Source organism: Aeromonas sp. EU05-FHT14A05 (assembly GCF_058791175.1).
Map to the genome: position 1 here is coordinate 1 of NZ_JBYTDH010000003.1, position 112,818 is coordinate 112,818.

Annotated in this window: 105 protein-coding genes and 1 riboswitch (1 of these 106 only partly in view); of the genes, 71 read left to right on the plus strand and 34 right to left on the minus strand. The window is 63.1% G+C overall.

Annotation, left to right across the window (positions count from 1 at the left end; all coding sequences use genetic code 11):
* Positions 1 to 1,386 precede the first annotated feature (1,386 nt).
* The 5 genes from AC3WR3_RS05240 to AC3WR3_RS05260 all read right to left on the minus strand — a co-directional run bounded on the left by AC3WR3_RS05240 (position 1,387) and on the right by AC3WR3_RS05260 (position 6,491).
* Positions 1,387 to 2,373: a helix-turn-helix transcriptional regulator gene (locus tag AC3WR3_RS05240; protein ID WP_025325391.1), complete on the minus strand. Its 987-nt coding sequence runs from the start codon at positions 2,371 to 2,373 to the stop codon at positions 1,387 to 1,389.
* A 304-nt stretch (positions 2,374 to 2,677) separates the two neighbouring features.
* Positions 2,678 to 3,064 carry a SirB2 family protein gene (locus tag AC3WR3_RS05245; RefSeq protein WP_429109004.1) on the minus strand — a complete coding sequence of 129 codons (387 nt, stop codon included), beginning with the start codon at positions 3,062 to 3,064 and terminating at the stop codon, positions 2,678 to 2,680.
* Positions 3,061 to 4,917, minus strand: coding sequence for a glutathione-regulated potassium-efflux system protein KefC (kefC, locus tag AC3WR3_RS05250; RefSeq protein ID WP_492291368.1), 1,857 nt, complete (start codon positions 4,915 to 4,917; stop codon positions 3,061 to 3,063). Before kefC ends, AC3WR3_RS05245 begins: the two co-directional genes overlap by 4 nt.
* 70 nt (positions 4,918 to 4,987) lie before the next feature.
* Positions 4,988 to 5,587 (minus strand): glutathione-regulated potassium-efflux system oxidoreductase KefF, encoded by a 600-nt coding sequence (kefF, locus tag AC3WR3_RS05255; RefSeq protein WP_202047798.1) that lies wholly within the window; start codon positions 5,585 to 5,587, stop codon positions 4,988 to 4,990.
* A gap of 61 nt (positions 5,588 to 5,648) precedes the next feature.
* Positions 5,649 to 6,491 carry a LysR family transcriptional regulator gene (locus AC3WR3_RS05260; RefSeq protein ID WP_492291369.1) on the minus strand — a complete coding sequence of 281 codons (843 nt, stop codon included), beginning with the start codon at positions 6,489 to 6,491 and terminating at the stop codon, positions 5,649 to 5,651.
* Between the two features lie 142 nt (positions 6,492 to 6,633).
* Between AC3WR3_RS05260 and AC3WR3_RS05265 the strand changes: the two genes are divergently transcribed.
* The 6 genes from AC3WR3_RS05265 (at position 6,634) to AC3WR3_RS05290 (ending at position 14,861) form a co-directional block, all read left to right on the plus strand.
* A complete protein-coding gene (locus tag AC3WR3_RS05265; RefSeq protein WP_247627428.1) occupies positions 6,634 to 7,356 on the plus strand; it encodes an SDR family oxidoreductase in 723 nt (240 codons plus the stop codon).
* Between the two features lie 81 nt (positions 7,357 to 7,437).
* On the plus strand, positions 7,438 to 7,761 hold the full coding sequence (locus AC3WR3_RS05270) for a hypothetical protein (protein WP_202047797.1): 324 nt from the start codon (positions 7,438 to 7,440) through the stop codon (positions 7,759 to 7,761).
* Between the two features lie 47 nt (positions 7,762 to 7,808).
* Positions 7,809 to 8,240: a DUF411 domain-containing protein gene (locus AC3WR3_RS05275; RefSeq protein ID WP_492291370.1), complete on the plus strand. Its 432-nt coding sequence runs from the start codon at positions 7,809 to 7,811 to the stop codon at positions 8,238 to 8,240.
* Positions 8,241 to 8,558: 318 nt separating this feature from the next.
* Complete coding sequence (locus AC3WR3_RS05280; protein ID WP_492291371.1) at positions 8,559 to 10,700, plus strand: S9 family peptidase; 2,142 nt, start codon at positions 8,559 to 8,561, stop codon at positions 10,698 to 10,700.
* Between the two features lie 538 nt (positions 10,701 to 11,238).
* Positions 11,239 to 12,210 (plus strand): TAXI family TRAP transporter solute-binding subunit, encoded by a 972-nt coding sequence (locus tag AC3WR3_RS05285; RefSeq protein ID WP_202047795.1) that lies wholly within the window; start codon positions 11,239 to 11,241, stop codon positions 12,208 to 12,210.
* Between the two features lie 98 nt (positions 12,211 to 12,308).
* Entirely contained in the window at positions 12,309 to 14,861 is a 2,553-nt protein-coding gene (locus AC3WR3_RS05290; protein ID WP_492291372.1) for a TRAP transporter permease, read from the plus strand.
* A 53-nt stretch (positions 14,862 to 14,914) separates the two neighbouring features.
* On the opposite strand, the gene AC3WR3_RS05295 is transcribed toward AC3WR3_RS05290, so the two are convergent.
* Positions 14,915 to 15,073 (minus strand): hypothetical protein, encoded by a 159-nt coding sequence (locus AC3WR3_RS05295; RefSeq protein WP_005332188.1) that lies wholly within the window; start codon positions 15,071 to 15,073, stop codon positions 14,915 to 14,917.
* A gap of 173 nt (positions 15,074 to 15,246) precedes the next feature.
* On the opposite strand from AC3WR3_RS05295, the gene AC3WR3_RS05300 reads away from it, so the two are divergent.
* Entirely contained in the window at positions 15,247 to 15,873 is a 627-nt protein-coding gene (locus AC3WR3_RS05300) for a lysoplasmalogenase (RefSeq protein ID WP_202047793.1), read from the plus strand.
* A gap of 89 nt (positions 15,874 to 15,962) precedes the next feature.
* On the opposite strand, the gene AC3WR3_RS05305 is transcribed toward AC3WR3_RS05300, so the two are convergent.
* Both AC3WR3_RS05305 and AC3WR3_RS05310 read right to left on the minus strand, forming a co-directional pair.
* A complete protein-coding gene (locus tag AC3WR3_RS05305; RefSeq protein ID WP_106885222.1) occupies positions 15,963 to 17,516 on the minus strand; it encodes a DHA2 family efflux MFS transporter permease subunit in 1,554 nt (517 codons plus the stop codon).
* Complete coding sequence (locus AC3WR3_RS05310; protein WP_265435450.1) at positions 17,516 to 18,568, minus strand: HlyD family secretion protein; 1,053 nt, start codon at positions 18,566 to 18,568, stop codon at positions 17,516 to 17,518. The genes AC3WR3_RS05305 and AC3WR3_RS05310 overlap by 1 nt, the downstream gene beginning before the upstream one ends.
* 98 nt (positions 18,569 to 18,666) lie before the next feature.
* Between AC3WR3_RS05310 and AC3WR3_RS05315 the strand changes: the two genes are divergently transcribed.
* Positions 18,667 to 19,569, plus strand: a complete 903-nt coding sequence (locus AC3WR3_RS05315; RefSeq protein ID WP_025325405.1) for a LysR family transcriptional regulator — start codon at positions 18,667 to 18,669, stop codon at positions 19,567 to 19,569.
* Between the two features lie 80 nt (positions 19,570 to 19,649).
* A complete protein-coding gene (locus tag AC3WR3_RS05320) occupies positions 19,650 to 19,964 on the plus strand; it encodes a putative signal transducing protein (RefSeq protein ID WP_202047789.1) in 315 nt (104 codons plus the stop codon).
* Positions 19,965 to 19,986: 22 nt separating this feature from the next.
* On the opposite strand, the gene AC3WR3_RS05325 is transcribed toward AC3WR3_RS05320, so the two are convergent.
* Positions 19,987 to 21,270 carry a dicarboxylate/amino acid:cation symporter gene (locus AC3WR3_RS05325; protein WP_247627422.1) on the minus strand — a complete coding sequence of 428 codons (1,284 nt, stop codon included), beginning with the start codon at positions 21,268 to 21,270 and terminating at the stop codon, positions 19,987 to 19,989.
* A 207-nt stretch (positions 21,271 to 21,477) separates the two neighbouring features.
* Here AC3WR3_RS05325 and AC3WR3_RS05330 point away from each other — a divergent pair, with 207 nt between their 5' ends.
* A complete protein-coding gene (locus tag AC3WR3_RS05330) occupies positions 21,478 to 21,723 on the plus strand; it encodes a YecH family metal-binding protein (protein WP_139439260.1) in 246 nt (81 codons plus the stop codon).
* A 108-nt stretch (positions 21,724 to 21,831) separates the two neighbouring features.
* Positions 21,832 to 22,431, plus strand: a complete 600-nt coding sequence (locus tag AC3WR3_RS05335; protein WP_139439259.1) for a YhgN family NAAT transporter — start codon at positions 21,832 to 21,834, stop codon at positions 22,429 to 22,431.
* 30 nt (positions 22,432 to 22,461) lie between these two features.
* On the opposite strand, the gene AC3WR3_RS05340 is transcribed toward AC3WR3_RS05335, so the two are convergent.
* Complete coding sequence (locus AC3WR3_RS05340) at positions 22,462 to 23,463, minus strand: LysR substrate-binding domain-containing protein (RefSeq protein ID WP_492291373.1); 1,002 nt, start codon at positions 23,461 to 23,463, stop codon at positions 22,462 to 22,464.
* Positions 23,464 to 23,744: 281 nt separating this feature from the next.
* Here AC3WR3_RS05340 and tatA point away from each other — a divergent pair, with 281 nt between their 5' ends.
* From tatA to AC3WR3_RS05355, 3 genes are all read left to right on the plus strand, one after another.
* On the plus strand, positions 23,745 to 23,906 hold the full coding sequence (gene tatA / locus AC3WR3_RS05345) for a twin-arginine translocase TatA/TatE family subunit (protein WP_492291374.1): 162 nt from the start codon (positions 23,745 to 23,747) through the stop codon (positions 23,904 to 23,906).
* 14 nt (positions 23,907 to 23,920) lie between these two features.
* Positions 23,921 to 24,223 carry a YfcZ/YiiS family protein gene (locus AC3WR3_RS05350; protein ID WP_042650556.1) on the plus strand — a complete coding sequence of 101 codons (303 nt, stop codon included), beginning with the start codon at positions 23,921 to 23,923 and terminating at the stop codon, positions 24,221 to 24,223.
* A gap of 227 nt (positions 24,224 to 24,450) precedes the next feature.
* Positions 24,451 to 25,911, plus strand: a complete 1,461-nt coding sequence (locus AC3WR3_RS05355; protein ID WP_492291375.1) for an MltF family protein — start codon at positions 24,451 to 24,453, stop codon at positions 25,909 to 25,911.
* Positions 25,912 to 25,915: 4 nt separating this feature from the next.
* Here the strand turns inward: AC3WR3_RS05355 and AC3WR3_RS05360 are convergent, their stop codons facing one another.
* Entirely contained in the window at positions 25,916 to 26,077 is a 162-nt protein-coding gene (locus tag AC3WR3_RS05360) for a hypothetical protein (protein WP_492291376.1), read from the minus strand.
* Between the two features lie 75 nt (positions 26,078 to 26,152).
* Between AC3WR3_RS05360 and AC3WR3_RS05365 the strand changes: the two genes are divergently transcribed.
* Entirely contained in the window at positions 26,153 to 27,403 is a 1,251-nt protein-coding gene (locus tag AC3WR3_RS05365) for a phospholipase D family protein (protein ID WP_492291377.1), read from the plus strand.
* Between the two features lie 473 nt (positions 27,404 to 27,876).
* On the opposite strand, the gene AC3WR3_RS05370 is transcribed toward AC3WR3_RS05365, so the two are convergent.
* Positions 27,877 to 28,995 carry a fatty acid desaturase gene (locus tag AC3WR3_RS05370; RefSeq protein ID WP_492291378.1) on the minus strand — a complete coding sequence of 373 codons (1,119 nt, stop codon included), beginning with the start codon at positions 28,993 to 28,995 and terminating at the stop codon, positions 27,877 to 27,879.
* A gap of 149 nt (positions 28,996 to 29,144) precedes the next feature.
* On the opposite strand from AC3WR3_RS05370, the gene fabR reads away from it, so the two are divergent.
* Positions 29,145 to 29,765: an HTH-type transcriptional repressor FabR gene (gene fabR / locus AC3WR3_RS05375; protein WP_025325415.1), complete on the plus strand. Its 621-nt coding sequence runs from the start codon at positions 29,145 to 29,147 to the stop codon at positions 29,763 to 29,765.
* 19 nt (positions 29,766 to 29,784) lie between these two features.
* On the plus strand, positions 29,785 to 30,150 hold the full coding sequence (locus AC3WR3_RS05380) for a YijD family membrane protein (RefSeq protein WP_111910783.1): 366 nt from the start codon (positions 29,785 to 29,787) through the stop codon (positions 30,148 to 30,150).
* A 37-nt stretch (positions 30,151 to 30,187) separates the two neighbouring features.
* Here AC3WR3_RS05380 and AC3WR3_RS05385 read toward each other — a convergent pair whose 3' ends face one another.
* Positions 30,188 to 30,502, minus strand: coding sequence for a DUF1145 domain-containing protein (locus AC3WR3_RS05385; RefSeq protein ID WP_025325417.1), 315 nt, complete (start codon positions 30,500 to 30,502; stop codon positions 30,188 to 30,190).
* A gap of 116 nt (positions 30,503 to 30,618) precedes the next feature.
* Complete coding sequence (rsmD, locus tag AC3WR3_RS05390; RefSeq protein WP_202047781.1) at positions 30,619 to 31,248, minus strand: 16S rRNA (guanine(966)-N(2))-methyltransferase RsmD; 630 nt, start codon at positions 31,246 to 31,248, stop codon at positions 30,619 to 30,621.
* 110 nt (positions 31,249 to 31,358) lie between these two features.
* Here rsmD and ftsY point away from each other — a divergent pair, with 110 nt between their 5' ends.
* From ftsY to hutH, 10 genes are all read left to right on the plus strand, one after another.
* Entirely contained in the window at positions 31,359 to 33,323 is a 1,965-nt protein-coding gene (gene ftsY, locus AC3WR3_RS05395) for a signal recognition particle-docking protein FtsY (RefSeq protein WP_492291379.1), read from the plus strand.
* Between the two features lie 130 nt (positions 33,324 to 33,453).
* The gene (ftsE, locus tag AC3WR3_RS05400) at positions 33,454 to 34,125 is read left to right on the plus strand and encodes a cell division ATP-binding protein FtsE (RefSeq protein ID WP_342058962.1); all 672 of its coding nucleotides are present in this window, start codon (positions 33,454 to 33,456) and stop codon (positions 34,123 to 34,125) included.
* 97 nt (positions 34,126 to 34,222) lie between these two features.
* Entirely contained in the window at positions 34,223 to 35,176 is a 954-nt protein-coding gene (gene ftsX, locus AC3WR3_RS05405) for a permease-like cell division protein FtsX (protein WP_005323432.1), read from the plus strand.
* 464 nt (positions 35,177 to 35,640) lie between these two features.
* Positions 35,641 to 36,495, plus strand: a complete 855-nt coding sequence (rpoH, locus tag AC3WR3_RS05410) for an RNA polymerase sigma factor RpoH (RefSeq protein WP_025325421.1) — start codon at positions 35,641 to 35,643, stop codon at positions 36,493 to 36,495.
* 200 nt (positions 36,496 to 36,695) lie between these two features.
* A complete protein-coding gene (gene can / locus AC3WR3_RS05415) occupies positions 36,696 to 37,355 on the plus strand; it encodes a carbonate dehydratase (RefSeq protein ID WP_042076162.1) in 660 nt (219 codons plus the stop codon).
* 10 nt (positions 37,356 to 37,365) lie between these two features.
* Entirely contained in the window at positions 37,366 to 38,070 is a 705-nt protein-coding gene (gene hutC / locus AC3WR3_RS05420; RefSeq protein ID WP_139439250.1) for a histidine utilization transcriptional repressor HutC, read from the plus strand.
* Positions 38,071 to 38,225: 155 nt separating this feature from the next.
* Positions 38,226 to 39,461 (plus strand): imidazolonepropionase, encoded by a 1,236-nt coding sequence (hutI, locus tag AC3WR3_RS05425; RefSeq protein ID WP_492291380.1) that lies wholly within the window; start codon positions 38,226 to 38,228, stop codon positions 39,459 to 39,461.
* A complete protein-coding gene (gene hutG / locus AC3WR3_RS05430) occupies positions 39,454 to 40,392 on the plus strand; it encodes a formimidoylglutamase (RefSeq protein WP_492291381.1) in 939 nt (312 codons plus the stop codon). Before hutI ends, hutG begins: the two co-directional genes overlap by 8 nt.
* Before the next feature lie 66 nt (positions 40,393 to 40,458).
* A complete protein-coding gene (gene hutU, locus AC3WR3_RS05435; protein WP_492291382.1) occupies positions 40,459 to 42,162 on the plus strand; it encodes a urocanate hydratase in 1,704 nt (567 codons plus the stop codon).
* Between the two features lies 1 nt (position 42,163).
* A complete protein-coding gene (gene hutH / locus AC3WR3_RS05440) occupies positions 42,164 to 43,696 on the plus strand; it encodes a histidine ammonia-lyase (RefSeq protein ID WP_492291383.1) in 1,533 nt (510 codons plus the stop codon).
* Positions 43,697 to 43,767: 71 nt separating this feature from the next.
* On the opposite strand, the gene AC3WR3_RS05445 is transcribed toward hutH, so the two are convergent.
* The gene (locus AC3WR3_RS05445) at positions 43,768 to 44,865 is read right to left on the minus strand and encodes a calcium:cation antiporter (RefSeq protein WP_139439246.1); all 1,098 of its coding nucleotides are present in this window, start codon (positions 44,863 to 44,865) and stop codon (positions 43,768 to 43,770) included.
* Positions 44,866 to 45,034: 169 nt separating this feature from the next.
* Positions 45,035 to 46,564, minus strand: a complete 1,530-nt coding sequence (locus AC3WR3_RS05450) for an EAL domain-containing protein (RefSeq protein WP_492291384.1) — start codon at positions 46,562 to 46,564, stop codon at positions 45,035 to 45,037.
* A 509-nt stretch (positions 46,565 to 47,073) separates the two neighbouring features.
* Between AC3WR3_RS05450 and AC3WR3_RS05455 the strand changes: the two genes are divergently transcribed.
* Entirely contained in the window at positions 47,074 to 48,993 is a 1,920-nt protein-coding gene (locus tag AC3WR3_RS05455; protein ID WP_492291385.1) for an EAL domain-containing protein, read from the plus strand.
* A gap of 36 nt (positions 48,994 to 49,029) precedes the next feature.
* On the opposite strand, the gene AC3WR3_RS05460 is transcribed toward AC3WR3_RS05455, so the two are convergent.
* Complete coding sequence (locus tag AC3WR3_RS05460) at positions 49,030 to 49,977, minus strand: 1-aminocyclopropane-1-carboxylate deaminase/D-cysteine desulfhydrase (protein WP_492291386.1); 948 nt, start codon at positions 49,975 to 49,977, stop codon at positions 49,030 to 49,032.
* A gap of 69 nt (positions 49,978 to 50,046) precedes the next feature.
* On the opposite strand from AC3WR3_RS05460, the gene AC3WR3_RS05465 reads away from it, so the two are divergent.
* From AC3WR3_RS05465 to tldD, 27 genes are all read left to right on the plus strand, one after another.
* Positions 50,047 to 50,910, plus strand: a complete 864-nt coding sequence (locus AC3WR3_RS05465) for an MSHA biogenesis protein MshI (protein ID WP_492291387.1) — start codon at positions 50,047 to 50,049, stop codon at positions 50,908 to 50,910.
* 201 nt (positions 50,911 to 51,111) lie between these two features.
* On the plus strand, positions 51,112 to 51,705 hold the full coding sequence (locus AC3WR3_RS05470; protein WP_139439242.1) for a PilN domain-containing protein: 594 nt from the start codon (positions 51,112 to 51,114) through the stop codon (positions 51,703 to 51,705).
* On the plus strand, positions 51,705 to 52,352 hold the full coding sequence (locus AC3WR3_RS05475) for an MSHA biogenesis protein MshJ (RefSeq protein WP_492291520.1): 648 nt from the start codon (positions 51,705 to 51,707) through the stop codon (positions 52,350 to 52,352). The genes AC3WR3_RS05470 and AC3WR3_RS05475 overlap by 1 nt, the downstream gene beginning before the upstream one ends.
* Positions 52,345 to 52,659: a SctD/MshK family protein gene (locus AC3WR3_RS05480; protein ID WP_202047770.1), complete on the plus strand. Its 315-nt coding sequence runs from the start codon at positions 52,345 to 52,347 to the stop codon at positions 52,657 to 52,659. Before AC3WR3_RS05475 ends, AC3WR3_RS05480 begins: the two co-directional genes overlap by 8 nt.
* Before the next feature lie 70 nt (positions 52,660 to 52,729).
* Positions 52,730 to 54,409 (plus strand): pilus (MSHA type) biogenesis protein MshL, encoded by a 1,680-nt coding sequence (gene mshL / locus AC3WR3_RS05485; protein ID WP_202047769.1) that lies wholly within the window; start codon positions 52,730 to 52,732, stop codon positions 54,407 to 54,409.
* A 77-nt stretch (positions 54,410 to 54,486) separates the two neighbouring features.
* Complete coding sequence (locus AC3WR3_RS05490; RefSeq protein WP_139439239.1) at positions 54,487 to 55,377, plus strand: ExeA family protein; 891 nt, start codon at positions 54,487 to 54,489, stop codon at positions 55,375 to 55,377.
* Complete coding sequence (locus AC3WR3_RS05495; protein ID WP_492291388.1) at positions 55,374 to 56,534, plus strand: tetratricopeptide repeat protein; 1,161 nt, start codon at positions 55,374 to 55,376, stop codon at positions 56,532 to 56,534. Before AC3WR3_RS05490 ends, AC3WR3_RS05495 begins: the two co-directional genes overlap by 4 nt.
* Before the next feature lie 129 nt (positions 56,535 to 56,663).
* Positions 56,664 to 58,373, plus strand: coding sequence for an MSHA fimbrial ATPase MshE (mshE, locus tag AC3WR3_RS05500; protein ID WP_492291389.1), 1,710 nt, complete (start codon positions 56,664 to 56,666; stop codon positions 58,371 to 58,373).
* Positions 58,374 to 58,376: 3 nt separating this feature from the next.
* Positions 58,377 to 59,597, plus strand: a complete 1,221-nt coding sequence (locus AC3WR3_RS05505) for a type II secretion system F family protein (RefSeq protein ID WP_492291390.1) — start codon at positions 58,377 to 58,379, stop codon at positions 59,595 to 59,597.
* A 354-nt stretch (positions 59,598 to 59,951) separates the two neighbouring features.
* Positions 59,952 to 60,413: a hypothetical protein gene (locus AC3WR3_RS05510; protein WP_492291391.1), complete on the plus strand. Its 462-nt coding sequence runs from the start codon at positions 59,952 to 59,954 to the stop codon at positions 60,411 to 60,413.
* Positions 60,414 to 60,489: 76 nt separating this feature from the next.
* Complete coding sequence (locus tag AC3WR3_RS05515; RefSeq protein WP_429162011.1) at positions 60,490 to 61,149, plus strand: prepilin-type N-terminal cleavage/methylation domain-containing protein; 660 nt, start codon at positions 60,490 to 60,492, stop codon at positions 61,147 to 61,149.
* A gap of 18 nt (positions 61,150 to 61,167) precedes the next feature.
* Positions 61,168 to 61,614: a prepilin-type N-terminal cleavage/methylation domain-containing protein gene (locus tag AC3WR3_RS05520; protein ID WP_319916756.1), complete on the plus strand. Its 447-nt coding sequence runs from the start codon at positions 61,168 to 61,170 to the stop codon at positions 61,612 to 61,614.
* Between the two features lie 67 nt (positions 61,615 to 61,681).
* Complete coding sequence (locus AC3WR3_RS05525) at positions 61,682 to 62,164, plus strand: pilus assembly FimT family protein (RefSeq protein WP_492291392.1); 483 nt, start codon at positions 61,682 to 61,684, stop codon at positions 62,162 to 62,164.
* Complete coding sequence (locus AC3WR3_RS05530; protein ID WP_492291393.1) at positions 62,151 to 62,726, plus strand: prepilin-type N-terminal cleavage/methylation domain-containing protein; 576 nt, start codon at positions 62,151 to 62,153, stop codon at positions 62,724 to 62,726. Before AC3WR3_RS05525 ends, AC3WR3_RS05530 begins: the two co-directional genes overlap by 14 nt.
* Positions 62,726 to 63,571: a PilW family protein gene (locus AC3WR3_RS05535; RefSeq protein ID WP_492291394.1), complete on the plus strand. Its 846-nt coding sequence runs from the start codon at positions 62,726 to 62,728 to the stop codon at positions 63,569 to 63,571. Before AC3WR3_RS05530 ends, AC3WR3_RS05535 begins: the two co-directional genes overlap by 1 nt.
* A complete protein-coding gene (locus AC3WR3_RS05540; protein WP_440987980.1) occupies positions 63,561 to 64,031 on the plus strand; it encodes an MSHA biogenesis protein MshP in 471 nt (156 codons plus the stop codon). The genes AC3WR3_RS05535 and AC3WR3_RS05540 overlap by 11 nt, the downstream gene beginning before the upstream one ends.
* A gap of 23 nt (positions 64,032 to 64,054) precedes the next feature.
* The gene (locus AC3WR3_RS05545; protein ID WP_492291521.1) at positions 64,055 to 67,783 is read left to right on the plus strand and encodes a DUF6701 domain-containing protein; all 3,729 of its coding nucleotides are present in this window, start codon (positions 64,055 to 64,057) and stop codon (positions 67,781 to 67,783) included.
* A 216-nt stretch (positions 67,784 to 67,999) separates the two neighbouring features.
* Positions 68,000 to 69,040, plus strand: coding sequence for a rod shape-determining protein (locus tag AC3WR3_RS05550; protein WP_005308111.1), 1,041 nt, complete (start codon positions 68,000 to 68,002; stop codon positions 69,038 to 69,040).
* 41 nt (positions 69,041 to 69,081) lie between these two features.
* A complete protein-coding gene (gene mreC, locus AC3WR3_RS05555; RefSeq protein ID WP_492291395.1) occupies positions 69,082 to 69,990 on the plus strand; it encodes a rod shape-determining protein MreC in 909 nt (302 codons plus the stop codon).
* Positions 69,990 to 70,475, plus strand: a complete 486-nt coding sequence (mreD, locus tag AC3WR3_RS05560) for a rod shape-determining protein MreD (RefSeq protein WP_025325450.1) — start codon at positions 69,990 to 69,992, stop codon at positions 70,473 to 70,475. Before mreC ends, mreD begins: the two co-directional genes overlap by 1 nt.
* A gap of 51 nt (positions 70,476 to 70,526) precedes the next feature.
* Entirely contained in the window at positions 70,527 to 71,114 is a 588-nt protein-coding gene (locus AC3WR3_RS05565) for a Maf family protein (protein ID WP_492291396.1), read from the plus strand.
* A gap of 79 nt (positions 71,115 to 71,193) precedes the next feature.
* Positions 71,194 to 72,663: a ribonuclease G gene (rng, locus tag AC3WR3_RS05570; RefSeq protein WP_025325452.1), complete on the plus strand. Its 1,470-nt coding sequence runs from the start codon at positions 71,194 to 71,196 to the stop codon at positions 72,661 to 72,663.
* Complete coding sequence (locus AC3WR3_RS05575) at positions 72,664 to 76,566, plus strand: YhdP family protein (RefSeq protein WP_492291397.1); 3,903 nt, start codon at positions 72,664 to 72,666, stop codon at positions 76,564 to 76,566.
* Between the two features lie 34 nt (positions 76,567 to 76,600).
* Complete coding sequence (locus AC3WR3_RS05580) at positions 76,601 to 76,933, plus strand: Dabb family protein (protein WP_429109066.1); 333 nt, start codon at positions 76,601 to 76,603, stop codon at positions 76,931 to 76,933.
* Positions 76,930 to 77,517 carry a nucleotidyltransferase domain-containing protein gene (locus tag AC3WR3_RS05585; RefSeq protein WP_492291398.1) on the plus strand — a complete coding sequence of 196 codons (588 nt, stop codon included), beginning with the start codon at positions 76,930 to 76,932 and terminating at the stop codon, positions 77,515 to 77,517. Before AC3WR3_RS05580 ends, AC3WR3_RS05585 begins: the two co-directional genes overlap by 4 nt.
* Positions 77,518 to 77,536: 19 nt before the next feature.
* Entirely contained in the window at positions 77,537 to 78,343 is an 807-nt protein-coding gene (locus AC3WR3_RS05590) for a carbon-nitrogen hydrolase family protein (RefSeq protein ID WP_492291399.1), read from the plus strand.
* A 70-nt stretch (positions 78,344 to 78,413) separates the two neighbouring features.
* A complete protein-coding gene (gene tldD, locus AC3WR3_RS05595; protein WP_492291400.1) occupies positions 78,414 to 79,862 on the plus strand; it encodes a metalloprotease TldD in 1,449 nt (482 codons plus the stop codon).
* 133 nt (positions 79,863 to 79,995) lie between these two features.
* Here tldD and AC3WR3_RS05600 read toward each other — a convergent pair whose 3' ends face one another.
* The 3 genes from AC3WR3_RS05600 to AC3WR3_RS05610 all read right to left on the minus strand — a co-directional run bounded on the left by AC3WR3_RS05600 (position 79,996) and on the right by AC3WR3_RS05610 (position 82,521).
* The gene (locus AC3WR3_RS05600; RefSeq protein WP_202047752.1) at positions 79,996 to 80,199 is read right to left on the minus strand and encodes a hypothetical protein; all 204 of its coding nucleotides are present in this window, start codon (positions 80,197 to 80,199) and stop codon (positions 79,996 to 79,998) included.
* 159 nt (positions 80,200 to 80,358) lie between these two features.
* Positions 80,359 to 81,075, minus strand: coding sequence for a MarC family NAAT transporter (locus tag AC3WR3_RS05605; RefSeq protein ID WP_247627391.1), 717 nt, complete (start codon positions 81,073 to 81,075; stop codon positions 80,359 to 80,361).
* Between the two features lie 129 nt (positions 81,076 to 81,204).
* Entirely contained in the window at positions 81,205 to 82,521 is a 1,317-nt protein-coding gene (locus tag AC3WR3_RS05610; protein ID WP_429162029.1) for an MFS transporter, read from the minus strand.
* Positions 82,522 to 82,675: 154 nt separating this feature from the next.
* Between AC3WR3_RS05610 and AC3WR3_RS05615 the strand changes: the two genes are divergently transcribed.
* Positions 82,676 to 83,353, plus strand: coding sequence for a Dph6-related ATP pyrophosphatase (locus AC3WR3_RS05615; RefSeq protein ID WP_492291401.1), 678 nt, complete (start codon positions 82,676 to 82,678; stop codon positions 83,351 to 83,353).
* 96 nt (positions 83,354 to 83,449) lie between these two features.
* On the opposite strand, the gene ypfJ is transcribed toward AC3WR3_RS05615, so the two are convergent.
* The gene (gene ypfJ, locus AC3WR3_RS05620; protein ID WP_492291402.1) at positions 83,450 to 84,304 is read right to left on the minus strand and encodes a KPN_02809 family neutral zinc metallopeptidase; all 855 of its coding nucleotides are present in this window, start codon (positions 84,302 to 84,304) and stop codon (positions 83,450 to 83,452) included.
* Positions 84,305 to 84,378: 74 nt separating this feature from the next.
* Positions 84,379 to 84,642 carry a hypothetical protein gene (locus AC3WR3_RS05625; RefSeq protein WP_111910749.1) on the minus strand — a complete coding sequence of 88 codons (264 nt, stop codon included), beginning with the start codon at positions 84,640 to 84,642 and terminating at the stop codon, positions 84,379 to 84,381.
* Positions 84,643 to 84,856: 214 nt separating this feature from the next.
* On the opposite strand from AC3WR3_RS05625, the gene AC3WR3_RS05630 reads away from it, so the two are divergent.
* Positions 84,857 to 85,378 (plus strand): GNAT family N-acetyltransferase, encoded by a 522-nt coding sequence (locus tag AC3WR3_RS05630; RefSeq protein ID WP_429162035.1) that lies wholly within the window; start codon positions 84,857 to 84,859, stop codon positions 85,376 to 85,378.
* 113 nt (positions 85,379 to 85,491) lie between these two features.
* Here AC3WR3_RS05630 and AC3WR3_RS05635 read toward each other — a convergent pair whose 3' ends face one another.
* Both AC3WR3_RS05635 and AC3WR3_RS05640 read right to left on the minus strand, forming a co-directional pair.
* Complete coding sequence (locus AC3WR3_RS05635; RefSeq protein WP_139439218.1) at positions 85,492 to 85,668, minus strand: hypothetical protein; 177 nt, start codon at positions 85,666 to 85,668, stop codon at positions 85,492 to 85,494.
* A 449-nt stretch (positions 85,669 to 86,117) separates the two neighbouring features.
* The gene (locus AC3WR3_RS05640; protein WP_139439217.1) at positions 86,118 to 87,395 is read right to left on the minus strand and encodes a cation:proton antiporter; all 1,278 of its coding nucleotides are present in this window, start codon (positions 87,393 to 87,395) and stop codon (positions 86,118 to 86,120) included.
* A 202-nt stretch (positions 87,396 to 87,597) separates the two neighbouring features.
* Between AC3WR3_RS05640 and metH the strand changes: the two genes are divergently transcribed.
* From metH to rimK, 3 genes are all read left to right on the plus strand, one after another.
* Positions 87,598 to 91,293 carry a methionine synthase gene (gene metH, locus AC3WR3_RS05645; RefSeq protein WP_492291403.1) on the plus strand — a complete coding sequence of 1,232 codons (3,696 nt, stop codon included), beginning with the start codon at positions 87,598 to 87,600 and terminating at the stop codon, positions 91,291 to 91,293.
* 43 nt (positions 91,294 to 91,336) lie between these two features.
* Positions 91,337 to 92,401 carry a Gfo/Idh/MocA family oxidoreductase gene (locus tag AC3WR3_RS05650; RefSeq protein WP_492291404.1) on the plus strand — a complete coding sequence of 355 codons (1,065 nt, stop codon included), beginning with the start codon at positions 91,337 to 91,339 and terminating at the stop codon, positions 92,399 to 92,401.
* A 113-nt stretch (positions 92,402 to 92,514) separates the two neighbouring features.
* Positions 92,515 to 93,411 (plus strand): 30S ribosomal protein S6--L-glutamate ligase, encoded by an 897-nt coding sequence (gene rimK / locus AC3WR3_RS05655; RefSeq protein ID WP_025325466.1) that lies wholly within the window; start codon positions 92,515 to 92,517, stop codon positions 93,409 to 93,411.
* Between the two features lie 129 nt (positions 93,412 to 93,540).
* Here the strand turns inward: rimK and AC3WR3_RS05660 are convergent, their stop codons facing one another.
* Positions 93,541 to 94,770: a sensor histidine kinase gene (locus tag AC3WR3_RS05660; RefSeq protein WP_492291522.1), complete on the minus strand. Its 1,230-nt coding sequence runs from the start codon at positions 94,768 to 94,770 to the stop codon at positions 93,541 to 93,543.
* Positions 94,771 to 94,799: 29 nt separating this feature from the next.
* Positions 94,800 to 95,468, minus strand: a complete 669-nt coding sequence (locus tag AC3WR3_RS05665) for a response regulator transcription factor (protein WP_492291405.1) — start codon at positions 95,466 to 95,468, stop codon at positions 94,800 to 94,802.
* Positions 95,469 to 95,558: 90 nt separating this feature from the next.
* Here AC3WR3_RS05665 and AC3WR3_RS05670 point away from each other — a divergent pair, with 90 nt between their 5' ends.
* Entirely contained in the window at positions 95,559 to 95,975 is a 417-nt protein-coding gene (locus AC3WR3_RS05670) for a hypothetical protein (RefSeq protein ID WP_492291406.1), read from the plus strand.
* An 85-nt stretch (positions 95,976 to 96,060) separates the two neighbouring features.
* Positions 96,061 to 96,531, plus strand: a complete 471-nt coding sequence (locus AC3WR3_RS05675; protein ID WP_492291407.1) for a hypothetical protein — start codon at positions 96,061 to 96,063, stop codon at positions 96,529 to 96,531.
* A gap of 36 nt (positions 96,532 to 96,567) precedes the next feature.
* On the opposite strand, the gene AC3WR3_RS05680 is transcribed toward AC3WR3_RS05675, so the two are convergent.
* Complete coding sequence (locus AC3WR3_RS05680; protein WP_492291408.1) at positions 96,568 to 98,106, minus strand: aryl-sulfate sulfotransferase; 1,539 nt, start codon at positions 98,104 to 98,106, stop codon at positions 96,568 to 96,570.
* An 87-nt stretch (positions 98,107 to 98,193) separates the two neighbouring features.
* Positions 98,194 to 98,307: riboswitch (TPP riboswitch) on the plus strand.
* 266 nt (positions 98,308 to 98,573) lie between these two features.
* Between AC3WR3_RS05680 and thiC the strand changes: the two genes are divergently transcribed.
* The 6 genes from thiC to thiH are packed head-to-tail and all read left to right on the plus strand — an operon-like array spanning position 98,574 to position 105,091.
* A complete protein-coding gene (gene thiC / locus AC3WR3_RS05685) occupies positions 98,574 to 100,568 on the plus strand; it encodes a phosphomethylpyrimidine synthase ThiC (RefSeq protein WP_492291409.1) in 1,995 nt (664 codons plus the stop codon).
* Positions 100,565 to 102,124 (plus strand): thiamine phosphate synthase, encoded by a 1,560-nt coding sequence (thiE, locus tag AC3WR3_RS05690; protein WP_492291410.1) that lies wholly within the window; start codon positions 100,565 to 100,567, stop codon positions 102,122 to 102,124. Before thiC ends, thiE begins: the two co-directional genes overlap by 4 nt.
* Positions 102,114 to 102,893 carry a HesA/MoeB/ThiF family protein gene (locus AC3WR3_RS05695; RefSeq protein WP_492291411.1) on the plus strand — a complete coding sequence of 260 codons (780 nt, stop codon included), beginning with the start codon at positions 102,114 to 102,116 and terminating at the stop codon, positions 102,891 to 102,893. Before thiE ends, AC3WR3_RS05695 begins: the two co-directional genes overlap by 11 nt.
* A gap of 2 nt (positions 102,894 to 102,895) precedes the next feature.
* Positions 102,896 to 103,096, plus strand: coding sequence for a sulfur carrier protein ThiS (gene thiS, locus AC3WR3_RS05700; protein ID WP_171273090.1), 201 nt, complete (start codon positions 102,896 to 102,898; stop codon positions 103,094 to 103,096).
* A gap of 1 nt (position 103,097) precedes the next feature.
* On the plus strand, positions 103,098 to 103,865 hold the full coding sequence (locus AC3WR3_RS05705) for a thiazole synthase (protein WP_492291412.1): 768 nt from the start codon (positions 103,098 to 103,100) through the stop codon (positions 103,863 to 103,865).
* 17 nt (positions 103,866 to 103,882) lie between these two features.
* On the plus strand, positions 103,883 to 105,091 hold the full coding sequence (thiH, locus tag AC3WR3_RS05710) for a 2-iminoacetate synthase ThiH (protein ID WP_492291413.1): 1,209 nt from the start codon (positions 103,883 to 103,885) through the stop codon (positions 105,089 to 105,091).
* Between the two features lie 573 nt (positions 105,092 to 105,664).
* Here thiH and AC3WR3_RS05715 read toward each other — a convergent pair.
* The 6 genes from AC3WR3_RS05715 to AC3WR3_RS05740 form a co-directional block, all read right to left on the minus strand.
* Positions 105,665 to 106,534: a hypothetical protein gene (locus tag AC3WR3_RS05715; protein WP_492291414.1), complete on the minus strand. Its 870-nt coding sequence runs from the start codon at positions 106,532 to 106,534 to the stop codon at positions 105,665 to 105,667.
* On the minus strand, positions 106,531 to 107,334 hold the full coding sequence (locus tag AC3WR3_RS05720; protein ID WP_492291415.1) for a hypothetical protein: 804 nt from the start codon (positions 107,332 to 107,334) through the stop codon (positions 106,531 to 106,533). Before AC3WR3_RS05720 ends, AC3WR3_RS05715 begins: the two co-directional genes overlap by 4 nt.
* 217 nt (positions 107,335 to 107,551) lie before the next feature.
* Positions 107,552 to 108,094: a GNAT family N-acetyltransferase gene (locus tag AC3WR3_RS05725; RefSeq protein ID WP_492291416.1), complete on the minus strand. Its 543-nt coding sequence runs from the start codon at positions 108,092 to 108,094 to the stop codon at positions 107,552 to 107,554.
* Positions 108,094 to 108,510 carry a GNAT family N-acetyltransferase gene (locus tag AC3WR3_RS05730; RefSeq protein ID WP_342058930.1) on the minus strand — a complete coding sequence of 139 codons (417 nt, stop codon included), beginning with the start codon at positions 108,508 to 108,510 and terminating at the stop codon, positions 108,094 to 108,096. Before AC3WR3_RS05730 ends, AC3WR3_RS05725 begins: the two co-directional genes overlap by 1 nt.
* A 167-nt stretch (positions 108,511 to 108,677) precedes the next feature.
* Complete coding sequence (locus AC3WR3_RS05735) at positions 108,678 to 109,109, minus strand: GNAT family N-acetyltransferase (protein WP_342058929.1); 432 nt, start codon at positions 109,107 to 109,109, stop codon at positions 108,678 to 108,680.
* Positions 109,110 to 109,231: 122 nt separating this feature from the next.
* Positions 109,232 to 109,867, minus strand: a complete 636-nt coding sequence (locus AC3WR3_RS05740; protein WP_342058928.1) for a Vat family streptogramin A O-acetyltransferase — start codon at positions 109,865 to 109,867, stop codon at positions 109,232 to 109,234.
* Positions 109,868 to 110,090: 223 nt separating this feature from the next.
* Between AC3WR3_RS05740 and AC3WR3_RS05745 the strand changes: the two genes are divergently transcribed.
* Together AC3WR3_RS05745 and AC3WR3_RS05750 are read left to right on the plus strand one after the other, a co-directional pair.
* A complete protein-coding gene (locus AC3WR3_RS05745) occupies positions 110,091 to 110,678 on the plus strand; it encodes a penicillin-binding protein activator LpoB (protein WP_247627374.1) in 588 nt (195 codons plus the stop codon).
* 265 nt (positions 110,679 to 110,943) lie between these two features.
* Positions 110,944 to 111,834 carry a sensor domain-containing diguanylate cyclase gene (locus AC3WR3_RS05750; protein ID WP_202047731.1) on the plus strand — a complete coding sequence of 297 codons (891 nt, stop codon included), beginning with the start codon at positions 110,944 to 110,946 and terminating at the stop codon, positions 111,832 to 111,834.
* Between the two features lie 74 nt (positions 111,835 to 111,908).
* Here the strand turns inward: AC3WR3_RS05750 and AC3WR3_RS05755 are convergent, their stop codons facing one another.
* Positions 111,909 to 112,547 carry an exopolysaccharide biosynthesis protein gene (locus AC3WR3_RS05755; RefSeq protein WP_492291417.1) on the minus strand — a complete coding sequence of 213 codons (639 nt, stop codon included), beginning with the start codon at positions 112,545 to 112,547 and terminating at the stop codon, positions 111,909 to 111,911.
* Between the two features lie 242 nt (positions 112,548 to 112,789).
* Between AC3WR3_RS05755 and AC3WR3_RS05760 the strand changes: the two genes are divergently transcribed.
* Positions 112,790 to 112,818 carry the start of an outer membrane beta-barrel protein gene (locus AC3WR3_RS05760; protein WP_492291523.1) on the plus strand. 568 nt of this gene lie beyond the right edge of the window, so the window shows 29 of its 597 coding nt (coding positions 1-29); it begins with the start codon at positions 112,790 to 112,792; its stop codon lies off the right edge, out of view.

Sequence of the window (112,818 nt, forward strand, 5' to 3'; positions counted from 1 at the left end):
GTAGTTCAGTCGGTTAGAATACCGGCCTGTCACGCCGGGGGTCGCGGGTTCGAGTCCCGTCCGCTCCGCCACTAATTAGAAAGCCCAGTCGAAAGACTGGGCTTTTTTTCGTTTCAAGCCCCCGGAAACACCACCGTCACCACTAAAGGCTCGACATATCGGCGAGTTGCCACATGCTCTCTGCTTGTCACCAGGTTTCACGCTGCTTCCATGGACACTCCGCCACTGATTTTGCCCTGGTGCATATGAAGCAGAGGGAGGGGCAAATCGTCTACTCAACAGACTTGACTGCTCGATGAATCAAGAAGTGATGAAGTAGCGCCGGGGGGCCAAGGCACTCCGCTTTTTTGCCCAGGGCAATGGATATTGGTTTCGATAACTGTGGCCAGGAGCCGTCCACGAGATGCATGTGATGCTTCTTATGCCTGCGGGTGAGGTGATTCAGGCAACAGCTCCGGAACATGGGTAAGTTGCCCCCAGGATGGGCTGATTCGCTGGAGTGCATATAAAGAAAAGGGGACGGCTTCTGCCGTCCCCTCAAGTCATCTCGTCCAGTCCCTGAACTGCCATGCTCCCTGCAATCCTTGACTCTATCCTTTCCTTTGGAATTTCCCCTTCCCATTCCATTGGGGTGTCCTGTGGCCATCCTAGCCTGGCAATCACTCCTGATTGCTTCACCGTCTCCGTCCTGGAGGTGTCCATTACCACATCCCGTGGTGTTCCTTGCGTCATCCTGACAGATAACCACCCTGGTTATCTCGCTTCATCCTGAAGCTGTTCCTGCCGCTCCTGCGGGTTCCTGTCATCCTGAAGAGTGACTATCCGTGCCACTCGGCCTCGTCCCGAGGTGTCCTGCGACCGCATCCTGCGACCGCATCCTGCGACCGCATCCTGCGACCGCATCCTGCGGTTGTCCTGTCATTCCTTGTGATAACCATCCGGGTTATCAACCTCATCCTGAGGTGTCCTGCCACATCCTGCGGCTTTTCCTATTTATGCGCTGTTCCTGCATCCTGCCGGACCAGCCGTCCTTGTGAGACCCATACTAAGGCAATCGTGGGCAGGAACAAGGCATGGAAGGCCATAAGATAACGCCAGATGATGAATGAATATCTGTCATTAATCTGAATTTGTCTTTTTTATCAGTGCTTTATTTAGTTTCTCAGGAAAGCATGGGGCTCTCGGGATGGCTTCACGTACGGCTCAACACTGAGGGGTCTTACAGGAAGAATGGCGGATCTCTCACAACCAAAAACAGGGAGGAAAACGATGGTACAGAAGGCTCAATCAGGGGTGTAAGAGTTAAAAATTAATTGAATAATTATGTGTGAAAAACAGACAAAAGCCGAGCTCATGCTCGGCTTTTCATCATTCATCCGATTGTGCTCAGCTGACCCGGGTACCCGGTGTCGGATATGCCTTGCGCAGGGACTCCGGTGCCAATACTTCCAGGTTGCCACTCATGTTGTTCAACCAGGAGCGGAACTCGGGCGTATCCTGGACCTCGGTCTCCACCACCACGCTGCGCTTGTCGTAGCGGGTCATGCGCGGGTTGTGTCCCGGGATCTGCCCATCGATCAGGGTGGGGCAGTTGGCATCGATGCGTCCGACGAAGCGGATCGGGCCGCTGACGTCCTGATAGCCCTGGTCGCGGATCAGCTTCTGGACGTTGAAATCCTTCGGCTGGGTGGCGCTGAAGTTGGTCAGTTCCACGTTCTTGATGTGATCGAACGGGATGCCATAGACCTTGGGATCCAGCTCGGACAGGGTGCAGAGCAGGATGGGGCCATCGGGCTGGTTCAGGATCCCGAGCGGATTGATGCGGTCATAGCAGAGCCACACGGTGCGTTCCTTGATGACACGCTGGATCTCGGCGCTGAACTTGCGACCACGCCAGAGGGCGTCACGGATCAGGGTGCTGCGGCGGATCTCAGGGTTGCCGGCAAACGGACGCGGCGACTGATGCACGCTCTCGAGCCAGCGCTCCGCCAGTTCGCTCTGGCTGTCACGGATCACCTGGCTGGCCTTGTCGACCAAGGGGTTCAATTCGGTCAATACACTCGCCGGTAGCAGTTGGCTCGCCTGATCACTCCAGGTTTTCAGGGCCACCGCCAGCGAGAGCGGCATGATGTTGGCAAAGTCGTTGAGACCGTGGCGCTCGAAGCACCAGCCGTGTGGTTTGCTGCGTTCATCCGAGGTGAGGTCGAACAGTCCCATGCCGGACATCTCTTCCAGGTCCCGTTGCACGGTACGCAGACTGACGTGAATGCCTTCCTCTTCCAGTTTTACCTGGAGTTGGCTGGCGGTCAGCTTGTAAGGGCGGTGCGGGATGCAACGCGCCAAGGTCAGTTGTCGTAACAGCTTCTTACTCATGGTGCATGCCTTCACTGGTTTAGCGTTGAGTGTATCCTAGCCATGTCATGCGACAGTCTATGTCGCAAGTTTTGCTGCGACAACTGTCGCCATTTTCATACATAATCATGTAAGTAACTGATAATTATCGACAATAAAGGCGTGGTAGGGGTTGTTTGGCGCTGTTTTTTGCCAAAATAAAGCGTTCTCCAGATTTGCCCGGTTGTCACGACAGGGGAGAAATGTATAGGGAGCCAAGGGGGAGGAGGGTATTCGGCAGGAGGAGAGAGGTGAGGGACTGGGCCCTCACCGGCAAAGAGGTCGTTCAGGCCAGCCAGGACCAGGCTGACTTGGTGATGGCGGCGCCAATCATGTAGCCAAATACCGCGAGGGCGGTGACCCCGGCGATCAGTTTCTGGCCGCGCGCAGGGCGCTTGAGTGCCATGACGCCGAGCCCTATGTAGAGCACCAGGGCGATCAGCTTGGCCATCAGCCAGGGCTGCTGGCCTGGGCTCATCTGCAGGGTGACCGCCAGCAGCACGCCAAACAGCAGCAGCAAGGTGTCGTTGATGTGGGGCAACACCTTGAGCCACTTCTGCTGCAAGCGCCCGCTGCCAGCCAGCGCCAGGCTCCAGCGGTAGATGAACAGCAGCAGGCTGACCATGGCCAGGGTCATGTGCAGGTGTTTGAACATGGGGTAATAGGCAATCATATTGCTTCCTTGTCGTTGTCGGGCAGACCGCTGTTCCAGTTGTGCGCGTGGGTACGCTCCTGTCCTTCCTGATCGTCTTGCAGCAGATCGGAGAGGATCTCGCGGTATTGCAGGCTCTTGTTGATATAGGTGTGCTCGTCATCCAGGTAATTGACCTGTTCCCGCAGCAGCCGGTTGTCATACTGCTTGAACACCTGACCCGCACGCCAGGCCTGGTTGGCCCGGAATCCGAGCTGGGTCAGTGCCTCTACCCCCAGATCCACAGCCGATCCCAGGGTTTCCCGGTGCACGCTGTCGACGCCGTGACGGAGGATCTCGTGGGCATGGGGCCTGTCCTGGGCGCGGGCCAGGATCTTGAGGTGCGGGAAGTGTTTCTTCACCATCTCGATCACCTCGAGGGAGGTAGCCGGATCGTTGATGGAGAGCACCAGCAGCCTGGCCTTGTGGGCCCCGGCGGCATGGAGCAGGTCGAGCCGGCTGGCATCGCCGTAGAATACCTGATAGCCGTACTTGCGCAGCATCTCTATCTGGCTGGCGTCCTGCTCCAGTATGGTGGTGCCTATGCCGTGACCGTGCAGCAGACGCCCCACTATCTGACCGAAGCGACCGAAGCCGGCGATGATGACCGGGTGCTCGACCAGTTCCGGCTGCTCGTGCTCGGGGGCATCGCTCTGGTTGCGGTAGTCGAACCAGGGCTGGATCACCCGATCGTTGAGGATCAGCAAGAGCGGCGTCAGCGCCATGGAGAGCGCCACCACTAGGGTCAGCAGCGAGATGGTGTCACCGGGCAGCACCTTGTTCTGGGCGGCGAACGAGAACAGCACGAAGGCGAATTCCCCCCCTTGTGCCAGGGCCAGGGCGAAGGTCCAGCGTTGGCTCGGCGAGATGCGAATGATCAGGCCGAGCACCATCAGCACTCCCCATTTCAGGAGCATCAGCCCTATCACCAGGGATGGAATGAGCAGGGGATGGGCGGCAAACAGACCGAAGTCGATGCCAGCGCCCACCGACATGAAGAAGAGGCCGAGCAGCAGCCCCTTGAATGGCTCTATGTCCGCCTCCAGCTCGTGACGATACTCGCTGTCCGCCAGCACCACGCCGGCGAGGAAGGAGCCCAGCGCAGGCGAGAGGCCCACCGACTCCATCAGCACCGCAATGGCGATCACCAGCAACAGGGCGGCGGCGACGAAGATCTCCCGCATGTGGGACTGGGCGATGGCACGGAACACCGGCCGCATCAGGTAGTGGCCGCCCAGCACTATGCCGGCGATGGCGGCGACCACCAGCAGGCCGTGCTGCCAGCCCGCCAGATCCGGATTGCCGTTGCTGGCCACAGGCGCGATGGCGAGCAGCGGCAGTATGGCCAGGATGGGAATGACGGCGATGTCCTGGAACAGCAGCACAGCGAAGGCGGATCGCCCGCTCTCGCTCTGCATCAGTTTGCGCTCCTGCAGGCTCTGCAGCACGATGGCAGTGGAGGAGAGCGCCAGGATGAGACCGATGGCGAGCCCCTGCTGCCAGGGCAGGCCGATGAGATGAGCGACCCCGGTCAGGGCCCCCGTGGTGAGCAGCACCTGCAGGCCACCGGTGCCGAGTATGGGCCCCTTCAGCTGCCACAGCAGGGCAGGGCGCAGCTCCAGCCCGACCAGAAACAGCATCAGCACCACCCCGAACTCGGCGAAGTGCATCACATCCTTCTGCTCCCCCACCAGTCCCAGCAGGAAGGGACCTATGATGATGCCCGCCAGCAGGTAGCCGAGCACGGAACCCAGCCCCCAGCGTTTGGCCAGCGGCACCGCTGTCACCGCCGCCGAGAGATAGATCAAGGCGTCGAACAACAATCCGTGCCCCATCAGCCGGCCCTCCGTTCGTCTCTGTTCGTCAGGGCCGGCAGCGCGAGCCCGATGAAAATCCAACCTGTCGTCATGACAACTCCCCCAGCAGATCCCGCAGATAGGGGCTGCCAGCGAGCTGGGCCGGGGTCAGCCGCTCATCGCGCAGGGCGCAGATCAGCTGGCGGTAATCCTGGCCACAGCGGCGCAGCGCCTCCGGATCTTTCAGCTTGTGGAAGGAGTGCAGCACGAAGGGGGGCAGCCACTGCATGCCGCATAGCTGCGCCGTCTGCTGGAACGGCAGCAGGAAGTCGAGCAGCGGGCGCTGGTTGTAGCCCTCGCTGCAATATGACTCCGGAGCGCCCCCCGTGGTGATGGCGGAGAGCCACTGCTTGCCACTGAGGGCGTGGGCCTCGGGGCCGTAGGCGTAGCCATACTCCAGCACCAGATCCAGCCACTCCTTCATGATGGCCGGGCAGGAGTACCAGTAGAAGGGGTGCTGGAAGACGATGATGTCGTGCTCAGACAGCAGGGCCTGCTCCCGCTTCACGTCGATGAACATGTCCGGGTAGTGGTGATAGAGGTCGTGCAGGGTGATGCCCTCCAGGCCGTCGAGTGCCTGCAGCAGCTGCCTGTTGGCCCTGGAACTCTGCAGGGCCGGGTGCGAGAAGATGATCAGAATGCGTTTCATGAGGTCCTAGCCTGAAGAGGGGCCTGGTGCCGATAAAAAAGGGCGGTGAGCTGCGACGTTATCAAGAAGCACCCCGGCTCGCCAGTTCCGGGATCAGGTCGCGCAGCGCCGGATTCAGGGTCTGATGGGCGGGATAACAGAGCCCGATGCGGCGAAACATCCGGGGTCCGCTCACTGCCAGGGTGCGCAGCCCCGGCTCATCTTCCACCAGCCCGTCGGGCAGGAAGCTGATGCCCACCCCCGCCAGCACCAGTGCCATCACCAGCCCCTTGCTCTCGGCCTTGGCCACCAGATTGAGGGTGAGCCGGTCACAGGCCAGCAGGCCTATGGTTTGCTGATGAGCCTCGCAGGGAGGACACTCAATAAAATCATGATGTTGTAGCTCTGCCAGTTCGATCCTCTCGCGACTGGCAAGGGGATGGTCGACCGGGACGCAGAGCACATAGTCCTCCTCCCAGAGCGGCAGGAAGATCTCGTCCTCCCGGCGCAGGGCATCCAGAGTCAGTCGGCAGTCGGCAGGGGTGCCGTAGTCGGAGAGAGTGAGATCCAGCTCGGGCAGCACCCTCTGCACCCGCTGCAACAGCCCGGCCACCCGGCGGCGGCTCAAGTCCGGCATGATGGCGATATTGAGCCTGGCGCGCGTCGCCTTCTGGCGAAACAGCTCCGGCAGGCGGCGAGCCTCTTCCACCAGCTTGACCGCGTGGGGGTAGAGATAGTGGGCAGGATCGCGCGCCTCCACCCCCTTCTTGCCGCGAATGAAGAGGCTGTCGCCGAGCGCCTCTTCCAACTGGCGCAGCCCCGCCGAGAGGGAGGGTTGACTGACGTGGCAGCGTGCCGCAGCCGCCGTGATGTTCTTTTCTTCATAGATGGCGATGAAGAAGCGTAGCAATCTCAGGTCCAGCATAAAATCAACCATAGCTTTTTCAGATGGTAACCAGTGGAAAACAATATTTATCACCGATAGATGTGGCGACTATAGTGATTGAGTCCCGTGCTGGCCAGCCCTTGTTTGACTCAGTTCCTCAATGAATCAGAAGGAAATACCCATGTCCAAGTCCCTCGTCGTGATCACCGGTGCCTCCGCCGGGATCGGTGCCGCCATCGCCCGCGCCTTCTCTGCCGCCGGTCACCCCCTGTTGCTGCTGGCCCGCCGGGTCGAGCCCATGCAGGCGCTGAACCTGCCCGAAGCACTCTGTGTCGGCGTCGACGTCACCGACACCGCCGCCATGAAGGCTGCCGTCCAGCAGGCCGAGGCGCAATTCGGCCCTGTGGGCTGTCTGGTCAACAATGCCGGCGTCATGCTGCTGGGTCAGGCCGATGTGCAGGATCCGGCCGAGTGGCAGCAGATGCTCAACATCAATGTCATGGGGGTGCTGAACGGCGTGCATGCCGTGCTGGCCGGAATGAAGGCGCGCCGCAGCGGCACCATCATCAACATCAGCTCCATCGCCGGTCGCAAGACCTTCCCGAACCATGCCGCCTACTGCGCCACCAAGTTTGCGGTGCATGCCCTGACCGAGAACATCCGGGAAGAGGTGGCGGACGTCGGCGTGCGGATGGTGACCATAGCCCCGGGGGCGGTGGAGACCGAGCTACTCAGCCATACCACGGATGAGAGCATCAAGGCCGGTTACCACGGCTGGAAAGAGGAGATGGGTGGCGTCATCGCCCCCGAGGTGATTGCCGAGGCCGTGCTCTATGCCTGGAGCCAGCCTGCCAACGTCTGCGTGCGCGAGATAGTGCTGGCGGCCACCCGCCAGCAACCCTGATAACCATGACGGCGGGGAGGGCTTGACCCTCCCCCTGGGCCAGGGGTTACCATAGGCACTCTTCGATTACTGAGTCATCCCATGGTCCTGACCCGTCGCCAACTCGCTCGCGCCCGCCGCTGGCTTCCCCTGTGGAGCCTGCTGATGGTGCTGATGTCGTTTGGCAGCCGGGCGGCGACCGATCTCTGTACTCTGACTCCCCATTGCAGCCAGAGCGAACGCACCCTGGAAAAAGCCATGCCTTGCGGCAGCTTCACCTCGGCGCTCGCCATGACGGTGCTCACCAGCGACAGCCTGACGGTGGCCTGGCTTGAGCCCGACATGCCAGCGTTCATTTCCCCCTCTCTCTTCATGCCGGAGGCGCCGCTAGAGCGGCTCGAACGGCCCCCTCGCCAGCTGGGTTGAGTCGAGTTACCCGTTTTTTGGGCATTTCTTCTTATCCGAGGTGAGTCATGTACAAGTCCCTGTTACTGGCCGTGCTGGCCGGTACCGTCAGTTTTTCTGCTCTGGCAACCGAGCAGATGACAGTCTACAAGTCCCAGTATTGCGGCTGCTGCAAGACTTGGATCAAGCACATGGAAGAGAACGGCTTTGCGGTCAAGGTCGTCGAAACCGAGCAGCTTGAACCCATCAAGCAACAGTACGGCATCACCCCGCAGCTGGCCTCCTGCCACACCGGGGTGGTGAACGGCTATGTGGTGGAGGGGCATGTGCCCGCCGCCGACGTGCAGAAGCTGCTCAAGGAAAAGCCGGCGATCCGCGGCCTGACCATTCCGGGCATGCCCCAGAGTGCGCCTGGCATGGATATTCCGGGTCAGCCCTATGAAGTGCTGAGCATCAGCGAGGAGGGCGCGACCAGAGTCTGGTCGAGCTATCCCGGCTGACGAACACTGGTCATGAGCCGGCACCACTCCATCATGTGAGGCACACCTGAGCGAATCCGTGCCGCTCATGGCCAGAGCAGGAGGGCCACCCTTGTGAGAGGGTGGCCCTTTTTCATGGTTTGGGGCCGAATGTCCGGGGATCACTTGCAACCCAGGGCGACAAGGGGCAGATTGATCGCCAATTTATTTTCTCAGGGGCGATGTTCCGGTTTGCCAGCCTTGTTTCCGCACCGGCGGAGTGAGCGGCGGCGGCCTGATCGTCAATTCATGGCGCTCCCCGCGAGCCTGCCTGCCCTGTTACAGCGCAAAGGATGCGACATGTTCATCTTTCCCCGAGGGTTGCTGCTGCTGGCTTGTCTGGTCGCCGTGCCCTGTACCCATGCCAATGAAGAGCCCGTCATGCCGACAAGCGAAACCCCCATCCTGCCTCCTGTGGCCCCCAAGCACCCCCATACCCTGAAAAAGCACGGGGACGTCCGGATCGACAACTACTACTGGTTGCGTGACGACGAGCGGGAAAAGCCCGAGGTGCTGGACTATCTCAAGGCCGAAAACGCCTACACCGAGGCCATGCTCAAGCCGGTCAAGCCGCTGCGTGACCAGCTCTACAAGGAGATGGTGGCCCGCATCCCCCAGCAGGACGAGTCCGTGCCCTATGTGAAGAACGGCTACCGCTACCAGACCCGCTATGAGCCGGGCAAGGAGTACGCCATCTACTCCCGCAGCAGGGTAGGGGAGAAGGACGTCAGCCTGATGCTGGACAGCAACCAGCGCGCCGAGGGTCACGAGTTCTATTCGCTGGGGGCGCTCGAGGTGAGCCGCAACAACCGCTGGCTGGCGGTGGCGGAAGACTTCCTATCCCGCCGTCAGTACCAGATCCAGTTCCTCGATCTGGAGAGCGGCACCTGGGCCGCCGACAAGCTCGAGAACACCTCGGGCAACCTGGTGTGGGCCAACGACAGCAAGACGGTGTTCTATGTGCGCAAGCACCCCAAGACACTGCTGCCCTATCAGGTCTATCGCCACGAGCTGGGCAGCGATCCCGCCAAGGACAAGCTGGTCTACGAGGAGAAGGATGACAGCTTCTACGTCAGCCTCTATGCCACCACCTCGGAAGACTTCATCGTCATCGCCCTTTCCAGCACCACCACCAGCGAGGCGCGCCTCATCGACGCCAACACGCCGGTTCAGGCGCCGCGCCTGTTCCTGCCCCGCCAGGTGGATCACGAATACAGCCTGGATCACTACCGTGGCCGCTTCTATGTGCGCTCCAACAAGGACGGCAAGAACTTCGGCCTCTACGAGACCAGGGAGAGTCCGGTGGATCGCTGGAAGGCGGTGATAGCCCCCAATCCGGACGTGCTGCTGGAGAGCTATGCCCTGTTCAGGGACTGGCTGGTGCTGGAGGAGCGCAGCAAGGGGCTGACCCGGCTGCGCCAGATCAACTGGCAGAGCGGGGAGCAGAAAGAGATCGCCTTCGACGATCCCGCCTATGTCACCTGGCTCGCCTACAACCCGGAGCCGGAGACCAGCGCCCTGCGCTACGGCTACTCCTCCATGACCACGCCGTCCTCCACCTACGAGCTGAACCTGGACAGCGGCAAACGCACCCTGCTCAAGCAGCAGCCGGTGGCGGGCTTCAAGGCCGACCAGTATGCCAGCGAGCGGGTCTGGGTGACCGCCCGCGACGGGGTGGCGGTGCCTGTCTCCCTGGTCTATCGCAAGGATCTGTTCAAGAAGGAGGGCAAGAACCCCCTGCTGGTCTATGGCTACGGCTCCTACGGCGCCAGCATGGATCCCGACTTCAGCAGCTCGCGCCTGAGCCTGCTGGACCGCGGCTTCGTCTACGCCATCGCCCATGTCCGGGGCGGCGAAGAGCTGGGGCGCCCCTGGTATGAAGACGGCAAGCTGCTGAAAAAACAGAACACCTTCCACGACTTCATCGACGTGACCGAGGCGCTGGTGGCCCAGGGCTATGGGGCGAGAGACCAGGTCTACGCCATGGGGGGCAGCGCCGGCGGCCTGCTGATGGGGGCCGTCATCAACCAGGCGTCCCAGCTTTATCGCGGCGTGGTGGCCCAGGTGCCCTTCGTCGACGTGGTCACCACCATGCTGGACGAGTCCATTCCCCTCACCACAGGGGAGTACGACGAGTGGGGCAACCCGAACCAGAAGCGCTACTACGACTACATGAAGAGCTACAGCCCCTACGATCAGGTCAAGGCGCAGGCCTACCCCAACCTGCTGGTCACCACGGGTCTGCACGACTCCCAGGTGCAGTATTGGGAGCCCGCCAAGTGGGTCGCCAAGCTGCGGGAGCTGAAGACGGACGACAACCAGCTGCTGCTCAGCACCGACATGGATGCCGGTCACGGCGGCAAGTCGGGTCGCTTCAAGGCTTACGAGGACATCGCTCTGGAGTTTGCCTTTATTCTGGAGCTGGCCAGGCCGAAGGCATGAGGCTGGGTTAACCGCTTGTTGCTGAACCGCGATCCGGGCGCCAGAGATGGCGCCGATTCGCAGATGAGATCAGGCCGGCGAGGGCAACCCCGCCGGCCTGTGTCTTGCCCCTGTCTCGGGGCGCCCTCAGCCAGATGGCAGCCCTTGTCAGCAAAGGGTTACAAAGGAATCCACCCCCTCCATTTCCCCGCTGCCTGCGCACACAAAACCAATTAATCCACGACCGATGAATTGATGATCCAGTTCAAATTTCTCGCTATTTAAATCCGCCGCTTTGCCATTTTGTTTGATTTATGTTGGCACTCTGTGCCTAATCAAGGGGTTACAACTTTTGATCCGGCTCTTTTGTGGTCGAATCACCCTCAGTCGGCATGACGCTGATTATCTCACCGCAGGATGATGGTGGCTTCTGGAAGGGCGTTCGCCGCTCGACCATTTCCTCGTACGAGGCTGTATAGGCAGACCCAGTCTTGGTGCGGGTCCGTCTCATATTCACCCGGGAATCGGGTGAGATAAATCAATGAAAAGGATGAAGAACATGAAAGGATTATCCTTGGCGTGCGCCCTGTCGGCGGCCCTGGTCGGTGTGTCGTTTGGTGGTCCGGTACAGGCGCAGGAGCGCTTCGTGACCATAGGCACCGGCGGTCAGACCGGCGTCTACTACGTGGCGGGCCAGTCCATCTGTCGTTTCCTCAATCGCGGCGCCGCCGATCACCAGATCAAGTGCAATGCCCCTGCCAGTGGCGGTGGCGTGGCCAACGTCAACGGCATCCGCAGCGGTGAGTTCAACTTCGGCATCATGCAGTCCGACCACCAGTACAAGGCGATGAAGGGGCTGCCCCCCTTCCAGGCCGAGGGGGCCATGGATGACATGCGCGCCGTCTTCTCCCTGCAGAGCGAAGTGTTCACCATTCTCGCCCGCCGCGACGCCAAGATCGCCGGCTTCGACGATCTGAAGGGCAAGCGCGTCAACATCGGCAACCCGGGTTCCGGCCAGCGCGACACCATGGAAGAGATCATGGCAGTCAAGGGCTGGAAGAAGAGCGACTTCGGCCTGGTCTCCGAGCTGAAGCCGGCGGAGCAGGCCTCCGCTCTGGGTGACAACAACATCGACGCAATGAGCTACTTCGTCGGTCACCCGAACGGTGCCATCCAGGAAGCCTCCACCACCACGGACGCCGTGCTGGTACCGGTGACAGGCGCCGACATCGACAAGCTGCTGGCCGAGAAGAGCTACTACACCAAGGCCGAGATCCCGGGTGGTCTCTACAAGGGCAGCGACAAGCCGACCCCGTCCATCGGTGGCAAGGCGGTGCTCTCCACCAGTGCCAAGGCCGATCCTGAAGTGGTCTACCAGCTGGTCAAGTCGGTGTTCGACAACCTGGATCGCTTCAAGCGTCTGCACCCGGCCTTCGCCGATCTGAAAGAGGCCGACATGATCAAGGTGGGTCTCTCCGCGCCCCTGCATGAAGGCGCCGCACGTTACTACAAAGAGCGTGGCTGGCTCTGATTGAAGGCCTGCCGGCCTTCCATCGTTCTCTTCGACACCCGCCCGCCACACCGGCAGCGGGTGTCGTGTCGTTGTACTCGCAGGCAAAAGTTAACCCTATGCAAGAAAAACAACTCTCTACCGAGGAACTGATCGCCCAGGACGTGGGCGCCCGGCTGCCCCTCGGCCTCATGGGCTGGCTGATCACCGGGCTGGCGCTGGCCTGGTCCCTGTTCCAGCTCTGGATCGCCTCGCCGCTCCCCTTCATTTTCGGGGTCGGCGTACTCAATGACACCGAAACCCGCGCCATTCACCTGACCTTCGCCCTGCTGCTGGCCTATCTGGTGTTCCCGGCCTTCCGGCGTTCCCCCAGAGACAGGGTGCCCCTCGGCGACATCGCCCTCGGTCTGATCGCCGCCGGTGCGGCCGCCTATCTGTTCGTCATGTATGAGGCCCTGGCCCAGCGCCCCGGCAACCTCACCACGGCCGATCTGATCACCGCCTGCATCGGCATTCCGCTGTTGCTGGAAGCCGCTCGCCGTGCCCTGGGCCCGGCCCTGGCGGTGATCGCCCTGGTGTTTCTCGCCTACAGCCTGGCCGGCCCCTGGATGCCGGGGCTGCTGGCGCACCGCGGGGTGAGCTTCACCGCGCTGGCGAACCACCAGTGGATCACCACGGAGGGGGTGTTCGGCATCGCCCTCGGGGTCTCCACCAGCTTCGTGTTCCTGTTCGTGCTGTTCGGCGCCCTGCTGGAGCGGGCCGGTGCCGGTCACTACTTCATCCAGCTCGCCTTCAGCCTGCTCGGCCACCTGCGCGGCGGCCCGGCCAAGGCGGCCGTGGTGGCCTCGGCCCTGACCGGGGTCATCTCCGGCTCCTCCATCGCCAACGTGGTGACCACGGGCACCTTCACCATCCCCATGATGAAGCGGGTCGGCTTCTCCAAGGAGAAGGCGGGGGCGGTCGAGGTGGCCTCCTCGGTCAACGGCCAGATCATGCCCCCCGTGATGGGGGCGGCGGCCTTCCTGATGGTGGAGTACGTGGGCATTCCCTACGTGGAGATCATCAAGCACGCCTTCCTGCCGGCGGCCATCTCCTACATAGCGCTGCTCTACATAGTCCACCTGGAAGCGCTCAAGCTCGGCATGCAGCCCATCGGTGGCCATCAACCCAAGCCCTGGCTGCGTCGCCTGACCGGCTTCGCCTTCGGTGCCACCCTCATCAGCGGCCTGTCGATGGCGGTCTACCATGGTCTGGGCTGGCTCAAGCCGGCGCTGGGTGAGTACGCCCTGCCAGGGATCGCCCTGCTACTGGCGGCCGTCTATCTGGGTCTGCTGAAGATAGCGGCCAGCAATGCGCCGCTGCCCGCCGAGGATCCGGATCAGCCCCTCACCGAGCTGCCGAACACCCGCGCCGTGCTGCTCTCCGGCCTGCACTTCCTGCTGCCTGTGGTGGTGCTGGTGTGGTGCCTGATGGTGGAGCGCCTCTCCCCGGGGCTCTCGGCCTTCTGGGGTACCGTCATGCTGGTGATCATCCTGCTGACCCAGCGGCCGCTGCTCAACTGGCTGCGTACCGACGGCAAGCATGACTACGGCTCGGCCCGCGATGGTCTGGTGGACTTGAAGGAGGGTCTGGTGGCCGGTGCCCGCAACATGATCGGCATCGGCATCGCCACTGCCACGGCGGGGATCATAGTCGGTGCCGTCTCCCAGACCGGGGTCGGCCTGGTGCTGGCGGATCTGGTGGAGATGCTCTCCATGGGCAACCTGCTGCTGATGCTGATCCTCACCGCCCTGCTGAGCCTTATTCTCGGCATGGGGCTGCCCACCACAGCGAACTACATAGTGGTCTCCAGCCTGCTGGCTCCCGTGGTGGTAACGCTGGGGCAGCAGAACGGCCTGATAGTGCCGCTCATCGCCGTGCACCTGTTCGTCTTCTACTTCGGCATCATGGCGGACGTGACCCCGCCGGTGGGGCTGGCCTCGTTCGCGGCGGCCGCCGTCTCCAAGGGGGATCCCATCAAGACCGGGATCACCGCCTTCTACTACAGCCTGCGCACCGCGGCGCTGCCCTTCCTGTTCATCTTCAACACGGATCTGCTGCTGATCGACGTGGACTTCGCCCACGGGGTGCTGATCTTCGTGGTGGCCACGGTCGCCATGCTGATCTTCGCCGCCGCCACCCAGGGCTGGTTCCTGGTGAAGAGCCGCTGGTACGAGAACGTGCTGCTGCTGCTGGTGGCCTTCACCCTGTTCCGTCCCGGTTTCTGGATGGACATGGTGCACGATCCCTATCGTGAGACGCCTCCCGCCCAGCTGGCCCGGACCCTGGGCGAGGTGGAAGCGGAGAGCACACTGCGACTGCGGATCCAGGGGGAGGATACGGTGGGCAAGCTGCGTCAATCCACTGTGTTGCTGGCGGTACCGGCCGGTGCCGATGGCGAAGAGCGATTGGCCGGCCTGGGGCTGACCCTGTATGAGCAGGACGGCAAGACCCTGATCGACAACGTCACCTTCGGCAGTCCGGCGGCGGCGGCCGGCATGGAGTTTGATCAGGAGATCCTCTCCGTGAAGGCGCCTACCGAACGCTGGCACAAGGAGCTGATGTGGATCCCGGGCTTCCTGCTGTTTGCGCTGGTGATCTGGCTGCAACGGCGACGGGCCACCTGCTCATAGACACCACCAATAAAAACGGCGCCTCGATGGCGCCGTTTTCAATACCGGGCAGGCTAGTTTGATTGGGTCTGCTTCTGCTTTTGCAGCTGATCCAGGGTCTGTTGTTCCTGCGGGCTCAGACCAAGCTGTTCACAGGCTTGTTCGAAGCTGATCCCCAGGTGGCACATCATGATATCGATGGCGGGCAGGTAGTTGGTCATTGCGTCTTCCATGGTGATCTTCCAGAGCTGTCTCTTATGCCCGAGCCGCGAGCAGGGGGCAATTAGACTTTAGGTGTAGGGTGCCATCTGCTTCACCCCCCTGCCACTGGGCGGGGGAATTTGCTACTCTTGCGGGCACTAAAGAGGTTGCCGTGTGACCGCGAGCAATCGGTGAGGAGCAGGGCATGTTATTGAGTTTCTTGATCATCGCATCTGGCTGGTGGCACATCCGCGCGGCTTATGGCTCAGACTCCCGTCAGTTCTACATCAGCAAACCCCTGACCATGCTGTTCATCATCGCCCTGGCCTTTGGCTACCAGAGCGATGACCACAACGGTTCCCACGCCTGGATCCTGCTCGGCCTCTGCCTGTCGCTGGCGGGTGACGTGCTGCTGATGCTGCCACGGGATCGCTTCATCCAGGGACTGGCGGCATTTTTTGTCGCGCACCTCTGCTACATAGTCGGCTTTGCCCAGGGCCCCCTTGTGCTCAAGCTGGTGGATGGCCTGCTGCTGTTGCTGGTGGCCGGCATGGTGTTCGGCCTGCTGTGGGGCAAGCTCGGCGAGATGAAGATCCCCGTCTTCTGCTACATGCTGGTGATCATCGGTATGGCCTGGGTCGCCGCCGGTGCCTGGCACGCCTCTCTTACCGCGGGTTCTGCTGCGGCCCTGGTGGGGGCACTGATGTTCCTCTTCTCCGACAGCATGCTGGCCCTCGATCGCTTCCGCCGCCCCTTCCCCCATGCCACGGCCTGGATCATGAGCAGCTACTTCGCCGCCCAGTTCCTGATCGCCGCCTCCCTGGCGGGCTGAGCGCCTCGGGGCCCTGTGCAGAGGGCAAACGGGACACGCACTCCCACACAAGAAAAACGGGCCATGGGGCCCGTTTTGCCATGCCGGTGTCACGCCTCCAGCGGCTCGGCGTCCGCGGCTCTGGGGGCCGGTTGCCTGAGCAGCAGCATCAGGGCGCTGGCGATGAGCAGGAAGATGCCCATCACGTAGAACACCTGGTTGTAGGCCATGATGGCGGCCTCCCGGTTGATGGTATTGGACAGCATGGCTCTGGCCTGCTGCTGGGCGAGCGCGGGATCCGAGCCCTGGGCCATCATGGTCTGGGCCAGCTGCAGCAGGTAGCTCTGCCCCTCTATGCTGGTGGCGGCCAGGGTGCTGCCTATCTGGCTGGCGTGGATGCGGGTGTCGTTGTCGATCAGGGTGGCTATGATGGCGATGCCGAAGGCCCCACCGAGGTTGCGCAGCACGTTGAGCAGGGTGGAGGAGGAGGGGATCTCCTCCGGGGTCAGACTGGCGGTCGCCACCAGGGAGAGGGGCACCATGATGAAGGGCTGGCCCAGGGCCCGCACTATCAGCGACTGGATCAGCTGAGGGCCGGCGTAGTCGGCGCTCATGTTGACGTTCATGAAGCAGCTGATGGCGAACACCAGGAAGCCGAAGCTCACCAGGTAGCGCGGATCTATCCGGGTGACCAGCCTGGGCACCAGGGGCAGCACCAGCAACTGGGGCAGGCCCATCCACATCAGCACCTCCCCTATCTCCAGGGCGTTGTAGTTGTGGATCTGCGCCATGTAGAGCGGCAGCACATAGATGGAGCCCATCAGCGCCATGCCGAGCACCAGATAGGCGAAGCAGGCCAGGGCGAAGCGCGGGCTGTGCAGCAGCCGCAGATTGACCAGGGGATGGCGGCGCAGCAGCTGGCTGATGACGAAGAACACCAGGGCCACCACCGAGATGACGGTGAGCCGCACTATGAAGCTGGAACCGAACCAGTCCTCTCTGTTGCCCTCCTCCAGCACCACCTCCAGCAGACCCAACCCCACCGCCATGGTGAGGATGCCGACCAGATCCACCCGTTTTATCACCTCCCAGTCCACCGGCTTCCTGTCCAGGCCGTGGGCCAGCATGGCCATCACCAGCAGGCCGGGGGGCACGTTTAGGTAGAAGATGTAGTGCCAGGAGAGCTGCTCCGTCAGCCAGCCCCCCAGCGTCGGACCTATGGCGGGGGCGAAGGTGGCGCACAGGCCGAACAGCGCCATGCCGGTGGCCCGCTTGTGCAGCGGCAGCAGGCTGACGATGAGGGAGAAGGCCATGGGGATCAGCGCCCCGCCGGTGAAGCCCTGCAGCGCCCGGAAGACGATCATGCTGGTGAGGTTCCAGCTGAATGAGCAGAGCACGGAGGCGACGATGAAGGCCCCCGTGGTCCACAGCAGGTAGCGGCGCACGCTCAGCCCCCGGCTCAGCCAGCCGCTCAGGGGGATGGCGATCATCTCCGCCACCAGGTAGGAGGTGGAGATCCAGGAGCTCTCGCTCAGGGTGGCCGAGAGGGCGCCCTGAATGTCCTTCAGGGAGGCGTTGGTGATCTGGATGTCGAGTATGGCCATGAAGGCGCCGATGAGGCCCCCCATGACCGCGATCCAGTTGCGACGTGGAATGGGTTCCATCAGTTGGCGGCGACCACGGGATCAGGGGTGCGGGTGTCCACTATCACCTCGCTGGAGAGACCAGGACGAAGCTTGCCCGCCAGTGCGCCCGGCTCGGGGATGCGGATCTTGACCGGCACCCGCTGCACTATCTTGGTGAAGTTGCCGGTGGCGTTCTCCGGTGGCAGCAGGGCGAACTTGGCGCCGGTGGCAGGGGCCAGGCTGTCGATGATCCCCTCGACCGGCTGATCCGGATAGGCATCCAGGATCACCTCCACGCGCTGACCCGGTTGCATGTGCTGCAGCTGGGTCTCCTTGAAGTTCGCCTCGACCCACACCTGTTGCAGCGGTACCAGGCTGGCCACCTGCATGCCGGACTGCACATAGAGCCCTTCCCGCAGGCTGCGCTTGCCTATGATGCCGTCCGCCGGGGCCCGCAGCTCTGTGTAGCCGAGCTCCAGCCTGGCCTGTTCGAGCTGGGCCTCACTCAGTGCCAGTCTGGCCTGGTTCTGCTTGGCTTCGGCGTCCAGCACCAGCAGGCGCTCGCGAGCGGCCTGCAGGGCGGCTCTGGCCTCCTGCTCCTGGGCCTGATTGACCTGCAGACCGGCGCGCACCTCGTCCAGGCTGTCCTGGGAGCTGTAGTTGCGCTGATTGAGCTGACTGACCCGGCGCACCTGCTGCTGGGCCCGCACCTGCTCGGCATTGGCGGAGCTGACCCTGGCCTCGGCTTGGCGAATGAGGCTCAGTTGCTGGGTACGGGTGGCGGCCAGGTTCTCCGCGGTCGCCTGATTGAGGTGCAGATCGGCCTCGGCCTCGAGCACCCGGGTTCTGTACTCCCTGTCGTCCAGTCTGGCGATGAGCTGGCCGGCCTTGACCTCCTGGTTGTCGGTCACCAGCACCTCGCTGATGTAGCCGGGCAGCTTGGAGCCGATGCCGGTCACCTCGCTCTGCAGATAGGCGTTGTCGGTACTCTCGAAATGGCGGCCGTGCAGATACCAGTAGGCGGCAAACAGCAGGCCGAACAGGGCCAGCAGCAGGGCTGCCAGCAGGGGGATCTTCTTGTGTTGACTCATGATATGGGTTTTTCCTGAACTGTGGCGGGCAGGCTAACATCGCGTAACTGTTTCGATTAGTATCCATTCATGAGATATACAGTTTCACTGGTGAGACAATGGACCTGAACGCAGCCTTGATTCTGGTGCGCATCGTCGACAAGGGCTCCTTCACCGCCGCCGCCCAGGAGCTGGGCATGACCAAGGCGACGGTGAGCCGCCGCATCGCCGAGCTGGAGCAGCACCTCGGCGTGCGGCTGCTCTATCGCTCCACCCGCCAGCTCACCCTGACCGAAGCCGGGGAGCAGTATTACCTGCGCTGCAGCAAGGCGGTGGAAGAGCTGGCCCAGGCCGAGCTGATGCTGAGTGCCAGCCAGCAGGAGGTGACAGGCACCCTCAAGCTGGCGGTCCCCATCGAAACGGGACAGCTGGTGGTGGGCCGGCTGGTGGCCCACTTTCTGCAAGCCTATCCGGGGCTGCGGGTGGATCTGGAGCTGACCAACCGCATAGTGGATCCCATCAGCGAGGGGCTGGATGCCATAGTGCGGATCGGCGACATGAGCGACTCCAACCTGGCGGCACGGCGCCTGTGGAGCACGGGGCGCCTGCTCTGCGCCAGCCCGGATTATCTGGCGCGCAGCCCGGCCATCACCCGGCCCGAGGATCTGGTGCGCCATGAGCGGGTCGCGGTGAGCAGCGGTTTTCTCGCCTCCCACTGGTGTTTTGAACGGGATGGCCGGGAGGTGCTGGTGGATCCGCCGTCCCGCTTCCAGGTCAACAACATCACCTGTGCCAGAGAGGCGGCGAAGGCCGGGCTGGGGCTCGCCTCCCTGCCCGCCATGTTGTGCCATGATGAGCTGGCCGACGGCTCTCTGGTGGCTTTGCTGCCGGACTGGCAGCAGCCCAAGGTGCCCATCTATCTGCTGTTTCCCGAGCGGCGGCTGATGCCGCGCAAGTTGCGGGTGTTTATCGATTTTCTGGTGGCCAATGGCCCGACTTACGGCATCGACAACCTGCTGTGAGCGGCAAGCGGCCATGGAGAGTGATGGTCCGGGGGCTGCCGCCGCCGGTGCATCGACAAGGGGTTGCGAGGTGAGGATTTATGGAGCAGTGGATTAACTTGTATCGGGCCTCTCACTCACTGGAGGCGCATGCCTTGAAGGGAGCGCTGGAAGTCGAAGGAGTGCGGGTGCGGCTAAGCGGGGAGGGGCTCTCGGGGGCGCTGGGGGAGCTGCCCGTGGATCTGCTGCAGGTCACCCTGATGGTGAGCGAGCAGGATCGTCAGCGGGCAGGCCGGATCATAGAGCGCTACCAGCAGCGCCAGGGCAATGGCTGGCTGTGCGGCCAGTGCGGAGAGGAGAACGGCGCCAACTTCGATATCTGTTGGCGCTGCCATCACGATCCCCAGGATCACTGAGATCTCCCCCTTCTCCCGCCCCTCAGCGCAGGGTGAAGTCGATGTCCTCCCCCGCGCTGGCATCGTGATAGATCGCCAGATCCAGCTCCTTCTCGCTGCGGGCGATCAGCACTGACACCAGGATGTCGCCGGAGACGTTGACCGTGGTTCTGGCCATGTCGAGGATTCTGTCTATTCCGGCGATGAGCGCCACCCCTTCCAACGGCAGTCCCACTGCGGTCAGGGTCAGGGTCAGCAGCATCAGCCCGGTGCCCGGCGTACCCGCCGTGCCTATGCTGGCCAGGGTGGCGATGCTGATGATGGTCAGGTAATCCACCACGTGCAGATCCACCCCGAATGCCTGGGCCACGAACAGCGCCGTTACTCCCTGATAGAGGGCGGTGCCATCCATGTTGATGGTGGCGCCAATGGGCAGCACCTTGGCGGTGATGGCGGGAGAGACCCCCAGCCGGCGCTCGGCGCAGGCCAGGCTGATGGGCAGGGTGCTGCTGCTTGAGCTGCTGGTGAAGGCCACCGCCTGGGCGTCGACGATGCTCTTGAAGTAGTGCAGCGGATTGAGGCGGGCCAGCAGGATCAGCAGGCTGCTGTAGACCCCGAGCACATGCAGCAGGCAGCCGAGGTAGACGGCGCCTATCACCTTGAGCAGGGGCAGCAGCAGGCTCACCCCGTATTTGCCCGTCATCCAGGCCATCAGGGCGCAGACGCCATAGGGGGCCAGCGCCATCACCATCTGGGTCAGCTTGAACATCCCCTCCGCCAGGGAGGTGAAGAACAGGATGGCGGGGCGGCCGCGCCGGCCGGTGGCATTGAGGGCCAGGGCGAGGGCCACCGCAAAGACGATCACCTGCAGTATCTTGCCATCCACCATGGCCTGTACCGGGTTGTGGGGCACCAGATGGCTCAGCACGCTGGCCAGGGTCGGCTGCACCATCACCCCGGTCCGTTCGTAGGGCCCCATGTTGGCGCCCATGCCGGGCTCCAGCAGCCAGCCCATCACCAGGCCGATGCAGATGGCGACGGCGGTGGAGCAGAGGTAGAGACCTATGGCCTTGCTGCCGATCCTGTCCAGGCTCTTGCCCTTGAGCAATGAGGTAAGGCCGGCGATGACGGAGCAGAAGATGAGGGGTACCATCAGCATCTGTATGGTGTTCACGAACAGGACGCCGATGGGCTTGAGCAGCAGTGCCTGCTCGCTGAAGCAGAGCCCCAGACCTATCCCGGTCAGCATGCCGAGCAGTGTCTTCAACCAGAGCGGGCGGCGGGTCCAGATCCGCCAGGGCTTGAAGACCAATCCATGGAACAGCATGACGCCAATGTCCTTATTTTCTGTCTGCGATGGCAAAGGGGGCGCTAGTGTAGCCATCCCCCGATCAGGTTGCCACATTATCGACAAAGCGAGGCTCACGGCCAGCCCGGGGGAGTTAAAAAAGGCGTTTTGTTGGCTTATATCAAGATCGGGGACCTGGGTTCAGGCTCTAATGGACATCTGACATGATGATTAAAGAGGCTTGAGATGTCCCAGTCGATACACGGTCACGAAGTGATGGAGATGATGCTGGAAGAGGGGGGCCATTTTACCCGGGCCAGCCTCAGGGAGGCGATTGAGGCGCGCTTTGGCGCCGATGCCCGCTTCCATACCTGCAGCGCGAGCGAGATGGATGCAGAGGCGCTGATCGACTTGCTGGCCAGACGCGGCAAGTTCATCGAGTCCGAGCAGGGCTTCCAGACCCGGGCCGACAAGATCTGCAACCACGGCTGATCCCGCGGCGAGCGCGCCGGGGCGCTCGCCGAATCCCGCCTCCTTTGTTATATTTCGCCCTCTCCCTCCTCTGTTAAAGGCTTGGCCTGGGCAACGCCCGGAATCTGTATGGATACTTTCTCCGCTGCCGTCATGTTGTTTCTGATCATGGATCCGCTGGGCAACCTGCCGGTCTTCCTCTCTATACTGCGTCATGTCGATCCCAAGCGGCGGCGCAAGGTGATGATCCGCGAGCTGCTGTTCTCCCTGGCCATCATGCTGGGCTTCCTGTTTGCCGGTCAGCAGATCCTGAGCTTCCTGAACCTGCGCCAGGAGGCGGTCAGCATCGCCGGGGGCATCATCTTGTTCCTCATCGCCATCAAGATGATCTTCCCGAGCCCCGGCGGCGTGACCGGGCTGGCGGCGGGGGAGGAGCCCTTCCTGGTGCCCATGGCCATCCCCATGATAGCGGGCCCCTCCATACTGGCCTCCCTGCTGCTGCTGGCGAACCAGGAGCCGACCCGGATGGCGGACTGGTCCCTGGCCCTGCTGATGGCCTGGGGCGCCAGCGCCGTGATCCTGATGTTCTACGAGCTGTTCAACAAGCTGCTGGGTGAGCGAGGACTCACCGCCGTGGAGCGGCTGATGGGCATGCTGCTGGTGATGATCTCGGTGCAGATGCTGCTGGATGGGGTGCACCACTATTTGGCTGTGACGGGCCAGGGGTAAGAAGAAAGGGGCTGCCAGGCAGCCCCTTTCCTATTGTGCGTCCATGACGGCCAGCGCCTCGTACTGGCGGGACGGGTCGCCTGGGGTCTCCAGCTTGCCCATGATGAGGGTGAGCAATGTCTCCCGCAGCCAGCGGTGGCCCGGATCCTCCTCGTGGCGCTGATGCCAGATGAGCAGGTGGGAGATGCTGTCCAGGGCGATGGGCAGCGGCAGCGGCACCAGCGGATAGACCTGGGTGGCGTGGCGGGCATAGAGCCGTGACAGGGTCACTATCATGTCCGAGTGCATGCCCATGCGCAGCGCCGCCTCGAAGGAGGGCACGGTCGCCTCGATACGGCGGTAGAGATCCTGCTCCGCCAGCTTGTGATCCAGCATCCAGCGATCCCGTCCCTCGCAATAGGTCTGCACATGGGGATAGGCCAGGTAGCGGGGGAGATCCCACTCGGGTTCGCGCAGGGCCGGGTGATCCCGCTGCACCAGGCAGGTGAGGTCATCGATGGCGAGCAGTCGCTGGCAGATGGCGTTGGGCAGGGTATCCAGCCTGAAATCCGAGTTGATGCAGTTCTCCCGCACCGTGAAGGCGATGTCCACCTGACCCTGGCTCATCTCGGTCAGGCTGTGCTCTGTCCACTCCTCGTAGCGCAGCCGGATCCCCGGTGCCTGGCGCTTGAGCTCGCTCAGATAGAGCGGCGCGAACAGGGTGAAGGCGCTGTCCATGCTGGCGATGACGAACTCCCGCTCTGTGCTGGCGGGATCGAAGGCGGGGGGCTGGATCAGGTTGTCCAGGGAGAGCAGTATGGGTTGCAACTGCTGCTGCAGATCGAGGGCGCGCGGGGTGGGATCCAGCCCGTAGGCGGAGCGGACGAACAGGGGATCGTCGAAGGTTTCCCGCAGGCGACCCAGGGCCTTGCTGACGGCCGACTGGCTCAGATGCAGACGGCGGGCGGCCCGGCTGCCATTGCGCTCTTCCAGCAAGACTTGCAGGATAATCAACAAATTAAGATCTATGCGCCCGAGCTGTTCCAGCAACATGATATGAATCCTCTTCAACTCTTAGATGAATTTATACCATTTGTTTTCATATCTTGGCGACCCTATGCTCGACCTGTCTCTCGCCTTCATGGCGACTGGTACAGGATGTAGCGGTTGAGGGGACAAGTAGCACCGACTCATACGGCGGCCAAGGGTCGCCGTATCTTTTTATGTTTTTTGACGATTTTCCTGCCAACTTGCGCCTGCCTTGATTTTGCCCAACAATCGTTGCGCCTTCTTTTGATACAAACAACGGGTATCTATCTGTCAGGAGTCGCCCTATGGGACTTGGTGGAATTCATATCTGGCATCTGTTGATCCTGGTGGTGGTGGTCGTCGTGGTGTTTGGCAGCAAACGCCTGGCCGGCGCCGGTGAGGATCTGGGCACCGCCATCAGGGATTTTCGTAAAGCCTTGCGTGACGATGAAGTACATCCGAAATGAGTAGGAGTGGAAGTATGTCTGTAGACGAAAAAGTGGAATTGAATGAAACCTGCGACAGCTGCGGCTGTTTCGCCGAGATCGGCACCATCATAGGTGAAGGGGACGATGTGATGGAGCTGGTGATCGAGGCCGCGGCAGAAGCCGACGCTCGCGCCAAGCTCGCAGCCTATGAGGCGCTGGCCAAGCAGGTGACCGCCGAGGCCGTGATCGACAGCGAACTGACCCAGGGCGCCGACGGCGTGATCCTGAAGGCCCGCCTGCAATTCACCTGCACCGCCGAGAAGCTGATTTTCGAGATGCGTGCCCGCTCTATCTGAGCCCCGATGAGACGGCAGGCTTGCCTGCCGTATTGCCCCTCCGGCGGCCATACCCGTTGTATAGTGAGTTATCCCGCGGACTATCCCGTGCCAGTCCGGCACCTGTGGCTCCGTGGCAGGAGAGTGCCATGATGCAGTGATGGCACCCCGTCATGAGTCCCGTGTGTCGGGCCTTGTCCTGCCGAGAATCTCAAGGCGCGAGTCGACCAACAGAAGGTGGCTACCTCATGATGCGATGGATTTGGGCCCTGCTGGTCCTCTGTTCTCTCCCCCTGCTGGCGGCGAATCCCGGTTCCCCGCCTGGCGATACCCCTTCGCGTGCCGCGGACGTCAAGCCCAAGCTCCTGCCCCAACCCGGGGATCTCGAACACATACTGCAACAGAAGGAGCTCAGGGCCCTGGTGGTCTATGAACGGGGTTTCTTCTTTTTCGACAAGGGGGCCCAGTACGGCATCCTGGTCAATCAGCTGCAAGGCTTCGAGCGCTGGCTGAACCAGACCTATCTCCCCAAGGAGAAGCTCAAGCTCAAGATCATCTATATCCCGGTGCGTCAGGACAAGCTGCTGGACTATCTCGCCGAGGGGCGGGGGGATCTGGTGGCGGCCAACCTGACGGTGACGCCGACCCGGCGCGAGCAGGTCACCTTCTCCCAGCCGCTCATCTCGCCCATCGAGGAGTGGGTGGTGAGCCAGCGGGAGCTGACGGGTTTCAACCGCATCACCCAGCTCTCCGGTCGGCGGATCTGGGTGCGGGCCAGCTCCAGCTATTACGAGAGCCTGCACCAGCTCAACTGGCTGTTCCGCGAGCTGGGGCTGCCCCCCGTCTACATAGAGACAGTGCCCGAGTACCTGCAGGACGGGGATCTGCTGGAGATGGTGGCGGCCGGCATCATACCGCTGACCGTCACCGACAGCTTCAAGGGGCGGATCTGGCTCGACATGATAGGGGGCCTCAAGGCCCACAAGCTGATCCCGCTGCGGGACAAGGGGCGCAGCGCCTGGGCACTGCGCAACAACAGCCCCGAGCTGCTGAAGGCGGTGAACGCCTATATCTCCGAGTCGAGCAAACGCACCCTCTACAGCGACATGACACTGCGTCGCCTGCTGGCCCAGAGTGACAAGATGAGCAACATACTGGCGCCGGATCCCCTGGGGCGGCTGTCAACCATCCGCAAGGTACTGGAAACCCAGGCCGAGAAATATGATCTCGACTGGCTGATGCTGGCGGCGCTGGCCTACAAGGAGTCGGGACTCAATCCCAATGTCCGCTCCAACCGCGGGGCCGTCGGCATCATGCAACTGCTGCCGAGCACGGGGGGCGAGGTGGGGATCCGCGGCGCCAGGCTCACCAGCCTGGAAGGCAGTGTGGAGGCGGCCTGCCGTTACATGCGGCTCATTCTCGATACCTACTTCAACGATCCCGGGATGGACAGGGTCAATCGTCACCTGTTCGCCCTGGCGGCCTACAATGCGGGCCCGAACCGGGTGCAGGCGCTGCAGGCCAAGGCCAGGGAGAGGGGGCTGGATCCGAACGTCTGGTTTGGCAACGTGGAACAACTGGTGGCCAACGAGGTCGGCCAGGGCCCCATCAACTACGTCGGCACCATCTACAAATACTACGTGGCCTACCGCTTCAGCCTGCCCCAGCTTGAGGGCAAGACAGAGGCCATGGAGGCGGCGCAGCCCTGAGTGCTCAGTGCCGGTCGGGCAGGCCATCCTCTGGGGTAAAGGGGATGGCTTCCCAGCCCTGATCCCTGTGCTGCTGATACCAGGGGGTCAGCAGTCTGGCGGGAGTGGGGTCCGGCTGACTGGCCTGGGGTCTCTGGCTGAGGCTGGGGTGGTCGCGCACTTCCATCATCGGCTCCTTGACACGCCGCAATCGGGGCTGTTGTCTGGGTTATGCCACCGTCTCATGACAAGGAGATGACCCTTGATCCCCGCCGACTTTGCCCTGCTCGACGATCCCGGTGCCGCCCTCAAGGCCCGCTGCCAGCTGATCCGTGGCGCCCGCAGCCGGATCCAGGCCCAGTATTACAGCTGGGAGGAGGACAGCAGCGGCAAGCTGCTGCTGTCCGAATTGCTCCATGCGGCGCGGCGCGGGGTCCGGGTCCAGCTGCTCATCGACGATCTCTATGCCGGCGACAACCGATTCCTGGAGGTGGTGGCGGCAGAGCCCGGCATCGAGGTGCGGCTGTTCAACCCCTTCTGGCTCAGGGGCTGGCGCCCTCTGACCCTGCTGCTGGAAGGCCTGCTCAGCTTTCGCCGCATCAACCACCGCATGCACAACAAGCTGCTGCTGGTGGATGGCCACGAGGCGGTGATCGGGGGTCGCAACATCGGCGATCCTTACTTCGGGCTGGGTGCGCCCCCTCACTTCGTCGATCTGGATCTGATCTGCCGGGGCCCCCTCTGCCGCCAGGCCGAGCAGGGCTTCGAACTGTTCTGGCGCAGCCGCTGGAGCCACCCCATCCGGCGTCTGCTGCAGCGCCCCCTGCTGCCCGCCGAGATCCGCGCGGTGAGCGACTTCCTTCTGACCCTGACCGACCCGGCAGTGGCCATGGTCTACGATCTGCCCGCCAGCCTGTTTGATGAAACACCTCTCCCCCTGCGTTGGCATTCTGGGGTCGGAGAGTGCTGGTTTGACAGGCCAGGCAAGGGGCTTATCTCCCGGCCGACCACGGCGCCCCGGCTGGGGCGCAAGCTGGCGGGCAACCGGGGGGCGCTGCGGTTGGTGAGTCCTTACCTGATCCTGACCCGAAGCCTGCGCCGCCATCTCAAGCGGCAGCGCCAGGCGGGGGTCGGCATCGAGATCCTGACCAACTCCCTGGCCAGCACAGACGTGCCCCTGGTGTATGGCGCCTATCGGCGCCACCGCCCTTGGCTGGAGCGGCAAGGCATAGTGCTGGCCGAGCTGTCGGATGAGGCGCAGAGCCTGCACGCTAAGCTGATCCTGATGGGGGAGGAGGAGGCGCTGCTCGGCAGCTTCAATCTGGATCCCCGCTCCCTGATGCTCAACACCGAACTGATGCTGCATCTGAGCTGTCCGGCGCTCTGTGCCGAGCTGCGGCACTGGCTCTGCGGCTGGCAACGGGCGGCGGTCCATCCTGTGGTGGCGTCCTCGACGCTGCGGCGTCTGCTGGCGCGACTGAGCGACTGGCTGCCGCTGCGCCCCTGGCTGTGAGTGGAGCACGGCTTGTGCGAGATCTCGCAAAGCCTTGTGCGCCTTAGAGGATAACGTTTGCCATCCAAAGCCGGATTGAGATTTTATCGTATTGTTTTTAATCACTTTATGTTGATAGGCGCAACCTGATGCCGCCCCCCCGTTTGCATACGGGGCCGCATATAACGGTTTTTTATTTTATTTAACTGCGTAGTATTTCGGTTGCAAGGACAAACACGGCGGCTGGTCTGCCGTGTGGGTGAAGGCAGCAAGGGAGTGGGTCGGTCAGCGTGTTCTGGCCGGCAGTGCGGATCGGGAGCGGAAACCCGTGACGCGCATCAGTCCTGTTATTGCCGGATCCCAATATGGAACATGCTATTTGCGAGGGGGTGACATGCGAATGTCGCCCCATTTTTTATGCCAGGGGATCGCCAAGCACCCATGAAAAGACCGCCAGCGGGCGGTCTTGGGCAGTGGGGCTGGCGGTCGGTCTCTCAGGCGATACCGGCCAGCAGGCGACTCCAATTGCGCTTGGCAACGAGGAAACCATCCCGCAGGTTGCGATACTCCAGCTGCAGCTTGAGCCTGTCGTAGCGCGCCAGCGCCTTGCGCTTGCGCTGCTCCAGCAACTGCTTGCGGCTGGTGTAGTAGTGCTGGATCTGCAGGCTCAGCTTGTCGTACTCCTCCTGCAGCAGCGCCTGCCACAGCTCCCTGTCATCCTGTTTGTGCAGTCTGGCCTGGGCTCGCTTGAGCTGCATCTCCAGCCTGGCCTGCTCGATCCGCTCCTCAGGACAGGATCTGAGATCCCGGGCCAGCCCGCACCAGGCGGCGGTGCGGATCAGCCACTTGGTGGGATCGAACTGCCACCAGCGGATGCCGTTGCGGTAGTCGTTCTCGAACAGGTGGTGGAAGTTGTGATACCCCTCGCCGAAGGTGAAGAAGGCCAGGATGCCGTTGTCCCGGGCGCTGTTGCGATCGGTGAAGGGCTGGCTGCCCCAGATATGGGCAAGGGAGTTGATGAAGAAGGTGGTGTGATGGGTCATCACCATGCGCAGCACCCCGGCGAGCAGCAGCATGCCGAGCAGATCCCCATGGATCAGGCCGAGCAGCAGCGGGATGCCGATGTTGGTGGCCAGGGTCAATGCCAGATAGTGCCTGTGCTGGAAGGCGACGATGGCATTGTTCTGCAGATCCCGCACATTGCTGTAGTCGTGGTAGATCTCGCGCTGGTATTCCCGCAGCATCCAGCCGATGTGGGAGTACCAGAAGCCGCGGCCCGCGCTGTAGGGATCCTTCTGATTGTCATCCACATGGCGGTGGTGGCGGCGGTGATCGGACGACCAGTGCAGGGCCGAGTTCTGCAGGGCGAGGGCACCGCCTAGGGCGAAGAACCATTGCAGGGCGGGGTGTGCCTTGTAGGCCTTGTGGGACCAGAGTCGGTGATAACCGGCGGTGATGGAGATGCCGCAGTAGCAGAACAGCAGCAGGAAGCTGCCCCACTGCCAGAGGTCATAGCCATGGGTCAGGCCGTACCAGGGTACCGCAATCAGTGCCGTCAGCCCGGAGAGGGCGAACAGCAGGGTGTTGGTCATGATGATAGGGGGGCGGTCCATTTCACTCGGCTCCATTCAGCGAACAGCTGTCCACTATTCTCCATTGAGCCGGAATGCGGGTCAATGGTAAAAAAGTCGGAGACAAACCTGATCCAGGCCCCGCCTTCGGGTTATCATCTGGCCTCGCTAATCTCAAGGTGACTGTTTTCGTGGGTATTCGCGCGCAACAAAAAGAAAAGACCCGGCGTACGCTGATCGAGGCAGCGTTCAGTCAACTCTGTGCCAACCGCAGCTTCTCCAACCTCAGTCTGCGGGAAGTGGCCAGGGAGGCGGGCATAGCGCCGACCTCCTTCTACCGCCATTTTCGCGACATGGAAGAGCTGGGGCTGACCCTGGTGGACGAGGGCGGCCTGACCCTGCGCCAGCTGATGCGCCAGGCGCGCCAGCGCATCGCCGGTGGCGGCAGCGTCATCAGCACCTCGGTGCAGACCTTCATGGAATTCGTCGAAAACAACCCGAACATCTTCCGGCTGCTGCTCCGTGAGCGCTCCGGTACCTCGGCGGCCTTCCGCCAGGCGGTGGCCCGCGAGATCCAGCACTTCATCGCCGAGCTGACCGATTATCTGGAGGCGACCACGCAGGCGCCACGGGAAGAGGCCTACATCCAGGCCGAAGCCATGGTCACCATCGTCTTCAGCGCCGGTGCCGACGCCCTCGACATGACCCCCGAAGAGTGTCGGGCCCTGTCGGAGCGCACCATCAGCCAGCTGCGGATGATCGCCATGGGCGCCGAGGTGCAGAACCGCAAGCGCCGCGAATCTCTCTCTTAAGTCAAGGATGGACAGTCCCATGCATGAATCGAACGCGATCCCGAAGAAGCCCCTGTTGCTGGCCCTGCTCATCGGCATCTGCGGTGATGCCTTCCTGTCGGTGTTGACCGAGTCGGTCGTGCCCTTCTCCTTCTTCCCCCTGATCGCCCTGCTGCTGGCGGCCTACCAGCTCTATCAGCACTATCGCCACGAGCCCATAGTCGGCAATACCCCCAGCTGCATCCTGCTCTGCTTCTTCATCGGGGCGTTCGGGCACACGGCCCTGCTCAAGGTGCAGTACCCCGAGCTTGGCAGCAACTTCTTCTCCCTGATCGCCATGCTGCTGCTGCTCGCCGTGCTCTCCATCAAGCTCGGCATCAGCCTGGGGAAAAAAGTGAAGGAGTGACGTGTCACTCCTTCAGGTTCGCTCTGGCAGTCTTGGGTTAATCGGCCCGGGGCGGGGTCTCTCCCCTCTGCCTGGCATCTATGATGGCCTGCAGCTTGGCGCGGATCTCCATCATGCCGAACACCCCGAAGATCAGCACCTGGGTGAATTCGAGGCGGGTGATGGCAAAGTAGGGCTTGCAGGCGGCCTTGATCATACTGGCCTGCACCCAGTGCATCAGTATCACTATGACGCCGCAGACCGGCAGAAAACCGTTCAGTTTGCCCGGCAGTGTGCCCAGCAGGGCGAGCACCACGCCGAGCCAGAAGAACAACAGCACGCCCATCGCCAATAGATTAAACACCCGCTTCATCGCTTATCTCCCGTACATAGAGTTGATAGCAGACCCGACCGGCCTGCTTGTCCTTGAGTCGTTGCGCAAGTTGACGGGGAGGAGCATAGCGCCCAGCTCCCGCACCTACCCGGCATTTAAACCGCAGCGTCATCCTTGCTGTCCCGCAGATAGAGCTGGTAGCAGACCTGACCCGCTTGTTTGTCCTTGAGCTGTTGCCAGCTGGCAGGCAGGGGGAGATCGCTCATCTCCTTTTCCCGTTCAAGATAGATGAGGGCATCCGGCGCCAGCCAGCCGCGCTGCTCCAGCAGCTCGCACACCTGGGGCAGCAGTTCACGGCGAAACGGCGGATCTAGGAACACCAGATCGAAGGGGGTGGCCGGGCCTTGCAGCCAGCTCACCGCATCGGCCTGGATCACCTGCCCCTGGCTTGAACCCAGGGTGAGCAGGTTTTTCTTGAGCTGATCGGCGGCGCCCTTGTCCATCTCGACCAGGGTCACCTGCTCGGCGTAGCGCGACAGCGCCTCCAACCCCAGGCCGCCGCTGCCGGCAAACAGATCGAGGCAGCGGGCACCGCGGACATGGGGAGCCAGCCAGTTGAAGATGGTCTCCTTGACGCGATCCGTGGTGGGTCTGAGTCCGTCCACATCCCTGACCGGCAGTTTTCGGCCCTTCCACTGGCCGCTGATGATTCTTACCACGCCCGCTCGCCCCTGGGGGGCTGGGCTCTTGCTCGGGCTGTTACGGCTGGATTTCACTCTGGGCATCGCGTTTCGTCGTCAGAAAATAAAGTGGTAGTATAAGGCGGTTCATTTTTATGCCGACCCGCCGAGGGACGGCTATCTTAGCAGTCAGCCTTTGATGTGAGTATTTTTAGATGGCAAAAGGTTTGTTTTCCTGGCTGGGTTTCGGCCGCAAGAAAGAAGAGGCTGAGGCCGTCCAATCACAGGCCCCTGACGCCACCCCGGCTGTCGCCGAGTCCGAGGCCACCGTTGCCCCCGCTCCCGTCGCTGATGTTTCCCTGACCGAGGCCCCTGCTGTATTGCACGAGGCTCCCCTGGCGACCCCTGATGAAGGCCCCCTGGTGGTGGAGGAACCTGCCTCCGAACTCGAGCCCGTCATCGTCAATGAGGCGCTGATCACCGCCGAGGCAGAGGCCGCCGACGCTGTCCGCGTTGCCGCCGAGGCGCAGGCTGCGGAAGCCGCCCGTGTTGCCGCCGAGGCACAAGCTGCGGAAGCTGCCCGTGTTGCCGCCGAGGCACAAGCTGCGGAAGCCGCCCGCGTTGCCGCTGAGACACAAGCCGCCGAAGCTGCACGCGTTGCCACTGAGACACAAGCTGCGGAAGCTGCACGCGTTGCCGCTGAGACACAAGCTGCGGAAGCCGCCCGTGTTGCCGCCGAGGCGCAAGCCGCCGAAGCTGCCCGTGTTGCCGCCGAGGCACAAGCTGCGGAAGCCGCCCGGGTTGCCGCCGAGGCGCAAGCTGCGGAAGCTGCCCGTGTTGCCGCCGAGGCACAGGCTGCGGAAGCTGCCCGTGTTGCCGCCGAGGCGCAGGCTGCGGAAGCTGCTCGCGTTGCCGCCGAGGCTCAGGCCGCCGAAGAGGCCCGTGTTGCCGCCGAAGAGGCCCGTGTTGCCGCCGAAGAGGCGCGTATCGCCGCCGAGGCTCGCGCCGCAGAAGAAGCCCGTATCGCCGCCGAAGCTCGCGCCGCCGAAGAGGCGCGTATCACCGCCGAGGCTCGCGCCGCAGAAGAAGCTCGTATCGCCGCTGAAGCGCAGGCTGCGGAAGAGGCCCGTATCGCCAAAGAGGCCCAGCGAGCGGAAGATCTGCGTCTGGTAGCCGCGATGGAGGCGGATGCCGCTGCCCTGGCCGCCCTGCCGCTGGCCGCCAAGGTGGACGACGACACCCAGGACAAGCCGCAGCGGGAGGGCTTCTTTGCCCGCCTCAAGCGCAGCCTGGTGCGTACCAGGGAAAATATCGGCTCCGGTTTCTTCGGCCTGTTCCGTGGCAAGAAGATCGATGACGAGCTGTTCGAGGAGCTGGAGACCCAGCTGCTGACCGCCGATCTCGGCGTGGATACCACCAGCCGCATCATCGAAGGCCTGGTGCAGCACGCGGATCGCAAGCAGCTCAAGGATGCCGAGGCGCTCTATGGCCTGCTCAAGCAGGACATGGGCGAGATGCTGGCGAAAGTCGAGCAGCCGCTGGTGATCGACACCAGCAAGAAGCCCTATGTGATCCTGATGGTCGGCGTGAACGGCGTCGGCAAGACCACCACCATCGGCAAGCTGGCCAAGCAGTTCCAGGCCGAGGGCAAGAGCGTGATGCTGGCGGCGGGGGATACCTTCCGTGCCGCCGCGGTCGAGCAGCTGCAGGTGTGGGGTCAGCGCAACAACATTCCGGTGATCGCCCAGCATACCGGTGCCGACTCCGCCTCCGTCATCTATGACGCCATCGAGGCCGCCCGCTCCCGTGGCGCCGATGTGCTGATCGCCGATACCGCCGGTCGCCTGCAGAACAAGAGCAACCTGATGGAAGAGCTCAAGAAGGTGGTGCGGGTGATGAAGAAGCTGGATGAAGAGGCGCCCCACGAGATCATGCTGACTCTGGATGCGGGTACAGGCCAGAATGCCCTGAGCCAGGCCAAGCTGTTCAGCGAGGCGGTGGGCCTGACCGGCATCACCCTCACCAAGCTGGACGGGACCGCCAAGGGCGGCGTCATCTTCGCGGTGGCCGACAAGTTCCAGATCCCGATCCGCTACATCGGGGTGGGCGAGGGGATCGACGATCTGCGTCCCTTCGTCGCCAACGACTTTATCGAGGCGTTGTTCAGTCGCGATGAATGAGTCTGGCCGCGATGCGCCAGCTCAGCCGCGATGAGCAGTGTCCCAGCCCCGACTCCGGTCGGGGCTTGTCACTCTCAGGGTATGATCCACCTCGATCCCGATCGGGGTTTGTCACTGTCAGGGAACCGTTATGATTCGTTTTGACAAGGTCAGCAAGGTATACAGCGGTGGCCATCAGGCGCTGCAGAAAGTCAGCTTCCACCTGCGCAAGGGGGAAATGGCCTTCCTGACCGGCCACTCGGGGGCGGGCAAGAGTACCCTCCTCAAGCTCATCAGCGTGATGGAGCGGCCGACCGATGGTCGCGTCTTCTTCCATGGCGATGACGTCAGCCATATCCAGCGCAACCAGATCCCCTATGTGCGCCGCCAGATCGGGATGATCTTTCAGGATCACCGGCTGCTGATGGACAGAACCGTGTTCGACAACGTGGCCCTGCCCCTGGTGATCGATGGCTACAGCCATGCCGACATCAACAAGCGGGTGGCGGCGGCGCTGGACAAGGTCGGCCTGCTCGGCAAGGAACGCTACCAGCCGCGCATGCTCTCCGGTGGTGAGCAGCAGCGGGTCGGCATCGCCCGGGCCATCGTCAACAAGCCGCCCCTGCTGCTGGCGGATGAGCCGACCGGCAACCTGGATCCCCAGCTCTCCATGGACATCATGCGACTGTTCGAGGAGTTCAACCGCTTCGGAGTCTCGGTGCTGATTGCCACTCACGATCTGGGGCTGATCGCCCGGATGCGCTATCGCACCCTGACCCTGAAGGCAGGGCGCATGTATTCCCAAGAGCAGGAGGAGAGCTGATGGCCATAGTTCGTCATAAACAGCCGCCGCTGCGCCGTCTGATGAGTGTCACTCGGGTGGATCAGGTCGCCGATATTCGACATGGGGAGGCGCTCTGATGGCTATCGTTCGTCACAAACAGCCGCCGCTGCGCCGTCTGATGATGTACGGTGTGGACCACGTGCGTCAGGCCTTTGCCAGTCTGGGAGAGCTGTGGCGCAATCCGCTCGCCTCCCTGATGACGCTGGCGGTGCTCGGGGTCAGTCTGGCGCTACCCTCCTGCTTCCACGTGCTGCTGAAAAACGCCGAGGTGGTGGAGGGGAGCTGGCAGACCAGCTCCCAGATCTCCCTCTATCTGCGCAAGGATCTGCCGGAGCAGAGCATCCTCGACATGAAGCAGCGGATCCTGCTCTATCCCGAGGTGGAGTCCGTCACCTACATGAACCGGGACGAGGCGCTCAAGGAGTTTCGCGAGATCTCCGGTTTCGGCGATGCCCTGGATTACCTCGACAGCAACCCGCTGCCGCCTGTGTTGAGCGTTATTCCGGATCCGCGCTGGCAGAACCCGGAAGGGGCCGCCGAGCTGCTCGCCAAGCTGGAGAATGAGCCCGGCATCGAGCAGGGCAAGCTGGATCTGCAGTGGCTGACCCGGCTGCAGGGGATCATGAACCTGCTGCGTCACACCATCACCGGCATAGCGGTGCTGCTGCTCTCTGCGGTGCTGCTGATCGTCGGCAATACCCTCAGGCTCAATATCCTCAACCAGAGATCCGAGATCGAAGTGCTCAAGCTGGTGGGGGCGACCGATGCCTTCATCCACCGTCCCTTCCTCTATACCGGCATCTGGTTCGGGGTGATCGGCGGCATGCTGGCCTGGTGGCTGACCGAGGTGATGGTGATCTGGAGCGAGGGAGTGGTGAAGGAGCTGGCGGGGCTTTACAACAGCAACTTCCGGCTGGTGGGGATGGGGGCGTTCGACGGCTTCAACCTGATACTGCTCGGCGCGCTGCTGGGACTGATTGCGTCCTGGTTCTCGGTGCACAGACACATTCGTGACATAGAACCATCCTGATTAATTTATCAGCATTTTAAAGCGCTGGATTTTGCGAACTGGATCAAGTAAAAGAGTGGCCCGTTTCTGGCACGGGTCACTTTCTCAGAGTAATCTGAATGATGCCTGCGCCAAGGATCATATTTGGATCCTGTGAACCTTTTGATTTATAAACAGTCTATCTAGTGCAACAGAATGTATACGGGTGTGGCCCCTCTGCCTTGCTCGTCTGACTTGGCAAGCATGTGAAGGTTGCGAGCTCCGCAACAATGGACTTAGCATGCTACTTTTCAGGGGTCCTTCATTGTGACCCCTTTTTTTTGACCGTTCATTTATGATTCATCCCGTCAGCCTAAGATAGGCCGGGTTCATGCCGGGGCCGATGTTTGACTTATGTTTGATATGGGCCGCAGAATGACCCCCGGTCAGTAGACAGACCCTCTCAGGGTGTTAGACTGATTCGATTGAAAAGTAAGAGGTAGAACATGGGAACTTCATTGCAACGCACTATGGCTCTGATTCCGCAAGGTAGTCTGGAAGGCTATATCCAAGCCGTCAACTCGATCCCCGTGCTGAGCGCGGAGGAAGAGCGTGAACTGGCGATGCGTTTGCAGCAGGGTGGCGATCTCGAGGCTGCCCGTCAGCTGGTCATGTCGCATCTGCGTTTTGTCGTTCACGTGGCCAAGAGCTACTCCGGCTATGGCCTGCCTCAGGCCGATCTGGTGCAGGAAGGCAATATCGGCCTGATGAAGGCGGTCAAGCGCTTCGACCCGAGTGTGGGCGTGCGTCTGGTCTCCTTCGCCGTGCACTGGATCAAGGCCGAGATCCACGAATATGTGCTGCGCAACTGGCGCATGGTCAAGGTGGCCACCACCAAGGCCCAGCGCAAGCTGTTCTTCAACCTGCGCAAGTCCAAGAAGCGTCTGGGCTGGCTGAACCACGAAGAGGTTCAGGCCGTTGCTGCCGATCTCGGGGTCTCTGCCGCTGACGTCACCGAGATGGAAGCGCGCATGAGCAACTACGATCAGGCCTTCGATCTGGTCGGTGACGATGAGGATGAAGGCGGCTTCGCCCCCGTCCATTATCTGGAAGACAAGTCTTCCGATCTGGCCGCCACCATAGAGAACGACAACTGGGACAGCCACGCCACCCGTCGCCTGAGCGCGGCCATGGCCACCCTGGACGAGCGCAGCCAGCACATCATCCGCGCCCGCTGGCTGGATGAGGAGAGCAAGACCACCTTGCAGGAGCTGGCAGACAACTACGGTGTGTCCGCCGAGCGTGTGCGTCAGCTTGAGAAAAATGCGCTCAAGAAGCTGAAGGATGCGATGGCCGCCTGAGGGCATTCGCCGAGCCTGCGTCAGCTTGAGAAGAGCGTACTCAAGAAGCTGAAAGACGCCATGGATGCCTGAGGGCATTCTCTTGTGGAAAACAGGGCCTGATGGCCCTGTTTTTGTTTCACCGGGATCTGGTCGGCCTTGCCTTGGTTACCCTTGTGTATGGTATGTTGCCGCCACTGCCACAGTTAGGGAGAGCAGAAGTGAAACTGTTGAACGACCTGTTTACCAATAACCGCGAGTGGGCGGAACGGATCAAGGCCGAAGATCCCAATTTCTTCGCTACCCTCTCCGCCCAGCAGGCCCCCGAGTATCTCTGGATCGGCTGCTCCGACAGCCGGGTTCCCGCCAACCAGCTGATGGGGCTGCTGCCGGGGGATGTCTTCGTCCACCGCAACGTCGCCAACCTGGTGGTACACACCGATTTCAACTGCCTCTCCGTGCTGCAATACGCGGTGGAGGTGCTCAAGGTGAAGCACATCATCGTCTGCGGCCACTACGGCTGCGGCGGCGTCAAGGCGGCGATGCAGAACCAGGAGCTGGGCCTCATCGACAACTGGCTGCGCAACATCAAGGATGTCTACTTCAAGTACGGCGAAGAGCTCGAAGCCATCGAGGATGAGCACGAGCGCTTCGACTACCTGTGCGAGCTGAACGTGGCCGAGCAGGTCGCCAACGTCTGCCACACCACCATCATCCAGAATGCCTGGCGCAAGGGGCAGGAGCTGGCGGTGCACGGCTGGATCTACGGCATCAAGGACGGTCTGCTGCACGATCTCGATCTCTGCATCAGCGGCCCTGACCAGATCCCGGACGTCTACCGCGCCTGGCCGGACATGCGTCCGCCCCACCGTCGCCGCTGAGGACCATCCGGTGGCACCCGCCCTCTATCTGCAGATCAAACAGCACATCCTGGACGGGATCCGCGAGCGCCACTATCAGGCGGGCGACAGGATCCCGACCGAGGCCGCCCTGTGCGAGCAGTTTGCCGTGAGCCGGATGACGGTCAACAAGGCGCTGCGTGAACTGGTGGCCGAGGGCTGGCTCAATCGCACCGCCGGATCCGGCAGCTTTGTGGCGGACAGGCGTGCCGAGTCGCCGCTGCTGGCCATTCGCAACATCGCCGACGAGATAGCCGAGCGCGGCAGCCAGTACAGCGCCCGGGTGATCCGCCTGCAGCGCCAGGCCGCCGACGAGAAGGTGGCGGTGCGACTGGGTTTGCGGGTCGGGGCGCCCACCTTCCACAGCCTCATCGTCCATCAGGCCGATGGGGAGCCGCTGCAGCTGGAGGAGCGTTTCGTCGATGCCGAGCGCCTGCCCGGCTATGGCGAGCAGGACTTCACGAGGCAGACGCCGAACAGCTACCTGATGGAAGTCTGCCCGCTCTCCGAGATGGAGCACGTGGTGGAGGCGGTGTTGCCGAGCGCCGGCGAAGCGGGCTTGCTGCAGGTGAGGGTCGATACCCCCTGCCTGCTGCTGCATCGCCGCACCTGGTCGGATGGCTTTCTGGTCTCCTATGCCCGCCTGCTCTCGCCAGGCTCCCGCTACAAGCTGAGCTCCAAGACCCGACTGACTTAATTGTATATACATTTCTTGTTTTGAAAGCCCACCCCTTGGTGGGCTTTTTTGTGCTTAAACTCTAATGAAACCGCTGTTATCAAGATGTGAACTTGATCCTTTCTTTCTCGTCAGAGATCGGCTATAAGTTATTGTATATACATTTAGAGGTCGGTATGAACAAGGAACTGTTGAACTGCGAGCGGGTCTGGCTCAACGTGACACCCGCCACCCTGCGCCCCGATCTGGCGGACTACGGTCTGCTGGAACCCCATGCCCTCGGTGTGCATGAAGGCAAGATCCACGCCCTGGTCCCCATGCAGGATCTCAAGGGGCCCCATCCCGCCCACTGGCGTGACATGAAGGGCAGGCTGGTGACCCCTGGCCTCATCGACTGTCACACCCACCTGATCTTTGCCGGCAGCCGGGCCGAGGAGTTCGAGCTGCGCCAGCAGGGCGTGCCCTACAGCGACATTGCCCGCAAGGGGGGTGGCATCCTCTCCACCGTGCGCGCCACCCGGGCCGCCAGCGAGGATCAGCTCTATGAGCTGGCGGTGCCGAGGATCAAGTCCCTGATCCGGGAAGGGGTCACCACGGTAGAGATCAAGTCAGGCTACGGCCTCACCCTGGCGGACGAGCTCAAGATGCTGCGGGTCGCCCGCCGGCTGGGGGAGGCGCTGCCGATCCGGGTCAAGACCACCCTGCTGGCGGCCCATGCGGTGCCACCGGAGTACCGCGACGATCCCGACTCCTGGGTCGAGACCATCTGCCAGGAGATCATCCCGGCGGCGGCCGAGGCGGGTCTGGCGGATGCGGTGGACGTCTTCTGCGAGCACATCGGCTTCTCCCTGGCCCAGACCGAGCAGGTCTATCTGGCGGCGGATCAATACAATCTCGCGGTGAAGGGGCACATGGATCAGCTCTCCAACCTGGGGGGCAGCACCCTCGCCGCCAACTTCGGCGCCCTCTCGGTGGATCACCTGGAGTATCTGGATCAGGACGGGATCCAGGCGTTGGCCCACCGTGGCGTGGTCGCCACCCTGCTGCCTACCGCCTTCTATTTCCTGAAGGAGACCAAGCTGCCGCCGGTCGCCGCCCTGCGCAAGGCGGGCGTGCCCATGGCGGTCTCCTCCGACATCAATCCGGGCACGGCCCCCATCGTCTCCCTGCGCATGGCCATGAACATGGCCTGCACCCTGTTCGGCCTGACGCCGGTGGAGGCCATGGCCGGGGTGACCCGCCACGCCGCCCGGGCGCTCGGCGAGCAGGAGCGTCTGGGACAGCTGAGAGTGGGCATGCAGGCCGATTTTCTGATCTGGAATTGCGTCCACCCCTCCGAGATCAGCTACCTGATCGGGGTCGATCAGCTGGTCAGCCGGGTTCTCAACGGGGAGGAGACGCTCCATGGATAAGTTCAACATGGCCGACATGTCGCTCTGGCAGGGACGCCAGGATCCGGAAGATGGTGAACTGGCCCTGCGCTGGCACGACAAGGTGCAACCCTGGCAAGCCGACAGCGAGCCCGGCGTGGTGCTGCTCGGTTTTGCCTGTGACGAAGGGGTGCGCCGCAACAAGGGGCGGGTCGGCGCCGCCGCCGCACCGCTGGCGATACGCAAGCTGCTGGCCAACACCGCCTGGCATCTGGGCCGACTTGTCCATGACGGCGACGACGTGCGCTGCGAGGACGGCGATCTCGATGCCGCCCACGACCGTCTGGCGGAGCGGGTTGCCCGTGCGCTGGATCTGGGCCACTTCCCGCTGGTGCTGGGGGGCGGCCACGAGGTGGCTTTCGGCAGCTGGAGCGGCCTCAATCGTCATCTGGGTGGCAAGGGCCGGGTCGGCATCATCAACTTCGATGCCCACTTCGACCTGCGCATGAAACAGGAGCTGGCAAGCTCGGGCACCCCCTTCTTCCAGATTGCCGAGCAGTGCGCCGCCCAGGGAACAACGTTTCATTACGCCTGCCTCGGGGTGGCAGAGACCGCCAACACGGCGGCGCTCTTTGCCCGCGCCGAGGCGCTGGGAGTCTGGCATGTGCTGGACGAGGCCATGACCCAGGCCGCACTGCCCGAGCTTCTGAACGGGCTGGATGCCTTTATCGCCCGTTGCGACCACCTCTACCTCACCATCGATCTCGACGTGCTGCCGGCGGCGGTGATGCCGGGAGTGAGTGCTCCCGCCGCCCGCGGCGTGGAGCTGGCGGTCATCGAACCCCTGATCGCCCATATCCGGGCCAGCGGCAAGCTGAGGCTCGCCGATCTGGCCGAGTACAACCCGAGTCTGGATCTGGACAACCGCAGCGCCCGCGTGGCCGCCCGGCTGGTCCATCAACTAACCAAGTAGCCGGCCGACTCGCCAGGGGGCACTGTGCCCCCGCATGGCGGCTGCATTGATAAACAAGGAGTGTCTATGTCTGTGCAACACCAGGATCCCCGTCACGACCCGAACCGGGTCATCCGCGCCCCCCACGGCACCCAGCTTACCGCCAAGAGCTGGCTGACCGAGGCGCCGCTGCGGATGCTGATGAACAACCTGGATCCGGAAGTGGCCGAGCATCCCCAGTCCCTGGTGGTCTATGGCGGCATCGGCCGCGCCGCCCGCAACTGGGCCTGCTACGACAAGATCGTCGAGGTGCTGACTCGCCTCGAGGACGACCAGACCCTGCTGGTGCAATCCGGCAAGCCGGTCGGGGTGTTCCAGACCCACAAGGACGCGCCCCGGGTGCTGATCGCCAACTCCAACCTGGTGCCCCACTGGGCCAACTGGGAGCACTTCAACGAACTCGATAAGAAGGGTTTGATGATGTACGGCCAGATGACCGCCGGCTCCTGGATCTACATCGGTACCCAGGGGATAGTGCAGGGCACCTACGAGACCTTCTTCGCGGTGGCGAACCAGCACTTCAACGGGTCGCCTGCGGGGCGCTGGATCCTGACTGGCGGTCTGGGTGGCATGGGCGGCGCCCAGCCCCTGGCCGCCACCATGGCCGGCTTCTCCATGATCGCCGTGGAGTGCGATGAGACCCGCATCGATTTTCGCTTGAAGACCCGCTACGTCGACAAGAAGGCTCATAGCCTGGATGAGGCGCTGGCCATGGTCGAGGAGGCCAGGCAGAGCGGCACCGCCGTCTCCGTCGGCCTGCTCGGCAACGCCGCCGACGTCTTCGCCGAACTGGTGGCCCGCGGCATCACCCCGGACGTGGTGACCGATCAGACCTCGGCCCACGACCCGATCCATGGCTACTTGCCGCAAGGGTGGAGCGTTGCCCAGTGGCGCGAGCTGCAAAAATCCGCGCCCCAGGAGGTGAACCAGGCGGCTCGTCACTCCATGGCCCGCCAGGTGGAAGCCATGCTGACCCTGCAATCCCGTGGCGCCGCCACGCTCGATTATGGCAACAACATCCGCCAGATGGCGCTGGAGGAGGGGGTGAAAAACGCCTTCGACTTCCCCGGCTTCGTCCCGGCCTACATTCGTCCGCTGTTCTGCGAGGGCATTGGCCCCTTCCGCTGGGTGGCCCTGTCCGGTGATCCGGAAGACATCTACAAGACCGACCAGAAGGTGAAGGAGCTGATCCCGGACGATCCCCACCTGCACAACTGGCTCGACATGGCCCGCGAGCGCATCGCCTTCCAGGGCCTGCCGGCGCGGATCTGCTGGGTCGGGGTCAAGGATCGGGTGCGCCTGGGCCTCGCCTTCAACGAGATGGTGAAGAACGGCGAGCTGAAGGCGCCCGTGGTCATAGGTCGCGATCACCTGGACTCCGGCTCGGTGGCGAGCCCGAACCGCGAGACCGAATCCATGATGGACGGCTCGGATGCCGTCTCCGACTGGCCGCTGCTCAACGCCCTGCTCAACACAGCCGGCGGTGCGACCTGGGTCTCCCTGCACCACGGTGGTGGTGTCGGCATGGGCTTCTCCCAGCACTCCGGCGTGGTGATCGTCTGTGACGGCACCGATGATGCCGCCAAGCGGGTCGGCCGCGTGCTGCGCAACGACCCGGCCACCGGGGTGATGCGTCACGCCGACGCCGGCTACGAGATTGCCATCAACTGTGCCCATGAGGCGAAACTGGATCTGCCGATGATCGACGCGACCGGCAAAGGGGTGAAATAAGATGTTCGAACTCAATCTGCAACCGGGCAAGCTCTGCCTCGCCACCCTGCGCCGCGTCAGCCGCGAGCCTGTGCATGTCAGCCTGGATCCGGCCGCCCTGGCGGGGATCCACGCCTCCGCCGCCGTGGTCACCAAGGTGATAGAGCAAAACCGCGTGGTCTACGGCATCAACACCGGCTTTGGCCTGCTGGCCAACACCCGGATCCCGGTGGAGCAGCTGGACGAGCTGCAACGCTCCATCGTGCTCTCCCATGCGGCAGGGATTGGCGAGTACATGGATGACGCCACCGTGCGGCTGATGATGGTGCTCAAGGTCAACTCGCTCGCCCGTGGCTTCTCCGGCATCCGGCTGACGGTGCTCGAGGCCCTGATGCGCCTCATCAACACCGAAGTCTATCCGGTGGTGCCGAAGAAGGGCTCCGTCGGCGCCTCCGGCGATCTGGCGCCCCTGGCCCATATGAGCTGCCTGCTGATAGGTGAAGGCAAGGCCCGCCACAAGGGCGAGCTGATCGACGCCGCCACTGCGCTCAAGATTGCGGGGCTCGAGCCCATCGCCCTGGCACCCAAAGAGGGGTTGGCCCTGCTCAACGGCACCCAGGCCAGCACGGCGTTCGCGCTGGAAGGGCTGTTCCATGCCGAGGATCTGTTCGCCGGTGCCATCACCATTGGCGCCATGAGCGTGGAGGCGGCGCTTGGCAGCCGCCGTCCGTTCGATGCCCGCATCCATGAGGTGCGCGGCCAGCGCGGCCAGATCGACGCCGCCGCCTGCTATCGCCACCTGCTGGTGGATGGCAGCGAGATCGGCATGTCCCACCACAACTGCGAGAAGGTGCAGGATCCTTACTCCCTGCGCTGCCAACCCCAGGTGATGGGAGCCTGTCTGACCCAGATCCGTCAGGCCGCCGAGGTGCTGGTGTGCGAGGCGAACGCCGTCTCCGACAACCCGCTGGTGTTTGCCGAGGATGAGGAGATCATCTCCGGTGGCAACTTCCACGCAGAGCCGGTGGCCTTCGCCGCCGACAACCTGGCCCTGGCCATCGCCGAGATCGGGTCGCTGTCCGAGCGGCGCATGGCGCTGCTGATCGATTCCCGCATGTCGGGCCTGCCCGCCTTCCTGGTCAACAATGGGGGCGTCAACTCCGGCTTCATGATCGCCCAGGTCACCTCGGCGGCGCTCGCCTCCGAGAACAAGACCCTGGCGCACCCGGCCTCGGTGGACAGCCTGCCCACCTCCGCCAACCAGGAGGACCACGTCTCCATGGCCACCTTCGCCGGCCGCCGTCTGGCGGACATGGCGGAGAACACCCGCGGCATACTGGCGGTCGAGCTGCTCGCCGCCGCCCAGGGTCTGGACTTCCGCGCGCCCCTGCGCAGCACCGAGCTCATCGAGCTGGCCAAGGGGCGGCTGCGTGAAGAGGTCAGCTTCTACGACAAGGACAGGTACTTCTCGCCGGACATCGAGGCCGCCGCCGCCCTGCTGGGCGCCGCCAGCTACAACGATCTGATCCCGGCCGGGGTGCTGCCCAGCCTCTAAGCGGTTATCCGCCCATAACAAAAGACCGCCCAATGGGCGGTCTTTTCGTTTCTGGCGTTGGTTGGACGCAGTTATTCGTGCTCGAACATCAGGAACAGATAAACGACAAACAGCACCAGGTGGGTGGCGCCATGGAGCACATTGGTGCGGCCGCTGCTGAAGGTCACCTTGCACACCATGAGAGTGGTGATGAGCAGCACCATGTCGGCAGGGGAGAGGCCGAGGCGCACTTCCTGACCCATCAGGGCGCCGATGAAGAGCACAGAGGGCACCGTCAGGGCTATGGTGGCCAGCACGGATCCGAAGTAGAGGTTCATGGCGCGCTGCAACTGGTTGTTGAAGGCGGCCTTGATGGCGCCGACCGCCTCGGGGGCCAGCACTATACAGGCCACGATGAAGCCGCCCAGGGCCGCCGGGGCCTCCATCACATGGACCCCGTAGTTGATGGGGATGGCCAGGGTCTTGGCCAGCAGGATCACCACCACCAGGTAGGCGAGCAGCAGCAGGGTGTGATAGACGTTGCTCTGCAGCGGGCCGTGGTGTTCCTCGTGATCCTCGTGGTCGCTGTCGACGAAGAAGTGGCTGTGGCTGCGGGTCTGGATCAGCAGGAAGACGCCATAGAGCAGGATGGAAATGATGATCAGCATCCATGACATGGCCTTGGAGAGCCCGCCCAGGGTGCCGCCCTGGGTGAAGTTCGGCAACACCAGGCAGAGCAGGGCCAGGGGAATGATGGCCACCAGATAGGATTTGACCCCGTCCAGATTGAAGTTCTGGGTGTGATAGCGCCAGCCGCCAAACAGCAGGGTGAAGCCAACCAGCCCGGTGCTCACCAGCATCACCACGGCGAACATGGTGTCGCGGGCCATGGTGGGGTTGGGCTCGCCGGTCAGCATCACGGAGGAGATCATCACCACTTCCAGGGAGATGACCGACAGGGTCAGGATCAGGGTGCCGAACGGTTCGCCAAGCTTGATGGCCAGGGCGTCGGAGTGACGCACGACGGAGAAGATGGCCCAGGTGACGATGGCGAGCAGGGCCAGTGACACCGGCAGGTAGACTGCAAGGGGGGTTGCTTCTGTCAGCAGGTCGCTGCCCAGGGTCTTGAAGAAGAGCAGGGTCAGCAGGCCGACGGGCAGGGCAATCTCTTGCCGGATAAATGACTTCATAGGCAGTGGTTCTCATCTCGGGGCGGCCGTGGCCGACGGGTAGGGAGACAGCAGGTCGCGCCACCGGGGTGGCGCGCCAGTTCATGATAAAGGGAGTTGTCCCGTCAGAGGAGGATCATTTTGTTGCAAAAGATGAGGATCCCCGGGCGGGGACCCTGAGGTTTCTTTCTCATTGCCCGCCGGGCTGGCTCTGCCGCCATGCCAGCAGCCAGATCTTCAGCTTGGTCAGGGCCATGGGTCTGGCATAGACATAACCCTGGATCAGGTGGACACCATGGCGGTGCAGGTAGTCGACCTGTTCCTGGGTCTCGACCCCCTCGGCGATCATCTCCATGCCTGATTCGTGGCCAAAGGCGATGGTGGCATCCAGCACGCTGCGCTTGAGGTCGTCCGTGCCTATGGTGTCGACGAACATCTTGTCGATCTTGATCTGGCGGATGCCGAGGCGCTGCAGGTAGGCGAAACCGCCATAGCCTGTGCCGAAGTCATCCAGCTTGAAGTGATACCCCTTCTCCTGCAGCAGCGCTATTTCCCCCATGGCCGCCTTGATATCGGTGATCGGCTTGCGCTCGGTCAGCTCGAAGGTGAGCCTGGCCGGGGAGGGCCAGTCGTGGCGCTGCAACAGGGGCCGCAGATGGGGTTGCTCCAGGTGGGCGGCCACTATGTTGACGCTGACCCACTGGGTCGGCTCCAGCCAGGGCAGATCCGCGATGACCCGCTCCAGCAGTTGCTCCGTCATGGGCAGGATCAGCCCCTGCTCCTCCGCATAGTCGATGAAGGTGCCTGGGGGCACCAGCTCCCGACCCCGCTGCCAGCGCAGCAGCGCCTCGAAACCGACCACCTTCTTGCTGCGGCTGTCCACTATGGGCTGATAGAAGGGGACGAATTCGTGCCGCACCAGGGCTGCCTGCAGCAGTCCCTTGAGGGAGCGGCGGTAGTTGCGCAGCACCCAGTAGGCGGCAACCAGCAGGAGTCCCAGTGCGCCGCCATACAGGAGGCCATAGTGGCGGGCCTGCCGCTTCGCATACTCCTCCAGCGCCTTGCCCGCCCACAGGGTCTGCCGGATGTGGGTGTCTGGCGTAAAGAAACTCAGGCTCTGGCTGCTCTTGTCCTTCTTGATGGAACTGTCCCCACGGGAAAATGGCTGCGTGATGCCATCAGGGTGTTGCTGGCCAAACTCGAAATAGAAACAGCCCGGGCAGGGAGATTGCAGCAGATCGTGGCTCCAGCTGTTGTTCAGCACCCAGTAGGCGATATTGCCGCCCTGCCTGAAATAGGCGACCAGCTCCTGCTCTGTGTTGAAGCGGGCCTGGGTGGCCGCGAGGCCAAACTGCTCCGGTTCGGGGTAGGGGGGCAGCGAGACGGTGGCGAGGGGAAGATCCTCCCCCAGACTGGAACAGCCGCCGCCGGAGGCGAGGATGAGGCCCTGCAGCCGGATGTGGCGGCTGTAGAAACGGGGATCCCGCAACAGGGCCATGTCTGCGGGGCCGCAATCGAAGGCGAAGCTGGACAGTTGGGCGCGAATGCTCTGGTCCAGCTCATCGTGGCGCTCCGCCAGCGCGGCCTCTATCTGCGCCTTCTTCTCCTGCAACAGATGGTGGGCCAGGGGATTGCCCAGCAGCTGGCTGAGGGGCAGGCTCGCCAGCACGGGCAGGCAGAGCAGCAGCAGACTGATCCAGAAGGGAGACGCTCGTCGCAAGGGGTACCTGCCTGATGGGTGCATGGGATACAAATGGATGGCAACATCATAGCATTAGCTGCATCGATTTGAGTCGTATCGGTCACACTTGGAACAACATTCATAATGCATTGATAAACAACAATATGACAAAACGAGTGGTGAAGATTCAATCGCTGACCTGTCATAAATGACAATTGTCCAGCTTATCTGAAATGGCTAGAGTAGCGGGGCGGTTTGACTCACCGTGTGTTCAATACTCCTGTATCTATTTTTGTCAGTAGCACAGAGTGTTAGTTTTGATATGAGTGTTTCTTTTGGTCCCCGCAGTGGGACCATTTTTCTGTCCGCTGCCCAGCCGGCTGCCCGATTTTCTCCTCCCCCCGAGTCTCTTCCTTCACCAGCGGTCACCCCCAGGCATGAGCGGCCCTGACGCTTATTTGCAGAAGCGGGATCTGCAACCATAGGCGGGGTTTGGCCAAGGCTGATACCATGAGGCCTTATGGATGCTGTCGGCTACGGAAAGGCACATGAAACTGACCACTCAACTCGTCTCCTTTATTACGCTGTGCGTGATCGCGGCCATGGCCGTGGTGATGCTCGGCGGGGTCTTCAGTTTCCGCCAGATGGGGATGGAGCTGCAGCAAAACCGGGTCGACTCCCTGGTGGAGATCATCGACAAGCAACTGGGGGTGACCGACGATCAGCAGGCCCTTGCCCGCTGGCTGCCCTCCCTGCTGCGGGCCTCCCACGTGGTCGAGCTGGAGATCCGCCAGGATAGCCAGCGGGTCTACTGGTTTCGCGATGTGCAGCAGCAGACGGACGAGAGTCTGCTGATCCCCTACAGCAAGGCCATTCCCAATCAGGCCGGCATGCAGGCCGAATTCAAGCTGGACAGGCCCTTCAAGGAGTTCGAGTACTCCATGCAGGCCATGTTCGGCATCTCCCTCGGGGTCTTCATCGTGGTGTTCGGCCTCTGGTACTCCATCCGCTGGCTGCGCCAGCAGTTGCGCGGTGCCGAACTGCTGGCGGAGCGGGCCCAGCTGATCCTGGATGGCAAGCTCACCAAGCTGGCCCATGATCCCGCCGACGAATGGCCCCTCTCCGCCAGCCAGGCCCTCACCCATCTGCTGGCCGAACTGGCCGATGCCCGCAAGGAGCGCAGCCGGTTCGACAACTTCATCCGCAGCAACGCCTTCGTCGACAAGACGACCGGCATAGGCAACCGCCTCTTCTTCGACAACCGGCTGGAAAACGCCATCATGGAGGCGAGCGTGATCAGCGGCGGTGTCCTGCTGATCGAGCTGGCCGGCCTGGAGGAGCTGGATCCCGAGCTCAGCGGACGCCCGAGCCAGGATCTGCTGATGGAGGCGAGCGCCTCCATCGGTACCTTCGTGCGCAAGCACAGCGGTGCCCTGCAGGCCCGCTACGCCGGCCAGGTCTTTGCCGTGCTGCTGCCCAACATGTCCGAGAGCGAGATGGTGGACGGCGCCAGCCAGCTGCTCAAGAGCCTGCAACGGCTGCACTGGCCCGAGTCGGTCAATCTGGACACGGCCGTCTACCTCGGAGCCGTCTGCTACCAGGCAGAGGACTCCCTGCTCAAGGTGCAGGAAGAGGCCGAGCTGGCCCTCAAGAGCGCGCGCCTGCAGGGCCACAGCGGCTGGTTCCTCTACGAGAAGTCTCTGGACGAGGAGGCGAGCAACAAGGGGACGGTGCGCTGGCGCACCCTGATCAACCGCCGCATCGAGGAGCAGGGGATCTCCTTCTATCTGCAGCCGGTGCAGCAGGAGCGGGATCAGGTGGTGCTGCAACAGGAGCTGCTGATCCGCCTCCATGACGAGCAGGGGCGGGAGCTGCAGGCGGGGGTCTTCATGCCCATGGCGGAGAAGGCCGGCCTGCTGCTGCCCCTGGACCGGCTGGTGGTCACCCAGACCCTGCGCCTGCTGCGCCAGCGACCGGAGTCGAGCTGCCCCGTGAGCCTCTCCCTCTGCGCCCAGAACCTGCTCAACCGGGAGTTCCAGCGGGAGCTCTTCTTCGAGCTGTTCCAGCTGCCGCGCAGCATCAATGAGGGGCTAATCCTGCAACTGTCCGAATCCCAGGTGACCCGTCACTACGAGGCGCTCAAGCGGCCGCTGCGGGCACTGCGCATGCTGGGGTGCCGACTGGCCATAGATCACGCCGGCCAGGATGTGGTGAGCACCCAGTACATCAAGGAGTTCGAGATCCACTTCCTCAAGCTGCACCCCAGCCTGGTGCGGGAGATCCACCTGCGTCAGGTCAACCAGATGGCGGTGCGCAGCCTGGTGGGAGGCTGTGCCAATACCCAGACCCGGGTGATCGCGGTGGGGGTGGAGAGCGGGGACGAGTGGAAGATGCTGCGCCACCTCGGGGTGCACGCGGGCCAGGGGCCCTGGTTCGCCGAACCAGAGCGGCTGGTGATGCCCATATGACGGAGCCCGCCCCAAGGGCGAGTGAATGATCCTGGCTTACAGCCTGCCCTGCTCCCTGAGTCCCGCCAGCCCCTGCAGGCCGCCGGTGTGGATGAAGACCACCTGGCTGCCGCGGGGGATCCGGCCCGCGGCCAGCTCCCGAAACAGTCCCCACATCGCCTTGCCGCTGTAGATGGGCTCAAGCGGCAGCCCTGTGTGGGCGCTGAAGGCTTGTACCCATTGCCAGAGTGCCGGGCTGAATTTGGCGTAACCGCCGTCGTGGTGATCCAGGGCTATCCGCCAGCCGCCGGTCGTGGCCGCCGCCGGGTTGAGCCGGCACACCTCATAGTGGAGGAAGGCGCCCCCCTTTAGCACGGCGATGGCGAGGATCTGCTCCCTTTCCCGCTTGCCCGCGATGAGCCCCGCCAGGGTGCCGCCGCTGGCGCAGGGCAGTACCCAGAGATCCGGCGAGAAGGGCACCTCGGCCACCAGCTCGGCCACCCCCGGGATGGCGAGCGGGCTGCTGCCCCCTTCCGGCACTATCAGGGTGTCCGGTGCCTCGAACCGGGCCAGCCAGTCCGGATCCTGGCGCCGCCGATAGCTCTGGCGGTCGACGAAAACGAGATCCATGCCCCAGCCTCTGGCCGCACTCAGGGTTGCGTTGCTGACGGTGTCGGCTTCACCGCGTATGATGCCCGTGGTGCGCAGCCCGGACCTGAGTCCGGCCGCCGCCAGGGCGTGGATGTGATTGGAGTAGGCCCCCCCAAACGACAGCAGGTGGGTCTTGCCCTGCTCCTGCGCCTGTTGCAGATGGTACTTGAGCTTGCGCCACTTGTTGCCGGAGAGGGTCGGGTGGATCAGATCATCCCGCTTGCACCAGAGCCGCACGCCCTTGGCATCCAGCAGGGGGTGGTGGACGGGGTGCAGGGGCGAGGGGACCTGAGCGGGGGCCAGGATGGCATCCCCGGAGGACGCCAGGGTGGCGGTCAATGCATCGTTTGTCATAAATATGGAGGCTAATAGCCTGTTTATGTTAAGGTTTAGTCCGTTTCATGCAGCCAGGTCCAGGTCTAGATGAAGTCACTTTTCCGACGTTCGCCCCCCAGCCATCAGGTGGGACTCCTGCTGGCCAGCGATCGCATCCTGCTGGCTTGTGTGGAACCCGTCCCCATCTTTACCAGCCGCGCCATCAATGGCCCCCACGACTGGCCCAAGGCCATGGGGGAGCTGTTTGCCCAGCATGGACTGGCCAAGTCTAAGGTGCGGGTGGCCCTGGCCGCCAGCCTTTATCAGCAGATCCAGATCGACAAGCCCGCCGTGCCCGACGCCGAGATGGCGGGGGCCCTGCCCTGGGCCATCAAGGATTTCGTCAACGAACCCGTGTTGCAGCTCGCCATGGACTATGTGGATCTGCCGACCCCCCCTGCGGGTCGACCACGAATCAACGTGATCTGCGTTCCCAAGAGCCGGGTGCAGCAGCTGGCGGACGCGGTCAACGGCGTGGCGACCCTGGAGGCCATCGTCAGCGACGAGCTGGCCATGACGGCCCTCTACGAGGCGGATCAGACGGTGCGCATGCTGCTCTGGCAGCCCAGGGGGCAGGAGTTGCAACTGCTGGTCTTCCATCGGGGAGGCCTCTGCTTCTCGCGCCCGCTGCGCGGGTTTGTCAGCCTCACCGGGGCTCATGAGCCCGATCAGGGGATGCTCGACGGGCTGGCGCTGGAGATCCAGCGCTCCCTCGACTACCTGGCGGGCCAGCTCAAGCTGCCGGAGCCGGGCCTGATGCAGCTCGCCATCGGCTCCCCCTTCATCGGCACCCTGGTGCGCCACCTGGAGCAGGCGTTCGGCTTCCCTGTGTCCGCCATGGCCAACAAGGCGGTGCTCGCTGGCGTCGAATACCTCTGTGCCTATGGTGCGGCCCTGGGAGGTGAGCGATGAGCCGGCTTGCTGACGCCATCCTCCACAACAAGGCGATGCTCGCCGGCGTCGAATACCTCTGCGCCTATGGTGCGGCCCTGGGAGGCGAGCGATGAGCCAGCTTGCTGACGCCATCCTCCACACCGCCATGGCCAACAAGGCTGTACTGGCCGGAGTTGAATACCTCTGCGCCTATGGTGCGGCCCTGGGCAGGAGCGAAGGATGAAACACCATATCAACCTCTATGGCGCCGAATTCAGGCCAAGGCGCCTGTGGGCCAGCCTCAATCAGATGGCCCTGGTCTGGGGCGGCTGCCTGCTGCTGCTGGTTGCGGCCACCTTTTTCTATGGCTGGCAACAGCGGGGGGTCGACCGCGAGCTGGCCCAGGTGCGTGCGCTGCTCGATGTGCAGCGCGGCGAGGCAACACGGCTCGATGCCGCCCTGGCGCGCCATCAGGCGGACGGTCAGCTGCAACAGCAGCTGGTCGACAAGCGCGAGGAGCTGGCTGCCAAGCAGGCGCTGATACGCCAGCTCGGCAGCCTCTCCCTGCAAAAATCCCAGGGCTACGCCGGCGTGATGGCGGATCTGGCCCGTCTGCGGGATGCCCGCCTCTCCCTGCAACGGATCGAGATAAGTGACGGGCGCATCAACCTCTCCGGGGTGGCCGAGCGCAGTCAGGATGTGCCTGCCTGGGTGAACCGCTTCAAGCAGACCCCGTCCCTGGCGGGCAAGCAGTTTGGCGAGCTGACTCTGAGCCGGGACAAGGCAGGCCAGCTGGCCTTCCAGCTCAGCGGCATAGCACGGGAGACCCCATGATGGAGATGACGGCACAGTGGCGGGCCTGGGCACAGAGTGTGGCCGCCCTCAGCCTGCGGGAGCGGGTCTTGATCCTGCTGACGGGCATTATCTTGCTGGGGGCAGCCGGGATCTACGGCTGGCTGGATGCCGCCGACACCCGACTGAGCCAGGAGCGGCAGGCGCTGACGGCGGCGCAGCGGGATCTGGAGATCCTGACCCTGGAGAACCAGGGCAAGCAGGCCCGGCTGGGGCGGGATCCCAACGCCCAGGTGCGCCAGCAGCTGGCCGGCGCGGAGGCGTCCCTCGGCCGGCTGGACGCCGAGCTCAAGGCCCAGACGGTGGATCTGATCCCGGCCCACGAGATGCCTGCCGTGCTGGAAGCCCTGTTGTCTCGCTCCGCCAACCTGCATATGCTGGCGCTCACCTCCCTCAAGCCCGAGCCGCTGATGGCCGGCGAGCAGAAGGCCAACCTGTTCAAGCACGGGATCCGGCTCCAGCTGGAGGGGGGCTATTTCGATGTCTACCAGTACCTGAAGGCGCTGGAGGCACTGCCCCGCCACTTCTACTGGAAAGGGTTCGACTACAGGGTGGTCGAGCATCCCAAGGCGGCGGTGGAGATGGAGATATACACCCTGAGCACCAGCAAGGAGTTCATTCGTGGCTAAGTGGCTGACATTGTTGTGCTGCCTGCTGGGCCCGCTGGCCCAGGCGGAGGTGTTGCAGGATCCGACCGCCCCTCTGGCCGGTAGCGGCGCGGCGGCGAGCCCGAGCAAGGGGGCCGGTCTGCCCAGGTTGCAGAGCGTCATCCTGGGCAACGGACCGGCGCTGGCGGTGCTCGATGGTCAGAGCTATCGGGTGGGCCAGCGGATCGACGGTTTCCTGCTGGTGGGCATCAGCGCCGATGCCGTGGTACTGGAGAAGGCGGGCAAGCGTCAGACACTGACCCTGTTTGGCAGCAAGATCCGGATGTGAAGTCGGTTCCGCGCGGGATGCCGCGGGCCAGGTTTGTCGAGTTTCATTGCGAGTCAGGTGCACCAATAACATGAAAAAACACCATTTTTGTCTGCTTCCCCTCGCATTGGCGGTGGCGGCTTGTACCAGCTATCAGCACCCCGAACCGGTGCAGGCCAAAGACGCCCTCAAGCAGGCCATGAAGGAGCAGACCCCGACCGCGCCGCTGACCACTTTGCCTCCCTCGGTGCAGAGCGAACTGCTGCAGCTCAATCGTCCCCAGCAACCCCTGGCGGTTCCGGAGAAACGGCTGCGCATCGCGGCCCATGACGTCGATGCGGTGGAGTTCTTCGGTTCCCTGTTCAAGGGCTCCCGCTACAGCGTGGCCGTCCATCCCGGGGTGGCCGGTGCCATCTCGGTGGAATTGAAAGACGTGACCCTGCAGGAGGCGCTGGCCACGGTCGGCGACATGTACGGCTTCGACGTGCAGCGCAAGGGCAATGTGTTTCACGTCTATCCGGCGGGTCTGCGCACCGAGACCATCCCGGTCAACTACCTGATGATGGCCCGTCGCGGTCTCTCCCGCACCTCGGTCAGCACCGGCGGGGTGACGGCCAACGACAACAACAATAATGGCAACAACAACTTCGACAGCAGCGGCAACAATAACAACGGCAACAACAACCTCGGCTCCTCCAACGGGGACAACGGCAACAGCAACAACAGCAACGGCACCCGGATCGAGACGGACAGCAACAACGACTACTGGACCGATCTGCGGGACGCCCTGCAGACCCTGATCGGCACCGGCGAGGGGCGGGCCGTCATCACCAGTCCTCAGGCGGGCCTGGTCACCGTGCGTGCCTATCCGAAGGAGCTGAAAGCGGTGCGCGAGTTTCTGGATCAGTCCGGCGAACACCTCAAGCGCCAGGTGGTGCTGGAGGCGCGCATCCTGGAGGTCTCCCTCAACGAGGGTTACGAGCAGGGGGTGGACTGGAGCGGTCTTTCCGCCAGCTGGGACGGCAACAAGGGCATCACGGGGGGCGGCTCCCTGCTCGACAGCCCCATCGCCTCGACCCCCAACCAGATCTTCAGGGCCCTGGGGGGCGGCGCCGGTTTCACCATCTCCGATGGCAACTTCAACGTGGCGGTCAGCCTGCTCAAGACCCAGGGGGACGTGAACACCCTCTCGAGCCCGCGCGTCACCGCCACCAACAACCAGAAGGCGGTGATCAAGGTGGGGACGGACGAATACTTCGTCACCAACGCCTCGACCACCACCACCACCTCGGGCAACTCGGCGCCCATCGTCACGCCGAACGTGGAGCTGACCCCCTTCTTCTCCGGCATCGCCCTGGATGTGACCCCGCAGATCGATGAGCAGGGCAAGGTGCTGCTGCACATCCACCCCTCCGTCATCGACACCGAGGAGCAGAGCAAGACCATCAACGTCGGCACGGCGGATCCCCTGGTGCTGCCGCTCGCCAAGAGTGCCATTCGCGAATCGGATACCGTGGTGCAGGCCAACAACGGCGACATCATCGTCATCGGCGGCCTGATGAAGACCGACAAGCAGGAGATCGTCAGCAAGGTGCCGCTGCTGGGGGACATTCCCTGGGTCGGCGAAGCCTTTACCAACCGCCGGGAGAGCACCAAGAAGGTCGAGCTGGTGATCCTGCTCAAGCCGACAGTGGTGGAAAAAGACACCTGGCAGAAGGAGCTGCAACGCTCCTCCGAGCTGCTGGACAAATGGTATCCGCCCAAGGGCTAAGCCATGATGCTGAATTGGTCTATTCCCGGTGTTTCCCTGCCGCGAGCCTTTGAGCTCTGCCTGGAGAGGGCGTCCTCATGTACCTGAGTCACTTCGGTTTGCAGGAGGCGCCCTTTGGCCTGACCCCGAACACCGGCTTCTACTACGGCCTGCCTCCCCACGAGGAGGCCATGCAGGTGCTGAACTGGGCGCTGGCACAGGGGGAGGGCTTCATCAAGGTGACCGGCGAGGTGGGCACCGGCAAGACACTGCTCTGCCGCAAGCTGCTGAGCGAGCTCGGCTCCGAGGCGTGCCCGGTACGCCTGGCCTGGCTGCCCAATCCCCACCTCAGCCCGGGGGAACTGCGCACCGCCCTGGCCCTGGAGCTGGGACTGGCGGTGCAGGGGGAGAGCGAGCTGGATCTCACGGATCGCATCCATCGCCACCTCATCGCCCTGCACCAGCAGGGGAGCCGGGTGGTGGTGCTGATCGACGAGGCACAGGCCCTGCCGGACGAGACCCTGGAGGCCATCCGCCTGTTCGGCAACCTGGAGACGGAGTCGAGCAAGCTGCTGCAAATCGTGCTGTTCGGCCAACCCGAGCTGGATGTCCGGCTGGCCAGGCCCCACCTGCGCCAGTTGCGTCAGCGCATCGGCTTCTCCTACTGCCTGCGCCCCCTGCGGTGCGATGAAACCCGGGCCTATCTGGAGCACAGGCTGCACGTCTCTGGCTATCGCGGGGCGACGCTGTTTGGCGGCCTGGCCCTGCGCCTGCTGTGGCGGGCATCCCGGGGCATTCCGCGGCTCATCAACGTGCTGGCCCAGAAGTGCCTGATGCTGGCCTACGGCCGCGGGACGCGCCGGATCGACAGCGCCCTGGTGCGCCTCGCCATTCGCGATACCGATGACGCCCGTGGTGGCTCATTCGTGCGCTGGTGGCCCCTGTTGCTGCTGCTGGGCGCAGCCCTGGCCTATGGAGTCTGGTCATGAGCGTGATCAATCAGATGCTCAAAGATCTGGAGCAGCGCCAGTCAGGATCCGATGGCGCCGCCGTCTATGTGGCGCCGGCGCGTCAGCAGGGGTGGTGGATGCTGGTGCTGACCCTGCTGTGCACCCTGGCGCTGGTCATCCTCGGCTGGCGCACCTGGATCTACTGGCAGCAGAGCCAGCGCACGGCGCAGCCGACGATTCAGTTGACGACCCGGCTCGCCCCGGTGAGCGAGCCGTCGCTGCCTGCCTCCTCTGCCACCGAGGTGGCCATCGCGTCTCCCGAGCCCAGTGGGGCCGCCGCCTCCGGGGTGGTTGGGGTGGATGGCGCCATAACGGCGAGGGCAAGCGACACCGCCGACCTGGAGACGGGAGCCTCGGCGAGCGGGGAGGTCGCCGACGAGGCCCCGGCGTCACAGGCCCTGGCCGAGACGCCTGAGGACGAGGTCACGCCGAGCGACGAAGAGTTGCAGCCGGATCTCTATGCCGAGCTGGCCGCAGAGCAGGAGGCTGCCCCTCAGGAGGTGGCCGCCCCGCCCCGCAAACCCGGCGTGCTGAAGATAGAGACGGTGGATCTCTCCGAGCCCGAGCTGGCGGCCCTGGCCGAGCGCAAGGCGACCACCGCCATGGCCAAGGGCCAGATGCGGGAGGCTCAGGACAACTATTACCAGGTGCTGCGCCATGATCCGCACAATCAGGGGGCGCGCGAACAGCTGGCTGGCCTGCTCTACGGCGAGGGACGGCTGACCGAGGCCAGCCAGGTGCTGGAGGAGGGGCTGAGGCTGGATCCCGCGCAGGCCGATCTGCGGCTGTTGCTGGCCCGGGTGGCCATCAGCGGCGGCGATCGCCAGAAGGCGCTGGACTGGCTCACCGGCTATCAGCCGGACCTGGCCGCCAATCTGGACTATTACGCCACCTGGGCGGGGCTCGCCCAGGAGCTGGGTCAGCCAGCCCAGGCATCCGAGCTCTACGTCAAGTTGTTGCGCCAGCAGCCGGATCAGGGGCGCTGGTGGCTGGGGCTGGGGGTGGCGGAGGATGGTCAGGGCCACCGCCAGCGGGCGCTGGATGCCTATGGCAATGCCCAGCTGCACGGGGATCTGGGCGAGGCATCGACCCGCTGGCTGGAACAGCGGATTGCCCAGCTGACGCCCTCACCCTGACCCTCTCCCAGGGGGAGAGGGAACCGACCGGGGTCGAGTCAGGCACCCGGGATGAGGGCCGCGAAATCGGACGCGGTGGCGGTTCATCACTGTCATCGGCGTAATCAGAATCAGGAATTCGGAGTAGCAATGGCACAACCCAGACTGAAAATGCGCCTCGGCGACCTGCTGGTACAGGAGCAGATCATCTCGGATGATCAGTTGCAGCTCGCCCTGCAGCAGCAGCGTCAGACCGGGCGCAAGCTGGGGACCACCCTCATCGATCTCGGCTTCATCAGCGAGGTGCAACTGCTGCAGTTCCTCGCCCGCCAGCTGGACGTGCCCTTCTTCGATCTCAACAACCTCACCATAGACGCCTCGGCCGTGACCCTGTTGCCCGAGGTGCAGGCCCGCCGTTACCGTGCGCTGGCGGTCAACCTCAGCGACGACAAGGTGACCGTGGCCATGTCGGATCCCGCCGACCTGAGCGCCCTGGATGCCATCGCCGCCCTGCTCAGCCCGCGGGAACTGGTGCTGGCGGTGGCGCGGGAAGGCCAGTTGCTGGAGTATTTCGACCGCCTCTATCGCCGCACCCGGGAGATAGAGAGCTTCGCCGAACAGTTGCACGAAGAGTATCAGGATGCCGGCTTCGAGCTGGGAGCCAGCAATCTCGGGGCCGGTGACGAGGGGGAGGCGACCGTGGCCAAGCTGCTGCGCTCCCTGTTCGAGGACGCGGTGCAGGTGGGGGCCTCCGACATCCACATAGAGCCGGACGAGAAGGTGCTGCGCATTCGCCAGCGCATCGACGGCGTGCTGCACGAAAACATACTGAGCGAGGTGCGCATCGCCCAGGCGCTGGTGCTGCGCCTCAAGCTGGTGGCCGGGCTCGACATCTCCGAGAAGCGGCTGCCCCAGGATGGCCGCTTCGCCATGAAGGTGCGCGGCCGGGACGTGGATGTGCGTATGTCCACCATGCCGGTGCAGTACGGGGAGTCGGTGGTGATGCGACTGCTGGATCAATCCTCCGGCATACTGTCCCTGGCGGAGACCGGCATGCCGCCGGCCATCCTCAGCCGCTTCCGGCGCCAGCTCAAACGGCCCCACGGCATGATACTGGTGACGGGCCCCACCGGCAGCGGCAAGACCACGACGCTCTACGGCGCCCTCTCCGAGCTCAACCAGGCCAGCCACAAGATCATCACGGTGGAGGATCCGGTGGAATACCGGCTGCCCCGGATCAACCAGGTGCAGGTCAACCCCAAGATAGGGCTCACCTTCTCCCAGGTGCTGCGCTCCACCCTGCGTCAGGATCCCGACATCCTGCTGGTGGGGGAGATGCGGGACAACGAGACGGTGGAGATAGGCCTGCGCGGCGCCATCACCGGTCACCTGGTGCTGACCACGCTGCACACCAATGACGCGGTGACCAGTGCCCTGCGCCTCATCGACATGGGGGCGCCCGGCTATCTGGTGGCGAGCGCCCTGCGCGCCGTGGTGGCCCAGCGCCTGGTGCGGCGGCTGTGTGAACACTGCGCCTGCGAGACGGCGCCGGACCAGGGGCAGGCCACCTGGCTCACCATGCTCTCCGGCGAGGCACCCGGCCAGCACCTCTACCGCAAGGGGCGGGGCTGCCAGAGCTGCAACTTCACCGGTTATTCGGGCCGGATCGGGGTCTACGAGCTGCTGGAGCTGGATCAACCCATGATGGATGCCCTGCGCCGCAACGATGCGGAGGGCTTCGCCCGGGCGGCGCGCGAGCATGAGCACTACCGGCCCCTGGCCCTGACGGCGCTGGACTATGCCCGGGAGGGGATCACCTCGGTGGACGAGGTGCTCAGGCTGGCCGAGGATCTGGGCTAAGCCATGGGCAGCTTCAACTACAAGGGGCGCGACAGCCAGGGCCAGGCCGTCAGCGGCGTGGTGGAGGCCGCCAGCGAGCTGGCCGCCGCCGAGCAGCTGATGCGCCGCGGCGTGATGCCCACCGAGCTGAAGGCGGGCAAGGCCAGGGCGGCCGGCATCGACTGGTCGCTGCTGCTGGAGGGGAGCGTCAAGCTGGAGGAGCTGGTGGTGTTCAGCCGCCAGATGTATGCCCTGACCCGGGCGGGGATCCCTATCCTGCGCGCCATCGCCGGGCTGGAGGAGAGCGCCCACGGCAAGCCCCTCAAGCGGGCACTCCATGCCCTGGGGGAGGATCTCGGCAACGGGCGGCCGCTGTCGAGCTCGATGCAGGCCCATCCCAAGGTGTTCAACAGCCTGTTCGTCGCCATCATCCACGTCGGCGAGAACACCGGCCAGCTGGAGGAGGCCTTCCTGCAGCTCGCCAACTATTTCGATCTGGAACTGGAGACCCGCAAGCGGATCAAGACCGCCATGCGCTACCCCAGCTTCGTGATGATCGCCATCGGCATCGCCATGGTGATCCTCAATATCATGGTGATCCCGGTGTTTGCCGGCATGTTCGCCAAGTTCGGGGTGGAACTGCCGCTCGCGACCCGCATTCTGCTCGCCACCTCCCACTTCTTCGTCCACTACTGGTGGCTGCTGCTCGCCATCCTGGCGGGCATGGTGTTTGGCTGGCGCCGCTGGGTCGCCAGCCCCCGGGGCAAGCTGACCTGGCACCGCTGGCAGCTCAAACTGCCCATCGTCGGCACCATCATAGAGCGCTCCCTGCTGGCCCGCTTCGCCCGCAGCTTCTCCATGATGCTCAAGGCCGGGGTGCCGCTCAACACGGCGCTGACCCTGGTGGCCGATGCGGTGGACAACGCCTATATGGCGGGGCAGATCCGCGACATGCGGGCGGGCATAGAGCGGGGCGAGAGCCTGCTGCGCACCGCCGGTGCCAGCGGCCTGTTCACCCCCCTGGTGATGCAGATGATCGCGGTGGGGGAAGAGACGGGCCAGGTGGACGAGCTGCTGCACGAGGCGGCCGAGTATTACGAGCGGGAGGTGGATTATGACCTCAAGAGCCTCACCGCCCGCATCGAGCCGATCCTCATCGGCATAGTGGCCGTCATGGTGCTGGTGCTGGCGCTCGGTATCTTTACGCCCATGTGGGACATGATGCGAGCGGTGCGGGGTCAATGATAGGCCGCGGCATCTTCACTCCCCTGATGGTGGGACATGATGCGAGCGGTGCGGGGCCAGTGATGTGGTTCAGCATCTTCACTCCTCCTGATGGTGGGACATGATGCGAGCGGTTCGCGGCCAGTGATGTGGTTCAGCATCTTCACTCCTCCTGATGGTGGGACATGATGCGAGCGGTGCGGGGTCAATGATAGGCCTCGGCATCTTCACTCCCCTGATGGTGGGGCATGATGCGAGCGGTGCGCGGCCAGTGATGTGGTTCAGCATCTTCACCCCCCTGATGGTGGGACATGATGCGAGCGGTGCGCGGTCAGTGATGCATGCTGTTTGTGGTAGACAAGGTGCGGGAGAGGCATGAGCAGACAGTCCGAGCAGGATGAGCGCTGGCTGGGGGGTTACAGGCGGCTGATCGCCTGCGTCCTGCTGCTGGCCATCATCGCCACCCTGGCCCTGAGCTATCGCAGCCACAGGGAGGAGGCGCTGGCGGTCAGCCTGAGCCTGCTGGGGGAGCAATTTGCCGAGCGGGCCCAGCGACTGCACGGGCGCTGGCTCGATGAGCGGCGCCCCGAGGTGCTGCATGCGGAGGGCGTGGCCTGGCAGTTCGATGGGCGGGGCTGGCCGCTGGCGGTGCTGCCGCTGCAGTCACCCTCCGCCAACTGCCGCCAGCTCTGGCTGACGCTGATTGGCCCCGAGGATCCGGGGTTGCCCTCCTGGCAGGCACTCGCCAGCCCGCATGGGGACGGCTGCGAGTTTGGTTGGGAAGGGCACTGGCTGTTCTACCGTTTCAGTGATGGCCGGGTACTGACGAAGCCTTGAGTCGATCTCTCAAGTGCTTCAGCAACATGATTTTTTTCTATCTGCATGAAATAATGCGGACCATTACGGAGGCAGCATGGCAGCAAAGAGAGTGAGCGCCGGCCAGGGACAGGGTCAGATGGCCGGTTTTTCCCTGATCGAGCTGGTGATCGTCATCGTGATTCTGGGGATCCTGGCCGTCACCGCCTTGCCCCGTTTTCTCGACGTGACCGACGAGGCGAAGAAGGCCAGCGTGGAAGGGGTGTCCGGCGGTTTCGCCACCGGGGTCTCCCTGGTACGGGCCCAGTGGGAAGCCGAGGGGCGCGCCAAGCAGGACAGCCTCAATACCGTGCTGTATGACGGTTCCCGTTTCTATCTGACCACGCCGACCGACAGCCAGGTCAGCAACGGCGAGCTCTCCCCCGGCTATCCCATGGACACGGCGGCGAGCGGTGCTCCCGATGTGGATCCGGCCAATCTGACGGCGGCCCGCTGTCTCAATATTTGGGAGGGCTTGTTGCAGAATCCTCCCAAGGCTACTGCCAACTTTGACGAGGTGCGCGGTAGTGGCAATGACCTGAAGTTCTATGCCACGGTGAGCAACAATGGACTGGATTCGGTCTGCCGTTACTATCTGGTCAACAGCCTGAGCAAGGGAAGTGATGGGCGCTATCAGGACCCGCAAGGGAGCACCGATGCCTACATGAGTTTCAGTTACCGCCCGGCCTCCGGCCAGGTGACTACCAATATCAATTGATAAACAGAGGAAAACGTAATGAAAAAGCAGGCGGGTTTTACCCTGATCGAACTGGTGATCGTGATCATCATCCTGGGCATTCTGGCGGTCACCGCCGCACCCAAGTTCCTGAATCTGCAGGATGATGCCAAGAAGTCTGCCGCGCAGGGCGTGCAAGCTGCATTGTCCAGCGCTGCCAATCTGGTCTACAGCAAGGCGGCTCTGAATGGGCAGGAAAAGGCATCTGCAGCAGGTGGTACAGCCTTGACCGGGATGACTGGTGTCAAGGTCATCTATGGCTACCCGACCGCAAATACCATTTCCGCTGCAGTGACTCTGGATGGTTGGGTCGCAGCTTCTGGCGCAACCGCTCTCGAGTCAACTTTTGCTCCTGCGAATACCAGCGGCAATACCTGCACCGTAAAATACACTGCTGCAACCAGTGAAGACGCTCCCTTCAAAACTGAGCTGCAGAACTGCGATTAATTGTCTTGGTAAGCGAGGCTTCGGCCTCGCTTTTTCTTTATCCACGATATTCCCGATGAGAGCGTGAATGACGACAGCCAAGGGTTTCACCCTGATAGAACTGGTGATCGTGATCCTGTTGCTCGGGATTCTGGCCGCCTTTGCCGTGCCCAAGTGGCTGGGCAAAGGCGGCTTTGAAACCCATACCCTGCGTGACGAGCTGGTGACCCGGCTGCGGCTGGTGCAGACCATGAACATGCATGAAGGGGAGGCGCGCTGCACCCAGCTGGTGCTGGAGCAGAGCCGCTTCGCTCACCTGACCCAGACGGGCAGTTGTGCGCCCGGGTCCATCATAGATAACTGGGATGCGGACGAGCGGAGCCGGGGGCGCGTCGTCACGGCCTCCGGCGGCATCACCCTGCCGCAAGGCAACTTTACTTTCGACAAGCGCAGCGGCCGTCCGCTCTCACCCTCCACCTGCGTCAATGGTTGCAACCTGGTGGTGAGCAGCGGGCAGGAGAGCGCCCGGCTGCGCATCGAGCCGGAAGGGTATATCCATGCGATCCCCTAAGGCCCGTCGCGGCTTCACCCTGGTCGAGTTCGTGGTTGGCATTGTGCTGCTGGCCATCGCCCTGACCGGCATCCTGGGGCTTCTCATCAATCAGGCACCCCAGGGGGTGGATCCGGTGCAGCAGGTGCGGGGCGCCCAGCTGGCCCAGCGGATCCTCGGCGAGGTGCTGCAAAAATCCTTCGATGAACACTCGGATCACAATGGCGGCCGTTTTCGCTGCGCCGAGACCGTCGGCACCCCTGCGATAACCTATCCCGCCTGCACTGCTGCCGCCGATTACGGCCCGGATGGGGGCGAGACGCGCCCCTACGAGTTCAACGACGTGGATGATTTCGATACCGCTGGCAACTGGGTGGACGCCAACCAGTTTACCCAGACGAATGCCGAGGGGGTCAGCGACCAGGAGTATCGCCACTATCAGGTCAGGATCGCCGTCACTCCGGACACCCTGTTCGGGAGCCCGGGCCTGGGGGCCGAGTCCATCGGCAAGCGCGTCGCTCTGACAGTGCGGCTGCCGGACCAGAGCGAGCTGGCTTTCACCCTCTACCGGGGGAACTACTGATGGGCAAGCCGCATTCCCGTTATCCCGCGTCCGATGGCGCATCTGTTACCGCAACCCGTTACCGCGTCCGACCTGGGCGGGCACGAGGCTTCACCCTGGTGGAACTGGTGATGGTGATCTTGCTGCTCGGGGTCATGGCCACCTTTACCAGCCAGTTTATCGGCATCGGCACCCAGATTTACGGGGATGCCAGCCGCCGGGAGCAGCTGATGAGCGATGCCCGCTTCGCCCTGGAGCGGCTCAACCGCGAGCTGCGCGATGCGGTGCCGGGCTCGGTGCGCATCGAGGATGAGGCGGGCAATCCTCTGGATCAGGGGGCCTGCCTGCGCTTCTGGCCCATCGCCACCGCCAGCCGTTATCTGGGCTCAGCGGCCAGCGCCGGGCTCACCATAGTGGTGCCGGACGTGCTGCCTGAGCGGAATAAGGACCTGGCCATTGTTTACCCCCTTGCCGATCCGAATATCACCCTGGATGAGAGTTGTCTCCATGGCAACTGCGTGGCCAGGGTTATTTCGGTGGGGAGCTCTGTCTCGGGAGCCTTGCCGCTGACGGTGGATGACACCTTTGCCAAGGAGTCGCCGGGGCAGCGCATCTATTTTGCCCGTCAGCAGGTGCGTTACTGCGTGATGAATGCCGCCCTGACCCGGGCCAGCGCCGCCATTGGCTCTGACTTTCACGGGAGCACGCCGGCCCTGATGGCCGAGCATATTCGCCCTGCGTCCTATTATTTCTACCGTGAACCTGCCGCCTTCAGCCAGAGCGAGGTAGGACTGCGGATGGAGCTTGAGCAGCGCGGCGAGCGCGTCCTCTTCAACCACAAGCTGGAGACGCTCAATGTTCCCTAGGCCCCCCCGCAGGCTGGCGCCCCAGCGCGGCAGCGCCATCATGGTCGCCCTCTTCGTCATCGTCATCATGGCCCTGCTGGCGGCGGCCATGGGCCGCTTCCTGGTGGACAGCGGCGAGAAGAATACGGTGGAGGTGCGCGGGGTGCGTGCCCTGATGGCGGCCCAGAGCGGGCTGGAAATCGCCCTCTATCAGCTGTTTCCCAATCGCAGTGGCGCCGAGTTGCCCGCCGCCTGCACCAGGGTGGCGGCGTCCCGTACATTCGACAAGGATCCCGGCCTGAGCGGGTGCCGGGTCTCGGTGAGCTGCAATGAGATCCTGGCCAGTCAGGGGGGAGAGACCAGCACCACCTACCGGCTCACCAGCCTGGGCACCTGTGGCACAGAGGCAGCGGGCGCCAACCCGGGCTTTGCCGTCAGCCGCACCCTGGTGGCGGAAGCCTTTGATGGAGTGATGCCGTGAGACTCTGGTTGCTGGTCTTAACAATGCTGTCTGGCATGGCATGTGGGTTCGAAGCCGTCGACACTGACACCTATTTCCCTGCAGTGGTTCAGGGTCACCGCGGCAATAACAACGCGGTCTGTACTGGTCAGGATGCTGCCAAGCTGACCCAGAACAACCAGGCGAAAATAACGGGCACTGCAGGTGCTGCATTGAACTTCTGCGACTCGAACCAGGGTTCCGGCATGCCATTGGATGGGTGTGACAACGCCAATGGTTCGCGCCGGCTCTGCTCCATCAGCGACCGCTCCATCCGAGGGATGTCTACGTCGGGTGATAACAGCTTCCTGAGCAGTTCCGGCGGCGATGGTAGCCTAGGGTACTGTAACGCGGGGCAACAGTTGACCATGGGCAGCACCAGCCAATATCAGTTCGGTGCGATCAGTCTCTACAGCGCCTGTACCCTGACATTCTCCTCTGCCCGTAATGAATATCGGATTGAGAGCCTTGCCATAGGAGGAGGGGCCAAGGTCATTCTGCCTGCCGGGGATTACTGGATTGGCAGCTTGACTATCAACCAGGGAGGGGTGATCGAAACACAGGGCGCCGTGCGCATTTTTGTAAATGAGCAAGCCGCTTTGAACGATGGACGCCTCAATCCGGACAACCTGGGGTCAGTGCTGCTGTTTGGCTATGCAGATATCAATTTGAATGGGAATAGTCTTATCAATGGATTGGTGTATTCGGATAAGACTCTGAACATGAATGGCTCCAGCATCATCAACGGCAGGACAACCAGCCGATCCCTGTTCATGACTGGCTCCACGGCGATCAATGACAAGGCCCCTCCCGTGCCACTCGCCTGCTTCAGCGACGACTTCTCCGCCAGCACCCTCAGCAACAACTGGGTGGTGGCCCGCAGCAGCGGCAACTTTACCCCCGCCATCGTCAATGGCCGGCTCGGCATGACCCAGGCCAGCCCCAAGCAATCCACCTCGGCCACCTATCAGCGGCTCTTCCCCGCCGCCAACAACCTGGTGACCATAGAGTTTGACCAGTATGCCCACAGCGGCAACGGGGCGGACGGCATGGCGGTGGTGCTCTCCGACGCCAGGGTGACCCCCCAGCCGGGCGCCTTCGGCGGGCCCCTCGGGTATGGTTTCAAGCCAGGGGTCAACGGCTTTGCCGGTGGCTGGCTCGGGGTGGGCATCGATGAATATGGCAACTTCTCCGGCGAAGGTGGGGCGACCAACAAGGGGCGGCGCCAGCAGTCCGTGGTGGTGCGTGGCTCGGGCTCCGGCACCAGCGGTTACAACTACCTCAAGGGCACCTGCAAAGACGGTGCTGACAACGCCAGCGGCAACTGCCTGTCGCCGACCGTGGACAGCGGTTCGGACAGCAATCGCCCCCATCGCTATCGCCTGACTATCGACTCGCGTATCGGCGGCCAGTCTCTGGTCAAGGTGGAGCGCAATACCGGAGGGGTTTACAGCACCCTTATCGACAGCTTCAATGCCGCTACCCAGAGTGGCCAGGCGGCCATTCCCGAGAATCTGATGTTATCCCTGACGGGTTCCACAGGGGATGCGACCAACGCCCACCAGATCGACAACGTCCGGATTTGCGCCCTCAACTCCAATCCGGTGGGCACCCAGATCGATCACTTCGAGTTCGATCACTCAGGCCAGGCCCTGACCTGCAACCCGGAAACTCTCATCATCCGGGCCTGCGCCAACGCCAGCTGCAGCCAGCTGTTCATGGACCCGGTAAGCGCCGTCCTGACGCCGCTTAAAAATGGCAGCAATGGCTGGATAGCCGACAGCCAGGTGAGCTACAGCGGCAACACAGCTACCGTGAATTTCAGCGGTGGCACCACCACATTGCAGCTGCGCAACAATCTGGCGAGCGCCATGAGGGTGGGGGTGAGTGGCTCGACACCGTCCACCAAGCCACTTAGCACGACGCTTTGCCGGGCGGGCAGCGGTCCCCTGAGCGATGCCGCCTGTACCCTCAGCTTTGCCGACAGCGGCTTTGTGTTCGATGTGCTGGATACCCTGGCCAACAAACCACAACAGGTGGTGATGACGGCGGTCAGGAAGGACAACACGAGCCAGCTGTGCGTGCCGAGTTTTCAGAAGCAGACTAAAAGAATCACGTTCTGGAGTGATTACAACGTGCCTGCCACCAATCTCTTTGGCAGCCAGATAAGGATTGATAAGACGGCCATAGCCACCACGGCGGGGACTCCCACTGCCATGGATCTCTATTTCAATGAGCTGGGCGAAACCACGCTGAAGGATGTGAGTTACCCGGATGCGGGCCAGATGCGGCTTAATGCCCGCCACGATGGCAGTGGCGACACTGCAGGCCTGGTGATGACGGGCTCGGATACCTTCGTCAGCCGCCCGGTCGGGCTCTGCATCAAGGCACCACAGGGAGAGTGTATGCGCGGCGCCAATGCGACCAACGCTGACTACGCCGCCAACTGCCCGGTATTCAAGAAAACCGGGGAGACCTTCTCACTGAATATCCAGGCCGTGGCCTGGCAGTCCGACGATGACAAAGACCTGTGCAGCGGTAATCAGGCGACTCCCAACTTCGCCTTGGCCAATATTGCGCTGGGCAGCACTCTGGTGGCGCCCAAACCCGGGGTCGAGGCGGTGGTCAGCAAGCTGAGTTATGACCATGCCACCACGGCCAGCAACAACCTCAATGCCGTCACCCAGTCGGTCAACGAGGTCGGGGTGTTCCGGATGACGGCGACCCCGCCGGTGGCAGGTTATTTCAACTACACCATACCGCCCGCTGCCAGCGTGCCTGTGGGGCGTTTCATCCCGGTGGACTTCAACCTGGTGAGCGGCAACATAGCGCCCGCCTGTGGTGAGTTTTCCTATATGGGGCAACCCTTCCTGACGGAGTTGCGCATCCAGGCCCGCAACCAGGCTGGCGCCGTGACGCAAAACTATCGAGGGGACTTCGCCAAGGGGGATGCCTACCTGAGTGCGGCCAACAACAAGGATGGGGTGTCGCTCTCCGCCCGGCTGCGCAGTCTGGGGCCGCTGTCCTGGGCGGCAGGGGAGGTCGACTTCAAGGGGCCAACCGAGTTTGTGCGCCGCACCGATGGTCAGCCAGACGGCCCCTATCGGGCCCTGTCGTTTGGCCTTTATATGAAAGACAACGATGGTGAGCAGACCCTGATCGCCAGTCCCGACTTCAACGACGGACAGCCTGGGTCATGCAGTGGCGCCGGCTGCAATGCCAGGCTGATCGATGAGCTGCCCATGGAGGCGTACTTCGGCCGGGTGCAGGCCGGCACCCGCCAAGGGGTGGCCACGGCCGGGCTGGCGGTGCCGCTGCAACTGCAATATCACGAGGCGGGTGCCTGGCACGCCATGAACGCGGATCAATGTACCCGTTTCTCCTTGCAAGATGGGGGCATCGAGTTCACCGATGGCCGCCAGAGTTTCGATGAGGGAAGCGGCGATCTGGCGCTGGATGGCGACACCCGGATCCGGCTCGGCCTTGGCCCGATCGCCCCCGGCGGCATGGTGGAGAGGGCGAAGGATGGGGTCATCACCTTGCAGTTTGCTGCCCCGGACAGGGCTGTGCGCATTCCGTTCCGGATCGATCTGGGCAAGCAACCTGAGTCAGAACTGCAATCTGGACGGCGACCGCTCTGGCTTTCTGACCCTGACAGTCTGGATGGCATGGCCATTTTCGGCCTGGGCCGGGGCAACGATCGCATTATTTATCGCCGCGAAGTGATGCCCTGAAAATGATATGTGGACAGGGAGAGGGGCGCTTTGGGATGGGCCTGCGTCTTATCTCCTTGTTTCGTAGTGTTTGTCGGCCTGAGCGGGTGAGTGATGACTCGCATTTTTGTCGCGCTTGATTGACTGGCGACAGTTTGAGCGCTTGCCCATTGGGGTGGGCATTGGTAAAGTTAGCCGGTTTTCTGCACCTCCAAATTCTTAGGATTTCCCGTAGCCATGTTCAAAAAGCTCAGAGGCGTCTTTTCCAACGATCTGTCGATCGATTTGGGAACTGCCAACACCCTGATCTACGTAAAAGATCAAGGGATCGTCCTTAACGAACCCTCAGTTGTCGCCATTCGCCAAGAGCGCGGGAACGCCAAATCGGTCGCTGCCGTCGGTCATGCCGCCAAGCAGATGCTGGGTCGTACCCCTGGTAACATCTCCGCCATTCGTCCGATGAAGGACGGCGTGATCGCCGACTTCTACGTGACCGAGAAGATGCTGCAGCACTTCATCAAGCAGGTTCACGACAACAACTATTTCCGCCCCAGCCCCCGCGTGCTGGTGTGCGTGCCGTGCGGCTCCACCCAGGTCGAGCGCCGTGCCATCAAGGAATCCGCGCTGGGCGCCGGTGCCCGCGAGGTCTACCTGATCGACGAACCCATGGCTGCCGCCATCGGTGCCGGCCTGCCGGTCTCCGAAGCGACAGGTTCAATGGTGGTGGACATCGGTGGTGGTACCACAGAAGTGGCCATCATCTCCCTGAACGGTGTGGTCTACTCCCAGTCCGTGCGTATCGGTGGCGACAAGTTTGACGAAGCCATCATCAGCTACGTGCGCCGCAACTACGGCAGCCTGATCGGGGAAGCCACCGCCGAGCGCATCAAGCACGAGATCGGCTCCGCCTACCCGGGCGAAGAGGTGCGCGAGATCGAAGTCCGTGGTCGCAACCTGGCCGAAGGGGTACCGCGCAGCTTCACACTGAACTCCAACGAGATCCTGGAGGCGCTGCAAGAGCCGCTGTCCGGCATCGTCTCCGCCGTCATGGTCGCCCTGGAGCAGTCCCCGCCCGAGCTGGCGTCCGACATCTCCGAGCGCGGCATGGTGCTGACTGGTGGTGGCGCCCTGCTCAAAGACATCGACCGTCTGCTGATGGAAGAGACCGGCATCCCGGTCGTCGTGGCTGAAGATCCCCTCACCTGTGTCGCCCGTGGTGGTGGCAAGGCGCTGGAACTGATCGATATGCACGGTGGCGATCTGTTCCACTACGAATAAGACCCAAAGCCGGCCGAGCGCCGGCTCTTTTTTGACGACTCATGAAACCCATCTTTGGTAGAGGCCCTTCGCTTCAGTTACGGTTGTTTCTCGCCGTCATCATCTCTGTCGCAGCCATCGTCGCGGATTCCCGCTTCGGTGTGTTCACGCACGTCCGCGTCTATCTGAGTTCCCTCGTCAGCCCGCTGCAATACATCGCCAATGCGCCAGGCACCCTGCTTGACACCATGTCGATCCAGGTGCAGACCCGATCCAGCCTGATCGAGCAGACCAAGCAGCAGGAGCAGCAGCTGTTCACCCTGCGCTCCCGCCTGCTCAAGCTGGATCAGCTGGAGCACGAGAACCAGCGCCTGCGCGAGCTGCTGGGTTCGCCTGTGCACAAGGAGTCCCGCAAGATGGTGGCCGAGCTGCTGTCGGTGGATTCCGACCCCTTCAGCCATCAGGTGCTGATCAACAAGGGGGCGCTGGACGGTGTCTATAACGGCCAGCCGGTGATCAACGATCAGGGGGTGGTCGGCCAGGTGCTGCACGTGGGCTCCACCACCAGCCGCGTCCTGCTCATCACCGACTCCAGCCACGGCATTCCGGTGCGGGTGCTGCGCAACGATCTGCGCGCCATCGCCTCCGGCAGCGGCGAGCTGGACAAGCTGGAGCTGCGCAACCTGCCGCGCAACACCGACGTCCAGGTCGGCGATCTGCTGGTCACCTCTGGCCTCGGCGGCCGCTTCCCGGAAGGTTATCCGGTGGCAACCGTGACCCGATCCGATTACGTGGAGGGCAAGCCCTTCGCCCAGATCGAGGCCAAGCCCCTGGTGGCGCTGGACAGGCTGCGTTACCTGCTGCTGCTGTGGACCGACAAGAAGCCGGAAGTGCATGACGACGAGGCCATGGCGCCGGTGGCGGCGCCCTCTGCGGCGACGGCCACCTCGGCGGCGGAGGCGACGCGCTGATGCTGCAACCCGCCAGCGGCAGGATCTGGATCTGGATCTCGATCCTGCTGGCCCTGTGTCTCTCGATCCTGCCGCTTCCCTTTCAATTCGAACCCTTCAGGCCGGACTGGCTCGCCATGGTGCTAATCTACTGGGCGCTGGCGTTGCCGCACCGCACCAACGTCGGCACCGCCTGGGTGGCGGGCCTGCTGCTGGACGTGCTGCTCGGCAGCACCCTCGGCGTGCGGGCCATGGCCATGGCCATCACCACCTATCTGGCGGCCTTCCAGTTCCAGAAGATCCGCAACTTCTCCCTCTGGCAGCAGGCGCTGATCATCGGTCTGCTCTCCCTGGTGGGCAAGATCACCGTGTTCTGGGCCGAGCACCTGTTCAGCCGGGCCAGCCTCAACCTGGCCTATTTTTGGTCGACGTTGACAACGATGTTAATATGGCCCTGGATTTTTATGGTCTTGCGCAAGGTACGCCGTCGCTTCAATATCAAGTGAACATGAGCAAAAACAACGGATTGTAACTGCGTCTCATCTCATTGAGTGAATATGAACAAGCACAACGAACTGCAACTCTATCTCGCCTCGGGCTCTCCCCGCCGGCACGAACTGCTGACCCAGCTGGGCTACCGTTTCGAGGTGCTCAGGCTGGATGTGCCCGAGCAGCGGGAGGCGGGCGAAAAGCCCCAGGATTACGTCTGCCGGCTCGCCCGTGACAAGGCGATGGCCGGTGTGGCCACGGCCCCGACCCCATTGCCTGTGCTGGGGGCCGACACCATAGTGGTGCTGGGAGACAGGGTGCTGGAGAAACCCTCCGACCTGCTCGATGCCAAGGACATGCTGGAGGCGCTCTCCGGCAAGGTTCATCAGGTGATGACGGCGGTGGCCCTGGCCACCCCGGATCGCTGCGACGTGCGGCTGGTCACCACCAATGTGGCATTCCGCAAGCTGGACGAGGCCGAGATAGAGGCCTACTGGCGCACGGGTGAACCCTGTGACAAGGCCGGTGCCTATGCCATCCAGGGGATAGCCGGCAAGTTCGTCAGCCGTATCGAGGGGAGCTACAGCGCCGTGGTCGGCCTGCCCCTGCTGGAGACGGATCTGTTGATCAAGCAGCACCTCGAGCAGACTCGGTAATCCCCTCGTCAGCAGTTCGCTGCTGAGTTACCCGTTGTTCGTCGTGCCAGAATTCAAAACTAGAAAGGCAAGGTAACTTATGTCAGTAGAACTGCTGGTGAACGTCACCCCCTCAGAGACCCGGGTCGCCCTGGTCGAGAACGGGCTGCTGCAGGAAGTGCATGTAGAACGTCAGGCCAAGCGCGGCATAGTGGGCAACATCTACAAGGGCAAGATCAGCCGGGTGCTGCCCGGCATGCAGGCCGCCTTCGTCGACATCGGCATGGACAAGGCCGCCTTTCTGCACGCCTCCGACATAGTGCCCCACACCGAGTGCGTGGCGATCAAGGAGAAGGAGCAGTTCCAGGCGGGCAACATCGCCGAGCTGGTGCGCCAGGGCCAGGACATCATGGTGCAGGTGGTGAAAGATCCCCTGGGCACCAAGGGTGCCCGTCTCACCACCGACATCACCCTGCCGTCCCGCTACCTGGTCTTCATGCCGGGCAGTGCCCACGTCGGGGTCTCCCAGCGCATCGAGTCCGAAGCGGAGCGGGAACGCCTCAAGCGCACGGTGGCGGGCTATGTGGACGAGCTGGGTGGCTACATCATCCGCACCGCCGCCGAAGGGGTGGGGGAGCAGGAGCTGGAGCAGGACGCCGCCTTCCTCAAACGCCTGTGGCGCAAGATCCTGGAGCGCAAGCAGAAGTACCCGCCCTGCAAGATCCTCTACGAGGATCCCAGCCTGGCCTTCCGGGTGGTGCGCGACTTCGTCGGTGCCGAGCTCGACAAGATCCGGGTCGACTCGCGCCAGAGCTTCGAGCTGCTCTCGCATTTCACCGGGGAGTATGTGCCCGAGCTCGCGAACAAGCTGGAGTACTACTCCGGCGAGTCGCCCATCTTCGATCTCTACGACGTGGAGAACGAGATCCAGCGGGCGCTGGAGCGCAAGGTGGAGCTGAAATCCGGCGGCTACCTCATCATCGACCAGACCGAAGCCATGACCACGGTGGATATCAACACAGGTGCCTTCGTCGGCCATCGCAACCTGGAAGAGACCATCTTCAACACCAACGTCGAGGCCACCGCCGCCATCGCCCGCCACCTGCGGCTGCGCAACCTGGGCGGCATCATCATCATCGACTTCATCGACATGCAGTCCGAGGATCACCGCCGCCGGGTGCTGCACAGCCTGGAGCTGGCGCTGGCCAAAGACAGGGCCAAGACCAACGTCAACGGCTTCTCCCAGCTCGGGCTGGTGGAGATGACCCGCAAGCGCACCCGGGAGAGCCTGGAGCACGTGCTCTGCTCCGAGTGCCCCGAGTGCAAGGGGCGCGGCCGGGTCAAGACGGTGGAGTCGGTCTGCTTCGAGATCCTGCGGGAGATCATCCGGGTCAACCGCGCCTACGATGCGGATCAGTTCACCGTCTATGCGGCCCCCTCGGTGGCCGATTACCTGCGGGGGGAGGAGTCCCACAGTCTGGCCGAGCTGGAGGTCTTCATCGGCAAGCAGGTCAGGGTGGTGACGGAGCCGCTCTGTGGGCAGGAACAATTCGATGTGGTGATGATGTAATTGATCTACCGCTGGCTGAGTCGGGGCTGGTTAGCCCTCGGGGTCTTCTTCGTGCTGCTGGCCATCCTGGTCAGCGTGGTACGCCTTGGCGGCCCCCTGCTCAACCAGCACAGGCAGGCGCTGATCGCCACCCTGCTCGGCGACAGCCAGCTGGAGGTGAGCGTCGAGCATGTCGGGTTGAGCTGGACCCAGCGCGGCCCGGCTCTCGAGCTGCAAGGGCTCGCCATCGCCCCCGATTCGGGGCGTTTCTCCCTGCGCCTTGGCAAGGTGTGGGCCCACCTCGACTTCTGGCGCTCCCTCAACGACTGGAAACCGGTGTTCGGCCAGCTGCTGCTGAGCGACGGCGACATGGCGCTGGATCTGGCGCAGCCGGCCGCCCCGACCGGCGAGAAGAGCCCGGATCAGCAGCGGGCCCTGCTGCGCTTCCTGCTGACCCAACTCTCCACCTTCGACATTCATGACAGCCGCCTGAGCGTGACCACGGCGCTCGGAGAGGTGCGCGCCCTCAACATCGCCCAGTTGCGCTGGCAGAATCGCGGCAAGCGCCATCAGGGGGTGGGCAAGGCCTATCTCATCAACGGGGTGGGCGAGAGCGCCATCGATCTCATCATCGACGTGGATGCCCCACAAGTGCGCCTCGACAGGCTCAAGGGCCAGCTCTACCTGGGGGCCAGCGAGCTGGACATCAGCCCCATGCTGGCGCGGATCCACGCCGGCGAACCCAGGGTGACCGGCCAGCTCGACTTCCAGCTGTGGAGCGAGTTCGAGGGGGGGAGGCTCGGCAACTCCCTGTTGGCCTTTGGCAACAACCACCTGATCTGGAAGGACGAGGTCAAGGGGGAGCCGCACCGGCTCGATCTGCAGGGGGGCAAGATCCAGCTGCGGCGCGACGGTGAGGAGTGGCAGCTCGCCAGCCATGACGTGACTTTCAAGCTCGACGGGGCGACCTGGCTGCAGAGCCGGTTGCAGCTAGAGCGGGTCGGCTCCCGCATCCAGGGCTATGTGCCCGCCATCGATCTCAACCAGATGGCCAACCTGAGCCAGCTGGTCTCGGGCCTCTATCCCGAGCTGACCAAGACCCTCAAGCACACCCAGCCCAAGGGCAAGGTGCAGGAGCTGGTGCTGCAGGCCGATGGCGACTGGCAGGGGCTCTCCCTGAGCGGCCAGCTCAGGGGCTTCGAGACCAGCGCCTGGCACGACGTACCCGGGCTGCAGAAACTGGACGGCGACTTCTGGCTGACCCCGGCCGGGGGCAGTGCCCGCCTGACCCTGGGCAAGGGCAAGGTGGATCCCGCCCGACACTTCAAGGTGCCGATCCCGGTCGACAGCCTCTCGGCGCGCCTCGACTGGTGGCGGGAGCCCCAAGGCTGGGTGCTCTACGGCCAGGACATAGCGCTGGATAACGAGGACTTGAGCCTCGCCAGCCGTTTCCGCCTCGATCTGTTCGAGCACCCCTTCCTCGCCCTGACCGGCCGCATCGACGTGAAGAATGCGGCCCATGCGGATCGCTACTATCCGCTGGCCGTGATGAGCGACGGCCTGGTGGACTACCTGAGCGGCGCCATCAAGGGGGGCAAGGCCAAGGGGGCCGATCTGCTCTGGTATGGCGAGTTCCGCGACTTCCCCTACGACAAGGGCCAGGGGGTCTTCCAGGTCGCCGTGCCGCTGGAGCGGGCCACCTACGAGTTCTTCCCCGGTTGGCAGCCACTCACCGACCTGCAGATCGATCTGCTGTTCCAGAACGCGGGTCTGGATATGCGCAGCAGCGCCACCCGGCTCGGCAAGGCCAGATCCGACGCCGTGCATGCCTGGATCCCGGATCTCTCCCCCGGCGCGCACCTCTACGTGGATGCCAAGGTCCAGGGGGAGGGGCAGGCCATCAGCGGTTACCTGCAGGAGTCTCCCCTCGCGGGCTCCGTGGGTCAGGCGCTGCGGGAGATCGAGATCCGCGGCCCCCTGCAGGGCACGGTCAAGCTGGACATCCCCCTGGATGGCAAGGGCGAGGTCAAGGCCAGCGGAGAGGCGAACTTCCATGACAACAGCGTCAGGATCGCCGCCCTGGATCTGCCCCTGGAGAAGGTGCAGGGACGACTCGAATATGACAACGAGACCACGCACTTCAGCAACCTCAAGGCCAGCCTCTGGAACCAGCCGCTGACCCTGGATTATCGGGGCAAGCAGCTGCCCCACGGCTATCAGGCGGATCTCAAGTTCAAGGGCCTCTGGGACAGCAGCCGCCAGCGCCAGGACATTCCCGCCCTCGAGATGCTCAAGGGGCGCAGCAACTGGACGGGGACCCTGGGGCTGACCCTGCCCGAGAACAAGGCCTTCAGCTTCCAGCTGGCGCTGGACTCCAACCTGCAGGGGATGGGGCTGGATCTGCCGGTGCCGCTCGCCAAGGCGCCCGGAGGCCGGCTTCCCCTCAAGGTCACGGCACGGGGCCGCGACGGCAGCGCCGACATTCGCGCCGTGCTGGGGGCCGATGTGGATATGCAGAGCCGGCTGGTGTACGGCGAGGGGGCGGCCTACCTCAGCCGGGTGCGGGTCAACGTCGGCCAGCCCGGGGCCAGGGTGCTGCAAGACAAGCCCATGCTGCTCGCCATCAATCAGCCCCAGGCCGACGTGGCCGGCTGGCTGGCGCGGCTCACGCGCTGGTTGCCGGGCAAGGAGGCGGGGAGCAGCGGCAATGCGGTGGTCGGCCCCGCCTTCCTGCCTCAGGAGTGGTGGGTCGATGGTATGCTCGCCCGGGCCGACATCGGCAGCGCCAACCTCAAGGCGGTGCACTTCACCGTGGGGCCGGTGAACCTGGCCACCGAGGTGATGATCGACAGCCCCGAGGTGATGGGGGTGGTGCGCATTCCCGTGACGGACAGGCAGCCCATCGACGCCAAGTTCGCCCGTATTCATTGGTCAGGCAAGGGATCCGACCTCAGCCCCGAGCCCGATGCGAGGCAGGACAAGGCCATCATGGATGCCATTCCCTGGCTCACCTTCAGCTGCGTGGATTGCCGCTTCGGTGCCCTGCCGCTCGGGGAGCTCAAAGGGGAACTGGTGCCCGGCGCCAATCGGCTCGATCTCAAGGGGTTGGAGATGCGGCTCGCCGGCAGCACCCTGAGCGGGAGCGCCGAGTGGCTGGCGCGGCCCGGCCAGATGCAGACCCGGGCCCGTGCCCACCTCAGCACCCAGAACAGCGAGCTGCTGCTCAAGCGACTCGGCTTCACCTCGCCCATAGGCGACGCGCCGGGCAAGCTGGCGCTGGATCTGAACTGGCGTGATGTACCCTACCGACTGGATCTGCCGACCCTGGCAGGCAGTGCCGATTACCAGCTGGAGGGGGGCACCCTGCGGGAGGTCAACGACAAGGGGGCGCGCCTGCTCTCCCTGCTGAGCCTCGACTCCCTGATGCGCAAGCTGCGCCTCGATTTTCGCGACGTGTTCGACAAGGGCTTCTACTTCGAGTCCATGTCCGCCTCCGCCAGGATCAAGCAGGGGGTGGTGGAGAACAACGACTTCTACATGAAGGGGGCGGCGGGCAACCTGCGTGGCGAGGGCATCGCCGATCTGGTGCGCTGGCATCTCGATTACGATCTGAGCTTCTCCCCGAACCTGGGCGGCACCCTGCCGGTGGTGGCGGCCTTCTCCCTGACCCCGATCACCGGGCTCTATGTGCTGGCCCTCTCCAAGCTGCTGGAGCCCGTGGTGGATGTGGTGACCCGCATCGACTTCCGGGTCTCGGGCCCGCTGGACGATCCCAAGCTGATCGAGGCCGGTCGGGATCGCGCCCGCATCAAGCTCAACCAGCAGCAGAAGCAGGCGGTGGATGCGGTGGCGCCGAACCTGCCCGCCGAGGAGGTCACCCCCTTCCTGCTGACCCCCAAGCCCGGCGAACCTGCCCGGCGCTGAACGAGTGGCCCGGCACCATCACAAGGAGTGAGCCATGATCCGACATATCCTGCTGATCGCCTTCAAGCCGGACACTCTGCCCGAACAGATAGACGCGGTGCGCGCCGCCTTCCTCGCTATCCCCCATCAGGTCAGCGGCGTGCTGGCGGTGGAGTGGGGGCGGGATGACAGCCCGGAGGGACGGGCCGAGGGCTTCACCCACAGCGTGCTGATGACCTTTGCCGACGAGGCAGCCCGCCAGCGCTATCTTCCCCACCCGGATCACGATGCTCTCAAGGCCATCTTCCGCCCGGTTCTGGAACGTATCATAGTGCTGGATTACACCCTGCAGGCCGGCGATGCGGCTGTTGTTGGGGCGCTGTCATGATGGAGGATGAGCGCTGGGGCAAGATTCCACCGCTGCAATTCGCGTTGTTGCGAGCCGTGGTGGAATATGGCAAAGCCCATCCCGCCATTGGTGCCGGGGTGGTGGTTGGTTCGCTTGCCAAAGGAAAGGCGGACCGGGTCTCTGATGTCGATGTCTTGTTGCTGGCCGAGCCGGGCTTTCATCAGCATGGGGAAGAGCTGGTACGTTCCATCGTGGGTGAACGTGCTGTGTTCCACTGTTGGCAAGGAAGACATGAAAATGTCTGTTCCTACTGGCGCTATATCTTTCTGGATATGTCCAGCATCGAGATCCATATCCTTGATCACGATGCCGGTTTCCCGCTTGCCAAGCCTTACTTGCCTCTTTTTGATAAAACCCATTCTCTATCGGCGCTGGAGGTCGCGGGGCCCGCTCCCAGCCATTGGGATTTCCCTGCCTATATGGGGGACGGTAATGGTCTGGTATGGGAGTTGTTCGATTGCCTCAAATGGGCGGAGCGGGGACAACGGAGATTAGTCAGGCATCATCTGCGTAAACTGTTGGCTGAGATGGATAAAGACCCGAATATTGTGGACCGCGAGTAACGCGGACAAGGAGAGAACCATGTGGTTAGCTGCAATACAGTTGATCTCGGGCCGTCACTGGCAGGATAACCGGGCACAGATTGCCGCCGAGCTGGCGGCGTTGCCCAGGGAGCGCCCCCTGCTGGTGCTGCTGCCGGAAAACTTCGCCCTGTTCGGCGAGCGCCAGGGCTATCTGGACGGGGCAGAGGCCCTGGGTGAGGGGCCCATCCAGACCCAGCTGGCCGCCTGGGCGCGGGAGTACGGGATCTGGCTGGTGGCCGGGGCCATGCCCACCACCATCGCCGGTTCCGACCATATTCACACCAGCTCCCTGGTGTTCGATCCCGGCGGCGAGCTCAAGGGCCACTACCACAAGATCCACCTGTTCGACGTGGACGTGGCGGACAACCACGGCCGCTACCGGGAGTCCGAGACCTTCAGCCCGGGCCAGGAGTGCGTGCTGGTGGACTCTCCCTTTGGTCCCCTCGGCCTCTCTATCTGTTATGATTTGCGCTTCCCCGAGCTCTATCGCCGGCTGGCCGGGGCCGGCGCCCGGGTGCTGCTGGTGCCTGCCGCCTTCACCGCCGTGACCGGAGAGGCGCACTGGGAGCCGCTGCTGCGGGCCCGCGCCATCGAGAACCAGTGCTACGTGGTGGCCGCCAATCAGGGGGGCACCCACGAGACGGGGCGCCAGACCTGGGGCCACAGCATGGTGATCGATCCCTGGGGCCGGGTGCTGGCCTGCCAGGATTCGGGCCCAGCCACCGTGCTGGTGAAGATGGAGCCCGGGCTGGTCGACGAATTGAAACGCACCATGCCAGTGCTGACCCATGCCCGTTTGTTGTGATGGTGCGGCTTGTTGCCAACCCGTCGGCAAGACGATTTAAAACATCTCGTTACGAGAGTGGAGAAGAAGATTGAGTCTATTGAGCCAGGTTAGTGCCTCCCTGTTGGCCCCGAACGATCTCGACGAAGGGCGGCTACAGCAGCTGCTCGGCAGCCTGATGAGCCATCAGGTGGAGTTCGGCGACCTCTATTTCCAGCGCAGCTGGCACGAGTCCTGGATGCTGGAGGACGGCATCGTCAAGGATGGCAGCTACAACATCGATCAGGGCGTCGGGGTGCGCGCCGTCAGCGGCGAGAAGACCGGCTTCGCCTACTCGGACGAGCTGAGCCTGCTGGCGCTGCAGCAGTCGGTGACCGCCGCCCGCGGCATCGCCGCCGCCGGTGCCCAGGGCAAGGTGAAAGCCTGGGCCAGAACCGAAGCGAACCTGCTCTATCCCGCCATGGATCCGCTGCAGACCCTCGACAAGCAGCAGAAGATCGCCCTGCTCGAGCAGATGGACAAGTTCGCCAGAAGCCTGGATCCCGCCATCAATCAGGTGATGGCCTCCATCAGCGGCGTCTATGAAGAGATCCTGGTGGCCGCCACCGATGGCACCCTGGCCGCCGATGTGCGCCCCCTGGTGCGCCTCTCGGTGACCGTCATCGCCGAGAAGGGGGAGCGCCGGGAGCGCGGCAGCGCCGGAGGCGGTGGCCGCTTCGGTTACGATTACTTCCTGGAGCTGGACGGGCTGGAGAGCCGGGCGTTTGGCTATGTGCGCGAAGCGGTGCGCCAGGCCCTGGTGAACCTCGAGGCCATAGACGCGCCGGCCGGCACCATGCCGGTGGTGCTGGGCGCCGGCTGGCCCGGCGTGCTGCTGCACGAGGCGGTGGGCCACGGCCTGGAGGGGGACTTCAACCGCAAGGGCTCGTCCGCCTTCGCCGGTCGCATCGGCGAGCAGGTGGCTTCAAAGCACTGCACCATAGTCGATGACGGCACCCTGGTGGGGCGGCGCGGCTCCGTCTCCATCGACGACGAGGGGACCCCGGGGGGCTACAACGTGCTGATCGAGAATGGCATCCTCAAGGGCTACCTGCAGGACAAGCAGAACGCCCGCCTGATGGGGGTGCCACTCACCGGCAACGGCCGGCGCGAATCCTATGCCGCCCTGCCGATGCCGCGCATGACCAACACCTACATGCTGGCGGGTCAGCACGATCCGGCGGAGATCATCGCCTCGGTGAAGAAGGGGATCTATGCCCCCAACTTCGGCGGCGGCCAGGTGGACATCACCTCAGGCAAGTTCGTCTTCTCCGCCTCCGAGGCCTACCTCATCGAGGATGGCAGGATCACCGCCCCCATCAAGGGTGCCACGCTCATCGGCAACGGCCCCGAGGCCATGAGTCAGGTCTCCATGGTGGGCAGCGATCTTGCGCTGGATCGCGGGGTCGGAGTCTGTGGCAAGGAGGGGCAGAGCGTGCCGGTCGGCGTCGGCCAGCCCACTCTCAAGCTGGATCAGCTCACCGTGGGTGGCACCTCCTAGGTTGCCTTGGCCGCGCAGCGGCATGACCCATGCAAGCAAACCCCGGCCCGCAGCCGGGGTTTTGTTTTTGTCGGGGCGCACCAATAAAAACCCCGGTCAGTGGACCGGGGCGGGTGAAGGGGGTTGATGGGGCTCAGTTGGCCGATATGGCACGGGCGTCGATATAGAATCGCGCGTGACCTTGCGGATCTATCCTGATCTGGGCGACCAGCCGATCGCTTCGCTTGTATTCCCACCTGCTCTTGATCCGGGTCAGGGCGGGGCTGACGGCCCCAACCACGTTCAGATATTCGTGGAACAGGCTGTAGCTTCCAATCTCGGTCAGCATCTTTTCCATTTGCATGTCTCCTCAAGTGATTGGGTCTGCGCGGGTCACGCTAGCAGCGACCCTCTGAACCTTGCCTGTATAAAAAACACACTACGCCGTCCGTGGGCAGGCAACATGATCAGGCGCAAGTTCGGCGACGATTCCCGAGCGAGATGACAGCGTTTTCAGTCAGGGCTGGCGCGCGGCGGGCAGGTGATCGAGGGCGGCGGATGCGTGTGACTGCGCCGGGGCCGTCTGCACCGCGGGCGCACCGTGGAACACGGGATCCTGCGCCACCTCCTTGATGCCGTTGATGCAGAACTGCATGCCCATGCACACCAGCAGGAAGCCCATGATCCGGGTCATGGCGTCTATGCCGGTGGCACCGAGGATCTTGCAGACCGGATCCGCCAGCTTGAGCACCCCCCAGCTGAGCAGGCTCATCAGGGCGAAGGCGGTCACCATGGCGGCATAGATGACGAAACGGTTGTACTCGTCGGGCAGCTCGGCAATCTGGGCGGCGCCGCTGATCACCAGGGCCATGGTGCCCGGCCCGCACATGCTGGGCATGGTGAGCGGCACGAAGGCGATGCTCTGGTTGATGTCGACCCCGGCGGCCTGGCTGGGGGCGGGAAACAGCATGCGAAAACCGATGAAGGCGATGATGAGGCCACCGGCCAGCCGCAGGCCGGGAATGGAGATCCCGAACAGATCCAGAATGGAGGAGCCGATGAAGAAGCTGACGCAGAGGGTGGCGAACAGATAGATGGCGGCCAGGTTGATCTGGCGGCGTACGTGCTCACGGGACATGCCCTTGCTCAATCCCAGCAGCAGGGTCGCCGTGGTGGGGGGATTGACCATGGGCAGCAGCGCGAGCAAGGCGATGAATACGACCTGGAAAAACATCTTGCACCTCGGGGTGGTTGGAAAACAAAGGGCCAGACGGGGGTCTGGCCTAAGGGGGGGCTACTCTACGGCAGCCAGGCTGAATATAGCCGGAACGAAGGGGCCCCGACAGTCCGGGGCCCGCAGTTGTCAGGCGGTTTGTGGCGTGACCTGACGCCGAGTGCGCTGTTGCAGCCAGAGCCAGAGGCCCAGCACAAGGCCGAGGCCGGCCAGGCTGACCACGTAGTGGGAAGGAGCCAGCACGTCGTTCTTCATCCAGAGGGTGACCAGCATGGGGGTGAGCCCGCCGAAGATGGCGTAGGCCACGTTGTAGGAGAACGACAGCCCGGAGAAGCGCACCACGGGCGGGAAGGCGTTGACCATGACATAGGGCACGGCGCCGACTATCCCCACCGCAAAGCCCGCCAGCATGTAGAGCGGCACCAGCTGCTCCATGCCCGCCGCCAGGCCGTGGTAGAAGGCGTAGGTGGCACCGGCCAGCAGCAATGAGCCCAGGACGAAGGTGGGGCCGCTGCCGAGGCTGTCTATCAGGCGGCCGTAGAAGATGCAGCCCAGGGTGAGGGCCACTATGGCCAGGGAGTTGGCGGTCAGGGCATCGGCGGGGCTGATGCCGTGGACCTTCTGCAGGTAGGTCGGGGTCATCAGGATCACCACGACGATGCCGGCGGAGAGCAGCCAGGTCAGCAGCATGGAGACGATGACGCTGCCCTTGTGTTCACGGAGCACCGTCTTGAGGGGCAGCTCCTCGGCCAGGGCCTTGTTGGCCTGCATCTCGGCGAAGACCGGGGTCTCGTGCAGCCAGCGGCGCAGGTACATGGCGACTATGCCGAACACACCGCCGAGCACGAAGGCCAGACGCCAGCCCCACTCGCTCACCTCCACCGGGCTCATGCCGCGGTTGATGGCGGTGGCCACCAGAGAGCCGAGCAGTATGCCGGCGGTCAGCCCGGCCGTGAGGGTGCCGCAGGCGACGCCGACCCGGCGGGCGGGCACGTGTTCGGCCACGAAGACCCAGGCCCCGGGGACTTCGCCTCCGATGGCGGCCCCTTGCAGGATCCGCAGCAACAGCAGCAGCAACGGGGCGGCAATGCCGAGGGTGGCATAGGTGGGCAGCAGGCCGATCAGCAGGGTCGGCAGCGCCATCAGGATGATGCTGAGGGTGAACATCCGCTTGCGGCCGATGAGATCGCCGAAGTGGGCCATGATGATGCCCCCCAGCGGGCGGGCCAGGTAACCGGCGGCGAAGATGCCGAAGGTCTGGAACTGGCGCAGCCACTCGGGAATGTCGGCCGGGAAGAAGAGCTCGCCTATCACCACGGCGAAGAAGACGAAGATGATGAAGTCGTAGAATTCGAGGGCGCCACCCAGCGCCGCCAGGCTCAAGGTCTTGTAATCCTGTCGGTTGAGGGGGCGATTGTGGTCATGATGTGTGCTGACTGTAGTCATATCCTTATGTTTCCCATCGTTTTTTTAGTTATTCTCCCCCATGCTCTGCGGGGATACGCTCACCCACGAGGGTATGCTTTTGTATCCCAGGAAGTAAATCGCACAATTCGCAACACTGTCTTGCAGCACCTTGCGGCAAGGGATTGGAGAGGTCATGACGACGAAAAAGGTACTGCTCTCCTGGAGCAGCGGAAAAGACAGCGCCTGGGCCCTGCATCGCTTGCGCCAGGATCCGGCGATCGAGGTAGTGGGGCTCTTCACCACCCTGAATCAGGCGTTCGAGCGGGTGGCCATGCACGGGGTGCGCAAGCAGTTGCTGACGGAGCAGGCCGCGTGCGTGGGGCTGCCACTGCACTGCATCGATCTGCCCTGGCCCTGCAGCAATGAGGACTATGGCCGGATCATGACCGGCTTCATCGCCGAGGTGCTGGCCATGGGGATCCGCCACATGGCCTTCGGGGATCTCTTCCTCGAGGATGTGCGCGCCTATAGAGAGAAGCAGCTGGCGGGCACGGGCATAACGCCGCTGTTCCCGCTCTGGGGCAGCAAGACCGACGAGCTGGCGCAGGAGATGATGGCCGCCGGCTTGAGGGCCAGGATCAGCACGCTCGATCCGAAAAAACTGGATATGAGCCTGGGGGGGCACGAATTCGACGAAGCGCTGCTGGCGGCGCTGCCAGCCGGGGTGGATCCGTGCGGCGAGAACGGCGAGTTCCACACCCTGGCCTTTGATGGCCCCATGTTCCTGCGGCCCCTGGCGATCCGGGTGGGGGAGACTGTGGTGCGGGACGGCTTCGTCTTTACCGACCTGCTGCCAGGCGAGACCCCCTGAGGGCTGGCGCCTCGGCAGAGCGGCAGGCCCATCTCCCGTCTACGGGATGCGACAAGGCCGGATCCCTGGGGATCCGGCCTTGTCGTCTGGCCCGGCTCAGCGGGCGGCGAAGGTGTCGCAGCTGGCGGACTTGCCGCTGTCAAAGCCCCGCTTGAACCAGGCGAGGCGCTGGGCCGAGCTGCCGTGGGTGAAGCTGTCGGGCACCACCCGGTCCTGACCCCGCTGCTGCAGGCGGTCGTCACCTATGGCCTGGGCGGCGTTGAGGGCCTCCTCCAGATCGCCGTGCTCCAGCACCTGCTCTCGCTCCATATGGTGACCCCAGACCCCGGCGAAGCAGTCGGCCTGCAATTCGAGTTTGACCGACAGCTTGTTCTGGGCGGCCTGGCTCAGCCCTTGCTGTTGCTGGCGCACCTTGGTCGAGATGCCGAGCAGGTGCTGCACGTGGTGACCCACCTCGTGGGCGACCACATAGCCCTGGGCGAAGTCGCCATCGGCCCCCAGCTTGTCGCGCATGTCCTGATAGAAGGAGAGATCGATGTAGACTGTGCTGTCTGCGGGGCAGTAGAAGGGGCCCATGACGGACTGGCCCTGGCCGCAGCCGGTCTGGGTGGCGCCGCGATAGAGCACCAGCCTGGGGGGCCGGTACTGGCTGCCGCTTCGGGAGAAGATCTCGCCCCAGGTGTCTTCGGTGGAGGCGAGCATCACAGAGGTGAATCTGGCCAGGGGATCGCTGGCCGGCTGGGACACATTCTGGCGCGGCGCCTGGCTCTGCCGGGCCGGTTCGTCGAGCAAGGGGCTGAGATCCACGCCGTAGTAACCGGCGATCATCACCACCACGATCAGGATCAGGCGCCCCTTGCCACCGAGGGGCAGGCCGCCGCCCCCGCTGCCACCGCCTTCCTGGCGCCTGTCTTCCACGTTGCTGCTCTCACGGCGATCTTGCCAGCGCATATCTGCCTACTCCCGTCATTGGTGGTGGCAGTAATGATAATGGCTGGCCGTCCGCCTTGCCTAACGAGGGGATCTCACTCGGCCCAGGGCATCTCGGGCAGGCTGTCGAGAAACTCGGCGTAGCGGGTCAGGTTGAAGGGGCCCTGATCCGCCTCCATGGCCATCAGCTCGGCACCCAGGGCGCAGGCGATGTATTGCAGCGCCTCGTCCCGCGGGGTGCCTTTCATCACCAGCCGCATCAGGGTGGCTTTTACCTGCAGGGGATGGCCGTCGGCGAGCTGGTTTTCAACCATCTCCAGCAGCGTCTGTTCGTCAAAAAATTCGGTGGTGTCCGTCATGGGGGGTGTCCTGCTTGTTGTTCTGTGGGATAGGGCGGGCAGTATAGCCGGAACCGCCGCGCGACTCATGTGGCAGGGACTAAATGTCGGCTGCCGGGGGCTGCGGTCGGCCGGGTTGCGCTCCATGACGGCTCCTTTTGGCCGGGGATCTTGCCAAGCGCCGGCAGTGGGGGCAGTCTTGATGGTTGTTGTTCCCATCACACGAGCCCTTGCCATGATCCTCTCCGAGCGCCTCGCCCTGCGCGAGCTCAATCTGACCGACGCCCCCTTCATTCTCGAACTGCTCAACGACCCCGATTTCCATCGCTACATCGGCGATCGCGGGATCCGCACCCTGGCGGATGCCGAAAACTACATCCAGCAGGGGCCGGCGGTCAGCTATGCCCAACACGGGCACGGTCTCTATCTGGTGATGCGACGGGAAGACGAGGCCAGGATCGGCATCTGCGGGCTCATCAAGCGCGACACCCTGCCGTGCGAAGACATCGGCTACGCCTTCCTGCCCGCCTTTCGCGGTCAGGGTTACGGCATAGAGGCGGCGCGGGCGGCGCTCAAGGATGGGCGGGAGCGGCTCGGCATCGAGCGGGTCATCGCCATCGTCACTCCGGGCAACGAGCGATCCGTGGCGCTGCTGGGCAAGCTGGGTCTGGTGCGCAGCCGTCTGGTCAGGCTGAGCGAGGATGCCGACGAGTGTCTGTTGCTGGAAGCGGCCGATACCCAGGCCTGCACTGTCTGAGGGATGGCGGGGCCGTCAATCAGAAGCGGGGATCACAAGGCTGAAGGCGAGGGAGACAAGGGGGCCGCCGTGAGCTGCGGCCTGTCTGCATCTGTTGCTGCCGGTGGGCAGGATCAGTTGAGCTCTTCGATGGAGAACTCGCCAGGGATGCCATCACAGGAGATGGCGAAGCCACCGCTGGAGCGGGTGCTGAACTGGATCAGAAACGCATCATAGTCATGCTCTTGCACGGGCAGGTTGATGGGTTTGCTGCGACGCAGGGGTTTGTGTGTCTGTACGGTTTTCATCATGGTATTTCTCTATATAAATTAAATAATTGCTCCTTGTATTTGCAAATGTAGGTCAATGGGCGCGGTCAGATCCGCGCAGGAATACCCAGCCCCATAAGGGCGTCTGCACTATCAAGGAATATGCGGATGCATAGTTCAAATTGGGTGGGCAGATCGGGTCTGCACCGTGAGAGCCGGGCAACGCAGGCAGACAGCCTGACGGTTCTCAAGGCGAGTAAATCAGAGGAAGGTTATGTGGGTACTGGCAGGATTCATCTAACGTTGAAGCATTGCGAACATAAACAGGGCTGATTAACTAGCCGGCGCGCATTCTCTCCTCGAAATGAATAAAAAGCAAACACTAATTGTGCGATGTTGCGACGGTGGCGTATTTTTCACTGCCGCGCCGCCAACGAGAAGGGCTCCCGAGGGAGCCCTTCTGCCTTTGCCAGTCACGGCCTGCGACTGACTCAGTAGTCGCCGCTGGCCTTCTTGGCGGCGGTGATCATGGGGGTGATGGTCATGCCCTGTACCACGATGGAGAACATCACCACCGAGTAGGTCATCACCAGGATCACCTCCCGCAGATCGACGCCGTGCTCCGGCAGCACCATGACCCCCGAGGGCAGCGCCAGTGCCATGGCCATGGCCAGACCGCCGCGCAGGCCGCCCCAGGTGAGGATGCGCACCGAGAAGCGGTTGTAGCTGCGGAACTTGCGGAAGGCCACATAGGGCAGGGAGACGCTGATGAAGCGGGCGGCGAGGCAGAGCGGCACTGCTATGACCAGCAGGATCCAGTCTTGCCAGGCCAGATCCAGCAGCACCAGGGCCAGGCCGATCAACAGGAACAGCAGGGCGTTGAGGAACTGATCCATCAACTCCCAGAAGTGATCCAGGTGGTGGCGGCTCTGCTCGGAGAAGCCGGAGTGGCGGGTCCAGTTGCCTATCATGATGCCGGTGACCACCATGGCCAGGGCGCCGGAGACGCCGATCATGTTGGCAAAGGCGAAGCCCGCGGTCGGGATGCACAGGGTCAGCAGCAGCTCCAGGGAGCCGTCGTCCGTGGCGCTGATCATCACGTGGGCGATGAGGCCCAGCACGGCGCCGAACAGGATGCCGCCCAGGGCCTCATGCAGGAATAGGCCGGCCACGCTGCCGAAGGTGGGCTCGACGCCGCCAAAGGCCACGGCAAACACGGTGGCGAAGATCACCAGGCCGACCCCGTCGTTGAACAGGGACTCCCCCTCGATCTGGATGGCGATCTGGGGCGGCGCCTTCATCTTCTTGACGATGGCGAGCACGGCAATGGGGTCGGTGGGGGAGATCAGGGCACCGAACAGCATGCAGTAGACCAGCGGCAGTTCCCAGCCCAGCAGCCTGGCGATGAACCAGAAGCCGTAGCCGATGAGGAAGGTGGAGAGCAGGGTCGCCGCGATGGAGAGAATGGTGATCTCCCACTTCTGGCTGCGCAATGCCTTCAGATTGATGCCGAGACCGCCGGCAAACAGCAGGAATCCGAGGATCCCCTTCAGCAGGAAGTTCTGGAAGTCGATGCTTTCCATGGTCTCGACGGCCAGAGGTTCCAGATTGAACCAACCCAACTTACCAAACAGCACCATCAGGGCGGAGATCAGCATGGATCCTGCGGTGATGGCGATGGTGGTCTGGATCTTCACGACATACTGGTTGGCAAAGGCGATGAAGATCGCCAACGCTGCCAAGAAACAGAGTGTGTAGTAGACGCTCATAGTTATTTTTCTCTTTAGTAAACAGCAAGCACGTATCCCCGTTGAGGACGGGCATAGGGTACTCTCGGGCCACATCTTACTCATTACCCATTTGTGAGTATATGCTCGAGATTTCGGACAGATAGACGGCTAGATTTCCATTTGATTTTTTTGCTGCTAGGATGGAGCTCACGCAGTTGCATGGATGTAAGGGGTAGAAGCGGTGTCGAGCATAGAGTCGAGCAAGAAGTCGGACATAACAAAGAAACTGGAAGCCTGTCTCAAGGAGCGGATCCTGATCATCGACGGTGCCATGGGCACCATGATCCAGGGGTACAGGCTCGGTGAAGCGGATTACCGCGGCGAGCGCTTCGCCGACTGGCATACCGACATCAAGGGCAACAACGATCTGCTGGTGCTGACCCGGCCGGCGGTGATCCGCGAGATCCACGATCAATACTGTGCCGCCGGGGCCGATATCCTCGAGACCAACACCTTCAACGCCACTCGCATCGCCATGGCCGATTACGAGATGGAAGCCTTCTCGGCCGAGATCAACCGGGAGGCGGCCCGTCTGGCCCGTGCCGTGGCGGACGAGTGGACGGCCAAGGATCCCGCCAGGCCGCGCTTCGTGGCAGGGGTCCTGGGCCCCACCAACCGCACCGCTTCCATCTCGCCGGACGTGAACGACCCCGGCAAGCGCAACGTCACCTATGACCAGCTGGTGGCCGCCTACACCGAATCGACCCACGCCCTCATCGAGGGGGGCGCCGACCTCATCCTCATCGAGACCATCTTCGACACCCTGAACGCCAAGGCGGCCGCCTTCGCGGTGGATCTGGTGTTCGATGAGCTGGGCTACAGCCTGCCGGTGATGATCTCCGGCACCATCACGGATGCCTCAGGCCGCACCCTCTCGGGCCAGACCACGGAAGCCTTCTACCATTCGCTTCGCCATGTCAAACCCGTGTCGTTCGGCCTCAACTGTGCGCTGGGCCCGGACGAGCTGCGCCAGTACGTGGAGGAGTTGTCCCGCATCAGCGAATCCTGCGTCAGCGCCCACCCCAACGCCGGTCTGCCCAATGCGTTCGGCGAGTACGATCTCGACGCGGGCGAGATGGCGGAGCATATCCGCGAGTGGGCCCAAAGCGGCTTTCTCAACCTGGTGGGGGGCTGCTGCGGCACCACCCCGACCCATATTCGCGCCATGGCGGACGCCGTGGCGGGCATCAAGCCCCGCGCCCTGCCCGAGTTGCCGGTGGCCTGCCGGCTGTCCGGCCTCGAGCCCCTCATCATCACCCCCGAGTCCATGTTCGTGAACGTGGGGGAGCGCACCAACGTCACCGGCTCGGCCAAGTTCAAGCGCCTGATCAAGGAGGGGCTCTACGACGAGGCCCTGGATGTGGCCAAGCAGCAGGTGGAGAGCGGCGCCCAGATCATCGACATCAACATGGACGAGGGGATGCTGGATGCCGAGGCGGCCATGGTGCGCTTCCTCAACCTCATCGCCGGCGAGCCGGACATCGCCCGGGTGCCCGTGATGATCGACTCCTCCAAGTGGGAGGTGCTGGAGGCCGGCCTCAAGTGCGTGCAGGGCAAGCCTGTGGTCAACTCCATCTCCATGAAGGAGGGGGAGGCCAAGTTCATCGAGCAGGCCAAGCTGCTGCGCCGCTACGGCGCCGCCGTCATAGTGATGGCGTTCGACGAGGTGGGCCAGGCCGATACCCGTGCCCGCAAGTTCGAGATCTGCCAGCGTGCCTACCGGATCCTGGTGGATCGGGTCGGCTTCCCGCCGGAAGACATCATCTTCGACCCCAACATCTTCGCGGTGGCGACCGGCATCGACGAGCACAACAACTACGCGGTGGACTTCATCGAGGCGGTGAAGGACATCAAGACCCATCTGCCCCACGCCATGATCTCCGGCGGCGTCTCCAACGTCTCCTTCTCCTTCCGTGGCAACGAGCCGGTGCGGGAAGCCATTCACGCCGTCTTCCTCTACCACGCCATCCAGAACGGCATGGACATGGGGATAGTCAACGCCGGTCAGCTCGCCATCTACGAAGACATTCCGGCGGAACTGAAGGCGAAGGTCGAGGCCGTGGTGTTGAACCTCAATGACAGTGCCACCGAGGATCTGCTCGCCATCGCCGAGAAGTATCGCGGCGCCGGCGCCCAGGCCGAGGATCCCCGGGATCAGGAGTGGCGCAGCTGGCCGGTGGGCAAGCGGCTGGAGCATGCCCTTGTCAAGGGCATCACCGACTTCATCGAAGAGGACACCGAGGAGGCGCGGGCCGGGGCCGAGAAGCCGCTGCACGTGATCGAGGGGCCGCTGATGGACGGCATGAACGTGGTGGGTGACCTGTTCGGCGCCGGCAAGATGTTCCTGCCCCAGGTGGTGAAGTCGGCGCGAGTGATGAAGCGGGCGGTCGCCTACCTGCAGCCCTACATAGAGGCGGAGAAGTCGGGCGGCTCCAGCAACGGCAAAATCGTGATGGCCACCGTCAAGGGGGACGTGCACGACATCGGCAAGAACATCGTCGGGGTGGTGCTGCAGTGCAACAACTACGAGATCGTCGATCTCGGGGTCATGGTCTCCTGCGAGACCATTCTCAAGACGGCGCGGGAAGTGGGGGCCGACATCATAGGCCTGTCCGGCCTCATCACCCCCTCCCTGGACGAGATGGTGCACGTGGCGAAAGAGATGGAGCGCCAGGGCTTCAAGCTGCCGCTCTTGATCGGCGGCGCCACCACCTCCAAGGCCCACACCGCGGTGAAGATAGAGCAGAACTACTCCGAACCCGTGGTCTATGTGTCGAACGCCTCCCGCGCCGTCGGGGTGGCCCAGAGCCTGCTGAACCCCGAGCTCAAGCCCGCCTTCGTCGCCCGCATCGACAAGGAGTACGAGATAGCGCGGGATCAGCATGCCCGCAAGCAGCCTCGCTCCAAGCCGGTCTCCCTGGCCCATGCCCGCGCCAACCGCCATCAGCTGGACTGGGTCGGCTATCAGCCCCCTGCGCCCCGGGAGCCCGGCGTACAGACCTTCGAGAACGTGCCCGTCTCTGTGCTGCGCCCCTACATCGACTGGACGCCCTTCTTCCTGAGCTGGGAGCTGGCGGGCAAGTATCCCCGCATCCTGGAAGACGAGATCATCGGCGAAGAGGCGACCAAGCTGTTTGCCGATGCCAACGCCATGCTGGATCGGCTGGAGAAAGATCAGAGCGTGCGCTGCGCCGGCATCATAGGCCTGTTCCCCGCCAACGCCGTGGGGGACAGCATAGAGGTCTATACCGACGAGTCGCGCAGCGAAGTGAAAAAAGTGCTGCACCATTTGCGCCAGCAGAGCGAGAAGCAGGGCTTCCCCAACTACTGTCTGGCGGACTATGTGGCCCCCAAGGAGAGCGGCAAGGCGGACTGGATCGGCGCCTTCGCGGTGACCGGCGGTATCGGCGAGGAGGCCATAGCGCAAGCCTACAAGGCGGATCACGACGACTACAACGCCATCCTCATCCAGGCGGTGTGCGACCGTCTCGCCGAGGCCTTCGCCGAGTACCTGCACGAGCAGGTGCGAAAGCGGCACTGGGGCTATGCCCCCGACGAAGCCCTCAGCAACGAGGAGCTTATTCGCGAGAACTATCGCGGCATCCGGCCGGCGCCGGGTTACCCGGCCTGCCCGGAGCACACCGAGAAGGGCAGCATCTGGGAGCTGCTGGGGGTCGAGCAGGCCATCGGCATGAAGCTCACCGAATCCTACGCCATGTGGCCGGGGGCGGCGGTGTCCGGCTGGTACTTCTCTCACCCCGAGAGCAAGTACTTCGCGGTGGCGCAGATCCAGCCCGATCAGGTGGAAGACTATGCCCAGCGCAAGGGCATGACGCTGGTGGAGGCCGAGCGCTGGCTGGGGCCGAACCTGCATTGATCCCGTGGCCCGGCCTGAACTGGCCCAAGCAAGCTGAGGTGCTATGAAGATTGGATTTGTCGGCCTGGGGGCCGTGGTGGAGACCGCCTATCTGCCGGCATTGCGGGCCCTGGCGCCGGAGATGGCGATCTGGGGATTCGACCCCGCCCGCAGCCTGCCGGGAGTGGACTCGCTACCGACCCTGGCAGCCCTGCTGGCCTTGCCGCTGGACAGGCTGGTCATCGCCACCCCCTCATTGCTGCATCTGCCGGTGCTGGAGCAGGCGCTGGCAAGCCCCATCCCCTTGATCCTGGTGGAGAAGCCTGTGGTGGCGACCCTGGCCCAGCAGGCTCGTCTGCAGGCCTTGCTGGCGGATCCCGGTGTCGCCGCCCGGGTGCTGGCGCTGGATCACTGGATGGCCCGCAACGCCGTCCAGCGGCTGCTGAGTGGCGGGCTGGGGGATGACTGGCGGCCGCAAGCCGGGCTGACTGGCCCCATTTCGTCGGTCACCCTGGCCGATGTGGCCTCGCTGGAGGGCTTCCTGCTGGAGCCCTGCGGCCTCGACGAGCAGGGGCTCCCCTATGCTCTCAACTTCGCCACCGGCGAGCCGGATCGGCGGGTCCTGCGTCATCCCGACGGGGTGATCCTCGACATCGGCACCCATCTGCTGGCGATGATCCGCGAGCTGCTGGTGGCCCTCGGCGGGGATGACAGCCTGCATCTGGTCGCGGACGGGGTCTGCGATCGGCTTGGCCAGCCCATCCGGCGCGGGGATCTGGAGACCGCCGAAGGGCGCGCCTGTCTGCGCGGCGAGGCGGCCGGGGTACCCCTGACCCTCTGGCTCGACAAATACGCCGGTCCCGGGGTGGAGAAGAAGGGGCTGTGCCTGCATCTCAGGGATGGGCGGCGCATCGAGCTGCTTCGCAGCGGCAATCTGGAGTGGCTGCACCATCACGACGCCGATGGTATGCGGGGCTGGCAACATGAGGGCCCCCTCTATCGCGACTGCCTAGCCCAAACCCTGCTGGCCCCCGTGCCGCTGGGCGGCTGGGCCGGGACCACTGCACGCCGGTTGCAGGAGGTGGCGCTGCTGCTGAGCCTGCAGCAGGGGTTGCGTGGCCCGCATTGAATCTGGTTCTGTGGTTCTTGCAGAACGCCGAATGGTGAGGGGAAAGGATTGGCGTTGCCAGTCGTTCATGGCACCTTATACTCTCCAGTCCGATTATCAGGTCTGTCATTTCCATGAATATTGCCATTTTATCCCGCGAGCCCAACAACTACTCCACCCGCCGTCTGGTCGAGGTGGCGCAGGCGCGCGGGCATCAGGTCGAGGTGCTCGACACCCTGCGCTGCTACATGAACATCGCCTCCCACAGCCCCTCCATCCACTACGAAGGACGGGAACTGGAGAGCTATGACGCCGTGATCCCGCGCATCGGTGCCAGCATCACCTTCTATGGCACCGCCGTGCTGCGCCAGTTCGAGATGATGAATACCATGGCCCTCAACAGCTCGGTGGCCATCAGCCGCTCCCGGGACAAGCTGCGCGCCATGCAGCTGCTCTCCCGCCACGGCATAGGCCTGCCCATCACCGGCTATGCCCACAGCACCCACGACGTGCCCGACCTCATCACCATGGTCGGTGGGGCGCCCCTGGTGGTGAAGCTGCTGGAGGGGACCCAGGGGATAGGCGTGGTGCTTTGCGAGACCCAGAAGGCGGCCGAGAGCGTGATCGAAGCCTTCATCCAGACCAACAACAACATCCTGGTGCAGGAGTATATCCGCGAGGCCAACGGCGCCGACATTCGCTGCGTGGTGGTGGGTGGCAAGGTGGTGGCGGCCATGCGTCGTCAGGCCCAGCCGGGGGAGTTTCGCTCCAACCTGCACCGTGGCGGCGAGGCGTCGGCCATCAAGATCACCCCGGAAGAGCGGGCGACCGCGGTACAGGCCGCCAAGATCATGGGGCTGGACGTGGCCGGGGTGGACATCCTGCGCAGTGCCCGCGGCCCCCTGGTGCTGGAGGTGAACTCCTCCCCCGGCCTGCAAGGGGTGGAAGCCGCCTCCGGCAAGGATGTGGCGGGCAAGATCATCGATTTTCTGGAGCTCAAGGCGAGTCGCAAGCACAAGCCGGCGGAGTGAGTCCCGGACGAGAGTCAGACAGGTAAAAACAGGGCGCCCTCGGGCGCCTTGTTGCTATCTGGCTGATGGGCGGCGGGCTTGCCGGGGTCTCCCTTCTCCCCTTGCGGGAGAAGGGCCGGGGATGAGGGGCTATGCCTTCGTGGGGTCGGCGGTGATCATCGCCAGCCTGGCGCTGAAGATCCCATCCTCCAGCCGGGTCTCAATCTGCCAGCCCAGCTTCTCGCAGATGCGCTGGATGATGGTGAGGCCGCAGCCGTAGCCCAGGATCTGATCCGGCGCCGCCGCCGTGGGATTGCTGATGGTGAGCACCTGACCCTGAAGCGCGATCTCGATGTGACCCTCGGCGTAGCTCAGGGCATTTTTCAGCAGGTTGCCGAGCGCGATGGCGAGCAATGAGAGGGGGGCCTGCACCTCGCTCTGCTCGTCCAGATTGAGGCGGATGTCCAGGTTCTCGCGCTGCAGCAAGGGGGCGAGGCGCGCCAGCTCCCGCTGGATCAGCGGTGTCACCCATTGCGGGGGGCGCTCGACCGCTTCCTTGCGCCCCAGCAGCAGGAAGGTCTCGGTGAGCAGGGCCATCTCGTCGCTGGCGGCGCGAATGCGGCTGGCGGCCCGGGCGGCGGGGGCGGGCAGGTCGCTCACCTTGCCGAGCAGGGCGGCCGAGCCCTGGATCACCATGTTGGGGGTGCGCAGCTCGTGGCTGGCGAAACGGCTGAACTCCTGCTCCCGGGCGAAGACGGCGGCCACCTCGTGCTTGCCCGCCAGCAGCGCCAGCTCGATCTCCCGCAGCTCCTGCCAGGGGGCGTCCGGCACGAAGTCGACCTGATCCGGGGTGAGGTGGGCGACGCGCTGACGCAGCCTGTCCAGGGGTCGGGTGATGTGGCGCACCAGCCAGATGCCGAACGCTATGCAGCCGAGCAGCAGGGCCAGCCCGATCAGCCGGGTGACCAGGTGCAGCCTGTCTTCGTAAGGATCCAGGTAGTCGTCGGCGTCGTCGTTGAACACCAGATAGAGCAGGCCCTGGCCAGAGGGGTGGGCGCGCACCAGAAAGTGTTTGTCCTCCTCCCCCAGCTGGTGCTCGAAGAAGCCGGGGGTCTGGTAGGGTTTCAGCCAGGCCGGCAGGCGTCCCGCCTGGGTCCAGTAGCTGGAGAACTGGCGCGGGCTGGGGGCGGGGGCCGCCTGGCCGAGCCGCAGCCAGTCATCGTTGTAGCGGGTGACCTCGGCCTCCAGCCAGTGGCGCAGGCTGAGCTCCTCCATCTTGTTCTCGGCCACCACCATCAGCAGGCTCAGGATCAGCAGCAGCAGCAAGCCCGCTCCGCCCAGCGCCAGGATCAGGCGCTGGCGCAGGCTCGGCAGGCTCAAGGCTTGCTGGCTTGGGGGGGCAGGGGGGCTCATTGCTTGACCAGCCGGTAGCCCTGGCCGTGCAGGGTTTCCAGCATGGGGCTGGGGAAGGGCTTGTCCAGGGCGTTGCGCAGGGCATAGATGTGGCTGCGCAGGGCGTCGGAGTCGGGCTCCTCATCGCCCCAGACGGTGTCGAGCACCTCCTGGCGCGTCACCAGCTGGGGGGCCCGTTTCACCAGCAGGGTGAGGATCTGGAACGGGATCTTGCCGAGCTTGAGCTCCACCCCGGCGCGGGTGGCGCGGCCCGCGGCGGGATCCACCTCCAGCTCGCCGAACGCCAGCGCCCCCATGTCGCTGCGGGGGCCGCGCAGGGCCAGGGCCTGCAACCGCACCTCCAGCTCCTCCATGGCGAACGGCTTGACCAGGTAGTCGTCGCCCCCCGCCTTGAAACCTGCCAGCTTGTCCTCCAGGCTGTCGCGGGCGGTGAGAAAGAGCACAGGGGTGGCGATGCCGTCCGAGCGCAACCGCTCGACGGTGCGCAGGCCGTCGAGGCGCGGCATCATGACGTCCATGATGATGACGTCGAAACGCTGCTCGGCCAGCAGTTGCAGGGCGGCCTGGCCGTGATAGGCGCAGTCCACCCTGTGCCCGGCCAGCTCCAGATAGTCCATGACGGTCTCAGCCACCTGGGGACTGTCTTCCACCACCAGTATTTTCATGCTCTGATCTCCTGGTTTGGGCCGAGATTTCACGGCCATTTCACACCGGATGAGACATCCTGTGTGCCAGTGTAACCCCGAGGATCCCCGATGAAGAAGTCTCTCTGCGCCCTCTGGCTATTGATTTTATTGCCCTTTGGCCTGGTGCAGGCGGCCGAGTTCAAGCTGACCGGCCGCACCAGCTGGCAGCTGGGCCAGTTGATGGTCAACGGTATTCCCTTCGTGATCGATGACCAGACCCGCTTCAAGGATGGGCTGGACGAAGACGATCTCGGCGGTACCTGGGTCGATCTGGAAGGGGTGATCGAGGGGGACAGGCGGCTGGTTCGCGAGGTGGAGCCGCTGGAAGAAAAGCATGAGATGGAGCTGGAAGGGCCTGTGGCTCAGGGACGGATCTGGGGTTATGTCACCTCGGACGACAGCCTGACCCCCTTCGAAGGGCGCTGGCTGGAGCTAGAGTGCCGCTTCGACGGCATGCGTCTGAGCCGCTGCCGGGAGGACGACTGAGCCGCAGCACCACCCGACCGGAAAAATTGCCCGTCCGGGCCCATAGTTAAACCTCCTTGCCGGGTTGACCATGGGCCTGCTTGCTATGACCAGAACCGCCTTGTTCCTGCTGCTCTCCTTTCACGCCCTTGCCGACGAGCCCGAACTCTGGCTGGTGGAGCTGGAGCACAACGACGGCATCCGCCTGCAGTTCCAGGGGGCCGAGCTGGAGCTCGGCAGCGCCACCCTGATCGGGGCGGTGCAGTTTGACGATCTCAGGCCCGGCATGCACCTCGCCATCCAGAGCCGATACGGCGTGGCCGAGCAGATCCGGGTGCTCGCCACGGCGCCGGATCCGGCCCAGAGCAGCCAGTGGCTGCGGGCGGAGGACAGGCTGGTCGCCACCGCAGGAGAGAGCCTGCTGCTGCAGCAACTGGGGGGGCTGGTGTTTGATGCCGGTACCCGCTGGGTGAATGGCAGCCCCGCCGATCTGCAACCGGGTCGCAGACTGGTGCTGAGCCGGGATGATGAGGGCCGTCTGACCGAGATCCTGATCCCCAACCCGGAGGATGAATGAAGAAATAGCGCCACAAGGTGGCGCTATTTCTGTCGCTTATTGGAAGTGTATGTTCTCGAGAGGGATCTGGATGGCGTTCCAGGAGGTGGCACAGGGGGTCGGGCTTGGGTAGGTAAACTCGAACAGTTTCTGTTTATCCTTGTTGATCCCCTGAATGATGGCACGGGTTCTATTGTCGGCTGCCGCATAGTTGATCAGAAAGTCCCCTTGGGCAGATAGCTGATCCTGATAGATACTCGAGCAGATATCCGAATAAATACCATCGTCAAAACTCCAAATCATCTGGCCAGTTTTGTTCTGACTATCAATATCAAAGATGGCTGTCTGGCTGGTTGCGAGGTCGATGCCAGCAGGGGTGCCAGAGGGATGATTGAAACTCTTCAGGCCGTTGTTGAACAGCATCAATTTCCCTTCTTTGGTGATAGATACAGCATGCTGCCCTATAGGCACTTGCCCTGAGGAGAGTGACAAGGCCAACTTTTGTAGAGAGGGGTAGGAGTACCAGTGCTTGGTCTCGTCCCCCAGCAACCAGATGATCTTCCCTGTGTTGTAATCCAGTTTTACCACGAAGTTTTCACGGCTGGAGACCAGCAAGGTGTCATCGGCTGGATCATAGGTGGCTGCGTTCATGTGGAACCAGTCCACACCATTTCTGACAAAGTTGCTGGGATCATCCCCTTCCTGCACCATATATTCAGAGAATATTTTACCGAGGTCCCACTCTTTAATCACATTGCCTGACTCGTCTATCTCACTTAAAAATGACTCTATTTTTAACGCACCATCAGTTGTGCCATCGAGCTCAATCAATATACCTTTTTTACCCGGGTCTATATTATGGTGAAAATATGCATCACTTCCCATTTTTGTGTCATTGATGACAGCGGAGTCAGTTTTTCCATAAAGTGAAATTATATCTATGGCGGCCCCGCCAGATCCCATCACTGGACGTCCAGTAATAAACATATTGTTCATAAATGTCGATGCCATGGAATCTCTCTTTGTTTCCGCATCCCACCTAACTTCACCATCAATATCCATGACAATGGGATTCTTCAATCTACTTTTTAAATAAAAATAGCTATAGCTCGGTGTAGCCATTGGCTTGATGCTGATGCCAACGTTGTCATAAATACCTGCACTATCAACATAGGTGGCCGCGGGGACCATCTTCTGAAATGAGTAGATGCTGTCATCGATATACTGAATGTCTATTGTGAGTTCATTCAGATAGTCGCTGTAGAGGCCAAATATTGGAACTTGGACGCTGTTATTTGTAGCGTCAAATAGTCCATTATTGGATAGATAGCTCCAATCATATGTGGCAGAGACAGGCTTGGCAAAATTGCCATCTTTTGTCTTTATACGGAAGGAGATGTTTTTTATTTTGCCGGTATCCAGTCCATCCATATTTAATGCTGAAATGAACACTGACGTATGCTGATCATCTTCAATAACCTGTGTCGCAGGGTCATAAGCAGATTGCTCGGCCAGAGTCTTGCTGTCATTGCTACTGTCGCATCCATATAAGCCGAAGCAGCACATGCCAAGAATAAGTGTCTTTTTGTGGTTCATAATAAACATCATCCCTATGTTAATGAACAAGATTCATTGTAGTGAAAAAATCATGGTTGAGTTAAAAGATAGGCCGTATATACTGGCGCCATCTTGTCGGAGTGCTGACCGTCGAACGACGCAAAGCTGAGACCGTTAATTCGGGATCCGTGGAACCTGATCAGGTTAAGACCTGCGAAGGGAAACAAGGGTAACTTGCGAGTTGCCGCGCCGGGGGAGTAGCCACTTCCCCCTTGCCTTGAGGGGAGCCCCCAGGCAAGAACTGGCGCACAGGAGGGAGGTCGTCCCGCCGCTTGCCCGTCAGGGCGGCGAATGTCCCCGCAAGGGGGCGGGACGGCAGAGCAGGGATGATCCATCCCGCGCTCGCTCCCTCTTGAGTGCGCACCCAGATTGCAAGTTCATCACTTCTCCTCGAACTCCAGACAAGCAAACACCCATAACTTCAACCAGTTAATGTGAGTTTTGCTATGTCTACCTCTTCTGAAAACAGCAAGTCCGTGCCCGCCAGCCGCCGGGAGCAGCGCTCCAGTGCCCAGGCCTTTATCGACAACCTCAAGGGCATGGCCCATCCCAACTCCAGACGCATCTTCATCCAGGGTTCCCGTCCCGACATCCGGGTGGGGCTGCGGGAGATAGTCCTGGCCGACACCCTGGTCGGCGGCAGCAAGGAGGATCCCCAGTTCGAGCCCAATGATCCCGTGCCTGTCTACGACACCTCGGGGGCCTATGGGGACGAGCGTGCCGAGATAGACGTGCGCCTCGGCCTGCCGCGCCTGCGTGAAAACTGGGTGCTGGAGCGTGGCGACACCGAAGCCCTGGATGATCTCAGCTCCGCCTTCACCCAGGAGCGCCTGGCGGACGAGGGGCTGGATCATCTGCGTTTCGATAACTTGCCCAAGCCGCTGCGCGCCAGGACGGGTCGCCGGGTGACCCAGCTGCACTACGCCCGTCAGGGGATGGTCACTCCGGAGATGGAGTTCATCGCCATTCGCGAGAACATGGGTCGCGAGCGGGTGCGCTCCGAGCTGCTGCTGCGCCAGCATCCGGGTCAGGGCTTCGGCGCCCGCCTGCCCGAGAACATCACCCCCGAATTCGTGCGCGACGAGGTGGCCGCCGGCCGCGCCATCATCCCGAGCAACATCAACCACCCGGAAGCCGAGCCCATGATCATCGGCCGCAACTTCCTGGTGAAGATCAACGCCAACATAGGCAACTCGGCGGTCACCTCCAGCATCGAGGAGGAGGTGGAGAAGCTGGTGTGGTCCACCCGCTGGGGCGCCGACACCGTCATGGATCTCTCCACCGGCCGCTACATCCACGAGACCCGCGAGTGGATCCTGCGCAACAGCCCTGTGCCCATCGGCACAGTGCCCATCTACCAGGCGCTGGAGAAGACCAACGGCATCGCCGAGGATCTCACCTGGGAGCTGTTCCGCGACACCCTGCTGGAGCAGGCCGAGCAGGGGGTGGACTACTTCACCATCCACGCCGGCGTGCTGCTGCGCTACGTGCCCATGACCGCCAAGCGCCTCACCGGCATCGTCTCCCGTGGCGGCAGCATCATGGCCAAGTGGTGCCTCTCCCACCACAAGGAGAACTTCCTCTATCAGCATTTCCGCGAGATCTGCGAGATCTGCGCCGCCTATGACGTGGCCCTGTCGCTGGGCGACGGCCTGCGTCCGGGCTCCGTCTATGACGCCAACGACGAGGCCCAGTTCGCCGAGTTGCACACCCTGGGTGAGCTCACCAAAATCGCCTGGGAGTACGACGTCCAGGTGATGATAGAGGGGCCGGGCCACGTCCCCATGCACATGATAGAGCGCAACATGACGGAGCAGCTGGAGCACTGCCACGAGGCGCCCTTCTACACCCTGGGCCCGCTCACCACAGACATAGCCCCCGGCTACGATCACTTCACCTCCGGCATAGGCGCCGCCATGATCGGCTGGTACGGCTGCGCCATGCTCTGCTACGTCACCCCCAAGGAGCACCTGGGGCTGCCGAACAAGGAGGACGTCAAGCAGGGCCTCATCACCTACAAGATCGCCGCCCACGCCGCCGATCTCGCCAAGGGGCACCCGGGCGCCCAGATCCGCGACAACGCCATGTCCAAGGCGCGCTTCGAGTTCCGCTGGGAGGATCAGTTCAACCTGGCGCTGGATCCCGAGACCGCCCGTGCCTACCACGACGAGACCCTGCCCCAGGAGTCCGGCAAGGTGGCCCACTTCTGCTCCATGTGCGGCCCCAAGTTCTGCTCCATGAAGATCACCCAGGACGTGCGCGACTACGCCGCCAAGCTGGAAGCGGTCGAGGTGAAACTGGTGGGCATGGATGGCCAGCAGGAGCGGGTGGTGGCCGAGGTGGAGAGCGGCATGCACCGTATGGCAGAGACCTTCAAGGAGAAGGGGGGCGAGCTCTATCATCAGGCGGCGGCCCTCAAAGAGGAGCGGGAAGAAGCATGAGCAGCAAGCCCATCGTCTGGACCATAGCCGGTTCCGACTCGGGGGGCGGTGCCGGCATCCAGGCCGATCTGCACAGCCTGCACGCCCTCGGGGTGCACGGCTGCTCCGTCATCTCCGCCATCACCGCCCAGAATTCGGTGGCGGTGAAGATGGTGGATCCTGTGCTGATGCAGACCTTCTGCGCCCAGATCGACGCCCTCGGCGTCGATCTGCCCCCGGCCGCCATCAAGATCGGTCTGCTGCCGACCCGGCTCCATGTGGAGGTGCTGGCCCGGCGGCTCGATACGATAAGCGCCCCTTTCGTGGTCTATGACCCCGTGGCCATCGCCAGCACAGGCACCCCCATGGCGGAGCCCAACATGCTGGCGGCGGTGCGCGAGCACCTGCTGCCGCGCCTCTCCTTGATTACCCCCAACGGCCCCGAGCTGGAAGCCCTGACCGGCATTCCGGCGACCAACCCTGCGCTGGTAAGGGCGGGCGCGGCCAGGCTGCGGGAGCTCGGCGCCCGCGCCGTGCTGGTCAAGGGCGGTCACCTTGAGTGGAGCGGGGATCTCTGCCTCGACTACTACCAGGACGAGCACCGCGAGTTCTGGCTGGCGGCGCCGCGGCTCGATACCCGCCACGGCCACGGCACCGGCTGTTGTTACGCCAGCGCCATCGCGGCCGTGGTGGCGCTGGATTATCCGGTGGAGGATGCAATCACCTTGGCGCGCGCCTATCTGCAGCAAGGGCTGGCAGGGGCGCAGGGGGTGGGAGCGGGCCCAGGCCCCATCGCCCATCTCGGCTGGCCCGTGGATCTCGCCCACTTCCCCCGGGCCGTGCTGGCAGGATCAAGGCTGGATCGTCGCTTCGGTCTTTATGAGGTGAGTTCCGCCCGTCTGCCCCAGGGGCCCTTTGCCCCGACCGAACACTGTCTCGGCCTATACCCGGTGGTGGATTCGGTGCCGTGGCTGGAGCGGCTGCTGGAAGCCGGGGTCAGGACACTGCAACTGCGCATCAAGGCGCTGCCCGCCGCCCAGGTGGCGCTGGCGATCGCCGAGGCGGTGGCCCTGGGGCGCCGCTTCGGGGCCCGGCTCTTTATCAACGACTACTGGCAGCAGGCCATCGCCGCGGGTGCTTACGGCGTGCATCTGGGTCAGGAGGACATGGAAACGGCGGATCTCGCCGCCATTCAGGCCGCCGGCCTGCGCCTTGGCATCTCCACCCACGGCTACTTCGAGCTGATGCGTGCCCGCGAACTCGCTCCGTCCTATATCGCGCTCGGCCATATCTTCCCCACCAACACCAAGCAGATGCCGTCCCGCCCCCAGGGGCTGGTGCGGCTGCACCACTACCGCGCCCTGATGGTGCAGTGGCCCACGGTCGCCATCGGCGGTATCGGCGAGGATCGCGTGGCGGCGGTCAAGGAGAGCGGGGTCGGCAGTATCGCCCTGGTCTCCGCCATCACAGGGAGCGACGACTGGCGGGGGGCCACCGCTCGCCTGCTGGCCGCCGTGGGGGCCGGGGATGAGCCACTCTCTGCCACCGTTATGCGGGAGGTGGAACATGCTCTCTGACAAGGCGTCGCTGAGCGACGAAGAGTACCTGAGATACGGCAGGCAGCTGATGCTGGCCGAGATAGGGGAAGAGGGGCAGGTGAGGCTGAAAGCCAAGTCGGTGCTGATCGTCGGTCTAGGGGGGCTCGGCTCGCCGCTCGCCCTCTATCTGGCCGGGGCCGGGGTCGGCACGCTCTGGCTCGCCGATGGCGACACCCTGGATTCCAGCAACCTGCCGCGCCAGATCCTGTTCGACGGGGAGGGGCTGCGCCGCTCCAAGGCGGAACTGGCCAGGGAGCGGTTGGCGGCCCACAACCCCCATGTGGAGCTGATTGCCATCAACCAGCGCCTCGATGGGGCCAGCCTGCCGGAGTTTGTGGCCGAGGTGGATCTGGTGATCGATTGCTGCGACAACCTCGCCAGCCGCCACGCCATCAACGCCGCCTGCGTCGAGCAGGGCAAGCCCTGGATCTCGGCGGCCGCCGTCGGCTGGCAGGGTCAGCTGATGGCGCGCAGCGCCCCTGAGCATGCCTGCTACGCCTGCCTCTACCCGGTGGATACCGACGTAAGGGAGAGCTGCCAGAGCAGCGGCGTCACCGGCCCCCTGGTGGGGGTGATGGGCTCCCTGCAGGCGCTGGAAGCGCTCAAGCTGCTGCTCGGGCGCCCCAGCCCGGTGGCGGGCACCCTGCGCCGCTTCGATGCCCTGACCCATGAGTGGCAGTGCCTGCGCCTGCCCGCCGACCCCGACTGCCCGGTCTGCGGCAGCACCAACCCGGCCCTGAAGGATTAACCATGAAGATCCGATTGAACGATATCGAGCTGACGCTGCCCACCGGCCAGCGCCTGACTGAGCTGCTGGCGGTGCAGGAGATTGCCCCTCAGGGGGTGGCGGTGGCCCTCAACGGCGCCGTGCTGCCCCGCAGCCGCTGGCCCGAGACCCGCCTCAATGACGGGGACGAGATCCACCTTTTCACCGCCATCGCCGGAGGCTGAGATGCTGACCATAGCGAACCATACCTTCTCCTCGCGCCTGTTCACCGGCACCGGCAAGTTTGCCCGCCCGGACCTGATGGCCGCCGCCATAGCGGCGAGCGGCTCCCAACTGGTGACCATGGCCATCAAGCGCCTCGAGCCCGGCAAGGCCCACGACGATATCCTCACGCCCCTTCGGCAACTGGGGGTCAAGCTGCTGCCCAACACCTCGGGGGCCAAGACCGCCGCCGAAGCGGTGTTTGCCGCCCATCTGGCCCGGGAGGCGCTGGGGACGAACTGGCTCAAGCTCGAGATCCACCCCGATCCCAAATACCTGCTGCCCGACCCCATAGAGACCCTCAAGGCCGCCGAACAGCTGGTGAAAGAGGGCTTCGTGGTGCTGCCCTACTGCGGCGCCGACCCCGTGCTGTGCAAGCGACTCGAAGAGGTGGGCTGCGCCGCCGTGATGCCGCTCGGCGCCCCCATCGGCTCCAATCAGGGGCTGGTGACCCGGGAGTTCCTCTCCATCATCATCGAGCAGGCGCGGGTGCCCGTGGTGGTGGATGCGGGCATAGGTGCGCCTAGCCACGCCGCCGCCGCCTTCGAGCTCGGCGCCGACGCCGTGCTGGTCAACACCGCCATCGCGGTGAGCGGCGACCCGGTCGCCATGGGCCGCGCCTTCGCGCTCGCCTGCGAAGCCGGGCGCAGCGCCTATGAGGCGGGTCTCGGGGCGCGCGGCAGCCAGGCGCAGGCCTCCAGCCCCCTGACCGATTTTCTGGGGGCGCTATGAGTCATGAGGCTGGAACGATGAGTGACGTTGAGCCTTTCGCACCACCCCAAGTGCGCCCGAGTGATAGCCCCCCTCTCCCTCTGGGAGAGGGGGGGAGGGCTGAGGAGCCTTCCTTTATCGACCGCTGGCAGGAGCTTGACTGGGACGACGTGGGCATGCAGATCCGCGCCAGGACGGCCCTGGATGTGGAGCGTGCCCTGAGCGCACCACGCCGCACCCTGGCGGATTTTATGGCGCTCATCTCCCCGGCCGCCGAACCCTTCCTGCCCCGGATGGCGGAGCTGGCTGAGCGCCTGACCCGCCAGCGTTTCGGCAATACGGTGGGCTTCTATGTGCCCCTCTATCTGTCGAACCTCTGCGCCAACGACTGCTCCTACTGCGGCTTCTCCATGAGCAATCGCCTGAAGCGCAAGACCCTGAACAGCGAAGAGATAGAGCGCGAGTGCCTGGCCCTCAAGGCACGGGGATTCGACAGCGTGCTGCTGGTGACCGGCGAGCACGAGACCAAGGTGGGCATGGACTACTTTCGCGAGCATCTGCCGCGGATCCGCCGCCACTTCAGCACCCTGGCGATGGAGGTGCAGCCCCTGTCGCAGGCAGAATACGCCGAGCTCAAGACCCTGGGGCTGGATGCCGTCATGGTCTACCAGGAGACCTACCACGCCCCCGCCTACGCCCGCCATCACCTGCGCGGCAACAAGCAGGATATCGCGTGGCGCCTCGCCACCCCGGACCGGCTGGGGCGCGCCGGCATCGACAAGATTGGCCTGGGGGCGCTGATTGGCCTCTCGCCGGACTGGCGCGCCGACAGCTACTTCGTGGCCGAGCACCTGGCCTGGATGGAGCGCCACCACTGGCAGAGCCGCTATTCCCTCTCCTTCCCGCGGCTGCGTCCCTGCACCGGGGGGCTGGAGCCCGAGGTGGTGATGTCGGACCGCCAGCTGGTGCAACTTATCTGCGCCTGGCGCCTCTTCTCGCCGATCCTGGAGCTGTCCCTCTCCACCCGGGAGTCCCCGGCGTTTCGCAACGGCGCCCTGCGCCTTGGCATCACCCAGATGTCGGCGGAGTCGCGCACCCAGCCGGGGGGCTATGCGGAAGGGGACAAGGAGGAGCTGGAGCAGTTCGCCATCCACGACGACAGAGCCCTGGGGGAGGTGGCCACCGCCGTGCGCCAGGCCGGGTTGCAGCCGGTGTTCAAGGACTGGGAACCGTTTTTGGGCCGATAGGGGCGGCCAGGCCCCCCTTTGGCCTGGCAGCCGCCCGGCATAACGGTTGGGCGCTGTTCGGTCTCGCGCCTTGCTGGCTGCGATGCGTTGGCGCCCTCCCCTGGGAAGGGGAGGGCTGGGGAGGGGTCTTGATGCGGCAATGTCGCGTCGCTGTAGGGTCGATTAGCCGTCAGGCGTAATCGTCCGTTCCGCGTGATGGGGGAATGGCATGGCTTCGCCATGCAGGATGCGAGGCCGTTGGCCTCGACGGGGTTTCGCCCGCCCTTCGGGCTGGGGCGAGTGACTTTGGAAAGACCCAAAGTCACCAAAGGTCTTCTCCCCCGCTTATTCGCCCGACTTACGTCGGGTGCCTTCGGCTCACCCGCTTGTCCGACGGCACGCGCCGACGGGCCATCCATGGCCCGGCGCCGCTCGCTCGACATCCTGTCTCGCGGCCTGGACAAGCGGACTCGCTTCAGCGAATAAGAGGGGGGAACCAAGCAGGATTTTGCCTGTGTAAAAGCATCATGCTTGCCCTGTCAGTAATGGACCGCCCAAATGGATGATGTTCTACTGATACTATTTGAAATAGTATCAAGCAGCATTTCTGCGATACCAATGAACTGCTCTATCAGAAAGGATGTCGGGGTTGCTATCCACTTCAGTTTCTATATTTAGAGTTTTTAAATACCAACAGGATTTATCAATTTCCAAATCAACTTGGTCGCGTTTTTCCACCTTGAGGCCATTATTCGGGGATAATATGAAGATAGCCCCACATTTATATTCACTATAGCTTTTTAAAGCCAATGAAATATCTCTTTGCGCATCATATAGATGGCACTTAGCTAAGTTTTCATCAGCATATGCTGCCGATGCTATTGTACCAAGAGAGTTTTTAGCTCTGTATGGAAGATAAATAGTCTGTGACTGTTGTCCCAGAGGGACTCTTTTTGATGGCGAAGGATCTCGCATTTCAAAATATTCTTCTAACTTAAGATGTTGCTGTAAATATCCATCCATTATATTATAAAGTCTGTCTCTAGAAATCGGTGCGTATGCACGCTCTCTTTTTTTTGTCACTTTTATTGATAAAGGTACAACATTTAAAAATAAAGATGAAACAATATCGTCGGCAGACTCGCCTTGGGCATAGCCATTATTCTTGAATGTTAAGCTTTGGTACTTGTTTGATAAGAAGTCATCCCCTGAATGGATGATTTCTCTTGCCACATCACATGCAAGCTTAAGATGAAAAACCATACTGTGAGAATATAAGCAAGAAATCCTATCAAAATATTCTAGAGTTTGTACAAACACTCCACCTAAATTATCCTTGAAACACACGCAAATATTAAGCCGCTCACCTGTAGCAATGTCTGGTGACCATTGAATCGTGAACCATTCACCCTTGATAATCGGCTGGTGAGAATGCTCATTTAATATAGAATCAAAATTAATCATGCAACCCCCACAAGCACACCAAGTCTTCTGCTTAATCTTTCGTTTGATAAAATAGCCCGTTGTTTCAAAAATGCTAGTAGACTGTCTCTTGCTTGTGGATCCAAAAGCTTATCACACCAATAAATCACTTCAGCCAATACGATATCTAATGCTTCAGCCTGCCCATTAGCACCTCTTATTATATCCATTTTTTGAGGGAGTGTAGGGATGGAACGAAAGACTCGTTCTAATTTATTTTCTGGATTGATAGTTATAGATAAATCCTCAGGAGACCACGCAAGATCCACAGGCATATTGCTATGGTCAATCAGAGTGACTTGGCTATTTGAATCAATGATCAAATTCCCTAAATTTCTATCTTGATTTGCAACCCACTCATCAAATGCGATCGTTTTGTGCAAACTCCCCCAGTCATCAAGAATTTTTCTAAGACTGTCAAACTTAATCATATCGCCAATATTGTAATAACTGGATGGGGATTGCCCAGTAATCTTTGAAGTGACAAATGCAATTGGCGAGATGGTTAAGTCAATCGATTCAATGATCCCATCAGGTAATATCAGTATGCCCGCTTTGGGCGCGACAGGAAGATCGCTTGATTTGGTAAGAAGGTATCCGAGGACTTCATTAAAAACACCAATGCTATCCTCACGAGTAAATATTTTTACATATGATTGTCTCTGTACGCCGTCAGGCCAATCAATAAGGCATAAAAGAGTCAAAGCCATTTGGCCTTCACTGGGTCTGCCTAGCACCGATTTGAAACTTGCCTGGCTGAGTATTTCAATTGAAGATTGCATTCAATTATCCATAACGCCAAAAATGATGGCTGATATTCTAGAGTAAAATGCTAATCGAATACACTGTTCATTTAACCAGCAAGTATTGATGCAAAGCATTCTGGTTAACCCATCATTCTGACAGACGGCGTAGTTGGCGGCTTGGCTTGATGAGTCGCAGAGTGAAGGTCGGCATGACTATGGCAGTTCATCTCAGAAATGTACCTTGTTCCAGAAGTCAGTCTGTGGGGATAAGAGAATAAACATGTGCATCCATAGGCTGGTCATGGAGGAAGATACGATTTCTTGCCCGGCACTCAAAGGTGGCCCCTGCGGCAATGGCGACAGCTTCGCTGGCGGTGTTGCCAACCCCCATCACGATCTCCAGCCGAAATAGACCCAACTGTTGAAAACCAAAGTCACGCAGCAGGGCGACTGCCTGCCGGGCGATGCCTTGGCCTTGCCGGGACTGCCGCACCCAATAGCCGATATTGCCGTAGCGATGATGGGCGGCCAGCTGGTTGATGCCAGCGCCACCCAGTAGCTGTCCGGTGGCGACGCAGAAGAGGCCCATGTCAAAAGCTCGTCCCGCCCCGCGGTCCTGATCGCAGTTGGCAAACCAGGCCAGCGCCTGCTCCCGGTTGAACGAGGGAGTGCACCAGCTCATCCATTTGCCGACCGTCTCGATGGATTCGTGGGCCGCGCGGACAAACTCGTCGGCATCGCCCGCTTCGAACGGGCGAATAACGAGATTGGCGTTGGCAAGGCGCTGGAATGGCATCACTTATCCTGCTTTTTCAGGAAGTAACTGATATGCCCCGGCGGCAAATCGGGCAGCTGGCCAAAGACTTCGTAACCCTGCTTCTGGTAGAAGGGGAGGGCCTGGAAGCTGGTGGTTTCCAGATGGTAGTTGGTGATGCCCTTGCTCTGCGCGTACTGCTCCATGGCGCCGAGCAGGCGGCTGCCCCAGCCATCCTTGCGGATGCTTTCGTCGATCCAGAGCCAGTCGACGTGCAGCCAGCCCCACTTGATGTCGGCGATGATGCCGCCGTGGACCTTGCCCTGTTCATCCTTGATAAAGCTGGCGATCCGCTCGCGCAGGTGGGTGCCGGCGTGATCCAGGTTGTAGCCTGAGAGGCCAACTCGCAGCGCTTCGATCTCATCGTCCTGAGGGGGTTGGGGTGTGGTCAATTGCATAGTGCTTCCTGCTTGATGGTGGTTGTCTCTATCGGGTTGCCGCTTCCAGCTCGGCTATCTGCCCGCGGCTGTTCAGTGCCACCTGTGCGGGCTGACCTGTTTCACCAGGCAGACAAGAAGGGGGATATCCCAACATGGCTGTCCTGGGTATGGATGTGAATGAATGGTCAGGTCTTTTCGGCGGCCATTCGCTTAAGCCCCATACCAACACTGGCAGGCGCCGTGAGCGAGAAACCGAATTGCTGATAGAGTCGATGAGCCTCCCCATCTGCCAACAAGCTGACATAGCCTGACTCCGGTACCTCGCGGGCGATATAGTCGGCGATCTCCGTCATGATCTTTTTGCCTACCCCTTGACCCTGATATTCAGGCAGCACCGCAATATCAACCACTTGATAAAATGTCCCGCCATCTCCGATGATGCGACCCATGCCGATGGCGGTCTGGCCACAAAACACCTGGACGGCAAACAGCGTATTGGGCAGACCACGCTCTGCGGCCTCAAGAGTCTTCGAGCTAAGTCCGGCTGCGGTTCGAAGATAGCGATAGGTTTCGACGGGCGGTGTTGAGTGGACGACAGTGAAAGCGGGTGTGGTCATGTTGATAACTCCAGTGGGACCTGATGGTTTTAAATTCCCATGTAACGCACTGATCTGGTGATGGATGCGTGCTCTCCAGGGCTGTATGGGGAGGCATCTCCTCGATGCCTCCAGGTGGGTAGCTATAACCCCACCCTCTCCAACTCGCCAATGTCCCCGCCGCTGATCAAGTTCAAATTCCGGCTGATCCGCTCCACCGGCCAGTCCCACCAGGCGAGGGCGTTGAGACGGGCTATGGTGTCGTCGTCGAAGCGGTAGCGGATCAGCTTGGCGGGGTTACCGCCGACCACGGCGTAGTCGGGCACGTCGGTGGTGACCACGGAGCGGGCGGCGATGATGGCACCGTTGCCGACCCTGACGCCCGGCATGATCAGGGCCTCATAGCCAATCCAGACGTCGTTGCCGATAAGGGTATCTCCCTTGTAGGGGAGGGTGCCCGGTGCGGGGGCGGCGCTCTCCCAGCCGTTGCCGAAGATGAAGAAGGGGTAGGTGGAGAAACCGGAGGTCTGGTGGTTGGCGCCGTTCATGATGAACTTGACCCCGCGAGCGATGGCGCAGAACTTGCCGATGATCAGCTTGTCGCCGATGAAGGGGAAGTGATAGAGGACGTTGCGCTCAAAGCCTGCGGAATCCTCCGGGTCGTCGTAGTAGCTGTAGTCGCCCACCTCGATATTGGGCCCCTTGATGGTGTTCTTGATAAAGCACACCTGGGGGAAGCCCTCCATGGGGTGGGGATTGGCGGGATCGGGTCCGTGCATGGGGTGCTCCTCTGGGATCTGGGCTCAGGCTACCCTAACGGAACCGGACGGCCCCTTGCCACCTTTTTGTACGGCCCGGTTCGCCAGCCTTTGTCGCCCCCGTCCCATATGCGCATCGACCCGGGGCCGGTTTGTCTCTAGCATGGAGGGGAGGCGGAGCCGGGCTCCGTCAAAATGGATGATTGACGAAGTGCGCCTTGCGCACTTCCGGTGGAGAGAAAAGATGAAGCTGCGTTCCTTGTTGATGGTGGGTGCCCTCTTGCTGGGCGGCTGTGCGGTCAATCCCTATGGGGGGACGCCTGCGCCGGTCGGCGAGCCGGACAAGCCGGTGAGCCAGCCAGAGCAACCTGTGGTCGAGCCTGACAAGGCAGAGCCGGTGCCTGCGCCCGCACCCGTGGCCCCGACCGGCTTGGCGCTCGCCATGGCGGATGCCTTTCTGAAGGCCCCCGAGGTGCAGGCGCTGAGCCAGGATGGCAGCCCTGTGCTGCTGCTGATGGCGCCCCAGAACGGCACAGGGGAGCCCTTCAGTACCCAGCCCATGGCGGTGGCCATGAGCCAGCGCATTCAGGCAAACAGCGGCTTTCGCTTCGCGGATCCCGGCCAGGTGGCGGCCATCACGGGTCAGCTCGAGTACCAGCAGGGGGGCATGAATCCCGCCTCCCTGGTGCGTCTGGGTCGCCAGACCGGGGCCGGTTACATGCTCTACGGGGATCTTCTCTCCGAGGGGAGCCGCTACCGCCTCGCCATGAGCCTGATGGATCTCAAGAGCGGCGAGCTGCTCTGGAGCGGGAGCCGCTCCGCCAGCCGCTGATCCCCTCATCCCGGCCACCGAAAACGCCATCGAGCCCCTCTCGATGGCGTTTTCGTTTCAAGGCGCCAGCGCGCTCGCCGCGAGCGCCTGTCATGGGCCGAGTGGTGCCATATACCCCTCTGCGGGTACCGATGGCGGGTCCGGGGGAATAGCCGTTCACTACCACACCTGCGGCGCAGCCACGGCATTCTGGCCGTATGCGATACTGAGCGGAGCGTCTATAACAGACAGCTCAGGGCCCTCCCCGCAGATAAAAGGAGCACAGATGGCTCTCTCAGTGGCACAACTCTATGAAGTGATGACCCAGTTGCCCGACCCCGTCTTCATCCTCAGTGAAGATGGTCATTACATCGAGTACATAGGCGGGGTGGAGCAGCAGTCATATCAGGATGGCAACCCCCTGATCGGCAAGCGGTTGTTCGACGTGCTGCCGGCAGACAAGGCGTTCTGGGTGATGGAGCAGGTGGCCCGTGCCCTGGCCGGCGGCCAGGTGCAGGTGGTGGAGTACGATCTCTCTCCCGCCGAGGTGGAGGGCATAGATGCCGAGGCGGGGCCCCAGGGGATGCAGCGCTTCGAGGGCAAGATAGCGCCGCTGCCCTCCCTCTACGACGGCAAGCGGGCCGTGGCCTGGATGACCCGCAACATCACCCGCCAGCACGAGCTGCAACTGCGGCTCAAGCGGCTCGGGGAGACGGATCAGCTGACCGGCCTCTACAATCGCCACTTCTTCTTCGATCAATACCACCAGAGGGTGCAGGGCCAGCCGCTCACCGGCCTCATCATGCTGGATCTCGATCACTTCAAGCAGATCAACGATCGCTACGGTCACCAGGCCGGGGACAGGGTGCTGTGCCGGGTCTGCGAGTGCGTGTCCGCCCAGCTGCGGGGGGAGGATCTGTTCGTGCGCAGCGGCGGCGAGGAGTTTCTGATCCTGCTGCCGCAGATAGACGAGGGGATATTGCTGAAGGTGGCGGAGCGGATCCGCGCCGCTGTGGCGGCCATGGCGCCGGATCCGGCCCCCGTCACCGTGAGTCTGGGCACCACGCTGATCCGGCCGGGGGAGGAGCTCAGTGCCGTGCTGGCCCGGGCGGACGAGTGGCTCTATCGGGCCAAGCGGGGCGGGCGCAACCAGGTGGCCCACGACGGGGATCCCTGAAAAGCACCCGGGCTTGCAACGAAGGAGGGCGACCCTGTGTCGCCCTCCTTCGTTTGTCTGCATCTGCGTTCGTCTCAGCCAAACAGCGTCGAGATGTTCTGGCCCGCCATCAGCAGGCCTATGGCCAGCACGCTGAACCAGACCAGGGTGGCGCTCACCAGGGCGTAGCCGAGGGCGACGAAGAGACCGTCCCGCTGCAACATGCCGATGGCCAGCAGCAGTATGGCCCAGGCGGGCATGGCGTTGGTGAAAGGAATTGCGCCAAGGGGCAGCATCAACAGCATGGCCGCCAGCATGATCAGCAGGCCGTTGCAGCGGTTGATGGCGTAACTGCCGGTCAGGATCAGCAGGCGCGGCCGGATGAGGCGGTCGATGCGGGCCAGCAGATCCGCCCCCTTGTGCATGGCCGGTTTGATGTGCTCGGCGGCGAAGCGCCGCTCCATCAGGACGGCGGGCAGCCAGGGCACCCGGTTGAGGGTGATGCCGACGCCGATGAAGAGGATCAGGAGCCCAAACGGCGTGCTGACGCCGGGGATGGAGACCGGCAGCAGGAAGGGAACGGTGAGCAGCACGCAAAACAGCAGCATGCCCTGCTCCCCCACCAGAGCCAGCATCTGGCGCAGGCTGATGTGGCTCTCCTCGATGGCGTGGGCGGTGGCCCGCAGGGTATCGGAGAGCGTGCTTTGTGGGTCATTGAGTTGCGCGGCAACCATTCCTGAGATCCTCGTCCTGTTAACGCCACCTCTGTGGCGCCGACAGCTTACGTGGCAGAGGTTAATCCCAGATGAATAATGTGAGCCGGCGCAAGCTTTGATGAAAAGAGAGGGCGGGGAACGGGGGCGGGCCGCCAAAACGGGACGATACAGCCCCCGTCAAGGGTCGGATGGAACAGGCTCTGATATGCTTTTGACGCAATCCATGCAACCGGGAGAAGAGCGTGACGCGAGCGATGATGATGCTGCTGGGACTGTGCTTGCCGCTGAC

Bases quoted from the DNA above. Each gene is read 5' to 3' on its own strand.
- AC3WR3_RS05625 (WP_111910749.1), bottom strand. From the start codon at position 84,642: ATGACGGACACCACCGAATTTTTTGACGAACAGACGCTGCTGGAGATG.
- AC3WR3_RS05445 (WP_139439246.1), bottom strand. From the start codon at position 44,865: ATGAAGTCATTTATCCGGCAAGAGATTGCCCTGCCCGTCGGCCTGCTG.
- AC3WR3_RS05520 (WP_319916756.1), top strand. From the start codon at position 61,168: ATGAAAAAGCAGGCGGGTTTTACCCTGATCGAACTGGTGATCGTGATC.
- AC3WR3_RS05455 (WP_492291385.1), top strand. From the start codon at position 47,074: ATGAAACTGACCACTCAACTCGTCTCCTTTATTACGCTGTGCGTGATC.
- ftsY (WP_492291379.1), top strand. From the start codon at position 31,359: ATGGCAAAAGGTTTGTTTTCCTGGCTGGGTTTCGGCCGCAAGAAAGAA.
- AC3WR3_RS05290 (WP_492291372.1), top strand. From the start codon at position 12,309: ATGCAAGAAAAACAACTCTCTACCGAGGAACTGATCGCCCAGGACGTG.
- AC3WR3_RS05280 (WP_492291371.1), top strand. From the start codon at position 8,559: ATGTTCATCTTTCCCCGAGGGTTGCTGCTGCTGGCTTGTCTGGTCGCC.
- AC3WR3_RS05460 (WP_492291386.1), bottom strand. From the start codon at position 49,977: ATGACAAACGATGCATTGACCGCCACCCTGGCGTCCTCCGGGGATGCC.
- AC3WR3_RS05590 (WP_492291399.1), top strand. From the start codon at position 77,537: ATGTGGTTAGCTGCAATACAGTTGATCTCGGGCCGTCACTGGCAGGAT.
- AC3WR3_RS05355 (WP_492291375.1), top strand. From the start codon at position 24,451: ATGATGCGATGGATTTGGGCCCTGCTGGTCCTCTGTTCTCTCCCCCTG.
- AC3WR3_RS05715 (WP_492291414.1), bottom strand. From the start codon at position 106,534: ATGATTAATTTTGATTCTATATTAAATGAGCATTCTCACCAGCCGATT.
- AC3WR3_RS05470 (WP_139439242.1), top strand. From the start codon at position 51,112: ATGAAACACCATATCAACCTCTATGGCGCCGAATTCAGGCCAAGGCGC.
- AC3WR3_RS05350 (WP_042650556.1), top strand. From the start codon at position 23,921: ATGTCTGTAGACGAAAAAGTGGAATTGAATGAAACCTGCGACAGCTGC.
- AC3WR3_RS05600 (WP_202047752.1), bottom strand. From the start codon at position 80,199: ATGGAAAAGATGCTGACCGAGATTGGAAGCTACAGCCTGTTCCACGAA.
- AC3WR3_RS05565 (WP_492291396.1), top strand. From the start codon at position 70,527: ATGAACAAGCACAACGAACTGCAACTCTATCTCGCCTCGGGCTCTCCC.
- rng (WP_025325452.1), top strand. From the start codon at position 71,194: ATGTCAGTAGAACTGCTGGTGAACGTCACCCCCTCAGAGACCCGGGTC.
- thiS (WP_171273090.1), top strand. From the start codon at position 102,896: ATGAAGATCCGATTGAACGATATCGAGCTGACGCTGCCCACCGGCCAG.
- thiE (WP_492291410.1), top strand. From the start codon at position 100,565: ATGAGCAGCAAGCCCATCGTCTGGACCATAGCCGGTTCCGACTCGGGG.
- AC3WR3_RS05305 (WP_106885222.1), bottom strand. From the start codon at position 17,516: ATGGAACCCATTCCACGTCGCAACTGGATCGCGGTCATGGGGGGCCTC.
- hutU (WP_492291382.1), top strand. From the start codon at position 40,459: ATGTCTGTGCAACACCAGGATCCCCGTCACGACCCGAACCGGGTCATC.
- AC3WR3_RS05465 (WP_492291387.1), top strand. From the start codon at position 50,047: ATGAAGTCACTTTTCCGACGTTCGCCCCCCAGCCATCAGGTGGGACTC.
- AC3WR3_RS05535 (WP_492291394.1), top strand. From the start codon at position 62,726: ATGGGCAAGCCGCATTCCCGTTATCCCGCGTCCGATGGCGCATCTGTT.
- ypfJ (WP_492291402.1), bottom strand. From the start codon at position 84,304: ATGCGCTGGCAAGATCGCCGTGAGAGCAGCAACGTGGAAGACAGGCGC.
- AC3WR3_RS05725 (WP_492291416.1), bottom strand. From the start codon at position 108,094: ATGCCATTCCAGCGCCTTGCCAACGCCAATCTCGTTATTCGCCCGTTC.
- AC3WR3_RS05525 (WP_492291392.1), top strand. From the start codon at position 61,682: ATGACGACAGCCAAGGGTTTCACCCTGATAGAACTGGTGATCGTGATC.
- AC3WR3_RS05630 (WP_429162035.1), top strand. From the start codon at position 84,857: ATGATCCTCTCCGAGCGCCTCGCCCTGCGCGAGCTCAATCTGACCGAC.
- AC3WR3_RS05530 (WP_492291393.1), top strand. From the start codon at position 62,151: ATGCGATCCCCTAAGGCCCGTCGCGGCTTCACCCTGGTCGAGTTCGTG.
- AC3WR3_RS05705 (WP_492291412.1), top strand. From the start codon at position 103,098: ATGCTGACCATAGCGAACCATACCTTCTCCTCGCGCCTGTTCACCGGC.
- AC3WR3_RS05550 (WP_005308111.1), top strand. From the start codon at position 68,000: ATGTTCAAAAAGCTCAGAGGCGTCTTTTCCAACGATCTGTCGATCGAT.
- AC3WR3_RS05285 (WP_202047795.1), top strand. From the start codon at position 11,239: ATGAAAGGATTATCCTTGGCGTGCGCCCTGTCGGCGGCCCTGGTCGGT.
- AC3WR3_RS05665 (WP_492291405.1), bottom strand. From the start codon at position 95,468: ATGAAAATACTGGTGGTGGAAGACAGTCCCCAGGTGGCTGAGACCGTC.
- AC3WR3_RS05490 (WP_139439239.1), top strand. From the start codon at position 54,487: ATGTACCTGAGTCACTTCGGTTTGCAGGAGGCGCCCTTTGGCCTGACC.
- thiC (WP_492291409.1), top strand. From the start codon at position 98,574: ATGTCTACCTCTTCTGAAAACAGCAAGTCCGTGCCCGCCAGCCGCCGG.
- AC3WR3_RS05540 (WP_440987980.1), top strand. From the start codon at position 63,561: ATGTTCCCTAGGCCCCCCCGCAGGCTGGCGCCCCAGCGCGGCAGCGCC.
- AC3WR3_RS05510 (WP_492291391.1), top strand. From the start codon at position 59,952: ATGAGCAGACAGTCCGAGCAGGATGAGCGCTGGCTGGGGGGTTACAGG.
- AC3WR3_RS05720 (WP_492291415.1), bottom strand. From the start codon at position 107,334: ATGCAATCTTCAATTGAAATACTCAGCCAGGCAAGTTTCAAATCGGTG.
- AC3WR3_RS05330 (WP_139439260.1), top strand. From the start codon at position 21,478: ATGTCCCAGTCGATACACGGTCACGAAGTGATGGAGATGATGCTGGAA.
- AC3WR3_RS05610 (WP_429162029.1), bottom strand. From the start codon at position 82,521: ATGACTACAGTCAGCACACATCATGACCACAATCGCCCCCTCAACCGA.
- AC3WR3_RS05580 (WP_429109066.1), top strand. From the start codon at position 76,601: ATGATCCGACATATCCTGCTGATCGCCTTCAAGCCGGACACTCTGCCC.
- mreD (WP_025325450.1), top strand. From the start codon at position 69,990: ATGCTGCAACCCGCCAGCGGCAGGATCTGGATCTGGATCTCGATCCTG.
- thiH (WP_492291413.1), top strand. From the start codon at position 103,883: ATGAGTGACGTTGAGCCTTTCGCACCACCCCAAGTGCGCCCGAGTGAT.
- AC3WR3_RS05295 (WP_005332188.1), bottom strand. From the start codon at position 15,073: ATGGAAGACGCAATGACCAACTACCTGCCCGCCATCGATATCATGATG.
- AC3WR3_RS05505 (WP_492291390.1), top strand. From the start codon at position 58,377: ATGGGCAGCTTCAACTACAAGGGGCGCGACAGCCAGGGCCAGGCCGTC.
- AC3WR3_RS05270 (WP_202047797.1), top strand. From the start codon at position 7,438: ATGGTCCTGACCCGTCGCCAACTCGCTCGCGCCCGCCGCTGGCTTCCC.
- AC3WR3_RS05245 (WP_429109004.1), bottom strand. From the start codon at position 3,064: ATGATTGCCTATTACCCCATGTTCAAACACCTGCACATGACCCTGGCC.
- AC3WR3_RS05695 (WP_492291411.1), top strand. From the start codon at position 102,114: ATGCTCTCTGACAAGGCGTCGCTGAGCGACGAAGAGTACCTGAGATAC.
- ftsX (WP_005323432.1), top strand. From the start codon at position 34,223: ATGGCTATCGTTCGTCACAAACAGCCGCCGCTGCGCCGTCTGATGATG.
- hutI (WP_492291380.1), top strand. From the start codon at position 38,226: ATGAACAAGGAACTGTTGAACTGCGAGCGGGTCTGGCTCAACGTGACA.
- AC3WR3_RS05265 (WP_247627428.1), top strand. From the start codon at position 6,634: ATGTCCAAGTCCCTCGTCGTGATCACCGGTGCCTCCGCCGGGATCGGT.
- AC3WR3_RS05240 (WP_025325391.1), bottom strand. From the start codon at position 2,373: ATGAGTAAGAAGCTGTTACGACAACTGACCTTGGCGCGTTGCATCCCG.
- AC3WR3_RS05745 (WP_247627374.1), top strand. From the start codon at position 110,091: ATGAAGCTGCGTTCCTTGTTGATGGTGGGTGCCCTCTTGCTGGGCGGC.
- AC3WR3_RS05260 (WP_492291369.1), bottom strand. From the start codon at position 6,491: ATGCTGGACCTGAGATTGCTACGCTTCTTCATCGCCATCTATGAAGAA.
- AC3WR3_RS05340 (WP_492291373.1), bottom strand. From the start codon at position 23,463: ATGTTGCTGGAACAGCTCGGGCGCATAGATCTTAATTTGTTGATTATC.
- tatA (WP_492291374.1), top strand. From the start codon at position 23,745: ATGGGACTTGGTGGAATTCATATCTGGCATCTGTTGATCCTGGTGGTG.
- AC3WR3_RS05495 (WP_492291388.1), top strand. From the start codon at position 55,374: ATGAGCGTGATCAATCAGATGCTCAAAGATCTGGAGCAGCGCCAGTCA.
- AC3WR3_RS05750 (WP_202047731.1), top strand. From the start codon at position 110,944: ATGGCTCTCTCAGTGGCACAACTCTATGAAGTGATGACCCAGTTGCCC.
- kefF (WP_202047798.1), bottom strand. From the start codon at position 5,587: ATGAAACGCATTCTGATCATCTTCTCGCACCCGGCCCTGCAGAGTTCC.
- AC3WR3_RS05275 (WP_492291370.1), top strand. From the start codon at position 7,809: ATGTACAAGTCCCTGTTACTGGCCGTGCTGGCCGGTACCGTCAGTTTT.
- AC3WR3_RS05755 (WP_492291417.1), bottom strand. From the start codon at position 112,547: ATGGTTGCCGCGCAACTCAATGACCCACAAAGCACGCTCTCCGATACC.
- AC3WR3_RS05680 (WP_492291408.1), bottom strand. From the start codon at position 98,106: ATGAACCACAAAAAGACACTTATTCTTGGCATGTGCTGCTTCGGCTTA.
- rsmD (WP_202047781.1), bottom strand. From the start codon at position 31,248: ATGCCCAGAGTGAAATCCAGCCGTAACAGCCCGAGCAAGAGCCCAGCC.
- AC3WR3_RS05675 (WP_492291407.1), top strand. From the start codon at position 96,061: ATGACCAGAACCGCCTTGTTCCTGCTGCTCTCCTTTCACGCCCTTGCC.
- mshE (WP_492291389.1), top strand. From the start codon at position 56,664: ATGGCACAACCCAGACTGAAAATGCGCCTCGGCGACCTGCTGGTACAG.
- AC3WR3_RS05545 (WP_492291521.1), top strand. From the start codon at position 64,055: ATGCTGTCTGGCATGGCATGTGGGTTCGAAGCCGTCGACACTGACACC.
- mreC (WP_492291395.1), top strand. From the start codon at position 69,082: ATGAAACCCATCTTTGGTAGAGGCCCTTCGCTTCAGTTACGGTTGTTT.
- AC3WR3_RS05670 (WP_492291406.1), top strand. From the start codon at position 95,559: ATGAAGAAGTCTCTCTGCGCCCTCTGGCTATTGATTTTATTGCCCTTT.
- AC3WR3_RS05735 (WP_342058929.1), bottom strand. From the start codon at position 109,109: ATGACCACACCCGCTTTCACTGTCGTCCACTCAACACCGCCCGTCGAA.
- AC3WR3_RS05370 (WP_492291378.1), bottom strand. From the start codon at position 28,995: ATGGACCGCCCCCCTATCATCATGACCAACACCCTGCTGTTCGCCCTC.
- AC3WR3_RS05585 (WP_492291398.1), top strand. From the start codon at position 76,930: ATGATGGAGGATGAGCGCTGGGGCAAGATTCCACCGCTGCAATTCGCG.
- AC3WR3_RS05635 (WP_139439218.1), bottom strand. From the start codon at position 85,668: ATGATGAAAACCGTACAGACACACAAACCCCTGCGTCGCAGCAAACCC.
- AC3WR3_RS05385 (WP_025325417.1), bottom strand. From the start codon at position 30,502: ATGAAGCGGGTGTTTAATCTATTGGCGATGGGCGTGCTGTTGTTCTTC.
- AC3WR3_RS05300 (WP_202047793.1), top strand. From the start codon at position 15,247: ATGTTATTGAGTTTCTTGATCATCGCATCTGGCTGGTGGCACATCCGC.
- rimK (WP_025325466.1), top strand. From the start codon at position 92,515: ATGAATATTGCCATTTTATCCCGCGAGCCCAACAACTACTCCACCCGC.
- AC3WR3_RS05360 (WP_492291376.1), bottom strand. From the start codon at position 26,077: ATGGAAGTGCGCGACCACCCCAGCCTCAGCCAGAGACCCCAGGCCAGT.
- AC3WR3_RS05515 (WP_429162011.1), top strand. From the start codon at position 60,490: ATGGCAGCAAAGAGAGTGAGCGCCGGCCAGGGACAGGGTCAGATGGCC.
- AC3WR3_RS05650 (WP_492291404.1), top strand. From the start codon at position 91,337: ATGAAGATTGGATTTGTCGGCCTGGGGGCCGTGGTGGAGACCGCCTAT.
- hutG (WP_492291381.1), top strand. From the start codon at position 39,454: ATGGATAAGTTCAACATGGCCGACATGTCGCTCTGGCAGGGACGCCAG.
- AC3WR3_RS05325 (WP_247627422.1), bottom strand. From the start codon at position 21,270: ATGCTGTTCCATGGATTGGTCTTCAAGCCCTGGCGGATCTGGACCCGC.
- kefC (WP_492291368.1), bottom strand. From the start codon at position 4,917: ATGGGGCACGGATTGTTGTTCGACGCCTTGATCTATCTCTCGGCGGCG.
- AC3WR3_RS05380 (WP_111910783.1), top strand. From the start codon at position 29,785: ATGCATGAATCGAACGCGATCCCGAAGAAGCCCCTGTTGCTGGCCCTG.
- mshL (WP_202047769.1), top strand. From the start codon at position 52,730: ATGAAAAAACACCATTTTTGTCTGCTTCCCCTCGCATTGGCGGTGGCG.
- rpoH (WP_025325421.1), top strand. From the start codon at position 35,641: ATGGGAACTTCATTGCAACGCACTATGGCTCTGATTCCGCAAGGTAGT.
- hutH (WP_492291383.1), top strand. From the start codon at position 42,164: ATGTTCGAACTCAATCTGCAACCGGGCAAGCTCTGCCTCGCCACCCTG.
- AC3WR3_RS05740 (WP_342058928.1), bottom strand. From the start codon at position 109,867: ATGCACGGACCCGATCCCGCCAATCCCCACCCCATGGAGGGCTTCCCC.
- AC3WR3_RS05605 (WP_247627391.1), bottom strand. From the start codon at position 81,075: ATGTTTTTCCAGGTCGTATTCATCGCCTTGCTCGCGCTGCTGCCCATG.
- AC3WR3_RS05640 (WP_139439217.1), bottom strand. From the start codon at position 87,395: ATGAGCGTCTACTACACACTCTGTTTCTTGGCAGCGTTGGCGATCTTC.
- AC3WR3_RS05310 (WP_265435450.1), bottom strand. From the start codon at position 18,568: ATGAGTCAACACAAGAAGATCCCCCTGCTGGCAGCCCTGCTGCTGGCC.
- ftsE (WP_342058962.1), top strand. From the start codon at position 33,454: ATGATTCGTTTTGACAAGGTCAGCAAGGTATACAGCGGTGGCCATCAG.
- AC3WR3_RS05475 (WP_492291520.1), top strand. From the start codon at position 51,705: ATGGAGATGACGGCACAGTGGCGGGCCTGGGCACAGAGTGTGGCCGCC.
- AC3WR3_RS05320 (WP_202047789.1), top strand. From the start codon at position 19,650: ATGGAGCAGTGGATTAACTTGTATCGGGCCTCTCACTCACTGGAGGCG.
- AC3WR3_RS05730 (WP_342058930.1), bottom strand. From the start codon at position 108,510: ATGCAATTGACCACACCCCAACCCCCTCAGGACGATGAGATCGAAGCG.
- AC3WR3_RS05335 (WP_139439259.1), top strand. From the start codon at position 21,832: ATGGATACTTTCTCCGCTGCCGTCATGTTGTTTCTGATCATGGATCCG.
- AC3WR3_RS05315 (WP_025325405.1), top strand. From the start codon at position 18,667: ATGGACCTGAACGCAGCCTTGATTCTGGTGCGCATCGTCGACAAGGGC.
- AC3WR3_RS05615 (WP_492291401.1), top strand. From the start codon at position 82,676: ATGACGACGAAAAAGGTACTGCTCTCCTGGAGCAGCGGAAAAGACAGC.